The sequence below is a fragment of the Sphaerothrix gracilis Ecp01 genome (assembly GCF_030405905.1).
GTDB lineage: Bacteria > Cyanobacteriota > Cyanobacteriia > Phormidesmidales > Phormidesmidaceae > Sphaerothrix > Sphaerothrix gracilis.
Genome location: NZ_JASATW010000015.1, coordinates 1 through 113,588, shown reverse-complemented (window position 1 = coordinate 113,588; position 113,588 = coordinate 1). Strand labels below are relative to the sequence as shown.

Here is a 113,588-nt window from a genome sequence, read left to right as displayed (position 1 = left end):
CAGTACGACGAAAAGTCATAGTTAGCTATTACTCAATTCATCAACGCCTTCATCGTAGGTAGCTAGGGGCGATCGCAGCCTGAATCTAACCTCACAATTTGGCTGCATCGGCAGTACCAATTCTCTCTGGTACTTTAGGACTAATTTGGCCTATCCAATCCGTGACTTTTGATTCTAGGCGGCTGGCAACCTTAGCTCTATAGTGAGAGCAGCCTTTTGTCGCCTTCATCCTTCATGCAGCAGTTGGCCCGCGATCGCCATCCTTTCCGCCTGTTGCTTTATCTAGAGTGGATTCTGCTCAGCATTGCCGTGTTAGCGGCCTTTTCGCCCCTGCTGTTTTCCCATCCACCCAAGCATTTCTCTGGGCCATTTTCGGCTCACCGAGATCTGCCGATTCGGCCTCTATTCCAGCTAGGGGCCTTTTTGAGTTTGGTGGGCTTGGGCGGTTTGGGGCTAAAGCTGCCGAGTCGTTCCCACTGGCAGCAGGGACTTTATATCGCTGCGGGGCTGGGGCTGAGCTGGCTGACGGTGCTGCTGGTGGGGCATGGCGCCACTGTGTTTCCACCCCTGCTGCTGATTGTGGTGATTCGCGCCTGCCTACTATTTCCCTGGAGCGGGCGGATATTGGTGGCAAGCTTAGCCTACAGCTCGTTCATTTTTATGCTGGTATTGACATTCTCAGGCATCCGGCCTCTGGGGGTACCCCTGGGGCGATCGCTGCCTGCGATTGTCAGGCGCATTCCGCCGGAGTCTCTGCGCAGTGTTCTGCTGGGGCTGGCCCTCAATACGGCCCTGCTGTTTGGCCTGGTGCTGGGTTTTGTGCTGCTGCTGGTGGGGGCCGTGATAGCTGAGTCCCGCAGCCGTCAGCAGCTCAGCGAGGCCAACCACCGCCTGCGCCAGTATGCCTTACTGATTGAGAATCAGGCGACGCTGCAGGAGCGCAACCGCATTGCCCGTGAAATTCACGATTCAGTCGGCCATTCGCTAGTGGCTCAGAGTATTCAGCTGGAAAACGTGGCGATGCTGCTGCCGCAAAAACCAGGGCCCCTAGCCGACCATTTAGACAAATCAAGGCAGCTGGGCCGAGAAGCGCTGCAACACGTGCGGCAGTCGGTCGCCACCCTGCGCCATCATCCGCTGCAGGGTAAGACATTGGCAGTGGTGATCGCCTCGCTGCTGCAGGAGTTTCAGCATAACTGTGCTATTCCGGTTGAGGCCAAGGTGCAAATCGAGGTCGAACCCTCGCCAGAAGTGGCTACATCGCTCTATCGCATCGTTCAGGAAGCCCTGACTAATATTTCCAAGCACAGTCAGGCCGACCGAGTACAGCTCAGCCTCTGCGATCGCCCTGGAGATCTAAAGCTAGATATTGAAGATAACGGTCAGGGCTTTGATCCCAGCCAGAACACGACAGGCTTTGGCCTGCAAAGTATGCGGGAGCGGACTACAGCCCTGGGCGGCAGCTTTTATCTTCACAGTCAGCCAGAACAAGGCTGTCAGATCCAGGTTGTGATGCCGAGACAGGGGGTCGTCTCATGATTAAACTGCTGCTCGTAGATGACCAAAGCATCGTGCGGGAAGGACTCTGCAGCCTCTTGCAGGCCAAGCCTGATCTGGAAGTGATTGGGACGGCTGAGAATGGCAAAGACGCAGTCGCCCAAGCCCTCAGCCTGCAGCCGGACGTAGTGCTGATGGATGTGCGGATGCCGGTGATGGACGGGGTGGCCGCTACCCGGCAGCTCCGCCAGCAGGCACCAACCATCAAGGTACTGGTGCTAACCACGTTTGATGATGATGACTACGTAGCGCGGGCAATGCAGTGCGGCGCGAAGGGCTATTTGCTCAAAGATACCCCGTCGGAAGAACTGGCCCAGGCCATTCGCGCTATTCAAAAGGGCTATACCCAGCTAGGTCCCGGCCTATTTGAAAAAGCGATCGCCTCAACGCCTGCCCCTGCGCCAGTACCACCGCCAGAGCTCAGCCAGCTGACTCCCCGCGAACGGGAAGTGCTGCAGCTAATCGCCGCTGGTCACAGCAACCGTGAGATTGCCGCCGCTCTGTTTATCTCAGAACGGACGGTAAAAAACCACGTCAACAGCCTGTTAGGACGGCTCAACCTGCGCGATCGCACTCAGGCCGCCATTCTAGCCACCACCCTTTATCGAGAGCATCTATGACAACTTTTGGCTATCAGCTAGCAGGCCAGCTCGTTTTAGTGGGCTGGCTGGGTCTAACCGCAGGCTGTCGCTGGCTACCGAGCAGCGAAGCCCAAACCCCTCCCGGAGAGCCAGCAGCAGGCCCAGTGGCGGTAGAAACCGCGATCGCCCAGACCGGCTCGGTCGAAACTTCCCTGGAGTATACGGGCACAACCGAGCCGCTGCAGGAAGTCTCGCTACGGGCCCAGGCCGAGGGCCAGTTGCTCAGCGCTAGCGCCGATACCGGGGATGCGGTGGAGGCAGGTCAGCCCCTAGCTCGCCTCGACGGGGCGCTGCTGCAGGCCGCCGTCAATGAGGCGGAGGCCGAACTGGCTGCCCGACAGGCCGAAGTAGCCCAAGCGCGATCCCAGGTGGGAGCGGCTCAAACTCAGGTGGAACAGGCCAGGGTAGAGCTGCAGCAGGCGATCGCTGATGCTGAGCGCCTCCAGCGACTGGCCCAAGCGGGTGCCATTTCGCAGCAGGAGGCTGAGCTGGCCCAAACGGCCCGCAGCGTCGCCGCCCAGGCACTGCAGTCGGCTCAGGAACAGGTGGCAACGCAGCAGCAAGCCGTGAACTCTGCCCAGCGGCGTGTGGCTTCCCAGCAGGCCATCGTGGCCCAAACCCGCCAGCGGCTGGCCTACACCACGCTGACAGCACCGATTGCAGGTGTGGTGCTGGCCCGTCCGGTAGAACCCGGAGATTTAGTGCAGCCGGGGAACGAGGTCTTCAATTTAGGCGACTTTAGCGCGGTTAAAGCAGTGGTGCAGGTATCCGAGCTGGCCCTCAGCCAGATTAGCCTGGGTCAAGCGGTGCAGGTGCGGCTGGATGCCTTTCCTGGAGAATCTCTAACGGGGCGCGTAACCCGCATTTCGCCGGTAGCCGACGCCACTGCTCGCTTGATTCCAGTTGAGGTGACTCTGCCTAATCCCGACGGCAAAATTGGCAGCGGTCTGCTAGCGCGGGTCAACTTTGCCACCGCCAGTCAAGGGGTGGTGGTACCGCAGGGAGCACTGGAAATTGAGGAAAATGCGGCAGACGCCGCGACCGCCACCCTGTTTGTCCTCACGGCAGAAGCGCCTGAGGCCCAGGTAGAAGCCAGATCGGTGCAGGTGGGCGATCGCGCTAACGATCGAGTTGAGATTCGGGCGGGGATAGAACCCGGAGAGGCGGTGATCGTTCGCAGTGGGGGGCCGCTGAGCGACGGTCAGACGGTGCGGCTGAGCATTCTTTCAGAGTCGTAGCAGGTATTTATGACAGCTTCTAATTTCGCCAAACCTAGCCTCAGCCGCACTGCTATTCGACGGCACATTGGCACGTTGATGCTAACGCTGGCGGTGATTGTCCTGGGTTTGTTCTTCATCACCCGTTTACCTGTCGATCTGCTGCCTTCAATCACCTATCCCCGCATTGGCCTGCGGCTAGATGCCCCTGGGGTTTCGCCAGAGGTGGCTGTAGACGAGGTGACGCGCCCGCTAGAGCAGGCGCTGGCGGCCACTGAAGGGGTAGAGCAAATCTTTTCGCAGACCCGCGAAGGTCGTATCAGCATCGATTTGTTCTTTCGCCCTGGCGGTGATATTGATCAGGCCCTCAACGATGCGACCGCCACCCTAAACCGCGCCCGGGATAGCCTGCCTGAGACGGTAGGGGAACCCCGCTTATTTAAGTTCGATCCGTCTCAACTGCCGGTCTATGAACTGGCCCTGACCTCGGAGACCCTGCAGGGGGTTGATTTGCGAGTTTTTGCCGATGAGGAGCTTGCTAGAGAACTGGGAGTGATTCCGGGGGTTGCTAGCGTTGATGTCTCCGGCGGCGTGGAAGAAGAAGTTTTAGTTGATCTCGACCTGCGCCGCCTGCAGGCACTGGGACTGGGCTTGACGGATGTGCTAGACGCCCTCGACGAGCGCAACCAGGACACAGCCGGGGGTCGTCTGCGGGGAGGAGAAGCCGAAGCATTGACGCGACTGCGGGGCAAGTTCGAGTCGGCAGATGAGGTGCGCAATCTGATTTTTGAGGTGGGCGATCGCAGCCCGCCCCAGCAGGTATACCTGCGAGATTTTGCCGAAGTGATTGATGGCACTGAGGAGCAGCGCATTTTTGTCTTGCTCAACGGTCAGCCAGCCGTCAAGGTTAGCGTGCAGAAGCAGCCGGACGCTAACACTGTGGCAGTGGTTGACAGCGTTAAGCAAAAGCTGACGGCGCTGCAGGCTTCTGGCCTCATTCCGGCGGATATGACTTTGACGGCCACGCTTGATGAGTCTCGCTTTATTCGCAATTCCATTCGCAACGTCGCGATCGCGGGTCTGACTGGTTCGGCTTTAGCCGCGATCGCCGTCCTCCTTTTTCTCGGATCACTGCGACAAACACTGATTATCGTCTTAGCTATTCCACTGGCGACGCTGACAGCCATTTTGTTGATGAAGCTGTTTGGCCTTTCTCTCAATGTCTTCAGCCTGGGGGGATTAGCTCTAGGCGTTGGCATCGTGGTAGATAACTCCATCGTCATGCTGGAGAACATCGCTCAGGGGGTCGAAAGCCAGCGCACTCAGCTCAATGGTTCGCGTAACGGACACCGACAGCGATCGCTCCTGCAGCAGGCAGAACAAAGCAGTCAGGAGCTGGAATCGGCGCTGTTGGCCTCTACCACCACTAACCTGGTGGCGGTCTTACCGTTTTTGCTGATTGGCGGCTTTATTTCGCTGCTGTTTAACGAGCTAGTTTTAACTATTAGCTTTGCAGTAGCCTCATCACTGGCTGTGGCCCTGACCGTGGTGCCGACAATGGCCTCTCGGCTGCTAGCAATTCGCGGTTCTAGCGGCATTCAGCGATTTTGGCTGATTGACCAGTTCAACCAGCGTTTGACTGCAGCGACAGGGCGATATACCCGCTTTTTAAGCTGGGTGCTGCAGCGGCGGGTAGCCACGATCGCGATCGCTTTTCTGGTCTTGGGGGGCGGTAGCCTGCTGATGGTAGGCCAAATACCGCAGGAGATTTTGCCTCGGATCGATACCGGACAGGCGCGGCTGTTTGCCCAGTTTCCGCCTGGCACCGTCTTAGCCGACAATCAGCGAGTCATGCGGGCAATTGACGAGCTGCTGCTGGCCCAGCCAGAGACCGAATATACCTTCACTACCGCTGGCGGTGCCCTGTTTGCCAGCATCACCAGCGAGAATGCCCTGCGCGGTTCTAGCACCGTCACGCTGAAGCCTGGTACCGACGTCACTGCCTTCGTCGATCGCATGAGTCAGGCATTTGAGCAGTTTAATCTGGTAGAAACCCTGATTCGCATCAGCCCGGAGTCGGTGCGCGGTCTGATCCTGAGTAATTCGCCTGTCCGCTCTGAAATTGACGTTGGACTGCAGGGCAGTGATATTCAAGCGCTGCGGCAAGCGGGGCAACAAGTCCTAGCAGCCCTGGGAGAGCAGGCCACCCTAGCCCGCTTTCGCCCTGATGCCGAGGAGCCTCAGCCCGAAGTCCAGATTCGCCCCGACTGGGAGCGGGCGGCAGACCTGGGTTTAACGGCTGAAGAACTGGGAAATACGGTGCAGACGGTGCTTAATGGCTCGGTACCTACCCAGCTTCAGCGGGGCGATCGCCTGGTGGATATTCGGGTGCGAGTTGATCCTGACGAAATTCAGCGTCCGGCTCAGCTACGACAAATCCCGCTGTTCACCGATCAGGGCCAGCTGGTTCAGCTTGGCGATGTGGCCCAAATCGAGCCAGGGCAGGCTCCTGGTGAAATTCAGCGAATCAACCAGCGGCAGGTATTTTTGATTGCAGGCAGTCTGGCAGAGGGAGCCAGTTTGGGAGAAGCCTTAGCGGAGGTAGAAGCGGTCTTATCTAACTTGGAATTACCGCCGGGCGTGTCAATCTTACCTAGCTCCAGTGCTGAAACAAATCAGCAGCTCCAGGCTTCCTTAGCAATTTTAGGCGGACTGGCAGCGTTCCTGGTGTTTGTAGTCATGGCCGTACAGTACAACTCACTCATCGATCCGCTAGTAATTATGCTGACGGTGCCGCTGGCGCTGGCCGGAGGTATCCTGGGACTGTTTATCACCCAGACGGCCATCGGCGCGACGGTGATTGTGGGGGCGGTGCTGCTGGTGGGCATTGTCGTCAACAACGCCATCATTCTGGTGGAACTGGCGAATCAAATTCGCGATCGCGCTGAGCAGTCATTTGAACCGATTGACCCCCAAACCGCTATTTTACGGGCTGCTCCCCAACGATTGCGCCCCATTTTGATGACCACTATCACCACCGTTTTGGGTCTATTTCCGCTGGCGCTAGGCATTGGTGAGGGGTCGGAATTCTTGCAGCCTCTGGGCGTTGTGGTCTTTTCCGGGCTTTCTTTAGCCACGGTGTTGACGCTGCTGATTATTCCCTGCTTCTACAGTCTGCTGCACGATCCCCACTGGCACCGCTGGAGCCGCCGCGCCGTACGCAAAACCAAAGTTTTGATTGGGGCCAAAAGCGATCGCTAAAAGCAGCCGCATAAATGTCAAAACGCATAGTTTGCGGAAATAGGAGCCTCTAGCCTGAATCCCAGGTTATGACAGGCTCATCTATCTCCTAAAAACTATGCGTTTATCTCTTGACTGCAATCGCTTGGCTCAAAATTCGCTGAGGTTAACCAAAAAGCGATCGGTTCAAGTGTCAGCCGCAGGTGGCTTGTGTCTCCTACTGTCTACTCTAGCGCTCACAAATCCTAGCAAAGAAGACTACGTCAGCTATACGGCTGAGCGAATTCATTTGTCGTCTAAGCAGGGTTGTCAGGAATTAGACCAGCGTATTAGCGTTATGACCGTTTCAATGCCGACCGCAGATTTGTGCAAATCTTTTGTTAAGAGCGCTGACTTGCTCGGACGGGGGTTCTTGAAGCAAGCTATCAATGTTGTAACCAAGAAACGAGACAACTATCTGATTTTCAGCATCTACACAACAACAGTTCCAGGTCGGCAGTACAAAACACTTGGAATTGGTAGTCACTTTTTCACCTTTTCAGCTAAGTGACAAGGCAATTTTCAACCTGAATTTACCAACTCTGCAACACTCGCGGGGATAATCAACCTCTCAGGCAAAGAGCAAAAAAGCAGCCCGAAGGGGCTGCTTCCAAGAACTCTATGTCTGCTAGCTTATCTAGCTGGGGCCTTGACCGTCTTAGCCATCTGCTTAAAGGGTGAGAGGCTAGGTCCGGGACGACGGCGACCTCCGCTTACTTCGGGGGTGACTAAATAGTCGGTCGCAAAAGTTTTTTCTGGGGCAGAAGAATGAGAAGAATTTCCTTTAGCTTCTGCCGCTGCCACCGGGAGCGCACCTGCAGGGGCTAAATCCTGTGAGGTCGATGCTGACTGCTTGGATTTCTTGTCGAGTTGTTCAGGTGAAACCTCGTCGGTTTGCTCTGATTTCAGGGCCGCTTCAGTGGCCACTTCAGCCTTGGCGGGAAAAACTTCTACTCCCTTCGCTTCTAAAGGAGTAGGCTCTGCCTTGGGCTGTTTTTGAGACGCAGATTGCGGCTGCGACGCCGCCTGCTTTTGCGGCTGCGGTGCCGACTTTTGCGGCTGCGGCGCCGAACCGCTGTTATCCTCGTCTAGCTCTAAGAAATAACCCGATTTCTTAAGACCAAAGACTTTTCCTAAAACACCAAACAGGCTGCCAAAAAAAGCTGCAATGCTACCAAAAATTTTCTGTATCAAACCCATTACCGTAATGCTCCAAAGCTGGATATAGACGGTTTTAGCTAAAACTAGGAGTTCCTGAAACCGCCTCGACCCAAAAACTGATTAATGATTTCTTTATTAATTATCAAGTCGCAGCGCCAGGTAAAGCAAGAATCCGTGACATCTAGTTACGAAAGTTAACATACCCGCTCATAAATAAAGGGGCCGATTTACACCGACCCCCCACAAGTTTATTCAGGTAATTTATTCAGGTATTAGCTATTCTGCGCCCTGAGGCAGCAGCTCGCGTTTTTCGCCTAGGCGAACCTGAACCTTCCCGTCCTCATCGACATCGACGACAGCCGTATCGCCTTCCTGAATGCGGCCTGACAGAATTTCTTCCGCTAGGCTGTCCTCCAGCAGACGCATGATGGCGCGGCGTAAAGGTCTAGCTCCATAGCTAGGGTTATACCCTTCATCGACCAAACGATCTTTGAACTTCTCAGTCACTTCAAGCGTGATGCCCTGCTCAGTGAGACGACCAAAGACTTCCTTCAGCAAGATAGTGGAAATCTCTTTGACCTCGTCCTTCGTCAACTGACGGAAGACAATGATCTCATCCAAGCGGTTGAGGAATTCCGGTCGGAAGTACTGCTTCAGCTCTTCATTGACCAAAGAGCGGATGCGATTGTACTGGGACTCGGCATGGTCTTCCTCGAACTCGAAGCCAAGACCGCCGCCACCCTTCTCAATCACCTTCGAGCCAATATTAGAGGTCATAATCAGCAGGGTGTTCTTGAAGTCCACCGTGCGACCTTTGGCATCTGTGAGGCGACCGTCTTCTAAAATCTGCAGAAGCATATTGAAGACGTCTGGGTGAGCTTTCTCAATCTCGTCGAAGAGAACCACCGTGTATGGACGACGACGCACTGCTTCAGTGAGCTGACCGCCTTCGTTGTAGCCCACATATCCTGGCGGCGAACCAATCAGCTTAGAAACCGTATGGCGCTCCATAAATTCGGACATATCAAGCCGAATCATGGCGTCTTCAGAGCCAAAGAAGTAGGCTGCCAGAGACTTAGCAAGCTCGGTTTTACCCACACCCGTAGGGCCAGAGAAAACAAAGCTGGCAATCGGGCGGTTGGGGTTTTTCAAGCCCACACGGGCACGGCGAATAGCGCGGGATATGGCCTTCACCGCTTCATCCTGCCCGACTAAGCGCTGGTGCAGCGTATCTTCCATATGCAACAGCTTTTCGGACTCAGACTCGGTCAGCTTATTGACTGGTACCCCTGTCCAAGAAGCCACGATATGAGCAATGTCTTCTTCGCCCACCATCGGAGACGTTTCGTCATTGCCTTCGGCTTCTTCGTTCTTCTTAGACTGAGCGATCGCCCGAATCTCAGCTTTGATCTCCATCTCGCGATCGCGCAGTTCACCCGCCCGATCGAAATCTTGAGAGCGCACTGAGTTGTCTTTATCTTTGAGGACCTGACGCAGTTCTCGATCGAGTTCCTTGGCTGCCGGGGGCAGTTGAGAGTTGATCAGGCGAACGCGCGATCCGGCCTCGTCAATTAGGTCAATTGCCTTGTCGGGCAAATAGCGATCGGAGATATAGCGATCCGAGAGCTTGGCTGCTGCGTCTAGCGCCTCATCTAGGATCTTCAGCTTGTGGTGCTGCTCATAGCGATCGCGCAGACCGTGCAGAATCTCAATCGTCTCTTCAACGCTGGGTTCGCCCACCATCACCGGCTGGAAACGGCGCTCTAGAGCAGCGTCTCGCTCAATGTGTTTGCGATATTCATCCAGCGTAGTGGCGCCAATACACTGCAGTTCACCACGAGCTAAGGCGGGCTTGAGGATGTTGGCCGCGTCAATAGCGCCCTCTGCAGCTCCGGCCCCAATCAGCGTATGCACCTCATCAATTACCAGAACGACGTTTCCGGCGGAGCGGATCTCGTCCATGATCTTCTTCAGGCGTTCCTCAAACTCACCTCGATACTTGGTACCTGCCACTAGCAGGCCAATATCTAAGGTGACAACTCGCTTCTCTTCCAAGATGTCCGGCACATCGCCGTTGGAAATGCGCTGGGCCAATCCTTCCGCGATCGCGGTTTTACCCACGCCAGGTTCACCAATGAGTACCGGGTTGTTCTTGGTGCGTCGGCCTAAAATCTGGATGACGCGCTCAATTTCCTTTTGACGACCCACAACAGGATCGAGCTTACCTTCGGCAGCCATCTGCGTCAGATTTGAGCCAAATTCATCCAGCGTTGGCGTCTTAGTGCGCCCCTGACCGGCCCCAGTAGAGACTTCGGCGGTTTCACCCAGCATCCGAATCACCTGAGTGCGGACCTTAGACAGATCGACACCTAGATTTTCTAAGACCCTAGCGGCTACTCCTTCACCTTCTCGGATCAGGCCCAGTAAAAGGTGCTCAGTCCCGATATAGTTGTGGCCGAGCTGACGAGCCTCCTCTAAAGAAAGCTCTAAAACTCGCTTGGCTCTAGGCGTAAACGGGATCTCGACGGCAACAAAGCCAGAACCCCGTCCGATAATCTTTTCTACTTCAATCCGAGCGTCTTTAAGATTGACACCCATCGATTTCAGCACTTTGGCGGCGACGCCGGTCCCTTCTCCAATGAGTCCTAATAGAATCTGCTCTGTGCCCACGAAGTTGTGACCCAGACGGCGGGCCTCCTCCTGGGCCAGCATGATGACTTTAATTGCTTTTTCTGTAAAGCGTTCAAACATGGCGGTTATCCATCACCTGCTGCGTGCTGGTTACGCTGATTCTAGCACAGGAAAATCCGGAGACTGTGCTGAAGCGAACCGCAATTAGGGGGGGATTTCTCTACTACGGTCAGTTAACTTCTATAGGCTAAGCATAAATGCGGATTAGCTCAGTCATGTGCGAGTGGGATCAAGCAGCCTCACGCGATCGGGATAGATTTTGTCGGCTGACTGAAAGCAGCCGTATTGAGATTTCTTTAACCTTTTTTGTCGCCGCCTTGATTGCCAAACAAAAGCCTTGCTTTAAAGATTATTTATCTCTTCTTTAATAAAGAAATCAAATCAGAATATTAATGACTACAAACTGTCTAATTCTTAGCAGAAAAAACTACCCCCATATGCCGATTTTAGGGCTATTTCTCAGTTTTATTTTGTAACTGCCAGCCTTTTGCCAGCAGGCGATCGCCAGTCGCCTGCTGCTGCTGCTGTAAGATACTGGCAAAGTCCGGCTGATTGAGACCGTTGCGCCACAGAATCAAGCCATCCTCGCCGTCAGGATAATAGTGTCGTCGCCGTCCCACTGCCTGAAAGCCAAACTTCCAGTAAAGGTGTTGGGCTGCTTGGTTACTAGCCCGTACTTCTAAGGTGGCCCGCTCCATTTCCTGCTGCCGGGCCTGCTGTAACAAAGCCCCTAACAGCAGAGCGCCTAGGCTTTGCTGTTGATAAGCCGGATCAATGCCCAAAAGGGTAATGTGAGCTTCTTCTAAAATCCGCCAAAAGCAGCCGATACCGATCAAATTAGGCGACGGCGTGGGGGCTATGACGGCTTCCGGCAGGCGCAAAATCACAAATTCGCTGTTGCTACTGGCCAACTCCCGGCGATAGCCAGCCAAAGTCCAAAATCCGCCAAAGCACCGCTGATCTAGCTCAAGTACCTGGGGTAAATCCGTCTCAGTTAGGGAATCAAGCTGCAGCAGTCTCACAGGAATATGAAATTTCTGCTGAGGGGCACAGGCCAAAATTGTACACTAGAGTTTTGGCAAAGTGAGCGCCCCTGCAGGCGATAAATCTAGCCCTATCAAGCCTCTGGCGAAGAACAATTAGCAAATACGAGACTGCACGATGGTATCCCCTCCCCTAACCCATGTTGATCGCTCTAGCTGTCAATACTTACCCCAAATTACCGACCAGAATTTTTCACCTAATCAATTCATCTTGCCGCTCACGGCTCAGGTAGACGAACGCGATCACTTAATCGTGGGGGGATGTGATGTGGTGGAGCTGGTGCAGCGGTTTGGCTCTCCGCTCTACATTCTGGACGATGAAACGTTGAGAACGGCCTGCCGCCAGTATCATCAGGCGCTCAGCCAGCACTATCCCGGTGAAGCGCTAGCCATCTACGCTTCTAAAGCCTGGAGCTGCTTGGCGATTTGCGCCATTGTCGCTAGTGAAGGACTGGGCATTGATGTGGTCTCAGGCGGTGAACTTTATACGGCGCTGCAGGCAGGCGTCAGCCCTGAGCAAATCTATTTTCATGGCAATAATAAATCTGTGGCGGAACTCAAGTTCGCGATCACCACTGGCTGCCGAATTGTAGTTGATAACTGGCTGGAGCTGGAGATCCTAGCGGATTTGCTATCGGGCGGCGATCGCCAAGTTTCTATTCTGCTGCGACTGACCCCTGGGATTGAATGCCACACCCACGAGTATATTCGCACCGGCCACTTGGACAGTAAGTTTGGCTTTGATCCCGATCAGGTCACAAAAGTCTTTGCTTTTGTCAGTCAGCATTCAGCGCTAAACTGCATTGGCCTTCATGCCCATATCGGTTCTCAAATCTTTGAGCTACAGCCTCACAGCGATTTGACCGGCGTCATGATGCAGTGGTTTGCCAAAGCGGCTGAGTATGGGCTATCGCTGCAAGAACTGGATTTGGGCGGTGGTTTGGGTATCTGCTATACCGAAGCTGATGACCCACCGAGCATCGAAGCTTGGGTGAAAACCCTGTGTGAAGGCGTCATAGCAGCCTGCAAAGCCCAGCAGCTTCCGCTGCCTCGGCTCATTTGCGAACCAGGGCGATCGCTGATTGGTTCCGCCTGCGTTACCGCCTATACGGTAGGCAGCCAAAAACAGGTTCCCGGCATTCGCAATTACGTCTCTGTCGATGGCGGCATGTCAGATAATCCTCGGCCGATTACCTATCAGTCTGTCTACCGGGCGATCGCAGCCAATAAGATGTCAGCGCCCCTCAGCCAAACAGCTGCGATCGCAGGTAAGCATTGCGAATCAGGCGACATCGTTATCAACCAGGCCGAGCTGCCGCCGCTAGAAACCGGCGATGTGATCGTCATTCCCGACACAGGTGCCTACAATTACAGCATGGCTTCCAACTACAACCGAGTGCCCCGCCCGGCAGCCGTGCTGGTCAAGCAAGGAGAGGCACAGCTAATTCTGCAGCGTGAAACCTATCAGGATCTAATTCGGCAAGACTGTCTGCCTGAATCTCTAAGCCAGACATAACCTTTCTCTAGGAAGAAAGGGACACGCTTGTCTATGAAGCTGCTGCCAGCTTCGCTCAAATAGCCTGTTGTCTTTTGCTGAGCCTTGGCCCAGAATCTAGGTTCTTGATATCCCCACAGAATTACTACCGGAAAAATCGGTTTCTAGAAGTCTGAAAACAGCTCCTTCATAACTGGTTGGACTGACTTGTACTCTAGAGCCATAGCCAGTACACCTCAGTAGGGTTTAATCTTGCTGCTTCCGATTCTAGATATTGGCCTAGTACTGATTTTGACCTACATGGTGCTCGTCATTATTGGAGAGCGGCGAACGCTTTGGATGGTGCGAGGGCTCATTATTCTGATGCTGGCAGCCGCCCTAAGTAAGTATTTACACTTGACGCTGCTAGGGTTTGTCTTAGATAAGCTGGTGATTGGTTCGGCAGTAGCAATGGCGTTTATCCTGCAGGCAGAATTTCGCCGTCTGCTAGAGCAAATTGGCCGCGGCGAGATTTTGCAGCTCTTTAGACCTTCTACAGATGCGCTGCCGAAACCTGATAGCGTTATTGATGAAATTGTTGATGCGGTTAAGGACCTCTCCCAGAATCGCACAGGAGCCATCATGATCCTGGAAACAAATCGCCCAATTGACGAGAGTGATTTTTCGGTTCCGGGCGTTAAGCTAAACGCTGAGGTTTCAAAGGAACTGTTGCAGACTATCTTTCAGACCACAACGCCTCTGCATGATGGTGCCATCCTAATTCGAGCCTCGCGCGTAGTATCAGCAGGGGTAATTTTGCCCATTTCTGAGCGCTCGGCGTCTCGTCAACTGGGCACCCGCCACCGAGCCGCGATGGGCATTACCGAGCGAGTTGAAAACTGTATTTGTGTCGTGGTTTCGGAGGAAACCGGCTCGATTTCGCTAGCAGAAGGGGGTATTCTGAATCGGCCTCTGACCAGCAGTAAACTCAGAGATATGTTACGCCGACGTTTTTCTCAGTCTGTTGACCACGAGCCGGTAGCCCCTCAGCTACGGAGTTTGGGTCGCCGCCTCAGAAGTCAGGGCCATGCTTTTGTAAAACGCCTTTTCCGCCTTCCACGTCGGCTCCTTGGGGGAAAAAATGACCGCTGAGCAAACTATCCAGTATCCGCTCCCACAAGAGCTACACCGCGATCGCTTACCTAGCCACGTCGCCGTCATCATGGATGGCAATGGTCGCTGGGCTAAAAAGCGGGGGCTACCTCGGATTATGGGCCATCGGCGCGGTGTCGATACGCTTAAAAAGCTGCTCCGCTGTAGTCGTGATTGGGGCATTGGAGCACTAACTGCCTATGCCTTCTCAACCGAAAACTGGGGTCGGCCCCTAGAAGAGGTGGAGTTTTTGATGACCCTGTTTGAGCGCGTGCTGCGGCAGGAACTTAAAGAAATGATGGCGGAAGATGTCTGTATTCATTTTGTCGGCAACTTGAAGGCGCTGCCTCAGTCTTTGCAAGATGAAATCTATCGCGCTATGCAGCTAACTCGCAGTAATGCGGGCATTCGCTTTACCATTGCCACCAATTACGGTGGTCGTCAGGAAATTGTGCAGGCAGCCCGCAGTTTGGCGGCTCAGGTTCAAAAGGGGCTGCTGCAGCCCGATGAAATCGACGAAGCCCTGTTCAGCCGCCATCTTTACACGGCCGGCGCACAAGATCCAGACCTGCTCATCCGCACCAGCGGCGAAATGCGCATCAGCAACTTTCTACTATGGCAGTTGGCCTACGCTGAACTCTATGTTACCGATACGCTGTGGCCAGACTTCGACGTGGCTGAATTTCACCGGGCGATCGCGTCCTATCAGCAAAGAGAGCGGCGGTTTGGCAAAGTCTGAGGCCAGATCCTCTAGCGCGATCGCCCAATAGGCCAGGCCCAAGGTCAGCTAGCCGCTTTCTTAGGGGCCGCTAAAAATCGCCTCTTCTAGATCTTTGCGACTTAGAGAGTATTTAAAGACGCGCTGTAGGTCTTGGCCATCAGGCCCAGCCTTGAGATAGCGCACCACAATCGAGTCAATATCAAGGGCTAGATCGGCTTCCCACTCAGCCCGATATAAGCGCCAGCAGTGGAGTTCTGAAGCATCTTGCTGACAGCCCTTGGACAAAAGCCACTGCTCAATGTCAGGCAGAGGATGATTATAGAGCGGGGTTTCGGCAGAAGGTAAGGTCATTGCGCAGGTACGGACGACATCTGTAGATTGTAGATTACAAAATTTACGGGAAAGCCACTCCAGCTGACATCCATCGAGAGGGCCGATTTAGGCTTACTCAGTCTCTGTTTCGACCAGTCTTTCTGAGGGGGGTGCTGGAATATTTCCCTCAGTAGGTCGAACTAACTTAAAGGTACGTTTGTCTGGCTGATCAGGCTGAGATATTTCTACCTGAACGGCCAGATCAGCCGGAACTAAGGGGCCAAAGGCCAGTTCACCCTGAGTTAGGCCAATCGTCAACACTAAAATTAGGCAGGCGACAAACGTTAGCCCCAAGATAAATAGAGCGAAAATTTCGCCTGCTGATAGGGGCCGATCGGTGGGATCTAGGTAAGCACTGGTAGCCCTATAGGGGCGATCGCGTGAGACAGGACGATTGAGATCGGCAGGTGCCTGCATGACCCGCAGTCGGGAGTAGCCAATTTTGTAGTCGTATGCCAAACGGCGTTCGGGGCTACTTAAAGTAGCATAGGCTTCGTTGAGTTCCTGAAATTTGGCTTTGGCGATTGTGGGCGGTAAATCGGTTGTATCAGGATGGTAAAGCTTACTTAAATCTCGGTAGGTACGGCGAATCTCCTGCACCGAAGCGCTTGGCTTCAGCCCCAATAAGTCATAGAAGTTAGACGTTGGCCGATCAGGCTCTGACATATAATCGCAAGCGTTCAGACAGCAGCAGCCAGTTCGGCTCGAGTCAGTCGAATCTGAGCCAGCGTGAAAACTACCGGAATAATGCGACCGTAGTTAGTCGCGATCGCTCGCCAGCCTAAATCAGCAAAAAAAGAAATCCACAGCGCCGGGCCTAAACAAGCCAGCAGGCTTCTAGCAGCTCCGTAGCGAGCCGCATTGAGCGCCATGCCGCGTGAGGCAAGCTGTAGCGCGGCTCGGTTGGCCGCTGCAGTCCCTCCCTTCAGCAGGGCTTGTTTGGCGAGCTGATAGCGGGTGAAATGCAGCGTGAACTGCTGGGCAATCTGTCGCAGGAGCCAAGGCCGCAGAACGGAATTGACGGCTACGGCGCTGCTGCCTGTAATGAGGAGGCTGAGCGGATCTTGCTGCAAAGCATGAGGCAGCTGCTGAAACTGGGGCGTTTGGTGCAGGGCTTGATGGGTTTCACCGCGCAATATTTGCTGCTGGCGCGGGGGCAGCTTTTGCCATGTTTTTTCTAAAAGTGCTAGAAACAGCTCAGCTTCTAAATCGGGCGTGGAGAGGGTGGGGGCAAAAGAAATTTTTAGATATCGACAAATTTGGACTAAAATCTGCCGATAGCTGAGGCGATTGCTTCGGCGTTGCAAAACAGTCAGTCCGTCTGCCGCTAAGTAGCGAAAGCGGGACTCTATGCGAGCAATCCAGGCTTGGCGATCGGCAGATTGGACCGCCATCGGATCGGCCAAAAAATAATCTAGCGGATTAAACTTGGGCTGAAAAAGAATATCGCTTAAGCTTTGCAGTTCTTCGTCAGTGGCGAGGTCTAGGGCAGATCGTAGCTCGTTCACGTCCTGGTACCCTTATCCGTGAAGTATTCTGCCCCCTATTTTACACAGGTCTTTAAGATTCAGCCGAGAGGACAATTAGAGAAAGTGACGACATGGGAAATTGCCGTAATTGGAGCCGGGCTGGCTGGCTTAAGCTGCGCTCAGCGACTGGCCCAGGCCGGTTATCAGGTGGGCATTGTGGAAAAGTCGCGCGGTTTGGGTGGTCGCCTAGCAAGCCGCCGTCTGCACCAGACCCAGGCCGATCACGGAGCGCGATCGCTACAGCCCCAAACGGATTTACTGCGATCGCTCATCGCCACGCTCACAGAGCTTGACCTTTTGCAGCCGTGGCAGGCACAGTCCTATATCTGGCAAAATCAGCAACTGACGGTCAGCCCTGACCAAACTCACTACGTGGCTCCCCAAGGCATTACCGCCGTGGCTAAATTCTTGGCTACGGGTCTGACCATTCACCGTCAATGCCGAGCCGTCTCGCTTTCGCCGATTGCCGCTGGCTGGCAAATCCAGGCCCAAGCCGGAGACGCGATCGCCTCTTTCTCAGCTCACACAGTCATCTTGGCAATCCCTGCGCCCCAGGCTCTAGATTTGCTCAAATCGCTCCCGCCAGAGGTATTAGATCAGCAGGGGATTGCCAGCCTCAGTCACATCACCTATCACCCCTGCTTCAGCGTCATGGCTGGCTACCCGGCGAGCCAATCAGATCGGTCTCAGTCTCTCTTTCCGGCGGGCTGGCAGATTGACTTTGTCGGCGACAGCGACTCTGAGCTGCTATGGCTAGGCTTAGAAAGCAGCAAGCGGTCTGGGGCAGACCGTCCTCTCGTCGTGGCACAGAGCGGGGCTGCGTTTGCTCAGGCACATTTAGAAACAACAGATCTCACCCAGGTAGGACAGACGCTATTGCAAGCCGCCGCCGCGAAGTTACTATGGCCCTGGCTAAGCCAACCCGATTGGCTACAGGTACAGCGCTGGCGCTATGCCTTCGTTGATCGCGGCAGTTCTGAACCTGTTTTGCAATTGGTCCAGACGCCTCAACTATTGAGCTGTGGGGATGGGTGGGCTAGCTCAGGAATCGCAGCAGCCCTGCAATCAGGCTTTGCCGCCGCTGCTAGGTTCAATCAGCAGAACCAACAGCGATCGCTTTTGTCAATGTCAGCTCTCTGTCAGCGTCTGCAGTAGCCAAACCAAGCCTTGTTTAGGTTCACTGACTTAATAAAAAAAAGAGGATCTAAATTTAATTTAGATCCTCTAGGTCTGTTGTTTGAGAGAGTTTGAGAATTTAGCGGAAAGAGTAGCCTTTCCCTAAAGGGACTGCAGCGATCCCTCGGCTGAATCCTCGCGCAGTTGGGCCGGAGCGCGAAAAGCTTCTTCTAAAGCAGTCACATCTTCTAAGTTGGTCTCCGCTTCTTCCTCCTGGATTACTGGCATCTCTTGCCAGCAGTCTGTACAAACCCAGTACAGCCCGCTATTACGCATGTGGCGCAGCAAAACATTTCCACAACAGGGACAGGTTCGCTTATTCATACACCTGATCTCCATAACTTAAGTTAAACTGATTTTCTTTAAATGAGGAACTGCTGAAACAGTTGCATAGCTTAGGGTTAGTCGCTGTTTTTCTAAAACCTTGCTGTAAGCAGCTTCGTATTTATCTACCATCTGGCCTGTGCTAAAGTGGCGCGCGACCAACTCCCGGCAGTTCCGACGATTCAGGCTGTCTATTGCTAATAGTGCTTCAGCCATCTCATCAAAACTGTTGCAAATGAACCCTGTTTTGCCAGAGACAATTACTTCCGAGACAAAACCTCGATTCATCGCAACTACGGGTGTCCCCATGGCCATTGACTCAATCACGCTCAGTCCAAAAGGCTGCTCCCAAGTTATCGGAAACAAGACAGCTACAGCCTCACTCAAAAGGGTGATCTTACTAACAGGGTCCACTTCACCCAGGTACTCTACAGCATACCCATCCAACCGGGGTGAGATGGCTTGTTCAAAGAAATTGCGATCTGCGGGGTCAATTTTTCCGGCCAGCTTGAGCAGCAGGCCAGCCTGCTGCGCGATCGCGATCGCCTGCTCAACGCCTGACTCTGGCGAGAAACGGCCCCAAAAGGCAAGATATGGCTGACTAGAGGCGATCGCTGTGTCAGGTTCAGAGAACTCATCTGACTGTTCTGATTCAATTGCCTCAGCTGCAGCCTTAAAGGGATAGCACTCTAAATCAATGCCGTTGTGAATGGTGCGGATATAGTTGAGGTCTGGAGCCGCTCGCCGCTGAGCATCGCTGACGCTGACAAAATTGTGGTGGCGGTAGCGACGGCAAAGCTCGACAAGTTCCGGCGTCAGGGGGCGATGTAGCGTATAGAGAGTAGGCACGCCCAAAGATTCGGTCAGCGCAAAAGGCGGCACCCAGTTATGGCAATGAATTAAATCAAACTGAGAGGCCAAATGGCGGAGGCGATCGCGCTGGATAGCCTCCGCCTCAGCGACACTTGCTGTTGCCCCTTGGCAAAGGGCTTGTGGCACGATGGCTTCCAGGTGAGCTAGGGTCTGAGACTCTATCGAAGCAAAGAGCGTTACCTGGTGACCTCGCCGCACCAGTTCATCAGTTAGTAAACCTATGGCTTTTTCAATCTCACTGGTGCCCTGAGCAGCAATCGGCTGCCAGAGAGGTGCGATTTGAGCAATCCGCATATGAGAACCTCCTAATCTTGAATAGCTGAAGCGGTAGAGAGGGGGTTGATGGTTAACTGCTGTCTTAAAAGCTTGAATGCATAAAGCGGCTTATTGGTAGCAATGCCTTTACCAATCTCAACAAAATGATCGAGATAACAGCATTTTTGTCTGGAAACTTCATAATAGCTTTATGAAAAGCTAAATTTGAGCAGTTTCAGTCATAAAAATGGGCCTATCTGGTTCCTTCTTAGGCGAGTACGCTCCTCAATTCAGGCTAGGCTGAGGAAATCACATGCCAAGCTACACAGTTTGATTTAGCTCAGTCTCTATATCAAAAATTCTGAAGATGATTTCTCAGGAATTACCGCGCTCTCAAACACCGCCGCCAATCAATTTATTCACCATGTTCCGGTTGGGCCTGTTTCAAATGGGGCTAGGCTTGCTGTCTTTGCTGACCCTAGGCATCCTCAACCAGGTGATGATCTCTGAGCTGAAAATTCCTGGAACCTTGGCAGCAGGCGCGATCGCCATGTATCAGTTTATTGCCCCGGCCAGAATTTGGTTTGGTCAGCTCTCCGATGCGCGGCCTATTGGCGGCCATCACCGGACGGGGTATATCTGGCTGGGGTTAATCCTACAGGCATTTTGCCTCTTTTTAGCCGTGCAGGTAGTGTGGCAGCTAGGGGCTAGCGCAGTGCTGGGCTGGAGCGCTCAAACCTACGGCTGGGTGGGACTTCTAGCTTTGATGTTTGCTTTATATGGTCTGTGTATTAGCGCCAGTTCAACCCCGTTTACCGCGCTGCTAGTAGATGTCTCTGATGAGGACAATCGCTCTAAGCTAGTGGGGATCGTTTGGGCCATGCTGATGGTGGGGATCGTTATCGGCGCAGTGGTGGGGCAGACCATGCTGGAGGGTATTGCCCCTGGCGAATTGCAGAGCGCCATTAACCGTCTTTTCATCATCTTTCCCATCGCGGTTTGCTGCCTGGGGATCGCGGCAACATTTGGCATTGAGCAAAAGTATTCTCGCTATACGTCTCGGTCTTCTCTGCGCGATCGCGAAGATCAAATTACTCTAAGACGCGCCCTGCAAATTCTCTTGGCTTCGCGCCAAACTGGAATCTTTTTCGGCTTTTTGCTGGTGATGACCATTAGTCTGTTTTTGCAACAGCCCGTCTTAGAGCCTTACGCCCGCGAAGTTTTTCGCATGAGTATTGGTGAAAGCGCTGGACTCAACCAGTTTTGGGGTTACGGCATTTTGGTGGGCATGGGGATCTCAGGCTTTTTGATTGTGCCGCGATTGGGTAAGCAGCGCACAGCCCAGATTGGCTGTCTGCTAACTTCTTTCTGCTTCGGGCTGGTAATTTTGTCAGGGCTAACTCAGGATCAGGTTTTGCTTAAAAGTGCCGTCATGCTGTTTGGCCTAGCCTCCGGCATCCTCACCAACGGGGCCGTCAGCCTCATGCTCGACCTGACAGCAGCCGAGACGGCGGGCACCTTTGTGGGCGCCTGGGGCTTAGCGCAGGCATTAGCCCAGGCCAGCGCTACCCTAATCGGCGGCGCGCTTTTAGATATTGGACGCCAGGTTTTCAGCCAAACTTTTCTGGCGTTTGCGCTGGTCTTTTTTTGTGAGCTCGTGGGAATGCTGCTGGCCTTTAGCCTGCTGAGTCAGGTGAACGTGCAGGAGTTTCGGATGCGATCGAGCAAGGCGATCGCCGCTGTTTTAGAAGGAGAGCTAGAGTAGGCGCGAGATGGGAGATTTTTGGCAGGGGATCGTTGAGTTTTCAGCAGCGACGACGGCAAAGGTAGGACAGCAGCTGTTAGCCGACTTTGGGCAAGCACAGGCTGTAGAAAAAGCCGATGGCAGCTTAGTCACGCAGTCTGATCGGTGGGCTGATGGGGCATTGAGAGAAGCGATCGCCCAGGCTTATCCTGAACACGGCGTCCTCAGTGAAGAAGTCGCCCACGTCTTTCCAGAAACAGACTGGTGCTGGATTATCGATCCAATTGATGGGACTACCAACTTCACTCGCGGCGTGCCGCTATGGGGCATCTCTCTAGGACTGCTCTACCAGGGCACACCCGTTTTTGGCTATGTCCATCTCCCCCCCCTACAGCAGTCTTTCCACGGTTTTTGGTACGGCGATTCAGGGTTAACCGGCCCAACAGGCGCATTTCTCAACCATCAACCCATTCAGGTAAGCAATGCGGAACCCGCTGGCAATCAATTTTTTAGTCTCTGCGCCCGCAGCACGGACGTACTGAAGCAGGCGTTTCCCTGCAAAATCCGCATGTTGGGCGTAGCCACCTACAATCTGCTCACGATTGCCGCGGGGATCAGCTTGGGCGGGGTGGAAGCAACGCCGAAAATTTGGGACATTGCAGCCGTTTGGGCAATTGTGCAGGCGGCAGGCGGCCAGTGGATAGCCTTAGAACCAGAGCCAATCTTCCCGCTACGGGCTGGGATCAACTACCGCGATCGCGCTTTTCCAACTTTAGTGACCAGTCGGTCAGAACTGGTCCCTGTCTTTCGGCCCTACGTAGAATTTTTGGGAAAACCTGCTATCCGCCCATAATCTGAGTGAGCGGCTTTCGATAAAGTCGTCATTAGCGTTTAGCATTACCCTGCAGCGAGATTTTTGTTAGGTCCAGAGACTCTAGCTAACTGGCGCCATCCTTTTTACTATAAGATGCAAGATCTCTAAGCTTGCCTGACTCAATTCTCTGAGCTGGAACCAACGATGACTCTCAATCCCGGTGATTATGCTCCAGGCTTCACTCTGCCTGATGCTGACGGCAACCTAATCAGCCTAGCTAACTTCTCAGGGCAGCGCGTCGTCCTGTATTTTTATCCGCGCGACAACACCTCTGGCTGTACCAAAGAAGCCTGTGGCTTTCGTGATGTTTATCCTCAGTACGAAGATCGCTCTGCCGTTGTCTTGGGAGTTAGCACAGATGATGCCAAGTCTCATACAAAATTTGCGACTAAGTACGGACTGCCCTTTCCGCTGCTGACCGATCAGGGCGGACAGGTGGCCAGCGCCTATGGCTGCTACGGTTTGAAAAAATTTATGGGCAACGAATATATGGGGATCAGCCGCAGCACCTTCATCATTGGCCCAGATGGTAGGATCGAAAAGATTTACCGCAAAGTCAAGCCAGAACCTCATGCGGCTGAGGTGCTTGAAGATTTAGCAGCTCTCTCTACATAAGCAAGCTTTTATGAGCCTGATTTGGCGTCCTGTTCGCGTTTTACTTGGCCTGATCTTAAGAAGACCCATTCTAGGAACGAGCGTGATTCCGGTGCTGCCAACGGGAGAGATTGTGTTGATTCGGCGCAGTGACAGCGGCTTGTGGGGACTGCCGGGTGGAATCGTGGACTGGGGCGAGGATGTGCTGACGGCGGCGCGGCGCGAACTAGCTGAGGAAACCGGGTTAGAGCTGTTGCGAGCGGGTCGTTTAGTCGGCATTTACTCCAAGCCGCAGCGCGATCCCCGCTTTCATTCGGTTTGTGTTGCCTTAGAAGCCCATGTCACCGGGCAGCCCACGGCGGCTGATCCAGCCGAAGTTTTAGAAGTAGCTGTCTTCAATCCGCAGCAGATACTGCTGCAGGAACTGTCTCATGATCATGCTGAGCAGCTACGAGATTATTTAGCAGGTAAAACTGTTTTGGCCTAGATAAGTAGTGGCGTGACACCCCTAAAATGGTGCAAATCATCAACAGACTGAAACCATTGAATCCGGTGCGTTACGCTGCGCTAACGGCACCCTACTTAATGCCCTATTTTAGCTGTGTCAGTGCCAAAGCCTAGAAATTACCGAATGACGGGGCGAGAGCGAAGCTTAACTTTGCTGGGCTGGATCAAAGTGGTCGCTTCCGAAAGGCGACGTTTACGTAGGACGTGATCGAACACGTTCATCTGATAAACCCACTCGTTGTCAAAGTCAACGCCTGTCAGCCAGCCGCTTCTAGGATGATAGGCTCCTGTATCAATATCAATCCAGCCTTGGCCTTGAGCTAACTGGCCGGGTTCTACCTGGGGTAGGGTAAAAGTAATGGTGTGCCCCGTAATGATGAGCTTATCTGCAAAGTAGGGATTAGCGCTGGTGTGGAAGGTGTCGCGAATCCAGCACAGCTCATGGTAGGTCTGCTGAGAAAGTGCCAGGTTTGGATTAACCCCGGCATGAACCAGCCAAAGATTTTCAAGATCAATAAACAGGGGCAGCGATCGAATCCACTGTACGTCCTCTAGCAGCCGATCAATACTGGCCCCGTAGCTAGATAAGGTACTGTGGCCGCCGCTATAGAGCCAGCCCTGCAGTGCCGGCACATGGGTTTTTCCTTTGGGAAAGGCATCTAGCAGCAGCTGTTCGTGATTACCTAGGACGCAGCCATCCGCATGATCTCGCACAAATTTAACCACCTGCGCGCTCTTTGGACCGCGATCGATCAAATCTCCAACAAAATAAAGCTGATCTATATCTTCTAACGCGATCGCATCTAGTAGCCTCATCAGCCCGTCGTAATGTCCGTGGACATCACCAATGAAAATGCGACGGGTGGAATTACTCATGAGATTACTCGTATCAACCAACGGAATTTTCTATAGATATGTTGCCCTCTACACAGTCTTTAAAGGTCAACTGTAATCACTATTATGCGTTGCAATCCCTCAGATCGTGACAAGTTTTGTCAATACGTAGGCTCAGTGGATTGAAGTTTTGATGTGCTTTTAGTGGTTTAAGTAGCTTGAGAGATAGCTAGCTGAGGAAGTTGCTCCAGGGTTGCCGTCAGCGGCGAGCCATCGGCAGTTTCAAGTACAAAGCCTGCGTCTTGAATCATCTCAAAGTCCCGCTGGGTGGCTTGTCCCGGCGTGGTTAAATAATCGCCAATGAAGATAGAGTTAGCGGCGTAGAGTCCTAACGGCTGCAGCGATCGCAGATGCACTTCCCGCCCCCCGGCGATGCGAATTTCCTGCGTGGGTAGCAGCAGGCGATAGAGGCAGAGAATTCGTAAACAGCGCCGGGGATTAAGCTGATTTTGCTCGGCCAGCGGCGTCCCAGCAATGGGGATCAAAAAATTGACGGGAACGCTGGTAACCTTGAGCGCTCGCAGGGACAACGCTAAATCAATTACGTCGTCGTCCGACTCGCCCAGACCTAAAATGCCGCCGGAACAGGTCGTGATGCCAGCAGACTGAACGGCTTTGAGCGTATCAACGCGATCGCTAAAGGTATGGGTGGTGCAGATATTACTATGAAACTTTTCTGACGTGTTGAGGTTGTGGTTAACCCGGTCAACGCCAGCCTCGGCTAGCTGCTGCGTCTGCGTTTCATCCAGTAAGCCCAGACAGGCACAGACTTTGAGATCGTACTGCGACTTGACTGTCCGTACCGCTGCCAGTACCCGCTGAAAAACTGATTCAGAAGGCGATCGCCCGGAAATCACAAAGCAAAAAGTCCCGGCTTTGAGCTGATCGGCCCGCGCCGCCGCCGCCAGGATTTTTTCCTGGGCCAGCAGGGGATACTTTTCAATCGCCGCTGCCGAGATTTTGGATTGGGAGCAATAGTGGCAGTCCTCCGGGCAAAGACCACTCTGAGCATTCAGCAAAAAGTGGAGCCGAACCCGATTTTGCCAGTAGTGATGGCGGACTCGATAGACAGCGGCTAGCTGCGCCAACAGCTCCGTATCGGGAGCCTGCAGGACAGATCGGGCCTGCTCTCGACTCAGAACTTCTCCCGCTAGAGATAAATCAGCTAGGCTATTCCAGTCGATGGGCGTTACGGAGTGAGTCATATTGAGAAGATAATCGCGCAGTGTGCGACAAATTATACAGGGAAAAGGCTACCGCGCCGAACGCTCAAACAGGCTCAACAGCAGCGCAGTCGCAATTAGTCCAGCGGCTACGCAGAAAGCCAGCGCGATTCCCAGCGGTAGCTCAACTGAGCGAAAGGCAATGAACTTTAAGGAAACCGGCGTACCGTTTTGGGCGGCGATCACCGCGATCGCGCTAATCCAGAGGGCCAAGATGAGGGCGGTGGCTAGCCTCAGCATGTCTTTATGCCTTTATAAAAGCGTCGGGCTTAATTAGATCCTATCAGGGTAGAGGGTGGCCTAGGGACGCGGGGCGATCGCGGCTGTCTATCTCGCGTCACCTCGACGTAAATATGCTCTAGCTTGACGGGCTGCCGCGCGACCGAATCAATCGGCAGATCCGCAAAGCAGTCTAGAATTGCTCGCAAATCTAACACCTCAGGCATCCAAAAAGCGAGATCTGAGCCATAGCGGCGGGGCTGGAAACCGTGCTGTTTCCCCCGCTGAATTGCCGCTGCCTCGTCTGAAGTTTCGAGAATGACAATTTCTTTGGCTGGAATGCGCTGGCGGAGCTGAGGCAGAGTACCTTCAGCTAATAGCTTTCCCTGCTTAAGAATGCCAATACGCTGACACAGCCGCTCTGCCTCTTCCAGTAGATGGGTCGTGAGCAAAAGGGTCATGCCTTGGCGCTGCAGAGTGCGAATCAGCTGCCACACCTCGTAACGAGCTTCAATATCGAGTCCGGTAGTTGGCTCGTCTAGAATCACTAGCTGGGGCTGATGCACTAGCGCTACGGCTAAACTCAGACGCCGCTGCATCCCGCCGCTCAGAGAGTCTACCGGACTGTGGGCGCGATCGCTGAGATTGACAGCCTGCAGACAGGCTCGTACCTGCTGGCGTTGGGCGGCTGGCGACAGGCCGTAAATGCGGGCAAAAAAGGCTAAATTCTCAGCACAGGTGAGGCTGCGATAGAGTAAGTTTTCCTGCGGCACTACCCCAATCAGGCCCTTGGTCCTGGCAGAAATGGGTTGGCCTTGGAGAGAAATTTTACCCGCATCGGCTTGTAACAGACCGCAAATCAGGTTGATCGTAGTAGTCTTGCCCGCACCGTTGGGACCCAAAAGGCCATAAATCTCTCCGGCGGCAATCTGAAGGTTGAGCGTTTGCAGCAGCGGGCGATCGCCGTAAGCCTTACACAGCCCTTCAATCTGCAGCATAGAACTCCTTATTACAGGCAAGCATCAAGCCAAAACGGGAAAGCTTAAAGTAGCTTAGCCTAGAAGTGCCCTACTAAAAAACGTGCAGTTTCTAAGATAGAGAAAAAGCCTGTAGCCTTTGCCGATGAGAATCTCAAGCCTACAGACCCTATTGCCCTCTTGGTGGAGTTAGTGATGACAAACGAGCGCGAGTCCGTTCTGATCGCCAATGATGCTTTCTATCGTGCTTTTGAAAAGAAAAACCTAGAAGCGATGGAAGCGGTCTGGTCGCAGGGAATTGGAAGCCTTTGTATTCATCCTGGCCGTGATGCTCTCAAGGGGTGGATGAGTATCCGCGACACTTGGGAGCAAATCTTCAAACATACTCACTACATTGAAGTTGATACCGAGATCATTTCTGTGGAAGTTAGCGGTGACTTTGCCTACGTGGTGCTGATTGAAAATGTCCTGCAAATTAGTAGCGGTCGCCGGATTGAGGCCCAGTCAATGGCGACTAATATTTTTGAGCGCATGGCCGATCGCTGGTACATGGTGCATCACCACGGCAGCCCGCTGGTCAAATAAACCGCTTTAATACTCAATTCCTGCCTGCGCCTTTACCCCCTGCTCCTTAAAAGGATGCTTCACCAGGGTCATCTCAGTCACCAGATCGGCGCGCTCGATCAGCTCTGGGGGCGCTCCCCGCCCGGTCAGGATTACGTGTGAGCCAGCGGGCTTTTGCTCTAGTCCCGCTAAGACCTGTTCGACGCTGAGATAGCCCAGCTTCAGCGCAATATTGACTTCATCTAGCAGGACGGTTGTATAGTCAGGATTTTGGATGTAGGACAGCGCTTTTTCCCAAGCGGCCTGGGCTAGCTGCGTATCGCGATCGCGATCTTGAGTTTCCCAGGTAAATCCCTCACCCATCGCGTGAAAGTCAAGCTGCTCAGACCACTGACCTAAGACAGCCTTTTCCGCCGGTTCCCAGCCACCTTTAATAAATTGAACAATAGCGACTTTGAAGCCATGCCCCAGCGATCGCAGCACTATCCCTAAAGCCGCCGTCGTCTTGCCTTTGCCATTACCCGTATGGACAATAATCAAGCCCTTTTGCTGGCTGCGTTCTGCTAGGCGCTGATCCTGCACCTCTTTGCGGCGCTGCATTTTACGCCTGTACTGATCGGCGCTAAGGCCGCTTTGGCTCGCTTCCTGGTCTAACGTCTCGGCGGTTTGATCAAGCTGGGCCGAATTGGGATTGGTTTCAGCAGCAGGCATACGGGTTCAAGGATAGGGGCAGTTCATAAATCCTACCCCAGCCACCGCCATCCAGTGCTACAATCCAAAAGAATGAGGGCATGTAGCTCAGTAGGATAGAGCATCAGATTCCGGTTCTGAGGGTCGGGGGTTCGAATCCCTCCATGCTCGTTAAGTCAGTTAAAGTTCTTAGTTTGCGGCGATCGCAGCCTTTTCCGTCTGCGCGGGCAGATGTTCCCGGTAGTCGGGATCCGTCCAGCAGCGGGGCAGCACTTCCTCAGAAGGAAACTGTAGATCAGCTTTGGCAAACGACTCAGGTTCTTGCAGTTCCTCTCCAGCATGGAAACGACCCGTTACCTGAGTGCGGCAGGGATCCCAAAGATCCGGCAGCGTCAAAACTTCAACTAGATTACCTGTATGCGAATGCTTAAGAAACATAGCCATTCTCCCTCGGCAAAGTTACGGTGCGGAGATAGCTTCAGTCTAGTTTTTAGCTGCTGAGACAATAAAAGTTGGGCATATTCTTAGCATTTTTGGGCATTTTTAGGAGCGCCGAGCTGCTTAGGAATTATGGCGTCGCCATTTAGTATCTAGCAGCGTTTTGCTGAGAACCCGCAGCGGATCGGCGGTTTCCCAGGTGAATAGCGCAAAATCAATGGGGCCGTAATAGCGCTCGGCCTGCTCCGCCAAGTTGACTAAAAAGGGATCATGCAGGTTAATGCGCTCCTGCAGGCGAATCGCTAATAGGGGCAGCCCTCCCTGCCCTTCAGCTGGAATAATGCTCCACTCGCAGCGATCTAACATAGACTGCACAGAGCGGTCTAACGAGGCTTTAAACTGTCTCAGGCGAGCAGACTTACGATAAAGCTCTCGAACTAAAGCAGAATCAGATGGTTGCATAAGGATTGTTCTTAAGAAAAGCGCCAACCTTTCTTACAATGCCGATGTTTCCTAGAGTTTAGCTTTGATATTTGGACTGAGAGGTAAAAATTTTCTGTGGATATTCCCCAAGAGTATATTAAGCTCGACCAGTTCCTAAAACTGCAGCAAATTGTGCAGTCCGGCGGTGAGGCCAAGCTGCTAATTCGCAGCGGTGAAATTAGCGTCAACGGCGAGCCAGAACTGCGGCGGGGGCGTAAGCTCTATCCTGGCGATCGCGTTACCTTCGACGACGAGACTTTTGTGGTAGAAACCGTGGATCTGTCGGTCTAGACTGCGAAAAACCTAGATAGTTATGGCCCAAAGGGTTCAAGAAAAGCCGCAAAAATGGCAATAAGTCTTTACAATTCAAGAATCACGGCATTTTAGGAAAACTATGGCAACCAACGTCGAGATTTATACCTGGAGCACCTGCCCTTTCTGCATCCGAGCTAAAGCTCTGCTCGATCGCAAAGGGGTAGACTACACCGAATACTGCATTGACGGTGATGAAGCCGCCCGCCATGAAATGGCCGAGCGGGCCAATGGTCGCCGCTCCCTACCGCAAATTTTCATCAACGACAAACATATTGGTGGCTGTGATGATTTGCATACTCTCGATCGCCAAGGCAAGCTAGATCCGCTGCTGCAGGCCTCCGTTTAGAAACTGACTTTTTGTTAAGGACATAGACAAATTCAGCAGCCCGTAAGCGGTTTTAACCAGGCCGTCGATTGATTTTCCATGAGCGTCTTACAAAAACAAATTCAGCTTTCCACCACTGGGCATGGCGACATGCACGATATCACCCGTCAGGTAAGTCAAATCGTGGCCCAGTCTGGGATAGCGCAGGGTCTTGTCAATGTATTCAATATTGGCAGTACGGCCACAATTGGCACAATTGAGTTTGAGCCAGGTCTACAAAAAGATTTGCCCGATCTCCTAAATCGGCTGATTCCGCCCAGTCAGGAGTATGGTCATGAGCAGACCTGGCACGATGGCAACGGCCATTCCCACCTGCAAGCGACCTGGATGGGGCCTTCGCTAACCGTTCCTGTTCAAGCAGGAAAGCTAGTCCTAGGCACCTGGCAGCAAATCTTCCATTTAGAGTGCGATATTAAGCCGCGCCAGCGAACGCTGCAGGTAACGCTCTATGGTGAGTAGCGAGCTATCTCATGGGGTTTAGATAGCTCGCAAAGGGGCGATCGCCTGCCCTAGTGAGCCGAGACGCGCACGGCTTTCTCCGCTGAAGCCTGATAGTGGCCGTTTTGACTGTTGTTGGTGTGACCATTTTCACGCCGTGGCTGCAGTAGACCGTAGCCGCCATGATTGCGTTCATAGATCACGTTGATTTCGTCAGTTTCAACATTGTGGAACATATAGAAATCATGATCGACCAGTTCTAGCTGTTCTAAAGCAGTTTCTACCGTCATGGGCGGCATGGCAAAATACTTAGAGCGAACCACCTCATTGGGGAGCTGAGGCATCCGATTGTGGAGTACTTCAGATACGTCTGTGGTGGCATCGTCAGTTCTTGACACCAGCACATCATTAGGCTTCACGGGCAAATGGCTCTTGCCCTGTCTTTTTTCCTTATATTTGCGTAGCTGGCGCGTAATTTTGTTGGCAACTAGGTCAATGCTGGCATAGAGATTTTCACTGCTCTCTTCAGCCCTAACAACTGCACCATTGACATAGATTGTCACCTCAGCAGATTGGCGAGGATTTATCCGAGGGTTGCGGGCCACTGATAAATGCACGTCAACCTCATTTGTCAGCGATTGAAAATGATTGACGGCTTTCTCGATTTTTTGCTGAACGTATTCACGGATAGCATCGGTGACCTCAATATTCTTGCCCTGGATAACAAGTTTCATAAACAAGCCTCCCTATTCATTCGGCTTATGTTTTCACCCTAGCACCTTGTATTTTGGACAACAGTCTCCTTTAAGATCCTTTGCATGGCGTGACGATTCTTGACTTGTGAAAGCGATAAATTGGCTACAAATTAAGCGATTTCCCGCTTCCCTTTCTATCGTTTGTCAGAGTAAATAGGGATATCTGGCTTTTGATGAATTTATCAAATCAGGTTTATAAACGCTCTTGCGAGCTGTATTCCCTGGGACTAGTCCCCTACCAGACTGCCCGGTTCTGGCAGCAGCAGCTAGTGGCGCAGCGCCGACAGGATACGACCCTAGCAGATGCTTTTCTGCTAGCAGAACATCCGCCGGTCTATACGCTGGGTCGAGGAGCTACCTCAAGTTTTCTGAAGTTTGATCCGGCGATCGCTCCCTATGAGGTTCACCGCACTGAACGGGGCGGAGAAGTGACCTACCATTGTCCGGGGCAGCTTGTAGGCTATCCCATTCTCAATCTGCGCTACTATCAGCAGGATTTGCACTGGTATCTACGACAGCTAGAAGAACTCGTGATCCGCGTCATTGCCCGCTACGGACTGGTAGGCGATCGCATTGCCGGGCTGACAGGTGTTTGGGTGGAGGGCCGCAAAGTGGCGGCTATTGGCATCAAGGTAAGCCGCTGGATTACCATGCATGGCTTTGCTTTGAACGTGAACCCGGATCTGAGCGGCTTTCAGCGCATTGTGCCCTGTGGGATCAGCGATCGCCCGGTAGGTAGTCTCTCAGAGTTCTTGCCTCAGATTCAGATTGGCCAGGTACAGCAGGACGTTGCTGATGTTTTCAGCGCCCTATTTCGGGTTGACCTCCGGCCTCGATCCAACCGCCAGCTTTTCACCCTAGTGACCCCAGATAACTAAGCTTTCCTAAAACGGGGCAAACCGATACTATGAGGCGAGATCACGCAGTAAGTTACCGATAATGCCCAGAAGCGCTACAGGCTGGTTTACTTTAGATGTTATTTGGAAGACATGGCGACGCTTTCGCTACGACTGTCGGGCCATCCCGGCTAAAGCCTGGACTGTTTGGTGGCAGACGATCTTAGCTGGCTTGGGCATTGCGGCTTTAGTGAGCTATGGCATCACTCGGTTTGCACAGGCCGCTAGCAATTCTTGGCTGCAACCTTGGGATGAGCGAATGCTGACGGTTTTGACCAACCGCCTGCCGCTGACTTTTGCCCGCAGTATTACCTGGGAGTCACCGGGTAACCTGCTAATTATGCTGCCGCTGATGATTGCCTTTATTTCAATCGCCGTCTGGCGATCGCGTCCCCTGATTGCTGTTAGCGCTGCTGCCGCCTATGTCCTACAGTTTGCTTTAGTCTGGATTGGCTGGGGTCTGTGGAATCGCGGTCGGCCCACTTTAATTGCTGGCGGTATTGCCTCGCCCAGCCTACACTCGTTTCCCTCAGGGCACACCACTATTGTTTTTGCCGTCTATGGCTTCATGGCCTATCTGCTGTTACGAGCAGCTCGCAACTGGCTAGAGCGCCTGATCTTTTTAGTGACTTTCTTAGCCTGGGCCACACTGGTCAGCAGCGCCCGCCTGGAGCTAGGTGCTCACTGGCCCAGCGATATCGTAGCTGGATTTGTCATAGGCCTACTGTGGCTAATTGTGATTGTCGTCGCGTTGAACCGGGCCGAGCAGTACACCTAAGATAGCGGTGAGCTATACCTACTCGCCAACTGGCTCCTCTAAAATCCGTACGCCCACGACGCTGGTATAAAAGTCGTAAAGCTCACCTTCTAGCTCAATCTGGGTGCCAATTTTGACCTTGTTATTGCCTAAGACCGGACCGCTCTCGGTGATCTGTGCATCGCCAACTAAGGTAATGAGCATGTCAATGGTGTAGTTCAGCTCTGGGCGCGGATCGGGAAAGGCTTCAACTGTACCATCGGGCTGCGGAACGGCTGTGCTTCGCGGTAGGCGCTCTATGTCTTTAATGGCAACTTCACCATAGGGCTGATTGCGAATAATAATACTAGTCTTTTCAGCCGTTGATAGGGTTTCAAACAGCTCGTCTGGGTTAGAGGCCGTTAGCCCGCGCACCATGACATCCACCTCTACCGGCTTCGTCTCAACTCCCACCTGAGCCACCGAGCCAGAGGTTCCCGGAAAGAAGAAAATGCCTACAATCACCATCAGGATGATTAAGGCAGCCCCAATATCCAGCAGACTGACCTTGCCAAACAAGCGGCCCTTAGAATCCAAGATAGCCATAGTAAACACGCTCCACCCGGTTTATCCGGGAAAGATAAAATCAGTGTCGAAGAAAATATGTAGCAGTTAGTATTTAAGCACAGGGATTCGCAACTTAACCTAGCAAACCCGCGTCAAGATCTACAGCGGGTATTATTTGAAACACTCGCCCGTCAACTTTTGTCACCGACGCTGCCAAGAATCATGCAACGGACTTTTCTAGCTCAAGTAAAAAAACGTATTGGTCGCCGCTGGCTCTACGGTCTGATGGCAACAGTCATGGCCTGTACTGCCACACTTGCAACGCCACAAGCAAGTCAGGCAGGCTGGCTGGATTTAATCTTCAACGGAATTCAGTATATTCAGCTGGCCAATATGTCTGACCGCCAAGAGGTCACAATTGGTCGCCAGATTGATTCTCAGCTTAAGCGTCAAGGCTTGCGGGTTTACTCAGATGATTCAGCCGTTGATAACTACATTGATGCAATTGGCGCTAGCCTCGTGCCCCACAGCGATCGCCCCGATCTACCCTATAACTTCCAGGTCGTTCGAGATGAGGGCGTCAATGCTTTCGCTACCCTGGGCGGTCAGGTGTACATTCAAGAAGGGCTGATCCGGGAGGCGGCTAACGAAGCCGAACTGGTAGGGGTGATGGCCCATGAAATTGGTCATATTACCGGGCGACATTCCATTGAGCAGATGAAGCAGGTGGCTATTCAGCGGGGAATTTTGGGGGCGCTCGGAGCCAATCAAGATTTGCTGGTCAATATCGGTGTGGAGCTAGCCCTGAATCGACCTAACAGCCGTTCCGCCGAGCGAGATGCCGATCGCCGTGGCTTTGACATGATGGGTCAAGCGGGCTACGACCAGCGGGGTATCCGTGACTTTATGCAAAAGCTAACTGAGGGCGGTTCACCACCGGAGTTTCTCAGCACACACCCCAACCCTTCCAACCGGGTAGAGTACCTGAATGAGTGGCTGAACGAGGAAGCCGTTCCTACGGCAACGGCGGGCATGAACAATGCTGCTTATCAGGCTCAGGTAAATCAGTTTCTCTAAGTAGCTTTCTGAAGCGGTAGGGTGAGGATGGCGCGTTTTAATGGCGATCGCGCGTCTGAACCTGAAACTATCGCTGTTCCAGCATGTAGCTGCGATAGGCTTGGATCCCCCAGAAAGCGAGATTTTCGCTAATAAGCAGTCGCTCTAATAAATCGGATTTGCTGGCCTTCAGGGCAACAGCTAACAGAGGACTGTCGCCGCCAGTCAGGACGGCTTGACCACTGGGATATCGCTGCCACCAGTCGGCTAGATAGTCTCTTATGCCAGCTAGCTGAGTATAAAATACGCCGCTGCGCATGGCTTCAGCGGTATCAAACGCCCAGCGCTGTGGCGGAATCATCTCCCAGCGATCGATATTAGGTAAGGCAGCAGTTCCAGTCGCCAGAGACTGCATTTGCAGCTTTAAACCTGGCAGAATAGCCCCACCTAAAAACTTGTGCTGATCACCAGCGGAAAAAGTGAGCGCCGTTCCCGCATCGACCACCAAAGCTGGCCAGCCATACTGCTTACCTGCGCCGATCAAAGACAAAATGCGATCGATGCCTAGGGTGGCGTATACGTTTTTTAGCCAAAGGCGATCGCGCTCTACCAGCCGTAAACCTCCATAGCCCTGCCACAGAGCCAGCTGGGAAGGAACAACAGAAGCCAGCCAAAGCCGAATAGGACGAACTGTCTGCGGCTCTAAATCAGGGACAGGCGCGAACGTGATCTGACGCCAGGCGGCGGAGTTGAAGCGATTGTGGATTAACGTTGCCACGTCATGGGCATTGAGATGCCGTGTATGCCAGGTGGCCTGTAAATCTTCTCTGGCAAATACGGCCCAGTGCAGGCGCGTATTACCGATTATTAGCGCTAACCAAGCACTAGAATTAGCCATGCGGCATGCCTTTTCCTCATCGGCATAAATCTACCAGTTTTGGCATTGATGCCAGCATAGCACCCTCAAAAAAGCTTAGGTTCAGTCAGTGCTGACTGAACCTAAATAAAAATTGACAAAACTCTAAAGACAGTCTTTCGTTAGCTTTACTACAAAAATCAGAGATGACAAATAATGCAATTAGCTTTCAAAACTACACTTTTGCTTAGGTAACGTAGCTCAAATGGCTGAATATTGACCTTCTAAACTAATAGAAACATCCTGTTTTTGTTACGATAAGCAAACTAAATTATTTTAGAGATTTCTGCAGTCATCAAGTCAAAAATGACGCTATATCTAGACTGCTTGATTTATTTAGTTGTTTTGCTTACTGATCAAAGTAACATGGCAGTCCGGCGATTTAAATTGTTATTTACTGAAGTTTACGTGGTTTGATAGTTCTTGCTGATTGAGCGGACAAATTTGCAAAGGCCGAAATCATCCTGAAAAAACCAGTTATTAACCACACTGCTGTTTTCGTCGCCGCATTCGCTGCTGAAGTTCAGCCGTCATTCCGACGCTAGCTTTCTGGTAGAGGCGATCAAATTCCCGCTGAAAGTGAGCTGCGACCTGAGCGTTGCGAATCACCAGTAAATTTTCGTCATTGGTTTGATTAGCAGCCTTACTCCAGTTCTGAGAACCAATAATCACGGTGTGACGATCGAGTACGGCAAATTTGTGATGCAGTTTGTCACCCGGCGGCAAGGCAGGAGTGCCCACTGTTAAAATCGGCGATCGCCACAGCTTATTATTGGCCTCATAGCGACAGCGGTGATCGGGGATAGCCACGCCTAGCATATCGAGTCCTTCGCTATAGCTGCGGTACAAAAATTCTGCATCAATCAGCGATCGCACCTGTATTCCGGCCTCTGACTTTTGGGCTAGCTGATCGACAATACCCTGATCGGAGAATACAAACAGCGCTAGATCTGCGGTTTGAGCCGCACTGGCTAAAGTCTTGCTGATCAGGCCGTTGACGCTGGCAGGCCAGCCCTGACTAGCAGAGGTTGGCGAAAACTGTACCGTCACGGCAGAGCCAGGCAGTGTCACTTGCCGCGCCGCGCGATAGGGCTTCTGCAGACCAAACAAACTGTCTGTCTGGCCTTGAGGGCCATCGCCCCACATTAGCTCAAATTCTTGGGTAAACTGCTGGGCCAGTTCTGGACTTTGAAGGCGCAGGAGGGCATTGGCATTGCCCCGGGTTTCGGGTGCCACCATATCGCCGTGGATACCGCTAATTGTCCAGTTAGCCGAGCCAGTCAGGACGATGCGATTGTCAATAACGGCAAACTTATGATGCATCAAACCGCTGCCTTTGGAGCCGTCTGCCGTATCGTCCAAAACAGGAATAGCCGCCGCTTGTAAGATAGTGTAGGCATCGCGAGCGGCAATTTCAGCCGGGGCTATGCGGCCATTGCCATCGACATCAATCAGGGCAATCGAGGCTGCTACTTTTTGGCGATCGCGTTCGGCGAGTCCGGCAAGATTTTTAGCGTAGAAAGGGCGACTATACTTGTTTTCTAGAATCACCCGTACCCGTACGCCTGCCTGAGCGCGATCGCGTAGGGTCTGAGCAATCTCTGGTAAGTTCAGCTCATGCACCGCCACGTCAATGGAGCTTTGGGCCTGGGCTAATGTCTCAATGATTTCTTGCTCTAAGTTGTCGCCCTGGCGCTTGATCTGGCGGTAGGGATCGGTGTAAACATTCGCTTGCGAGTGATTGAAATAAACCTGGATGTAGGGATCCTGCTGCAGGGGGGATAGCTGCGGCGAAACTGCTGAGCTAGAATACCAGCTATTTAATCCTAAAAATATTAAGCAGCCTATGCCAAAGAAAAGTCCCCATCGCAGTTTAGAGAGATTTCGGCGACGCACCATTGACTCAAAGGAAAAACACCTTTTTTAGTCAGCCCAAGGGAAACTTGCGGCTAACGTAAATCGAGCGCGGTGAAATTGCGTGGCGATCGCCCGGTAGCGCTAGCGGCACCTGTGGCAGCCATTTTGTCGGCGCAAAAAGTTAAACTATCGGTCTTGTTTCAGCATAGGCATTAGCTCCCATGAATATCTCTCGCACAGTCAATTCCTGGTTGACTCATCGCTGGGTGACGCCTGCCTACAGCGGCTGGGTTCTACTGGGGCTGACTGTTTTCTTCTTTGGCGCTGCTACCAACACGTTAGCGGGTTGGCTTTATGTCATCAGCGGGGTCATGCTGGCGCTGCTGGCGATCGCGGCTGTTTTACCGCCTCGGCTCCTGCGGGGACTGCGGGTTGAACGTTTACCTGTGCGTCCAGTCAGCGCCGGGAATCGGCTCAGGCTAGACGTACGGCTGCACAATGCCACCGCTCAGACCAAGGGGATGCTGCAAATTTGCGATCTGATTCCTCCGGCGTTAGGCGGTATGCAAACCCAAGCGATCGCTCAGCTCAAATCCGGCAATACCTATCACTGGCAGCTTGAGTGTCTTGCCAAAAGCCGAGGCCTTTACCACTGGCAAACCGTTCAGCTCCGCACAGCCGCGCCCTTCGGTTTGTTTTGGTGCCACCGCGATCGCCCAGCCAAAGTCACTGCTATTGTCTATCCAACCGTATTGCCGCTGTCTCAGTGTCCACTGCTTGACCAGCCACTGGGGCAGGCTCAAACTCAGCGCTGGCTGGGCGATCGCCACTATCAAAGCGCTACTGAAGGCGTTACCCGTTCCTTACGGCCCTATCGCTGGGGCGATCCTACCCGGTTAATTCACTGGCGCACCAGTGCCCGCTATGGCGACTTGCGGGTACGGGAACTGGAGCACTTTAGTCAGGCCCAGACTCTTACCCTTTGCCTAGACAGCGCCACTATCTGGCAACATGACAATTTTGAACAGGCCGTTATAGCTGCGGCTTCACTCTACTGCTACGGCTTACAGCGAGGCATCACCGTTGCCGTTTGGACGGCTCAGACAGGTTCGCTCCGTGAAAAAAACGCCGTTTTGAGGACCCTAGCTGCCGTAAAGATGGCTGAACCAATTAGCCGCGCTCTTCCCTCAGGCCAGCTTATTTGGCTCAGCGAAACGCCCAATTCTCGCATATCGACCGCTAACAGCTATTGGATTCGCTGGCAAAATGCGGCTGTCCAGCGGATTACTCAAGCCAAAAGTCATCCACCTTATTTACAAATTGATGCCGCTTTGCCGCTGGCCCCGCAGCTGCAGGCACTGGCTAATATATCGAGTAGGCCCGGAAGTTAGCACCGGCACCCAGGCAAACAGAAAAGGGGTGTGCGGATTAACCGCACACCCACTCCTACTCCAGCTACAGCACAACTTTTTGACTAGGCAATTTGGTGCATTTCATCTTCTAGCTGCCGCACTAGAACTTCATTTCCCTTAGCGCGGGCAACCTCTAGCCGATGCATTAGGCTGCGACGAATATTTTCCTGGTGCATGTGAGCCGATTCTCTCAGCAGTTCGCGGCGAGCATCCGCCATCGAATTGGTGCGCTGTGAAAAGCCAGCTAGCTTGGCGAAAATAGATTCGGTTGGGGCTGCAGCCGGTTCTACCTGTCCTTTAGAATTGGTCTGATAGGCCACGCCTCTGTAGCTAAGCGTTGCCACTGGCTGCGGGATAGGAACGTGCCGGACGTAGCTGTATTGCAAAGGCCGTCCGCGATACTGACAGAGCAGCTCGCTTTCGGTCACTTCCAAAGCAGGAGGATTGTAATCGTATTCAACGCCGCGATAACACAGTTTCATATAGTTTGTCTCCAGAGATGTTAGCTCTCAACTTGTAAAAATTGAGCCGCGTTCCTTCGGGCTAACTCCCTACTTCCGTCTTTACCTTAAGTCTTGCCACAAAGACAAGGCTTAGAAAGATGAACGATTTTCTATTTCTGTATTCAATTATACTATTTACCGCTATTGTCAACAACTCATGAGGTATTTACTTAATAGTCCTCAAAGCCCTGTGTCATGGCGGCTTCACGATTTGGAAACGTTTAGAACACAGGATTTTTATATAAAAATTTATTCCCATAGTTTCAGCGCTTTGACCTCTGTTCCATAAGCTGCCGCGCTGAATCAAACGGTCAAACCGGGCTAGCTGGCTTAAATTGAGGGCAAATGACCCGATTTGAGACCAAAAGGAATAGCCTGCTCGCAGCGATCGCCCAACGATATCGTTTATCCTGAGAAGGTACGGTTTACGTAACTTAATTTTTTAGCTGATTAGCTGACAGCTTCATGAACTGCATTATTCACCGCCGTGCTCAGTTTTCAGCCAGCCATCGGTACTGGTTGCCTGAGCTGAGCGAAGCGGAAAACCGAAAACGCTTTGGCCCATGTGCTCAAGCGCCCGGACACGGTCATAATTATGTCCTGTATGTCTCTATGGCCGGAGAGCTAGACAAGTATGGCATGGTGCTTAATCTATCGGACGTCAAGCAGACGATTAAGCGAGAAGTCACCAGCCAGCTTGACTTTGCCTACCTCAATGACGCTTGGCCCGAATTTCAAGCAGCTTTACCGACGACGGAGAACATAGCTCGCGCCATTTGGCACCGCCTAGCGCCTCATTTACCCATTACGAATATTCAAATACTTGAAAACCCAGAACTCTGGGCTGACTACCAGGGAAACGACATGGAAACCCATCTGACAATCAGTACCCACTTCAGCGCCGCCCATCGCTTAGCACATCCCAAGCTCAGCTATGAGGAAAACTGCGAAATCTATGGCAAGTGCGCTCGCCCCCACGGTCACGGGCATAACTACCATCTAGAAGTCACTGTTCAGGGTGAAATTGATCCCCGTACGGGTATGATTGCTGATTTAGCTGAGCTACAGGCCATCATTGATGACTTTGTAGTTGAACCTTTTGACCACACTTTCCTCAACAAAGACATTCCCTACTTCATGGAAGTCGTGCCTACAGCTGAGAATATCGCCGTGCATATTCGCAATCTGCTGCAGGCACCCCTGCGGGAAACGGGAGTCGAGCTATACAAAGTAAAGCTGATCGAGAGTCCGAATAACTCGGCAGAAGTTTACTGCAGCGGGCCTAAAGATCTAGCGGCTAGTCAGGCGCAGAGCCAGCCAGAGCTAACTGCTGTCTAAAACCTACGTTTACTCACGTTTAACTGCGCCTACTGACTCAGTACAGATCTAACATAGATCTATCTACAGAGAATCATTTGGAGGCCGTGACGACACGCTTGCGTAGAGACTCAGCTCTGCGTTTAGCGGTTTGATTTTTGGGTTCATGCTCAAGCGCGGCTTCGTAAGCTTCTAGCGCCTGAGTTGTAAGCTGCTTTTGCTCGTAGCTATGGCCTAGATTGTTCAGGGCTGTGACGTAGTTAGGGGCTATCTTGAGAGCATCTTTGTAATTACGGATGGCCAAGTCGTATTGCTCTTGAGCAAAATAGGTAAAGCCCAGAGCGTTATAGACAATGGCGGCGTTTTCGGTTTCTTCCTCAGAAAGATTTTTAAGGGCCTGTTGTAAATAAAGAGCAGCCTGCGTATAGAGCTTTTTATCCAACAGGAGGCTGCCGAGTTCGTAATATTCCTGGGCTGTTCCCTTCTCTTTAGTGAGCTTATTTTGTAACCGCGACAGCGTCGTTTCGATACGGCGAGTTCTCAGCACCTGACGCAGGACAAAAAAGGCGGCTACTGCCAGTAGTACCAGCAGCACCGATAGATAAATGATTAAAAAATTGCTGTTCTCCATGCCAGCCATATTTTCGTTAGCCGTTTTTATGATCTGCAACTATCTTGACACGGGATTGCGCTCCCCATCAGTCTGACAGCTTTAAACAAGCTGAATCCTCGACCAAAACCGTACGGGGCAGTGCCCAGTAATCAGCCCTCTCATCTAGCCAGTCTTCGCGGCACCAGCGATAGAGGGCCGTGTTTACCAATCGCCGCAGTTGATCAAACTGGGTTCCCTTCGGCATAACCACGGCTAGCGGTTCAGCCGAAATCGCTCCCGGCAGCAGACGATATTCCGGCTGTTCTTGCACCCAACCGGCCAAAACTGAAATATCTCCGGCAAAGGCAACGGCCTGCTCTTGCTGTAAAAGTTGGCGGGCCTGCTGATAGGAGGTCGCGGGGACAAGCGGGCTGGTCGGCAAGATGTAGCGTAGCGCGCTGATAGCGCTAGAGCCGTCGAGTACCGCGATCGCTCGGCGCTGCAGGTCATCAAGCGCCAAAATGTCAGAGCGACGAGTGACAAAACCCGTGCCGTCAAAGTAGTAAGGAAAGCTAAAGCTGACGACGCGCGATCGCGCCTCAGTCACCGTTACGGCAGCGATCGCAATGTCTACGCGGTCTTCTAGGACAGCGGGCAAGCGCTCCAGGTTAGGCAGTGGCTGTAAGACGAGGGCGTCGGGATCATCAAAAATCTCTGCGGCTAGGCGACGAGCAATGTCAATCTCAAAACCAACCAGTTCCCCAGTGGCATCTCGAAACCCTAGAGGCTGACGGTTATCTTTTACGCCCACGATTAAATGACCGCGCGCCTCAATTTCTGAGAGCTCAGCGGCAAAAGCGGGAGCACCCATGAGTACTCCCGCCACAATACCAAAGCTAAAAGCTGTCCTGAACATATTCAAGACCTACTAGTCCGGCACAGGCAGTTGAAATGAGGTTGAAGCCGAAAACGCTCTAGGCTAGTTTTTCCGATTCAACCAAACGGCTCGACTTATGACTTAGTCGCGAGTTCAACTACTTGGCTAAAGCTGCTGGGATCTAAAACCGCCATTTGCGCTAGCATCTTGCGGTTGAGCTGAATGTCTGCCTGCTTCAGCTTGCCAATGAGCTGGCTATAGCTGATGCCGTTTTGACGGGCAGCTGCGTTGATGCGGGTGATCCATAGGCGACGAAAATCGCGCTTGCGGTTGCGGCGATCGCGATAGGCATACCGCAGCGCCTTCATCACCTGCTGGTTAGCCGTGCGGAACAGCTTAGAATGAGAGCCTCGAAAGCCCTTGGCTAGCTTTAATACTTTTTTGCGGCGTTTGCGAGCGACATTGCCGCGCTTAACACGTGCCATTTACTTTAGTTTCCTCAACAGCTTCGACTTTGACTGAGTTGACCCGTTCTCCATAATCTTGAGGGAGAAGCCGACACCGGCAGACTCCTTTTATGAGAGCTGGTTACGATTGGAGCTTAAGGCCCCAAAATCTGCTACGCCCTATACGCCCTATAGATAAGGCAGCATGGCTTCAACATTTTCCACATCCGCCTCATGCACAACGGTTTTCTGAGACAGACGACTTTTACGAGCTGTTGACTTGTGCTCTAGCAAGTGGTTTTTGAAGGCTTTGCGGCGCATGATCTTACCGCTGCCGCTGCGGCGAAAGCGCTTGGCCGCTGCTCGGCGAGTTTTTAGCTTTGGCATGATCTTCTAAAATTAGACACAGTCTTAAATCATACTACTCGTAGACAGATCTGTACAACTCTCCGACAAAAGCGATTGTCGCTGGTTGAGAAAAAAAGACGTTTTTTAGGCTGAGGTGATGGCGAGCAGCCATTAGGGAGGTTACTTGATGAGACTTGTTTTGCTAGGCGGGCCGGGAGCGGGCAAGGGCACCCAGGCTCAGCGGCTCAAAGAGGACTTGGGAATTGTCTGGATTTCGACTGGGGACGTACTGCGACAGGAAATCGCCGCTGGCAGCGCCTTGGGCGTGCAGGTGAAAGCGGCAGTGGAACAGGGAGACTTGGTCAAAGACGAGACAATCATCAAGCTAATGCGGCAGCGCCTACAGCAGCCAGATGTTGCTTCCGGCTGGCTTTTAGATGGCTATCCGCGCACCGCTTTTCAGGCTGAAGAACTCGACTTTTTGCTGGAGGATCTTGATCAAAAGCTCGATCGAGCTATTTGGCTAGAAGTACCAAAGTCGGTTTTAAGAGCGCGATCGCTGGCCCGATCGCGGACTGACGATCATCCTGAGGCGATCGCCCGCCGGATTGAGCTGTCCTACGAGCAAACCCTGCCGATGCTAGATTATTACGACTATCGCCAAAAGCTGCTCAGAATTAACGGCAATCAGCCGCCGGAACAGGTTTGGCAGAGCCTACAGCAGGCCCTCAGCACCGTAGAATCAGATTAGAACTCTTAAACTCAATACCTATGCCTCCTCGCTGGCCCCGTGAACCCGACCGAGAAAATGATCCGGCTTACCGCAAATTAGACGATCGCATGAACTTTGCGGTTCATGTCGCTGCCTTTGCCGCTGTCAACTCAGGGCTGTGGTTTTTTCATCAGGTAAATCCGCTGTGGGTTCCCTGGGTACAGTGGGTTACAGCCGTCTGGGGCATAGGACTGCTGGCCCACGCCGCCTACATTTTCGCCATTGCTGACTACTCCGACCCGGCTGTGTGAACGCTTTGGGGCTGTGAATATCTTTCTCTCAGGTGATCTCAAGTTTTCTGCGGCTGCCTAAGATGCAGGTAAAGAAATTATGCCTAGCTAGAAAGTTAGAAAAAACTATGGCCTATTCCAATTCTTCAGAAGCGATTGAAGCGTTAGCCGCAGAAATTGGTGAGCAAATTTATTTGGATGTGGCTAAGTGGCACCTCTACTTAGGAGACGCTAAGCTGCACACCCCTCTGGCAGAAAAGCTCTATCCAATGCTGACCAACAACCAGCTAGAAGAGAAAAAAGTAACTGACATTCTGAGCAGCACGTCCATCCAGCTCGGCGGTGGACGGCGCGAAGTGGCCATGATTGATTTACTGCCAACCCAGTGTCAGAGCAATCTAATGGAGCTGTTGGAGGACTATCAGCGCAAGCTCTAGAGTCAGCTAAGCTCGCCTAGCCTATTTTGTGGGGTAGGGCACTGTCACGGCTGCTGACAAGCAGTGCAACTAGCTTATTAAGTTTTGGCTGAAGAAAAGCGCCCTAAACGGCGGATTTTGTTGTGTCTGAGCAAAAAAAATCTGAGAGAAAGTTACAATAAGATAAGGAAGATGTTGCAAATCTTAATTTGCTCAGACAGAGGGAACAACGATGACTGGATTTATTCGGGGACTTTTCGGCGGTTCCGATAAGAAGAAAAAGGCAGCGCCGCCGAAGCCGCCCAAGCAGGAAAAGACTTTTTTCTTAGATGCGGACGACGCTAAAACCTATGGCGATATTGACTACATGCGCTCAGCTAAGACAGTTAAGCGCACATTCGCCAAGAAGAAAGGCGTAAAGGAAGAACTAGAAAGCGTGCGGCAAATTTCTGCTTTGGGCAGCGCCGAAGTGGATAAGAATGGGCGGATAGTTTCCCAAGCATCGCAGTTTGGCAGTCAGGCTAAGACTGACGCTGCTAGCAGTGAGTCCTCTCAGCGACGTCGGCCCGACAGCAGCATGGATACGTTCCGCAACATGGCCCGCGACATGAAGAAGTAGGGACTATAGCTGGAGAGATGCACAGCCTGTGTAACTCTCCAGCCAGTTTTAAGCCTACGCAAAAGCGGGAATTTGGACGGTTTCTAGCCGTCCTTCTTTTTGAGCCATAAACAGCATCAGATCGACAACCCGGTTGGAGTAGCCCCATTCGTTGTCATACCAGGCAACGACCTTAAAGAAATTGGCGTTGAGTTCAATCCCGGCTCCGGCATCAAAGATGCTAGAGCGCGGATCGCCTTGAAAATCGGTAGAAACAACCGGATCCTTGGTATAGCCCAAGACGCCTGCTAAATCGGTTTCTGCTGCCTGCTGCATCGCCTCGCAGATGGCCCCGTAGCTGGTTGCCTGCTCGGTCTTAAAAGTTAAGTCTACGACTGAGACATCGGGAGTCGGCACCCGCAGAGCCATTCCCGTCAGCCTGCCTGCTAATTCTGGCAGAACTAGCGTTACGGCCTTGGCGGCTCCGGTAGAGGCCGGGATGATGTTTTGGCCAGCGCCGCGTCCGCCGCGCATATCTTTCTTGCTTGGCCCATCGACCGTTGGCTGGGTCGCAGTTGAAGCGTGCACCGTGGTCATCAGTCCTTCAGCCAGGCCGAAGCGATCGTTGATCACTTTGGCGATGGGAGCGAGACAGTTGGTGGTGCAGCTAGCATTAGACACGACGCGATCGCGCTCTGGATTAAAGGTTTCGTGATTTACCCCCATGAGCAGTGTCGGCACCTGCTCAGGATCCTTGGTCGGCGCAGAAATGACCACGCGCTGAGCGCCTGCCTCTAGGTGCTGGGCTGCAGCGCTGTAGGTAGTGAAGAGTCCGGTGGCTTCGACCACGTAGTCTACGCCCAACTGCTGCCAGGGTAGTTCAGCCGGATTGCGCACCGCGCTGCAGGGAATCAGCTTGCCGTTGACAATAATGCCCTCATCGCAGGCGCTGACTTCGCCGGGAAAGCGTCCGTGGGTTGAGTCGTACTTCAGCAAGTAGGCCAGATTCTCTGGGGGGACCAGATCGTTGATGCCGACAAACTCAAGATTGGGATGGCGAATACCGGCCCGTAGAACCAAGCGGCCAATACGGCCAAAGCCATTGATAGCAATTTTTAGGGTCGTCATAGATAGCTAGAGTATGTCCGATAGACTGTTGCTTCCTGGTTTATCGGCAAGTGAGGGGTCTAAGGTGGGGATCTCGATATTTTTTAAGACTTCGCCCCTCTTTTATTTCTAAGCAGTTACAAAATTGCCTTTTCATAACACGCTGATAGCAGCCTGAATGAAGATCAACTGGCCCTGCCAGGTAACCGTTTGATTGAGCAGCTGCTGGGTAAAGAGAGCTTTAATCGCTTTGAGGTCAGTGGTGGTCAGCGAGTTGGCAAGGCGATCGCCATAGCTAGGTCGTCCCTCTGGCCCAGGCTGAAACCAGCGGTCAAGCATTTGGGGGGAAATATAGAGATCAATCGCCGTCGGCTGAACTTCAGTTGTGGCCTTCAACTTAGCCGCCTGTAAGTCGCTTAGCAAATTGGCTTGAAACGCTTCATAGCTAGGTTCATGGGCGTAAAAGGCTGCTTCCGCAGCTATGAGTTTCTGATAAAGCGCCGCCTCAATCCGATCGGCAGATAGCAGGCTGTAAAAGCGCTGTCCGGCCTGGGGTAAATTTTCTACCAGCACTAAACGTCCTTGGGGGGCTAAGCGCTGAGCCATCTGCTGCAGGAAAACAGTGCGATCGCCCACGTGCCTCAGCACGTTACGCCCCACAATCCGATCAAACTGGATCGCCTCCTGAGCGAGGGCGGCTAGGGGAGCGGCAGATTGAGTCTGGAGCACTTTGGGGCGGTTCAGTTCAGGCAGTGCCTGCGCCTGTTCCTGCAGCGCTTGCGTATCGGTTGAATGGTAGGTCAGGGCATAAACGCCCCCCTCCGGTACCTGTCGCAGGGCTTCCCAGGTGAGCAACCCACTAGCGGCATTGAGATTGAGGACGACGTGGTGCCGCTGGAGCTGAGCCAGGGCAAATAGGCGATCGCGGATCTGAGCTAGGCGATCGCCTGCCTGAGCCAAGCTGCGCTGCAGCCAGCGATCCTGAGCGGCATTGAGCGGGCTATAGGTCAAAATTTCGGGTAGAGCGTTCTCGGTGAGAGCGGCGAGCTGGGCTTCCCGGCGGCGGGCCACCTGAGTTTGAATCGTGCCTTCATAGCCCTGAGCCGATGGCTGATAGAAAATCTGCCCCTGCAGGCTGCTGGGTAAATACTGCTGGGCTACCCAGTGGTCGCGGTAGGCGTGGGGATAGAGATATCCCTGACCGTGGCCGAAGCCTTTTTTATCCCGGCTGGCGTCGCGCATCGGGTTGGGGACATCGGGCTGCTGGGCTTGTTCAACGGCGGCGAGGGCATCGAAAAAGCCCATAACGCTGTTGGATTTAGGGGCGGTAGCTAAATACAGAGTTGCCTGGGCCAGCGGATAGCGCCCCTCCGGCATCCCCACCCGGTCAAAGGCGGCGGCGCAGCTTGCTACCACCGTCACCGCCTGGGGGTCGGCCAGTCCCACATCTTCGCTGGCTAAAATCAGCAGGCGGCGAAACAGAAAGCGCGGATCTTCCCCGGCATAGACCATCTGGGCCAGCCAGTAGAGCGCCGCATCGGCATCGGAACCGCGTACGCTTTTGATAAAGGCGCTGATGGTATCAAAGTGGGCGTCTCCTTCTTTGTCATAGAGCACAGCCCGCTGCTGAATCGAGTCTTCGGCTACCGCTAGCGTGACGTGAACAGTGCCGTTCTCATCAGGCGGCGTGGTTTCGACTGCCAGTTCGAGGGCGTTGAGCAGGGTGCGGGCGTCACCGTTGGCAACGTTGACCAGGTGATCTAGCGCCTCTGGATCGAGCCGCACAGATTTGTCGCCATAGCCGCGATCGCTATCCTTTAGCGCCTGGGCCACAACCTGCCGCAGATCGCTTGGTTCTAAGGGCTTGAGCTGAAATAATCGTGAGCGGCTGACCAGCGCTTTGTTTACCTCAAAAAACGGATTCTCCGTCGTCGCCCCAATCAGAATCACCGTGCCGTTTTCCACCCAGGGCAGCAGCGCGTCCTGCTGGGCTTTGTTAAACCGATGCACCTCATCGACAAACAAAATCGTGCGCTGGCCGAACTGACCGCGTTTGTCCTGAGCTGTAGCGATCGCTGCTCGAATCTCTTTCACCCCCGACAGCACCGCATTGATGGCAATGAAGTGGGCCTTCGTCGTATTGGCGATTACCCGCGCCAGCGTCGTCTTACCCGTTCCCGGTGGCCCGTAAAAAATTAGCGACGAGAGCTGATCGGCCTGTACCGCTCGCCGCAGCAGTCGCCCCGGCCCGATGATGGCGCTTTGGCCGATAAACTCATCGAGCGATCGCGGTCGCATTCGCGCGGCCAGCGGCGCTTCTTGCTCCACTAGCTGCTGGCGATGCTGGTCAAACAGATCCATAGGCAGGTTCTCAGAGCGCTTATTCTTACTGTAGTTGTGTTTGCAGACAACCCATTTCACCCCTGGCAACTTTCGCTAAGCTAGCAGCAAGACTCATTTTTGGCGCGAACGGTATGGGCAAGGGCAAGAAAAACAATCTCAAATGGGTAAAGCAAACTCTAGAGCTGGAAAAGGATCACCGCTGGCAGTCCCAAGAGGGCTACAAGATCTTTGTGGCGGGGCGGGGGGCAGTTCGCTTCGATGTGCCGCAGAGCTGGCACTTTGAGGCCGAAGAAAAGTCTTTTTGGTTTGCCGATAAAAAGCCGCCTGATGATGACTGCCGCTTGGAGGTGTCTTTTAACCACGTCCCGACCGACAAGCTGCGAGATTTTCCGCTGAAGGGGATTCTCAAAAAAATTGCCCGCGAAGATGAGCGGGACGTGCTGGAAACGGGGGATGTTGTGTCGATTCAGCGGCAGACGGCCCGGATTGTCTGGACGCAAATCAAGTTTATGGATCATCAGGAAGATCCCCGCGAAGCCTATTCCCGCGTCTGCATCGGCCTTGGCTCTGGGGTGCAGTGCCTCATCACCTATGACTACTGGGCCGATCAGGCTGAGGAACGGATTCCGGTTTGGGACGTGGCGATAGATTCGCTGACGCTGGGGCTGTATATCCGCGATCCGCGGACGGGGCTGGCGTTTCCAGATTAGTCAGGCGAGAGGGGATCTACCCTTGCGCTCAGCCGTCCAATGCGGTAAATTTTGGGGCTATAGCTGTACGTGTGCAGCTTGACTATCACCCAAAAATTTGGTCGAACGGTGCCGAGAGTTGTTGGTAGCAATCTTCCGGCACCTGACCCCTTCGACAGTACGCACCTGTCTCGGAGGCTAGAGTAATTATTACTCAGGCCGTCCCGAACTGCTATGTCTTGGGTCGGCCTTATTTTTGGGCTTCCTTACCCGATTCTGGAGGAATCCCAAAATGCTGTTCTATATCAACCCGAATCTCCCGGATTTTACTAATCTGGGAGACACAGAACCCCTGCGCCTAGGCGTGCCCCGCGCCCAGCCAGAACGGGAGCGATTGCGCCACCTGATTATGGGATCGCCGGAGGGGGTACGCGAGGCGGTGAAGATCCTGCACGTGCTGAACTACGCCGATCAAGGCTTGTGGAATAATCTGCTGACAATTCCGGAGTCAGGCATTTTGCTGACGCCGGAGCAGGGCGAGGTCTTCACCTACCTGATGCGCTATCGCCCCCTGAGCTAGTTTCTAGGGACCGTTTTTTGCTCTGAGGGCGGCGGCGTTTCGCTAACACCAGAAAAAACGGTCCCTATGAGTCCCCTAGATAGGTCATAGCAAGCTCATCTCGTTCTGGTTGCTCATCTTACGGTGCTCTTTCTAATGGCTCTCCTTACCAAGCACCAAAAGTATTTAGGAATTTCTGAGGCCATTGGCGTTTTTAGAGTTTTCTGTATGAGTTATGAACCAGTAAAATCTCTAACTCTTCTCCAGGATAATTAGGAAGTTGAATCTAAAGAATGCCTTCGTTATTCATATGTGCTGTCATCTGAACGGTTTTCATCGCTAACTTCCTATACTTCAGTGTTTCTAGTTTTTGCTTCAAGGCTTTCTAGTTTTTTCTGTGCCCATGAGCGGAGCTGTTCATCAGGATCGTTTGCAGCGCGATCGCTTAGTAGCTCAATCGTTTCTGAAAGATCAGAATAGTATTCTAGAAGACCGTTTAGTGCAGATTTTCGGGGATTACTCTGCTCAGGATGTATACGTCTAAAAGCATCAAACTTTATGACATCAATCAGAAGCTTAGGCGTTATTGAATAATCATAATAGTGGCTTGCGATTGCCTCAACTGCAATATTACGAACTCCCCAATCACCAGCTTCATAAATTAACTCTTGAAGAAGGGGGAAAGTGTCAGGGTAACCATAATAGTGCTTGCCAATTACTTCAACAGCAGCAGCCTGTCCTCCCCAGTCTTCTGCATATTTTGCCCAATGCTTAAACCAAGACTCAACTACTGATTCATGATGATAATATTTTGCAATTGCTTTAACTGCCGCATACTGGATAAAAGAGCTTTTATTTTTTTCTACCTGTTGTTTCAACCATAACAGAGTTCCATCAAAGTAACTAGCAATCCTATTCAGCAGTTCTTCACATAAATCCCAAGATAATCGTGTTTCCCATACCTCAACCTCCTGTTTAAGATGTTCGAGTAAGGAAATACGAATAGAAGAAATAGCTACAGCATGACTAATGTCAGCTACACAATCGGCTGCCAAAAGTAAGTTTGCTAGTGCTGCAACTTGTAATCTTTCGTGTCCCCAAGGCTCCTGGGATAGAAATGTCTTGCGATCAACTCGCTGACTTATTAAATACTCAACCAATATTCCTGCAAGCTTTGAATCAATCATTCCGCAGATTAATCGCAACACCTCATGCCACGCTTCATCCTGCCAATGCTGACCAAACACCTCATCGCGTAACTGTTCAAACGTCAGCGATCGCTGTTTTTCAAAACGATTAACAATCTCAACTGCGCAGAAATATTCCAAAAACGTGCGATGCATAAAGCCATAGGTATCCGCACCGCGATAGCAGAGAATAAAATTGCGTTCCCTGAGCTGCTGAATCAGCCGATTTGCCTTTTCACGGGGCGCATCAAACCCCTGTTCGCGTAGATAAGTTGTTAAAATTTGGGTCAGCCTGTCCGCGCTGATCAAATTACCTTTTAAGCCATCTTCCCCCGCCTGCATTTCATAGGCGATCGCCCGCAAAATTTCCTGCTTTTCCCGCCGCCCAATCGCATCTAACGGCAGATTCAGCCGCTTGTGATCCACATCCCAGTGATACAACAGCACCCGCGATGCCTGGTCATAAAGATCGGCGCGATCGCGTGGTAGCTCTTGCCGCCGATTCAAAATTGCCATCATCGTTAGCAGTAGCGGATTATCTGCCAGATTTTCAATAGCTTTAGAGTTAGCGATCGCGTCTCTTAGCCGCTGCTTCAATCGCATTTTGTCCGGGTCGTTACCCATTGCCAAGTCATACCAGCGATCGATGAACTGATGCATCTCAAACTCATCCAGCGCCTGAATCGTAAACTGGCGAAAGCCTGCGTGCTGAAAGCGCTCCGGGTTATAGCCAATGATGCGTGATGTGACTAGAATCTGAGCTTGGGGATACCGCTGAGCAAAGCGAATAATGTCATCCACCACAGCGGCCTGCGTCGCGCGATCGAACACCTCATCTAAACCGTCGAACATCACTAACGTCGGCTGCTCCAGCAGGTACTCGTGAAGTCGCTGCTGGTCGAATTGCCAATCAGCCCCGCGCCCTCGGTGCAGAAAGTCTAGAAAGCTGGTTGACTCTGCTAGAACATATTCCCGCAGCTCAATCAGCAGCGGCAGCGTTTCTGCTTTGCCCTCCACCCAGTTCAAAGCTAGATATTGCAGCAGCGTAGACTTGCCCGCACCCGGATCGCCTAGAATCACAGACTGCTGCGAGTCAGCGATCGCCTCCAATGCCTTACGCGCAGGCTGCTGCAGATATTCGCGCTGATAATACTCCAGAGCTTCCGGTGATAAATCACTCTCTAGCTGACCTTCGGCTTGTAGTTTGCGCTTCACATCCAGCGGCAGGTCATAGCGCATCGGTGGCAGCGCTTCCCGTACTGTTTGCTCAATAAAAATGTTCCACAGCTTGATAGCATCTACGCGATCGGTGCTGTCGAGGATATAGAGCTTTAGGTGTCCATAGCTAGCTTGTAAGCTTTGGCGATACTTGATTACGTCGAAGCCAGGTGAAAGTTGAGCTGTGTTTTGGGCGATCGTTTCCAGAAGTTCCGTATCTAACAGCGCTCTCAATTCCGCATCCGCCTTGACAATCCCCTTCACCGCCAGCACATAGCTTTTCGCTACCCGCCGCCAGTCAAATTCTTCTACCGGAAACTGCCAGCCCGGTTTCACTCGCTGTAACCAAAGCTGTTCTAGCTGCTGGTAATCTATCTGCTTGCAGTCTGTCTCAAACGCCTTCCCTAAAATCTGACCAACTGCCTTATCCCGGACAAATTGCTTAATTGCGGCTTTGTAGTAATGATCCAGACTCGTTTCTGGAATCTCATTGATCTGTAGTTCCTCTACAAACCGCTGAATAAAGCAGCCGATCGCCTCTGCCATTGGCCCTTTCAATGACGACGCCTGCAGCCGCGCCACACCGCTATCAAAGCAGTCTTTGAAAAAATCTTCTACATAGCCTTCCAGCGCTGACTGGCCTAAGTCCAGCACCTGCTTCAGTACCTGCTTGCTCAGCTCTAGGCCCGTTCCGATCAAGACGCCTTCCCACATGCCGCAATCTTAGAAGTGACTCAAGGATTGCTTCTACTATGGCATTCCGGCCCAAAAGATGGCACGCAAACACCGCTCATCTATCGTAAGGCGGGCAATGCCCGCCCTACCGGCTACGCCTCAATCTCCGCCGCCTCAAGCTCATCTACTGTAAGGTGGGCAATGCCCACCCTACCGGCTACGCTTCAATCTCCACTGCCTCAAGTACCGCTCACCTACCGCAAGGCGGGCATTGCCCACCCGACCGGCTACGCTTCCACCTCTGCTCCCTCAAACAGCGACAAATACTCACCGTAGCCCTCCGCCTCTAGATCCGCCACCGGCACAAACCGCATCGCCGCCGAATTCATGCAGTAACGTAGGCCCGTCGGCTCCGGCCCATCCTCAAACACATGGCCCAAATGCGAATCCGCCTGCTTGCTGCGTACCTCCGTCCGCACCATAAAGAACGAACGATCCTCCACCTCAACAATATTGCTCGGCTCCAGCGGCTGCGAAAACGAAGGCCAGCCCGTCCCCGACTTAAACTTATCCAACGACGAAAACAGCGGCTCTCCCGACACTACATCCACATAGATGCCCGCTTCTTTGTTATCCCAATAGGCATTCTTAAACGGTCGCTCCGTCGCATCCTCCTGCGTCACCGCATACTGCTCCTCGGTGAGCATCTCCTTCAGCTCCGCCTCACTCGGCTTTGTGAAAGAAGTCCGCGCCGCCTCCAGCGCTTCGTTTTCCTCTAGCTGATAGACCGTCGTGTCCCCTTTCCAGACCCGATCGATAAAGCGATCGCGCCCAGAAGCATTGCGATAGAAGCCATAGCGCAGAGAATTTTCCGTGTGGTAGTTCTGGTGATAGTCTTCAGCCGGATAAAAAGTTTCCGCTGGCTCAATCACCGTGGCGATCGGTTCCTCAAACTTACCGGAGGCATCTAGCGCCGCTTTTGATCCTTCCGCCAACTGCTCCTGCCGCTCATTGGTGTAGAAAATAGCCGACGTATAGGATTCGCCCCGATCCACAAAGGAGCCCCCCGCATCTGTCGGATCGTGCATCCGCCAGAAAGCATCCAGGAGCTGCTGATAGTCAACCGTGTCGGGATCGTAGTAAACCTCGACTGTCTCCCGGTGGCCGGTGGTGTGGCTAGAGACTTGCCCATAGGTCGGATTTTCTACCGTGCCGCCCATATAGCCAGAAACGACCTCCGAAACCCCCTCTAGCTTCTCAAAATCGGCCTCAGTACACCAAAAACAGCCTCCGGCAAAATAGGCCACGGCGCTGTCTTCGGTATTGATGCTTGAGCTTGAGACAGCGCTGTCGCGGCTGCTGAACAGTTGAAATGAAAGAAGTGCTCCCCCTACTACAACCCCCACCAGGGCGAGCCAATAACGTCGTTTCATGAGTCTTTTAAGTAATATGCGGCTTGATTCTTACAGCTTTCCTCCTTTTAGAGTAACGATATTCTCAGGCCACGATCGCCTCCAGCTAGCCCAAAACCCCTACGGAAAACCCCACTCACTCAGCAGGCAACTGCCTTTTAGACAAGTTGGGCGTCAAATACCGCTAAAAGACTTAATTTCACGCGTCAGGGAAAGTGGCTTAGGGTGTTTGACAGGTTGCAGCTGACACGGAAGTGATTGTGCCTGTCATGGTGACAGTGTTGCTATTGCTATTTCCGGTTGGTGGTTCGAGCTGAAGTAAGCCTTCATTCTGCTGAATTAACGCAAAATTGTCTTGCAGAACGTTGTCTTGCAGTCTTAAACAGACTCTACTGGCCGTCGTCTGCATAGGGAATGGATTATTGCCCGACGCGATCGCTCTCACATCAGTTGAATTGTTGCTTAACGTATTGCTCTGTATGGCCACATCAGCTTGAGAGGTGCCATTAACAACCGTACTGCCATTTTGCTGCGCTTGAATATTAATTCCTTGTCCGTTGCTGTGTCCCTGAATAGTGTTGTTCGTGATAGAGGCTCTCAGCTGTGGATTGCCCGCCAGAATAGTACCTACACGCAGATCAATACCGTCATCAACGTTGTTGGTAATTGTGTTGTTGGCAATGGTTAAGCTAGCCAAATTATTGTTACCTTCAACCGCTACTTGAATCCCATCTCCAGCTAGCGGTGACGAAGTGCCATTACCTTCAATCTGATTATTAGTAATAGCAATCGTGCCAGTAGCGGTTCCGCCCATGACGACTACAATGCCATCTCCAGCGTTGTTGTCACTGGGATTAGGGCCGCCAATAGTATTATTTGCGATCGCCAAATCAAGATCACCTGACACATTACCCACCGCAATTGCCTGACCTTCAATGCTCGGATTGCCATTGCCTGTAGACGTGCCGGTGACCGTGTTGCCTGTGATACTCGCTGTCCCTGTAACCTGATTAAGGTAAATAGCGGCTGGGAGAGTCGTGGCCGGATTGGTCGTCCCCAAGGTGGCAATTTGGCTAAGTTGGTTGTCTACAATTTCAACGCCGACTGTGTCAAAAATGCCAATGCCGACATTGCTGGAATTAGAAATTTGATTGCGCTGAATCAGGGCTCCGTCAGAGTCTGTTAGTGAAATAGGAGCAACGCTGATATTGAAAATTTCATTATCCTGTATCAATAAATTGTCTGAACCTAGTGCATTAACTCCCTGCTGCGCATTGAAGAGCTGGTTATTCTGAATGACACCAGCCGTTACCGTGTTCAGGCCGATCGCAATAGAATCAATTTGAGAAATCTCGTTGTTTTGAACAGTCAGACTGTCAGACTGGCTGACCGCAATGCCTGACTGAGCATTTGAAATGGTATTTTGAGCAATTGTGGCTTGATGAGAACCTGCCTGCAGCGCGATCGCCGTTTCACCAATCTGTGAAATTTCATTCTCCTGAATCCGCAAGCCAACTCCATTATTGGTAACAATGCCCAGTCTTGAGTCGAGCAGCGTATTTTGTTGAATAGTGCTGCCATTTGAATTTTGAACCGTAATAGCGGCGTCGTTGATGCGTGAGACTTGGTTACCCTGAATTATCGCTTCGTCAGAGCCAGATGTCACCGCAATGCCTGAGCGATTATCGACTAGCGTGTTGTTTAAAACCTGCACGCCATCTGAGTTCTCTAGAGAAATGCCCACGACACTGTTGTTTGAAACCTGATTGTCCCGCAGGATAGCGCCTGAAGCCCCATTGACCACGATGCCGCTGGGGCCATTGAAGACATCAAAGCCCGCTAGCGTATTGTTGCCGCCAATGAGGGTTACGCCGTTCTCAATGCGGGGTAGGGTGCCGCGATCGCCAAAGTCAGGTAGTACCGCAGTTATAACGCTACCAGAGGACTGAATTGACAGAGATTGTTCCACACCGCTAGAGAGAACCTGAACTTCGGCTGGAATGGTAAAGCCGCTGAGCGGATTAGTCGCTGTATCACCAGGACGCACATAGACAATGTTGCCTGAATTAGCAGTCAATAAAGCTGAGGCGATCGCGTTTTGAGGATCCTCCACGGTGCCGCTACCGTCGCCGCCGCCGGGAGTAACGTGTAAAAAGAAGTAAGCCTCCTGCGTATCAGGGTTAATAGCCACATCGGTCTGTAAACTACGCTCAGTTTGCTGCTCAACAATAATTGAATGATTGCGGGTCAGGCTTTCTGCGGCCCTAGCCCATACCAGCGCCTCCGGATCGACCGCTTCCGCCTCCGGGAGCTGGGTTGGGCCACCTACACTGGCATTGACCGAGAAGAAAACATTGGTGCCGAATAAGTCATCGTTCTGCACACCCAGGCCAAAGCGCAGATTTTCCTGTAGACGGTAGTCTAGGCGCATCCGTACTCCTAAGCTGTCGTCTGACTCATTGCCGCCGTAGTAGTACAGACCGGAATAGGCCCAGAGATTGCCCCAGCCTGCCGGTAGTTCAATTAGGCGAAATCCGGCCTCAAAGTCAACGCCGCTCAGGGCGGCCTCAGCTTGGCTAAAACTGCCTAGATCAAACACCAGTTGGTTGCCCTGAAAGCGGAGATTCGTAGGAACGCCGCTGGCGCTGCTGCTGCCTGCAACCTGGTTGCGCCTGTCTCCAAGGGGTAAATAGGTATTAAGGTGAACGTCCCAAACATCGCCGAAGGCTTCCAGTCCGGCTGAAAACTGGGTAAAGCTGCTGCGCCCCGTGTCGCGAAAATCAAATCCGGCATAGCCTCCCAGCAGCGTGCTGCCTGACAAGAAGCGATAGCCCGCTAGCAGGCTACCGCCTAGCTCAGCGTCGTCATCTAGGCTAACTCTCGGTACTAAATAAACAAGATGACTCCCTGGCGTTTGCAGGAGCGGAATGAAGCCTTCAAATCCGGTAAAGCCGCCATTGTATCCGCCGCTGTCGCTGTTGTAATTGATCCGCCAGCGCGGATCAATCCGTAAGTCGGTGGCGGCTGATGAAGTTTGCTCATCTACTTGCGCTAAGTCTATTGTCGGCTCTAGGGTCTGAGCTGCAGTTGGCGCGATCGGTGCTATGACAGCGAGAAGACAGCTTAGATAGAGACAGCGACGCAGGGCTGAGAGAGGTAAACGGATGGGCATGACGGCCTAGATATCAGTAAAAGCTCTAGCAGAGAATTCCCATAGAACACCCTGAGACAGCCATAGACGGGCGAGATAATCGTGAATATCACGGATTCTTCTTAAAGCTTTTGAAAGGTGAAGAAGTCACGGGCCTAACGATAGTAAACTGCTCTCGGCTGAAATGACGATGACGGGCTAAACTCATAATCATTGCTTGATGCAGTAAAAAAGAGCTACGGCTTTTCCATAAAGCTTTGCATGCTTTCGCTGTCGATCCTGTTGATCGCGGCCTGAGCGATAAAACATCACCTAAGGAGAGTGTTCATGCTGCAGATTCGCCCCCGCGCTCGAATGGTTCCAGCGGGCATCGCGATCGCCTTTACGTTGGCTGGTTGTGGTGGTTCCAAAGTAACGCAATGCAATCGGCTCGCTGAGGTTGTCAACCAAACCCAGGGCTTTATGCAAGAGTTTGAGACGGAAATTCAAAGTTTCAGCAGCAATGCGGCCTCCGTACAAAACCTGGAAGATATTAAATCGGCTGCCGGGCAGTATACAACCGCTGTCGACAAAGTGGTGACTAACTTAGACGGATTAGTCACTGACTTAGAACAAACCGATCTCAATGACGAAACGCTGGTTCAGTTCCGAGACGAGTATGCCACTGTAGTGCAGGGTTTCAGCGATGCTCTAGAGCAAGCTAGTGGCGCTATGGAGCTTGTGGTCGCTGTGGAGTCTGAAGCAGAGCTTCCCGCTAGCATTGAGGCTTCTCAACAACAGACCGTTGAAGCCGTTAACCAGATCGAGCAGCTTTCTCAAACCGAATCTGAAATCATCAACGAAGTCAATACTTACTGCGGCGCTGCGACGCCTATAGAGCCTGCTGAAGGGGGTACAGAAGGTGAGGTGCCGGCCCCCCCTGAGCCTGAAAGTGCTGAGTAAGCTAACTTAATCATCTAGAGGGACATCCCAGCTAGGTGTTCCCCTAGATGCGAGGGCTGTTTGTTAAAAAAGGCTGAGGGTTCTAGCCTAACTGACAATGTGGCTGTCTATCCTGTACAAGAAGACGCGACTAGGCAACCCCTTCGACGACTGGATCTACATCAGGAATCTTTGCTTGTGAGCCAACAGCCTAAAATTGTCCATCTAGATATGCTGGATACCGATTATGTCAGCCTAGCGACTGGCGACGGCATTTCCGCCGAGCGAAAACAAAGACTGGCGGCAGAAAACTACAATATTGATTTGCTGAGCCGTCAGCTAGTTCACTATCAGTATGCCAATCTGGATCAGCAGGGACGAGACGACATCCTCTGCAAAATTGGCACCACAGCAGAACTGTTCACCCTGGCGGATCGAGAGGCGATGGATGAGCGTCTGCGCTCGACGGGCAAATTCTTTCTTACTCCAGGGGAACGTCAGCAGGTAGTGAACTGGCTGCAAGATGAGCTAGGCGTAGCGGTAGCGCTATCGTAAGCGTTGGCCCAAGGCAGGGTATCCACAATTGCCTCTAGTAGCTGATCTTTAAAGCTGTCACAGGAACATCATCCCAAGACTCTACGGTGCGCAGGCAGGCCGTCCAGCCCTCTAGCCGCTGATCTTCGGTTAAATCTTGCTCAAAGGTCGTATGACATTCGCGTGCTTGCGCTTCGTCGTAGCAGGCAATGCAGGAGTAAACGATACCGCAGGGATCGATTTGCTCGTTGATCCAGATAGTTTTAGTCATTCCGATTTCTTAGCTATGAAGCCGCCATTTCAGGCGATTGTTCGCCTGCGACGCTATGAATAGTTTGCCGCATTTCAGCGATCGCCTGTAGCTGGTAGTCATTGGCTTCTTGAAATTGCCCAACTTGAGTTGAGAGCGTTTCAAGCCCCTGTTTGACAGCATTGAGCTGATCCTGAACTGGCTGTAGGAGTTCTTCACGCAGTTCTAGCCGACCCAATAGTCTAGAAACCTCACCGCGTTTTTCCTGTAGCTGAGTCTCTAACTGCTGAATTTCCTCGCGCTGAGAGGATTGATCCTGGGTTTGCTGCTCAATCTGCTGTTTGAGTTCAGCAATTTTTGCCTGTAGCTGCTTTGTCTCCTCTTCGAGCGCTTGTAGATCCTCTGTGGTTTTCTGCCGTAGCGTCTCAATTTGGTTCAAAACAGGCTCTAGATCAACTGGCACCGTGGGTGTCTCTTCGGTGCTGATACCCTGACGGCGTTTGAGCAATGCCTGGTGCTGACTGAGAACTTCCTGTCGCTCCAGCAGGTTTCGCCGCTGCCCAATGAGGGTTTCATTTAACATGCGATAGCGATCTTGCTCTTCGTCTAGCTCAGTCTCTAGCTGTAGCCGATCAAATTCGCTGACCTGCTCCATCCTAGATTTCAGCTCATTGACGGCCTGCTGCTGTAAATCTAGCTCTTCTTCCTGATCGCTGACGAAGCGGGAAACCTTTTCTAGATCTCTATCTAGCTCGCTTACCAGCGTTTCTAACGCTTCCAGCGGCATCGCTTCTAGGGCCGCCATATCGACTTTATTGCCCAAGCGAACTTTATCGGAGGTATTGAGCAGCTGATAAATTTGCTGATAGAGACTGCTTTGATCTTGAAGCTGATCAGACAAGGCTTTTGCCTGCTGCTGCTTGAGATCTAGGCTTTCCTGAAACTTTTTCAGCTCTGCCCGACTGGTGGCTAAAGCACCATTGGCCTCATGCCAGCGCTGCCAGCGTTCGTGAATAGTCTGAGCTGCTTGTTCAACCTCGCTCTGCTGCTGCTGGGCCGTTTCCTGCTGCTGCTCTAGTGTCTGCCAGGATTCGCTGAGCTGTCCCTGCTGCTGCTCAACCCGCTCAAAGGCCGCATTGAGCTGTTCCCGTAGGGATTCGGTCGGCGCGATCGCGCCGGTAAGCCGGTTCAGGGCATCCTGAAGCTGCTGCATTTCAGCTTCTCCAAGCCCTCCTGGCTGCATTTCAGCCTGACGCTCTTCCAAGCGTCGCATCTCACCATTGAGGTGTGCCCAAGCCCCATCAAGCTCCTGGGTTTTGCGCTCTAGCTCTTCGCGGATGCGATCGACTTCACCGCGAGAGGCTTCCACTTCTTGCCGCTGAGACTCAATTTGCTCAACGTCTGCCTCAGCTTGCTCCACCTGTTCTTGCCGAGCTTCTATCTCCATCTCGCGGCGATTTAGCTCTTGACTTTGAAACGTGAGCGACTGCTTCCACTGCTCAATCTCTTCTTCCTGAGTCTTAAATTTTTTGCTTAAGTTAGAGAAGTTCTGCAGGATGGTCACGAGCTGCCGGCCTGCCTCAGAGTGCCGCTGTACCTGACGGTTGTTGCTCAGATCGACCATGACTAGCGCGCCCGCGCCGTAGCCAGCATCATCTGGAGCCGCTACTATTTCTTCTCCGGGCACTGCGCTCCAGCTTTGCTCGCCTCGCTGACAGGCAAGCAGCTTAAACTCTGCTTTACCGCTGCCCATAAATCCGCTCTTTCTCTGTACTTCAGCTAGATACAGCACGCTGATCGTCCTCTTTTTTCTGTCTCTGTACCCGGATGGAATATCTACCCTGCCTATGCTTATCCATAACAGTGACAGATATTTACCTAACTTCCCTTAAAGATTCTAAATAGGTCTAGTAGCTGTATGAAGGCTTGACACAGATTTGCTCAAAAAGCACATCGCTTCAAGGCCATAATTCACGTTGTAACCCGTTTCAGCGGTTTTGAGTTGCTGAGGTCGGTCGTAGTGGCTAAACACTCAGGCTATTGAGGGCTTAGTGCTTGAACTGCTCCTAGCTTATCCCTAACTATATAGAGATAGGGGCTTGAACTGTGCCAAAGAGCAGTGCGGCTTTGGTCATCTATCCTATCCCCATATTCTCTAAAATGGCTAGCGATCGCCCAAATCTGTATTAGCAGAGATTTTAAACTTTTTCTGGTCTGCATTTTGCTAAGGGCAACCTTTTCTTGTCGTAAAGCTAACTCCTCCTGGGATGGGGGCTGCTATGGGTCAAATTGATATTAGTCTGAGTCAGTTTTGAGTGAGCTAAGACCGATATTTTTCACTCTTGTAGGCTAATCTGACCGTAATGCCTGTCTAGCTTTATCTTGCGTATTAGATAATATTGCTATACATCTGCACGTCAATAAAATATGCAGGGTCAGCTCAGCGAAATTGATATCCGAAGTATTCTGCAGCTCATTGAACTGGGGCAGCGGACAGGGGAGCTTTATGTCGAAGCCTATCGTTCATCAGCTTACTCTGCAAAGGGGTCTGAGCGGCCTGCTCCTCTGGCTCAAGCTTGGCTGATGTTTTTCCTTAACGGTCAAATTGTCTATGCTGGCGACACCAGCGGCAACCTGAATCGGTTGAGGGACTACCTGCACGCCTATCGGCTTGATGATTCTTTAGATACCACCGTTGTTTCTGCGATCGCCTCTTTCAACTCCCCAGAGTACGGCTACCTTTGGACTCTGCTGGAGCGGCACGTCCTTTCACCTGATCAGGGACGCGCTATTTTGCAGAGCATGGTGCATGAAACCCTGTTCGATCTGCTCAGCCTGCATCAGGGTGGCTTTGTCTTCAAGCTAAGTTCAGCCCTCAGCCCCCAGCTCATGACCCTGGAAATCGAGCCGCTGGTGGTCAAGACCATGAAGCAAATTCAGGAGTGGAAACAGTTTCATTCCTACATTCAGTCGCCGCAGCAGTGTCCAGTCATCCTAGAACCTCAGCAGTTGCAGAGCATGATGCCATCGGCTGCTTTTGGTCGATTGACCAAGTGGATGGACGGCCAAACCTCTCTACGGCAAATTTCTCGCTACCTAGGTCGCGATCTATTAACCGTGACCAGAGCTATCTACCCCTATATTCAAAAGGGGCTGATCCAGATGACCGCTGACGCTGCGGCCTCAGCCGCTCCAGCCGCCCATTCGGCATTAGAAGTAGAAGTTTGGCAAGAAAGTGCCGTCCCCCGCATTGTCTGTATAGACGATGGAATGGCAGTGCGCCAGACTATTGAGCAAATTTTAGATAGCAGCGGCTACGAGGTAACTTCCATCGGCAATCCGCTTAAGGCTCTCAGCCTGCTGTTTCAGCTCAATCCCGATTTGATTCTCTGCGATATCGCTATGCCAGAGCTAGAAGGATACGAGCTGTGCGCTATGCTGCGTCAGTCTGCTGCCTTTAGGCAAACGCCCATTGTGATGCTGACAGGCAAAAACGGATTCATTGATCGCGTCCGAGCTGGGATGTCGGGAGCCACTGATTACTTGACTAAGCCTTTCGGGGCCCACGAGCTACTCACGCTGGTAGAGAAGTACGTGGGTTCCGGTAATCCTCTGCGGCCTTTGCCCGAAAAATTACTGGCCGAGGCTATTCAAGATGAGCTAGAAATTGACAGTCTGGATTCCCCCTCTTCAGTTTCCCCTTCCCCTTCCTAAGCCTGCCCGACTAGCTTGGGTGAGCCCAGATAAGCGATCGCTCGGTAGCCAGTACCCGTCTAGAGAATTTTAGGGAAAAATTTAGCAATCCGTAGATTTAGGGGTACCTTATTAGTCACAGGGCACGCCTAGCGAGCCTTGGTTGTTGAACATCCCTGCGAACGGCTAAAGAGTGGTGGCATTTTCTCCCTATAAGGGTTATCAACGGGTTGTGGAAAGATGAGCACAGTTCTAGTGGTAGAAGACAGCGCTGCTCAGCGGGAGATGATTACGGATCTGCTGAGAAAAAGCGGCCTGAAAGTAACGGCTGCTAGTGATGGAGTTGAAGCTTTAGAGTGGATCCAAAGTCATCCGCCAGATTTAATTGTGCTTGACATTGTTATGCCTAAAATGAACGGGTATGAGGTTTGTCGTCGGATTAAGGCAGATCCCATGACTCAGAACGTACCCGTTGTGATGTGTTCGTCTAAAGGAGAAGAGTTTGATCGATACTGGGGGATGAAGCAGGGCGCAGATGCTTATATTGCCAAACCTTTTCAGCCAACCGAACTGGTAGGAACGGTCAAGCAGTTGCTCCGGGGATAGTGCCAAGCTAAATAATAGGTATAATTCGCTGAACTATGGTAGGAAATCCAGATTTCCAAACGGGTCGCGGCCAGGATCAGGCACCGGAGCTTCAAGAGCTTGAAACTCCGGAAGGTGAACTGCATCTGCGCTTCTATATTTCGTCGGGAGAAGAGTTTGCCCTACCCGCAACCGGAATCCGGCGCATTATCGAGCAACCTCCCGATCGAATCACCCCTGTTCCTAATGTTTCTCCCTTGTTACTTGGCACCCTGAACGAGCAGGGACGGGTCATTTGGGTTGCCGATCTAGGTCAATTTCTAGGCTATGGTGCCCCTCTCAACACAGATCGCTCAGAAATTCCCGTGATTGCTGTCGAAGATCAAGGAACTATGCTAGGCTTAGCCGTTAACCGGATTGTTGGCACAGAGTGGCTAGATATCGAAGAGATCCAAGTGTCTAGAAACTATCCGGACGCAATGGCTCCCTTTTTGCGAGGGGAGTGGGTAGCCGATCCCAACCATGACCGCACGCTCCGGCTGCTAGATCAGGTGGCAATTCTGCGCTCAGCCCGGTGGGCAGCTTAAACTGATGACGATTAGGGTATTTGCACTGGCAGGAGAAGGCAAATGGCTTCAGGCACAGACTACTCTCAAGCATATCAGAAAGCTGAGAGAGCCTATATGCAGGGCAGCTACGAAGAAGCAGCAACTGCTATTGATCAGCTAGCAGAGGAGTATCCCAGCGATCCTAACGTGCTCCTACTGCGAGGGCATATCTATTGTTATGGCCTCCAGCAGTATGAAATGGCCTGCGATCAGTACAAGTCAGTTTTGCAGTTGACCTCCGATCCAGAGTTCGTAGACTACGCCAACAATGGTTTGGCCTATGCCAGCCAATTCTCCAGCGACCCAGCCGACCCCGTCGAAGATTCGTTTCTCAACGACGATGATCTAGCCGATGTCGTTGAAAGCGACAGCGGTGCAAAATCGGCTACGGGCACAGACGATAATGAAGAACTGCTCAATTCAGATTTGGACTTTGCTGACCTAGATTTAGAGAGCTTTGAAGAGTCAGGCGATCCATTTGCTAATTCTCTAGAAGCAGAACCGGATGAAGTCAATCCGTTCGCAGTCGGTACGGAGGCTCAGTTTGATGAGCTAGATACCAGTCCGGAAAGTGACTTCAATGACTTTGACAATCCGTTCGCCGCTAGTCCAGACGAAGAAGCCAGAGAGACGGAGGCCGGAGATCCGTTCGCGGCCAGCCAGCCAGATGTCTTTGTGGATAGTCCAGCCGCTGATGAGCCAGATTTTGACGCAGACTTATTCGATGACTCTGATTCGCCTTTTCCGGCCTTTGAAGATGACGGTCGCTATTCAGAGGGGTTTGCTAGCGAAGACTTCACAGAGGAGCTGCGGGGTGAGGAAACAACTTTTAGCGCCGCGCCTCACAGCAGTGCCTACGACGAACCGCAGCATCAAGGCCATGAAGATGAGCAAACGTTATTCATGCCGGGGCCTGAATCTGAATCAGGCGATTTTTCAGAGGTAGAAGTCGAGGCAGACTATTCGCCACCGGCAGCCTATGGGTCGGAAGATATGACCTTCGTCGCCTCGCCAGACACTGCTCCTCCTAATATAGACAGCGACTACGAGGACTTTAGCGAGGATTTTTCCGAAAACGGGGCCTCTACCAGCTTTTCTGAAGAGCTAGACAGCGATCAGAGCAATGTCGATTTTCTAGACGAGTTTGATGAATTCGATGATCTAGGCAGCCTGCCTGACTTCGAGCTTTCGGATAGCTCAGCGGGATTTACCAGTCCCTCAGTGGGCTCGTCTGGGCTAGGACGCGACGAGAGACTCAGCAGCAACGGCTCTGGGTTTGACTTAGTTGACAGTGGAGAATCTGCTGCCATCAGCGATGACGATGAAGTCTTCGGTATTTCGGGCCTTTCCAGCGATGCAGAGGCGCTGCCTGTCTTTGCTGCGGAAGACTCTGAAGAAGAAATCAAGCCAACTGTCGAACAGGGATGGCTAGCGCCGGTAGAAAATGCTTCGTTTGATACAAAGCGTCTGCTAGTAGCGGGTGCTGCTGGCATTGTTTCAGCTTTAGCGGTGGCTTTTGTCAACTTTGGCTTTGATAGCCGCGCCAATCAAGAGGGAACAACGGCGGTTGCCTCTCCCCTGTATCGATTTTCGATGGTTGGCGCAGCCGGAGTGGCTAGCTTTGGTGCGGCTCTGGGTATGGGCTATCTGGCCAATCGGCGGGTCAAGCAGTCAGTTGCTAACTTGAAGCAGCAGTTTGAGCTGGTTTCTCAGGGCAATCTGGGAGCTAGAGCTGCTGTCTATACCGATGATGATTTAGGCCAGCTTGCCCACAATTTCAACCAGATGGCCCGGGGGATCTTAACCACCACCAGCGAGGCTCAGCGCAAAGCGCAGGAACAGGAGCAAGCTAAAGAAGACCTGCAGCGCCAGGTAATTCGTCTATTAGATGACGTGGAAGGCGCAGCCAGAGGTGATCTCACGGTTCAAGCAGAAGTCACTCCAGACGTGCTGGGTGCGGTGGCTGATTCCTTCAACCTGACGATTCAAAACCTACGGGAGATTGTGCAGCAGGTGAGCGTGGCGGCCCGACAGGTGAGTAAAGGCTCAGTTGAAAATGAGGTGTTTGCCCGCAGCTTGTCCTCAGATGCGCTGCGCCAAGCGGAGGAACTAGCCGTCACCCTAAACTCAGTACAGGTCATGACGGACTCGATTCAGCGGGTGGCCGAAAGCGCGCGTGAGGCAGAGGACGTAGCCCGTTCGGCTTCGTCTACGGCTCTGCGAGGGGGAGAAGCAGTCGAGCGGACTGTAGCCGGTATTTTAGAGATTCGCGAAACGGTGGCGGAAACCACTCGCAAGGTAAAGCGCTTAGCCGAGTCTTCCCAGGAAATTTCTAAGATTGTGGCGTTGATTTCGCAGATTGCGTCGCGGACGAACCTCCTAGCCCTCAATGCCAGCATTGAGGCAGCTCGCGCCGGAGAGGCCGGTCGCGGCTTTGCGATTGTAGCCGACGAAGTTCGGCAGCTAGCCGATCGCGCTGCCAAAGCTTCTAAAGAGATTGAGCAAATCGTCCTGCAGATTCAAAGTGAAACCAGCGGCGTCATGACGGCGATGGAGGAAGGAACGCAGCAGGTCATTGAAGGAACGCGGCTGGCAGAGCAGGCGAAGCGATCGCTGGAAGATATTATTCAGGTATCTAACCGCATTGACGTGCTGGTGCGTTCAATCACCGCCGATACGGTTGAGCAGACGGAGACTTCGCGCGCGGTCGCTCAGGTTATGCAGTCAGTTGAGCTGACGGCCCAAGAGACTTCGCAGGAAGCGCAGCGGGTATCCGCCTCGCTGCAAAATCTAGTCGGGGTTGCCCGCGACTTGCTCACTTCTGTAGAGCGATTCAAGGTCGAGCCAGAGGATACGCGAGGGGCTTAACGCTAAAGTACCTTGTCCTTGTCTAGATTCGCTAGATTGGAGCCATTAGGCTTTTACTTCACGTCCGTTAGCAGCATGGAGAATCTTGGTAGGCCAGATACAATCGTTTTAACCGCCTGGGGCCGAAGAATATAGCAAGCACGTAGGGGGAAACCGCGATGTTGCCAGAACAACAACAGCGAATCATGGGCTACTTTATTGAGGAGGCTAAAGACCACCTCAATACCATCGAGCAGGGCTTGCTGAATCTTCAGGCCACCATTGCCGATCCGGAGATGGCAAACGAGGTTTTTCGAGCCGCGCATTCGGTGAAAGGCGGAGCGGCGATGCTGGGCATTGAGAGTATGCAGCGGGCCTCTCATCGTCTAGAAGACTATTTCAAAATTTTGAAGGAGTCGCCAGTTCGCGTCGATCGCGCTTTGGAAACCATGTGTCTTCAGGTTTTCGATGCCCTGCAGGAGCTTCTGGAGCAGCTTCAGGGGCCTTTTGGCCTGACTGAGGACAAGGCTCAGGAAATTATGACCAACGTGGAGCCGGTTTTTGGTCAGCTAGATGAGCATCTCAACAGTCTAGTTCAGCAAAGCGCAATCGCCCCAGAGTCCCCTGCTGCTGCGCCCGCCGCCCGCCGCCCGCCCGCTGCGGCTACCAGCCATGCCGAACAGAGCGCCCTAGATTTAGTTTTCAAGAGCGACGTGCCTAGCTCCCTGCGGGACATGCTCAAGCTGTTTAAGCAGCAGGACTCGTCGGCTACCCGCTACCAGCTTCAGGAAGTCTGTAACTCTCTCAGCCGGATTGGCGAACAGTTTGACCTGGTTAACTGGTGCGATTTGGTCAAGTCAGCTCAAGCCGCGATCGCCAATGAGGACAATACCTATCGGGATTTGGCTCCGGTCGTGATTAAAGATCTTAAACAGGGGCAAGACCTTGTTTTATCTGGTCGTGCGGCTGAAGTGGGCGTCTCCGATGGACTGCAGCAGATGCTGCCAGACGATGTCTTATCGCTAGATGAATCAGCGGCCTTAGAGGACTTGCTGAGCGATGATGACGTTTCAGATAGTGGAGATGATTTAGGCGATCTATTTGGCGCTGCGGCGGATCCGGCTGATGAGCTGAATTTTGAGGAGTCTCTGGCATCTTCTGCGGCAGATGAGCCGCCCCAGCATGAATTGGCAGACTCAAGCAACACCCCTAGCGATTTGCCCACTCCTGAGATTTTGTTAGAGCCAATAGAGGCTCCTCCCGTTCGGTCTGCCCTTCACAACGGCCCGGAAATGGGGATGGCAGAGCTGAACAGTTTAGCCGATCTGTTTGAAGGAGATGCCAATAGGCTAGACACATCTTGGCAAGAAGAAGTGGCAGATGAAATCTCTGCTGGCGAGGCAGACGCGCTAGATGTGAATATCGCCGATGACGATTTTTCTGATTTGCTAGCGGAGACTCCCGCTGACAATCAGGCTGAAGATCTGGCTGTGACAGATGATCTGGGAGATCTGTTTGGGGATGAGCCAGAGCAGCTAACCTCCGATGAAGCTGAGCCGAGAGAAACTATTTCTGATTCAGCCGAGTCTGATGTCTCCGATTTGCTTGGGATGTTTGATGACGAAGCCGAAGCCGCTGGCAGCGATCCGGCTGAATCTACCCTTACACCCGACTTAACTCCAGGGGCAGCTCCCCCTACTCGCTCGTCTGTGCCGCCAACGGGAGGATTAGATGAGCTAGATGACTTTTTTAACGAGTTCGAGGGGGATGATGCTGTCGGCTTAACGCCAGCGCCTGCCGCCGCTGCTACGGCTGCTGACTTTGACGCCGATTTCGATCAGACTTTTGCGATCGAGTCTAGTGATGAGACTGGGGCGAATGAGTCGGCTGAGCCGGCAGATGAAGTTGACTTATTAGAGAGCGCAGAAATTATAGAAAACGCTGTAGTTTCTGAAGCTGATGCGTCGATCGCGGCAGACGATCTATCTAGCGATCTGTGGGCAGACGATGATGCATCGACCGGCCTTGACTCAGACAACTCTGAAGCTTCCTCCTTCGATTTAGAGCCAGTTAGCGATCCCTGGGAAGGACCAAATGAACCAGAGACATCCTTAGACCTCGCATTTGAGATGCCAGAAGTTGCGGCTGAATCAGATGATGAAGCCCTGGATTCTCTGTTCGCCGAAAACTCGGTCAGTGAAGAAAGTTCGTCAGAGGCAGAAGACTTAGAGCTAGAGCAGGACTGGTCGCTGACCGATGAGTCGGATATTTTGGCCGAAGATGCCGATGAAGCTGCTGATCTAGATTTTGATCTAGAGGCGGATTTAGCGGACGCTTCAGCGCCGACGGCGGCAGCCGCAGCATCAGAAGACCTTGACTTTGATGACTTGCTGTCTGAGAGCGAATCGTCCTCAGCAGACTTAGATGAGCTGGGTGCAACCTTTGACAGCGATGATTCAGGTTTTGACAATTTGGCGGCCCCATCCGAGTCAGACGATGAGTTGGACTTTAGCGACATTGGCAATGGCAGTGACGCAGAGGAGTTCACTCTAGATTTTGGTGAGAGTGAAGAAGCTGCCAGCCAGGAGCCTGTGACATCAGCGACAGACGAGCTGATCTTTGACTTGGGTGTAGCAGATGATTCGGCTGAGGCTGAATCAGCCGAGGGACCAGATGATTTAGACTTCACCGTTGAAGCGTTTGAAGTTTCAGATGAGGCAGTTGCTGATTCTGAACTGGAGGATTTGTCTGATTTTGACGCAGAAACTGAAGACTTCTCATCTATGTTTGATGACGAGGTAGAAGATGCTGACAGTACAGAAATTCAGGTGGCCGACACCGATGAGAGTCTATCGGGGCTGTTTGAAGAAACGGAGAGCACAGATGAGCTGGATTTGGCAGCCTCAGACTCCGCTCCCCTAGATGACTTTTCTGGCCTGTTCGTTGATGAGGCTGAAGCTGCCGGTGATGAAGACCTAACCGACCTGTTTGAAACATCTGAGAGTTCTGAGACTGAATTAGAAGCTGTCGAATTCTCGCTGGATGATGAAAATTTAGATCCGTCAGCTAGTACAGATAGCTTGGATGATTTGTTCGGCACTGAGGCTGAAACAGCTCCAGATAGCGATGGCGATTTAGATGCGATCGCTCTGTCAGACATCCCTGAGGAGAGTGGGGAGTCGCTCGATAATCTCTTCGGAGATGAGCCAGAATTAGCCAGCTTTGAGGACGACTGGCAGCAGTCTGAAACCTCACAGACCGAGTTAGATAGTCTACTAGACGACTCGCTGGAGAGTCCAGAAGACACCCCAACACCATCAGCTACAGATTCGACAGATGGGGACGATTTGCTTGATGGCCTAGACGATCTTGGCGACCTCGACGAACCTGAATCTGATTCGACTGAGCTAGATAGTTTGCTCGATGAGCCTTTTGATCTAACGGCTGATGAGTCTGCCGAGACGGATTTATCAACGGCAGAGGCTCTAGATGACGACTTGTGGGCAACGCCAGAACAGGAAGCCGAAAGCGACAGCGATTTGGATAATTTGTTCGAGGCGGAGTCAGACCTAACTTCCTCGGAAATAGATGAGCCGTTTGATCAAATCTCTGATGTGGGCGAGACCGATACTGCCAGCGCAGATGACTTTGACCAGCTTGGAGACCCAATTGAGCTATCGGAGACAGACGCTGCTTTTGATCTAGAGGTGGATGACTCAGCGGGGCTAGATCCTCAGTTTGAGCAAAATCAGATGGCGTCTGAAGCTACATTAGAGGATCTCGATCTCCTGCCGGATGAACCTGAAATAGAGACGGCAGACTGGGAGGAACCTGACACAGACAGCGCCTTAACAGATGTTGCGGCTGATGATTTAGCTGCAGCAACAACCTTAGCTGCAGCGGCTGATGCAGACTTTATCACCTCGGACTCGCTGGCTGATGAAATTTTAGAGCCGCAGCCAGGGCCTGATGAATCCGATAGCGAGGATTTCTCTGATCTAGACTCTCTGCTAGAGGGAGAGGCTGTCTCAGCAGAGGAAGCCGTCGTTTCTGAGCTAGACGGTTCTGAGGTAGAGGCTGACTTTGGCGATCTAGAGGCTCTCCTAGATGAGCCGTCCTCATCGGCTGACCTAGAGTCTACAACCGATCTGTCTGCTGAAGCTGCAGCGCCGGAGGATGACTTTGCTGATTTGGAAGCTCTTCTAGGCGATGAATCTGAAGCTGATAGCAGCGAGTATGCGGCTGCAGAAGCTGCAGAAGCTGTTGGTGAGCCAGAAGAGAACGGCAATGAATTTGAGGACTTGGAGCGACTTTTAGAAGAAGCCGATCAGACGCTGGGTGGGGGCGGCTCAGCTGCTATGAGGTCTGCGCCTCAGCGATCGCGGCGTCCGACTAGACGGGGCGGCGGTATGCTAGGCGAGCAGACGATGCGCGTCTCGGTCAAGCACTTGGACAATCTCAGCAATCTGGTGGGAGAGCTGGTTGTCAACCGCAATACTTTAGAACAGGATCAAGAGCGGCTGCGTCAGTTTTTAGATAATCTGATGGCTCAGGTACAGCAGCTCAACGATGTAGGGCAGCGAATGCGCGATCTCTATGAGCGATCGCTGCTGGAAAGCTCTCTGATTTCGAGCCGTCAAAGCTATCAGCTAGCCGGTAGCCGTCGCCCAGAAGAAACCTCCAGCCACTCAACGGGTGCTACCTTTGATGCCCTAGAGATGGATCGCTTCACCGGCTTCCATACCCTCTCGCAAGAGATGATTGAGCTGATTGTGCGGGTGCGAGAATCGGCTTCTGACATTGGCTACACAATCGAGTCAACAGATCAGGTGACACGCCAGTTCCGTCAGGTAACAACTCAGCTTCAGGAAGGTCTAAACAAAGCCCGCATGGTGCCTTTTGCGCAGACCGCCGATCGCTTGCCGCGAGCGGTGCGCGACATTTCGGTCAAGTGCGGTAAGGAAGCTCGCCTAGTCGTAGAAGGGCGCGACACGCTCATTGACAAAATGATTCTAGAGCAGCTCTACGACCCCATGACCCATCTGGTCAACAATGCCATCACTCACGGGATTGAGCCGCCAGAAGTCAGAGAAGCTCAGGGCAAACCGCGAGAGGGCCAAATTACCGTTCGGGCTTTTTATCAGGGGAACCAGACGGTTATTTATGTAGCAGATGATGGCGCGGGCATTGATGCTGACTTGGTTAAAGAGAAGGCAGTTCAGAAGGGGCTAATTTCAGCCGCTGAAGCCCGCACTATCTCAGTTCATGATGTACACGAGCTGTTGTTCCATCCCGGCTTTAGTACCCGTGACCAGGCAGATGACTTTGCCGGACGGGGCGTGGGCATGGACGTGGTGCGCACCTATTTAGCCCAGATTCGCGGCAACATTACGATTGATTCTGAAATCGGTAAAGGCACCAGCTTCACCATTCGGCTACCGCTGACGCTGAGTATTTCCAAGGCACTGACCTGCATCAGCAATCAGGCCCGGATTGCCTTCCCGATGGACGGGGTTGAGGATATGCTGGATGTGCCCAAGGAGCGGGTGCAAGAGAACGATCAGGGACAAACCTGCATTCTCTGGCGCGATACGCTGCTGCCGTTCCAACCGCTTTCGGAACTGCTTCAGTTCAACCGAACGCTGGGTCGTGGCCGTATCTACGGCGGCAATCAAGACGACGAAATTACCTCTATCGTTATTCTCCGGAGCGCCAGCAGTCACATTGCGCTGCAGGTAGATCAGGTCATCGGTGAGCAAGAGATTGTGATCAAGCAGCTTGAAGGCCCTGTACCCAAGCCAATGGGTATTGCCGGAGCCACGGTGCTAGGAGATGGCCGCGTTATGCCCATTGCTGACGTTTTAGAGCTGATTGATCTCTCTATGGGACGTGTTCGCCGCGAGCCAAATACGTCTCTGTGGAGTCAGCTTGATGAAGGCGCAGTCGAGGAATCGGCAGAACCGGCCAAGTCAGAACCGACCGTCCTGATCGTAGACGACTCCATTACGGTACGTGAGCTGTTGTCTATGAGCTTCAACAAGGTGGGCTACCGAGTTGAGCAGGCTCGTGACGGTCAGGAAGCCTGGGAAAAGCTGCGATCGGGATTGCCCTGTGATTTGGTGTTCTGCGATATTGAGATGCCGCGCATGGATGGTTTAGAGCTGCTATCGCGGATGCAGAAGGATCCTGCTCTCAGCGATATTCCGATTGCCATGCTGACGTCTCGCGGTGCTGACCGACATCGGCAGATGGCTGTGGACTTAGGGGCTAGCGGTTACTTTACTAAGCCCTATCTGGAAGAAGTGCTGCTAGATGCGGCTCAGCGAATGCTCAACGGTGAAACGCTAGCCAGTGGCAAAAGCGGTAGTGTTTCTAGCTAGCGCGATCGCCACCTAGAGTCTACTTAAACCGACTATTTCTGAGTTCCGCAGGTTCTGGCGCTCTCCTGAGGGCCAGGTGCTGGCACGATGATGTAGCCGCTGGCGCGATCGCCATACACCTGATTCTGTTGCTGTCCGTGCCAGACCCAGTAGGCGGCGAGATAGGCGCAGGTGAGAGCATCTAGCTTGTCTTCTAGAGCTTTCAGCGCTGCGCCTTTTTGGTCAGTGTCAATAGTTAAGTTGAGCGTTAGCTGTGGCTGAAGCTGAGCAAAATACCGCTGCTGCAGCGCAAACAACTGGCCTAGCCCCTGCCGCCGCTCGGCAACTCTGCCTTTTTTATACTTGAGAATGCGAGACAGATTGAACAGCGTGATCGTGGCGGCGTGAGGATAGACCTCTAGCATGATTCGTCTGTCAGCGCTGCCATCAGTCGCGTGAGCAAAGCCGCGCTCTGCCAGGGCCGCAGTGAAGTCACGCATAGCGGGGTAAAAGGGGAGGTTTTGGTTAGCTGGGTAGCAGCCGGCATGATAGCGGCCAAAGTGCTGATGCAGTAGGCGATCGGGCAGGCGCATTCCAGAGACGTTAGGGATAATCAGAGGGGCATCAATGGCGATCGCAACCTGAGTTTCATTGGCAATAACCTGATCTAGCCAGTTCAAAACAGCCTGGTGAGTCTCAAGAACATCCCACTCGACAAATTCAATTCCGGCTGCCTCACGTCGCAGGTAGCAGACTCCACTGCTGGAACTGGCTAACCAGCCCAAATCAAGACCGATGAACATAATTCAAGGTTTTAAGTTCTCAGTTCTATTGGCTCGATTTATATCCAAAAGATTGCCTAAAAATAGCGCAGTCATATTCAATAAGGCAAAAACAAGCTTGAGTTCAATAAGGCAAAAACAAGCTTGAGTAATTTTTTGATGATGAAACTCAGTTCATCATCAAAAAATTATGGGTTTTAGAAAAACAGAATAAGTCTTTCAATACATTATCGCTTTGTGGTTGAAAAATTTTCAAACCAGCCACGTCGCTAGAAGAAAATACACATGGCGATCGCTGCCAAAACAGATGTCACTGTATTGAGCGAAGAACACTAAATTAGCCAAAGTGGTTCTAGACTATCTTGTTTTGACAGCTAAAATTGTAAGTCCGATGATTTCGTCTTCTGAATAACGAATCACAATGTCATCGTCAGTAACTTCACTATCGGTCGCTACTTTAGCGGGCGAGTGAAAGTTAATATAAAGAACATCTGCTTCTGCATCGTAAGCTGTCCAGCAGGAGTGCTGAACTTCTTTGATAGCTTTAGCTATGTTCAGATAGCTAGATAGGTTTAGCTGCGCTAAGGCCATATTTGCTTCTTATTCTCCAAATAACTTCGCCGCCTATTTAAAAAAGCAGTTACGATAAATCCATCTACAATTTCACCGCTCTTATACAGTTCTCGATACACAACTAACAGCCATTTACCAGGCTGTATCGTCTGTACAGCAATTAACTGACCATCGCGTCCCTCTAAGACTCTTTCAGGCTTTTCAATCGTTTTGAGTATTTGTGATTGTAGCGAAATTAGTTCTGGATGCTGAAAAACGATATGCTGCCATCTTTCCTCAGTAAGTCTAATTTTAACTCCGTTTACTGAGATACCTGTAGCTATCATACATACTCTGTATCTGAAATTTCAGAACAATAAAACAGTTTTTATTCAGGGCTATCTCATCGCTTTGTGGTTGAAAAATTCTCAAACCAACCGCGCCGCCAGAAGAAAATACACATGGCGATCGCCACAATTCCCATTACTCCCAGCGTCAGCGGATAGCCATACTGAGCGTCGAGTTCCGGCATATTCCAGGGAGAAGCCTGAGGATTAAAGTTCATGCCGTAGACTCCAGCAATGAACGTCAGCGGAATAAAAATGGAGGAGATAACCGTCAATAGCTTCATTACCTCATTCATGCGGTTGCTAACCGAAGATAGATAAACATCCATCAGACTAGAAGCCAGTTCCCGGTAGGTTTCTAAAATATCTAAGACCTGAATAATATGGTCATAGCAGTCCTGTAAATATACGCGCACTTCCGGGCTGACCAGGTCGTTGGTATCGCGGATCAGACTGTTAATAGCACTCCGCTGTGGCCAAATTGCTCGCCGTAGCGACATCAGTTCCCGCCGCAGATCGTGAATTTTTTCAATGGTATGACGAGTCGGATTTTCAACCACCTCATCTTCTAATTCTTCAATTAGCTCGCCGTAGTCTTCTAAAACTGGGAAAAAGCCATCAATAATGGCATCTAACAGGGTGTAGGCCAGATAATCAGCCCGGTGCTGGCGAATAACGCCATGATGTCTGCGAATGCGATCGCGCACCGGATTAAAACAGTCTAGCTCTGGTTCTTCCTGTACCGTCAGTAAGTAGTATTTGCCTAAAATAAAGCTCACCTGCTCGCTGTAAAAACCTCTACCAGAGGGCTTAGGCGTCACCATGCGAGCAATGATCAACAGTTGCTGATCGTACTGCTCCACTTTGGGCCGCTGCGGTACATTCACCACGTCTTCTAGCACCAGCGGATGCAGGTTAAAGATTTCGCCAACCTGCCGCAAAACAACCTCGCTCCCTAGCCCCCGCACGTCTAGCCAGGAAACCGATTCTGTATCCAAATAGGGGACACAATCGTAAGGAGCGGCAATATCAAGTCGGACTGCGTGCGCATCGTCGTAGTCAATCAGCACTATTTCTGGCGGTAAAGCGCCTGCTCCAATCGTGAGCGTACCAGGGCTGCTGCCAGGCAGGTCAAAGTGATAGTCCAAATAAGGCGGTTCTTCTTCCGTTTGGTCAACGGCCACAAAGGTTTGAGTCGGCATTGGCGGCTGATTGGCAAAGTCGTGGCGATCGCCATTAGAAGAATGAGTCATAAATCTGCTCAGCAATATTTCCTTAGCACTAACACAAAGAGGTACACAGCCATAGCCGTGCACCTCTTAATTTCGCCTTGAATCTGACGTAGCAGGCGGTCAGTAAAGCAACAGTGGGCCTACATCATGCCCATGCCGCCCATGCCGCCCATGCCACCCATACCACCCATGCCGCCCATGCCGGGATCGGCAGGCATCGGCGGTTCTGGCTCAGGCTTCTCAACTACAAGTACCTCAGTGGTGAGTACCATGCCCGCTACAGAAGCCGCGTCCTGCAGGGCTGAGCGTACCACCTTAGCTGGGTCTAGAATGCCGCTTTCTGCCAGGTTCTCTAGCGTACTCGTGAGCGCGTTGTAGCCAAAGTTAAATTCAGCCTCGCGCACTTTCTCAACGATCACTGAACCCTCTGCTCCAGAGTTGTCAGCAATCTGCCGCAGGGGGGCCTCTAGCGCCTTCATCACAATATCGACACCAACCTGCTCCTCAGCGCTCAAACTGTCTTTGAGCGGCTGCAGTTTCTTTGCTAGGTGGATCAGCGTTGTGCCACCCCCCGGAACGACGCCTTCTTCTACAGCCGCCTTGGTGGCGCTGAGAGCGTCTTCAATCCGCAGCTTGCGGTCTTTGAGTTCAGTTTCGGTGGCTGCACCTACTTTGATAACGGCCACGCCGCCTGCTAGCTTAGCTAAGCGTTCGGATAGCTTTTCCTTGTCATAGTCAGAGTCTGTCCGATCTAGCTCACGGCGAATCTGAGCAATGCGCTTTTCAATATCGGCCTTGGTGCCGCTTTCAGAAACGATCGTGGTGGAATCCTTGGTGATGGTGATTTTACGAGCGACACCGAGCATCTCTAGCGTCGCCATTTCCAAGTTAAGGCCCACTTCCTCCGCAATGACCTGACCGCCCGTGAGAACAGCAATGTCTTGCAGCAGTGCCTTGCGGCGATCGCCAAAGCCGGGTGCCTTGATTGCAGCGCCATTGAGAACGCCGCGCGCCTTGTTCACCACTAGAGTTGCCAGGGCTTCCCCTTCCACATCCTCGGCAATAATCAGCAGGGGCTGACCTTCGCGGGCAATGCGCTCTAGCACAGGGACTAAGTCCTGGATGGAACCGATTTTTTTATCGGTAATCAGAATGCGGGCGTTTTCTAGCTCAACGACCATCCGCTCCTGATCGGTGACGAAATAGGGCGAAATGTAGCCACGATCGATCTGCATTCCCTCGACCACTTCCAGTTCGGTGTTGAGAGATTTGGACTCTTCAACCGTGATCACGCCGTCGCGGGTGACCTTATCCATTGCCTGGGAAATCATCTGGCCCACTTCTTCATCGCTACCGGCAGAGACTGTCGCTACCTGCTCGATCGCGTTGCCTTCAACGGGCTTGGCAACGGCCTGGATTTCCTTTACCAGGTGGTTGACTGCTTTTTCGATACCGCGTCGGAGGCTGACAGGGTTGCTGCCTGCCGCCACGTTCTTGAGACCTTCCCGAATCATTGCCTGAGCCAGAACGGTCGCCGTTGTGGTGCCGTCTCCCGCAATGTCCTTGGTCTTAGAGGCCACCTCTTGAATCAGACGGGCACCCGTATTTTCTAAAGGATCTTCTAGCTCGATCTCTTTAGCAATGGTGATCCCATCGTTGACAATCTGAGGGGCTCCAAACTTTTTCTCTAAAACAACGTTGCGCCCTCTGGGGCCTAAGGTGATTTTTACCGCATCAGCCAAAGCATTCACGCCGCGTTCCAGCGCCTGCCGCGATGCCTCATCAAATACTACAAACTTTGCCATATCCAGCCTTCATAGCTCTGCCGTCTAAAACATTAGCACTCTACAACGTTGAGTGCTAACTTCGTTAGATTAGCTTCCAAAGCGGGGGCGGTTTAAGTCGCGATAACCGATCCTTGGGGGAGTAGGGGGAGATGTGTTGTTGAACAATGGGGAGTAGAGTTGCCTGTCGTGTATTTAAGGAGGGCAAAATTCAAGTCCAGCTTAGGTTGCCGGGTTTTCTCCCTTCGAGAGACACTTCGTGAACGACTTCGCTCAACCCTCTGCCTAGCTACGAATCGAGCATTGAGCGGAGTCGAAATGCGTCTCATCAATAAGCAGCCCTACTTGCCGAGGACTCGCACAAGATATGATACGTCTGCAAAACTAAAAAACTAAGGGTCAAATCGTAGCCACTCTAGCTACCCTGATCACTGCTCAGCCCCATACTCTCCATCCCACAACTCCCCATCTTCCCTTAATCCTTGTGTCTTCCCCTCTCTATCTCCAGACCCCTCAGGCTATTCGCGATCGCTGTGGCTATCTCTTCGATCTCGCCTACGATGACCAGCTTGATCACTTTCGCGTCCGGCTAGAGCAGCTAGAGCCAACGGCGGCTTTTGTCCTGGAGGTGATGCGGCAGCAGTATCCTAATCTGGACGTGCCGTTTCATTCCCGCTGGCGGCATTTCGAGGTGGCGGGGCGATCGCGGGCGGACAGCTTAGCTGAGCGCATGACCGGGGCTACTGCCACAGAGATTGCCAGAATGCAGTGCGATCTGGCAGTGGTGAGCGTGCTGCTAGATGCGGGAGCGGGCGATCGCTGGCAGTATGTAGAACCTGAAACAGGGGAAATATTTAGGCGCTCAGAGGGGCTGGCGATCGCTAGTCTCAATCTATTTAAGCAGGGACTTTTTTCTAGCCAGGTCGAGCGGCCTTGGCAGGTCGATGCGGCGGGGTTGGCAAAGATTACCTTAGAGCAGCTAGCAGCAGGATTTCAGCACGCAGAAGACAATCCGCTGGTGGGATTAGAGGGGCGGCTGCATTTGCTACAGCGGTTGGGACAGGCTTTACTCAATCATCCTGAGTTTTTCGGCTCAGAACTGCCGCGTCCGGGACACCTAGTAGACTACCTGCAAGCCCAGCCCCAGCCTGTCTCGGCGGCTCAGGTTCTGACATTGGTGCTGCAGGGATTGGGCGATATTTGGCCAGGGCGGATTGAATGGGAGGGAGTAAACCTGGGCGATGTGTGGCCCCATCCAGCGCTGAGCGGTACCGAAGCGGGCGATCGCCTTGTGCCGTTTCACAAGCTGTCGCAGTGGCTCACCTATTCGCTACTGGAGCCTTTGCAAGGGGCTGGACTAGAAATTGTGGGGCTAGATGAACTGACCGGACTGGCCGAGTATCGTAACGGTGGCCTCTGCATAGACATGGGACTGCTAGAGCCAAAGCATTTGGAAGTGACAGGCGCTCGCCATCTGCCAGGATCCCCGGTCATTGTGGAGTGGCGGGCGCTGACGGTGATTGCCTTAGACAAAATTGCCCAGCAGATACGCCAGCAGCTTGGCTTAGAGGCGGCGCAGCTACCCTTGGTGAAAGTTTTGCAGGGCGGCACCTGGACAGCGGGGCGACAGTTGGCTAAGCAGCGGCGCGGGGGGCTGCCCCCAATTCAAATCGCCAGCGATGGTACCGTGTTCTAAACCTCTAACAGCCCAGGAGGCGGCGTAATTTCGACATAGCCCTGCTCTAAATTCACCACGGGCACAATGGCTGCCACAAACGGAATCAGAACGGTTTTGGCTTTAGCTGCTTTGGCCTTTTTGCGCTTATTGCCCGTAGCTGCCATGGCTGCCTCTGTCTCTGTGGTTTGAGGCAGCGCTATCTGTAGCAGGTCGCTGCCAGCCGAAAACACATCGACAACGGTACCAACCGCTACCTGACTGGCCTGCTCAATTACCTTAAGACCGATCAGATCAGCCACATGAAATTCACCTGGTTCGAGCGGTAGGCGATCGCCTGCGGGTACCAGGAGCAGGCTGTTGCGTAGCGCTTCTGCCTGCTGGCGATCGCTAACTCCTTTCAACTGCACCACATACAGCCCTTTGCCCTCAATCAGCCGCCCACCCAGCAGCTCTACAGCTTCTGGCTCCGTCTGCGGCGATCGCTGCAGCCAGCGAGTTCCCGGCTCTACAAACCGCTCCGGAAAGTCACTGTTGGGATAAATTCGCACTTCACCCCGGAGTCCCTGGGGGGCGACAATGCGACCAATTTCTAGCCATTCGGTCATTCCTAACCCCTGACGGCCAGTTCTGGCTGTGGTGCTTGGGTATAGACGCGATCGACCAGATTGGCTAAATGGCGCAGGGCCGTCACAATTTCGCTATCGGTTGCCGTCAGGCTAATTCGAATACACTGCTGCATGTGAGGCCAGTCTTCCTTCAAACCGGGGAAGAAAGGACTACCGGGCACAACGATAACGCCGTACTGCTTCAGTTCCTGATAGAACTGCCAGTCAGTCATCGGCAGATCTTGAAACCACAGCCAGGCAAAGATAGCCCCTTCTCCTCGGTGCAGGAACCAAGGGGCTGACTGGGGCATGGCCTGATTGAGAGTCTGCTCTAAAATCTCAAACTTGCGCTGATAGTGAGGGCGAATGACGCTGTCAGAAATTTCAGCCAAAGCGCCAGAGGCAATAGCGCGCGCCGCGATCGCCTGTCCGTAGCGAGAGGAGTGAATACACAAATTGGTCTGAAAAGACTGCAATATTTGGATAATGCGCTCATCTCCCAGGGCAATACCAATACGTTCACCAGGCAGGCCCGCCTTAGAGAGGCTCATGCAGTGAACTAAATTTGGCCCGAACAGCGGCTGCATGTCGGTAAAGTTCAAGGCTGGAAATGGCGGGGCATAAGCCGAATCGATCAGGACGGGGACATTGTGTGGGGCGGCCAGCGCGGTAATTTTCTGTACTTCTTCGTCCGTCAGCACATTCCCTGTGGGGTTACAGGGCCGGGAAAAAAGCACAAACCCGGTCTGCTTGGTAATTTCTAGCTGGCTAAAGTCAGGGCGATATTTAAACCGATGGGGTTCAAATCCTAGGTCTAGGGTAGGCCTATAGGCTCTGAGGGCTTCGGGATAGAGGGTAACGCCGCCATAGCCCGTATAGTCAGGACTCAGAGGCAGCACAATCTGCTTGAGCTCGCCGTCAGTGGTATAACCCCCAAGGGCATTGGCCGCATAAAAATAGAGTGCTTGGCTACCCGGAGTAATCAGAATGTTGCGATCGCTCAGGCTCAAACCATAGCGCTGATTAAAGTCGTTTAGGACAGCGTCAATCAGGGGGCGATAGCCCTGGCTAGAGCCATAGCGACAGACAACTTCGCCGTACTCATTACTGGCTAGCAAATCAGCCGTGCAGTCGCGCCAAAGCTGTTCAACCTCCGGCAAAATCACCGGATTGCCCGCGCTCAAATTGATGAATTCTTGACCATGACCGGCCCGCAGGGTCTCAATGATATCTTTCATGATGGCCCGCACCCCGGTCAGATGGGACATCTGTTCACCAAATTGCGTTAAGGCAGGAGTCATAGGCGTTGGCAGCTTAAAGTATTCAAGAGGGACAGAGAAAATGCTCTAGACATTGGCGGATGGCTCAATCTGCGCATCTCACCCAGCAAATAGCTGCTCAAGCAGCTATTTGTAAAAGCTATTTACTGTCAGGATTTCCATCAATCATAACCGAAGTAAGCTATGGCCCCTACGTTGATCCTAATTATTGCGGGGTAGTCTGCGGCTGATGGAGCCCCTAACTTCACTCACTGGGTTCAGCTAAAATGTATTTTAAGTTGCTTTTAAATTTGATTGGTATTGCTTAAAAAATTAAGAAACCGCCCAAGCTAAACGCTTAGGCGGAGTGTGGTGTGAGGAGTGAACGGAAACTTCCGTCTCCGCTATTTTCCATTCTAAGCGACGGGTTCAAAAATGCCACCCATCCGGAAAACTGCTTGAAAAGTCTTAAAGTTTTACAAAGACCTCGCTAAAAATTTACTTGCCCATGCCGAGCTGCTGAGCTTTCTGATAGACTTTCCCTTCAGTTAGCAGAGAGGGGGCAATCACCACTTCCACTTGCTGCATTTCCTTCAGATCTTTAGCGCCCAAAGTGCCCATACTGGTCTGCAAAGCGCCCAGGAAATTGTGCGTACCATCGTCTAGCTGAGCTGGCCCTCGCAAAATTTGCTCTAGTGTCCCTGTTGTCCCGACGCGAATGCGGGTACCCCTGGGCAGTACCGGGCTAGGAGTCGCCATGCCCCAGTGAAATCCCCGTCCGGGGGCTTCTTCAGCTCTGGCAAACGGTGAGCCAATCATGACGCCGTCAGCCCCGCAGGCAATACATTTACAAATGTCACCTCCTGTGACCAGACCGCCATCGGCAATCACCGAAACATACCGCCCCGTCTCACGCTGATAGTCATCGCGGGCCGCTGTGCAGTCTGCCACCGCCGTTGCCTGAGGCACCCCAATGCCTAAAACGCCGCGAGAAGTGCAGGCCGCTCCCGGCCCAATGCCAACTAAAACAGCAGCAGCCCCCGCCTTCATCAAATTCAGCGCTACTTCATAAGTGACGCAGTTGCCCAAGATGACCGGCATCGGCATCTCCTGACAGAACTGAGTCAGATCTAAGGGCGTCACCGATTCAGGGGAAAGGTGAGCTGTAGAAACCACGGTAGCCTGAACAAAAACCAGATCGGCTCCCGCCTCAGCCACAGTGGCACCATAGCGAGCGGCTCCTGCAGGGGTGAGGCTAACAGCCGCAATCCCGCCCTGGTTTTTAATCTCTTCAATTCGCTGTTGAATCAGTTCAGGCTTGATCGGCTCGGCATACAGCTTCTGCATAAGCGTGACAAATTCGTCTTTGCCCACAGCGGCGATTTGATCTAAGACCGGATTGGGATCGGCATAGCGAGTTTGTATCCCCTCTAGGTTGAGTACACCCAACGCGCCTAGCTGGGATAGCAGAACGGCCATTTTGACATCAATAACGCCGTCCATAGCGCTGGCAATGATGGGAATTTCCCGCTCAATATTGCCAATCTGCCAGTGGGTATCAGCTAGTTGTGGATCTAGCGTCCGTGGGCCAGGTACCAGCGCAATTTCATCAATACCATAAGCTCTACGCACCTCTTTGCCCCGACCAATTTGAATATTCACGTTCCCCCCTTTGTGCTAAGGCCCTTTAGTTAGCCTAACAGTAAAGATTAAGAATATAAGGCGGATGGCTCCTTCAGCAAGCCAGTGCTAGCAGCTGGCGGAACGGCTGGCGATCGCAGAGAAAGCCCAAATCTCGATAGACTAAAAACTTGCTGGCTTAAGCGAGTACATACCTAACCCTCATTCAGCCTCGGTTGAATCAAAACAGTTCGGAGCAGTCTGCAGTGAACCTATCTTCTTTAAGCTTTTTTCATCATTTACGGTCGGGCAATCGTCAGTTTGCGGTTATTGGCTTAGGGCGTTTTGGCCGAGCGGTTTGCTCGACGCTGCATCAGCTCGGCTATGAGGTACTGGGGGTTGATGTCGATGAGCGGCGGGTGGCTCAGATTCTCACCGATCAGCTAGCCACTCATGCGATTCAGCTAGACTCAACTGAGCCTTCGGCGCTGCGAGAGGCGGGCATTGCCGATATGGATACGGTCATTATTGCCATCGGCAACTACATTCAGGAGAGTATTATCACAACGCTTAATGTCAAAGAAGCCGGCGTGCCTAACGTTATTGCCAAAGCCTCCACCGAAATTCACGGCAAGCTGCTGGATCGGGTCGGGGCTGACCGCGTGGTGTTTCCAGAGCATGAGATGGGCTGCGAGCTGGCGCGATCGCTCACCCGGCCCGGCATCTTAGATCGCTTTGAGCTAGACCCTGATCACAGCATTGTGGAGGTGATTGTGCCAGAAGCCTTTGATCAGAAAACGATTGTGGAACTGGATTTGCGTAAACGCTACGGGCTGACGCTGATGGCAATCAGCACTGAAGAATCTCCCAACAAGTTTGAAGTCAATCCCAGTCCGGTAACGCGCCTGAGGGCAGGCACCATCATGGTCATGATTGGTTCTAACAAAGGCATCGATCGCTTACCCATGCCTCACAGCAGCGAGGTCATCGGATGAAAGTCATCGGCCTGATCAGCGGCACTTCGGTAGACGGGATTGACGCTGCCTTAGTTGAGATCAACGGCAGTGGCTTCGAGATCACGGCAGATTTGCTAGCCAGTAAAACTTATCCCTACGAGACAGCACTGCAGCAGCAAATTCTAGCCGCCTGCGCCGGAGAAACTCTGTCCCTATCGGATTTAGCCGACCTAGATGATGCGGTAGCAGCCGCTTTTGCCCACGCGGCGCGATCGCTGCAGGCGTCAGCTCAGCCAGCCGAATTGGTGGCTTCTCACGGTCAGACGGTCTTTCACCGCCCGCCCCAAAGCGAACAGTCTGGCCCCTCAGCCCTCGGCTATAGCCTGCAGCTAGGCCGAGGCGACGCGATCGCTCATCTCACCGGACTGCCTACTGTCAGCAATTTTCGGGCTGCCGATATTGCGGCTGGCGGCCAGGGAGCGCCGCTCGTGTCTCCGGTGGATGCCTGTCTGCTAAGCCATTTGCAAAAGCCGCGCTGTGTGCAAAACTTGGGCGGTATCGGCAATGTCACCTATTTGCCCAGTCGCCAGCAGCAGGGACGTCCCGGCGAGATGGCAGGGGTTTTTGGCTGGGACACGGGGCCCGCCAACAGCCTGCTAGATTTGGCCGTAGCTCATTTTTCTCAGGGTAGACAAACTTACGATCGCGGCGGCGCTTGGGCAGCTCAGGGAACGCCCTGCCAAGCCTTGTTAAATCAGTGGCGACAGCAGCCCTACTTTCATCAGCCACCGCCCAAATCTACGGGACGAGAACTATTTGGCTGGCAGTACTGGCAGCAATGCCTAGCCGATGCTCAAGCTTACAGTCTGTCCTCTGCCGACATGCTGGCAACGCTGACTCATCTGACCGTAGCCAGTATTGTGCAAAACTATGCAGACTTTTTACCGGAACCCGCCGCAGAGGTGCTGCTCTGTGGCGGTGGCAGTCGCAATCACTATCTGCGCCAGCAACTGCAGCAGGCTCTAGATCCAGTCCCCGTCTTGACAACAGATGAAGTGGGGCTGAGTGCTGAAGCCAAAGAAGCGATCGCCTTCGCGGTGCTAGGTTTCTGGCGCTATCACGGCGTTCCCGGCAATCTGCCCAGCGTAACCGGGGCCAGCGAGCGAACTCTCCTCGGTGATTTGCACAAACCGGCAGCAGGCAACTTTGCAGACAGCCGGGTACATTCCGTGAAAAGATTGTAAACAGCGGGCATGTTGAGATAGAGTCTGCTCGCCTGCCGGGGTTAGACTTTATCTTGAAAGGTAATACCAAATAAGTTACAGCTTGAACAAGCGGATTGCTTAGCAGCGGCTATCATCTTCACGAGATGAACCATGAGGCTGTTTAAGGCGGTAGCCGGCCTTGGTATCAACCAGAAAAACTGTAGGCTTTTTAGGTAGCGAATTCGTGGGGCATAGCTTTCTAATTGAACCAGGGCGCTGGACTCTTCAGGGCAATTGGCTAGAGCGAGATTCAATGCCTGTGAGCGTCAAAGGCAAGACTTTGATTGTCTGGGGTCATGATGACTGGTTCACTATGGTGACTAAGCTCAGTTTCCCCAGTACAGCGCTCGATGAGATTGCGCTGCAGTACCGAGGTCGGCTGACTAGCGGAGAGCGTCAGTATACCTTTGTGCTGCAGCATAGCATTCTAGGCCGGGTTGAGGGGGAAGGCTGGGTTGCGCCGGAGTCAATTGTTCAGCGTTATTGGGTACTCGGCGATCGCCAGCGCCGCACTGGTTTTGAAACGCTTTACTGCGTAGGAGACGATAAATACCACCTCTCCAGCGGCATTATGGCTGGCCATTATCTTACCAGTGCGATGGAAGCTACCCTAGAACGACAGGGGTAGGTTCGCACTTTTCTCGGTCTACAGGCAGCTCAGAGGCGTCCCAGCCAGCTCTGCTAAATCTTTAAGTAAAGCTCGCCTGGCTTTCATGGTAGAACCTGAGGCGATCGGGTAAAGTTTATAAAGACCTTGCGCGAATTTACGGAGCGAATGGCGAGCAGCTAGAGGCCAGTTCTGATCAGATCGGCAGCTTAAGGTTTAATAGGGAGTAGAGGAGACCAAAGCTAGCGGCTTAAGGAACCCAGGGTGTAGCGCAGATTACCGCATAGCCGTAGACAGATCTCTGACCTATTAAAAAATATAAAGACTGATGGCGCTGAAACTCTATTGTCGATCGCCTAAGAACCCTAGCAGCTTGCTGTCAGCCCTCAGTCTGACAGACAAGATTGCAATTTATAAACAAGCTGGGAACTCTATCAGTGAATTCAAGTATCTAAAGATAGCCTTCTGATTATTTGATCATACCTGTTGAAACAGTCGCTTCGTCAAGGCACACTAACGCCAATGTCAGACCTCAACCCTCAACGTAAAATAGACAATCGCTACAGGCTGATTGAGCAAATTGGCCAAGGCTCAATGGGGCGTGTGTATTTGGCAGAAGACATGCTGCTGGGGGATGTCAAAGTCGCTATTAAATTTTTATCGCAAACTCTGCTGACGGAAAAGCTGAAAGATCGCTTTGTTCGGGAGGCGACCACCTGTGCTCAGCTAGGTCAAAAGAGTATTCACGTTGTTCGCGTAACTGACTATGGCGTCAACGAAGACGAAGTGCCGTTTTACGTCATGGAGTATCTCAGAGGTAAAAGTTTAGGCGACATCATTAGCACCCAGCCGTTGACCATTCCCCGCTTTTTATCCCTGTGTCGTCAGATTTGTCTAGGGCTGATGGCAGCGCATGAAGGAATTGTCATTAAGGGCAAACAGTGCCCTATTATCCACCGCGATATCAAGCCCAGCAATATCTTAGTGACCCAAGATCCGACCCTAGGTGAACTGACTAAAATTCTTGATTTTGGCATTGCTAAACTGCTGCAGTCAGGAGCGGATCAGACCAACTGCTTTATGGGGACGCTGGCCTATGCTTCCCCAGAACAGATGGAAGGCCGGGAGCTAGACAGCCGTTCCGACATCTACAGCCTCGGCATTATGATGTTTCAGATGCTGACCGGACGGCTGCCGGTGCGGGCGGAGACAAATTCTTTTGGTGGCTGGTACCGGGCACACCACAATCAACCGCCTCGCTCTTTTGCTGCTGTTGAGCCAGCGCTTAAGCTGCCTAAGCGACTAGAAACCCTAGTGATGAGCTGTCTAGACAAGGAGCCGCAAAATCGCCCTAACAGCGTCAAAGCGATTTTAGAGGATCTCAGACCTTTAGAAGAGCGCTTTGGCGTAGGTCTGCGGCTGAGCCAGCACATTGGCCGTACCCTCTCTCGTTTACCCGTTACTAAAGCCAAGCCAGAGGGCAGACGCGAGGTTTCTGAGGATCAGTTTTGCCGCTTTGCTTCGTGGCCCAAAGAGAAACCTATTGCTGAAATTGTGTTTCCTGAAATTCTGCGGATGAGCGATCGCAAGCTTCCTTCCGTCTGGATGATGCTGCAAACTTCCTTTCAGTCAGGAGACATTCGGATTCTCTATAACAACTGCATCTGCACCATGAGTCCGCATCCGATGGTGCTTTGGTTGACGGTACTCCACGTTAAAGGACAGGGACTGCGCTGGCTGCCCTGCTACTTGGACTTGAAGCACGCTGGTAGTCAAGAACTGGCTTGGCTATTAGGTCAAACCGGGCGCTATAAGCTGCTGTTTTTCAATCTCAATGAGCCACGTAACTGCGCTCAGGTGCTGACAGCCAGCATTGCCTTGTCTCAGTGTCAGCTACTCAAAGAGTGGGTCACGATGGGCCGTGTCCAGACTTCGATTGGCAACCCACAGCAGAGCAAAGAACTGCTGCGTAACGAGTTAAACACTGTGCTCAAGCCTAAGATTCAAAAGACGCTGGCGGCAACAACGCTGTCAAATGCGTCACTCAACACGTCCATGTAAGCCCGGTCGAGCGGCAGGCTTTTCGCAGCGTCATGTTTAAGTCCGAGGCTGCACAGCCTCCACCTGCGATGTCTGTGGAAAACGCCTGACTAAGATTGCTGCTGGGGCGGAAAATAGATGACGGGATGCCAACTACGCCGCAGGATGTCCTGCGTCATGCTAGGCACTGACCATCTGAGGAAACGGCCCCGGCTGCCCGGACAAACAGCGATCGCGCTAATATCGTGTACCTCGGCTGCCATCAGAATCTCTTCAATGGGAGACCCCTGGCGCACCTCAGTTTTGACCTCTAAATCCGGTAAATCTAGCTCGGCTTTGACAGCTTCCAGCTTTTCCTGGGCGGCCCCGATTGGATCAGAAGCCTGAATCTCGCGGCGGGCACTATCGTCAATCACCCAGCAGAGACGGCAGGTTTCCAAAGCGCGATTGGCTCTGGCCTGAGCCTGCTGTTTTACCTGGCTTACCAAATAGTCAGCTCCCTCGCTGCCATCGTAGGGGATCAGGAAATAGCGAAATAGATGCTGGCAGCGCAGGCCTAGTTCCTCAGTGGTGTAGGCAGAAATAAGCTGGGGCCGCAAAATTAGCAGCGGCACAGACGTTTTTTCAGACAGCTCAATCGTTGTGCTGCCAAAGATGGTTTCGCGCAGGAGCGATCGCGTCGGCATCCCCAGCAGAATCACGTCTGCCTGATGCACCTCGGTCTGCTTCAAAATGTTGTCAATAACCCGGCCTGACTGAACCTCTACCTTGACCGTGACGCCCTCTGGAACGTTCGTTAGGGCTGCGGCCAGCTGCTGCTTGGCGGCTTCTACTTTGTCAGTGTCAACCCGAGGTATCTCTCGATCTGCTTCTAGAGAAACGTTGTTAAAAAAAACAATGTAATTTGCCCCGCCTGCAACTAAGTTGGGGACGAAATCTACTAGACGGTAAAGACCGTCAGAAAAATCTGTACAAATAAGAATACGCTGGTACATTTTGACTCTACTGAGTGGAGCAGCGACTCACTGAAAGGTTCCTTTGTTCAAGGTAACATTCCGTGGGTCTTATCCCTGGATGAATCGTCTTTATGCTCCGTCAGAGAGGCTGTAGACAGAAGATTTTATCGAACCAGACATAGTCAAAGAAAAATAATTAGGCCAAAAATAAAATTCAAAGTTACAGATTGACGCCCCATTATCCCCGGCTCCCTTCCAGCAGAATTGAGCAAGAGAGGGAGGTCGCCATACCTGAATCGAATGCTGACGCCCTAAAACTCAGGAGTAGGCTCAATGCCCCACTCTTGCTTGAGGAAACTCTTGTAAAGGGTTTCGCGCATCATCATTTGTTCGTACAGCTTGACGAGAAACTGCTGGGCCTGCTCTCGGCTCATCCGCTGTACCTGATTCTCAAACGAACGCAGGCTGAACTCCTGTTCTAGAGAGAGCTTATTAGATTCGTGCATAGCAACCTCCATAGGCTGAGAGATAACGTTAGCTGGAGAAAAATTCCCCGTAGACCGGAAGCCATCTGATCAGAACTGGGAAAGTCCCGATATGCTCCAGTTGTTTACAAAATATAACAACTGTTTGACAAAATGGCTATCAGTCTAGAGGCTTAGGTTAAATCTTAAATAAAGACCTCCGGATGCGTCAGTACACAAGGGAGTACCCTTGCAGCATAGTTAGCATTTATAAATAAGTAAAAATGCTCAATGTAAACATAAAGCGATCGCTGGGTTGAGTTCTTTTAATAGCAACAGGTTGCCGCTGCTGCAAGCATTAGAGAGGCTTTTGAGCGGAAGCAGATTGGCTTAATGCAGCTACTTAGGATTCTTCAGCCCGTAGGTAGAGAACAATAACTGTAATGTTGTCTCGCCCACCTTTGCTTTTGGCCGCTTCCACTAGAGCATCAGCCGCTGCTGCGCAGGCTGGATTCGCCTGAAGCTGTCCGGCAATCATCCCATCTGTCAGCTCCTCAGTCAGGCCGTCGCTACAGAGCAAAAAGCGATCGCTAGCCTGCATTGTCACTGTTTGCAAGCTGATTTGGGTCAAATCTTCCCGGCCCAGACACTGGGAGAGGACATGTCGCCAGGGATGACTTTTAGACTGTTCTGGCGTTAGCTCACCTTCACGAATTGCTCGGGCCACCCAGGTATGATCTTCGGTGATCTGCTCTAGCTTATCGGCTCTGAGGCGGTAGAGGCGAGAATCTCCCACATGAGCGCACCAAAGCTGTTCACCCCGAAACATTAAGACAACGGCAGTCGTGCCCATGTCAGAGCGCTCTGGATGGCTACTTTGATCGCTGAGGATAGCATCGTTGGCCTTAAAGAAAGCATCGCGCAGCAGCTCCTGAGAAGACTCTGCGATGTGCCAGTGCTTATCGAGATGGGCGCTAATAACGTCAGTGGCTAAGCGGCTAGCTTCCTGTCCGCCCGCGTGCCCTCCCATGCCGTCGGCCACAATAAAAAAGCGGCCTTCTGTATCTAGGTAATAAGCATCCTGATTGTTGGCTCGTAGTAGTCCCGGATCGGTTGAGCCTGCAAAAAAACGTTTCATGGAACTTGATACCTCCGGGGTCAAGGCAGGCGTTCAGCTCGGCTGAGCTGGATTAAGAGTCGTATTAAGGCAAATCCTAACAGGGCTGCGATCGCGGCGATAATGCCTGCTAGCCAGAGAAATTCGGAAACCAACAAAATAGTGGCTGAGAGCGTAAAGGCACCAATTAGCAGAGAATAATTAGTCGCCATGTTGACGCCGCTCACTCGCCGCAAAATTCGATCCGTTTCAATCGAGCGCACTCGTACGCGAATATCGCCGCGCTCCAGCTTTTCCAGCGTGTCCTCAATTCGTCGGGGAAGACCTAGCGCCGTGCTGCTCACCTGAGCGGCCTGACGCCCTAGCTCACCCAGCAGGCTGTTATTAGGATCTGTTGAGTTTCCGTTAGTCATGAGCTGTGTTGCAAAAGGTTTAGCAGCTTCCATGAAATTAAAATCGGGATCAAGCCCTTTACCGACTCCTTCCAGAGTCGAGAAAGCCCGCATGACGAAGGTGAAAGTTGCCGGAAAGCGAAAAGGCTGATCGTAGGCAACCGCGTAGAGGTCATCGCTGATGGCATTGATTGACTGTTCTTCAAAGGGTTGATCCATGAAGTTATCCAGAATGTACTGGATTGAGCGCCGCACTGGCCCCATATCGTCAATCTCAGCTAATGCCCCCAGTTCAACCAGGGAAGCCATGACCCGATCGGCATCACGCTGAGCAATACCGAAAAAGGTACGCATTAGGCGCTCCCGCGTTAGCGGCTGCACCTGACCCATCATGCCGAAGTCATAGAAGATGAGTGCACCCTCTGGACTCACCGCAATATTACCAGGATGCGGATCGGCATGGAAAAAACCATCATTTAAGAGCTGCTGCAAATAGGCTCTAGCACCTAAATACGCTAAACGCTTGCGATCTAGACCTGCCGCTTCCAAAGCTTCGTAGTGGCTAATCTTAATACCCGGTAGGTACTCTAGGGTCAGAACACGGGGAGAGGCATAGCGCCAGTAGACACGAGGAACTTTAACCCAATCCTCTTCAGCAAAATTACGCCGAAAAGTATCAGCGTTACGGCCTTCGGTTAAATAATCAATTTCTTCCCAAAGGATGCGGCAGCACTCCTCATAAATGCCAATCCAGTCTCGCCCCCGGCCCCATTCTCGGTGACTCTGAAAGTAGCGGGCAATTCCTTTGAGTACTTTCAGATCAATAGTAAAGAGCTTTTTGAGGCCCGGACGCTGCACTTTGACAACGACTTCTTCGCCAGAGTGGAGCTGCGCCCGATGGACCTGCCCTAAGCTAGCCGCTGCTAAAGGTATGGGATCAAAGCTGCGGTAAAGGGTTTGAATAGGCTTGCCTAGATCTTCCTCTACGATTTGGCGCGTCTGGTCGTAGCTGAAAGCCGGCACCCGATCTTGCAGCTTAGAAAGCTCTTCGACATACTCAACCGGAAATAAATCGGCCCTAGTTGAAAAGAACTGCCCTACCTTGATGAATGTCGGCCCCAAGTCCAGCAGCATCTCACGAATCCAGACAGCTTGGCGGCGCCGCCGAATCGCCTGCTTCTTGTCGGTAATGGTCTGATTGCTGTAGCTCCAGGCTTTGCTATACAGCCAGCGAGCCGAAAGCAACCGCAGCACAAACGACCAGATATCGATGAAGCGCCGAGTTGTTGAGTAATGGCTGCGATTCCACCGATAAGCATTCTCTGTGTAATACTGGGGCCGCTTCTGACCGCCTGCATCTGTCAGCAAAGGCCCAGCATCCGCAGCAGGTGAAGGCTGCTGGCTTACCTCTGAATCCAGCGCGTGGGTATAAGAATCTACTGCATGAGAGACGGGGGCCGAGCTAGAAGCGGAGGTTTCAGCAAATGCAGTCAGTTCATCTGCGGCAACCGCATCAGATGAAGATGGTTCTGGATCTCTAGAGAGGGCAGACACTCAGGCTCCTGGCATAGGTCAATGCTATTAGCGTAAGAGAAAATCAAAACTAGCGCAGCCAGGCTTTAGCTAGCCGTTGTCCGATACTGCTGCAGCGTAGCTCTGACCTGAGCAATTTCAGCTCTTAGATTATCAATAGTAGCTTGCAAATCCTGGGTAGAGGTTTCGGGGGCAGTGCTGCTGGTGGCAGCCGGATTATTAAGTGCTTCGGCTTCCTCCCGCTGCGCCCGCGCCAGAACATCTTCTGTGAAATGCCGCAAGTTTTCGCGCTGCTCGGCATCAAAGCGACCCAGATTACTTAATCCCTCAGAAACGAGCTGTTCCGCTCGCTCGCTGACGGTTTCTGCTAAGGCCCTACCGATGAAAAAGGCATGAACGACAGGATTGTTCATGAAAAAATAATTTATACGTCTGCAACAAATTATAACTAAATTGCTCCCGCCCGCTGCTGTCAGTCTTGCCGCATTTTCTACAGCTCTCTTTCAGCTGACGGCGGCACCGACATTTCTGGAGCCGCTTCTAGGCGGGTGGGGGCAGGCACGGTTTTCTCTGCCGAACGAGCAGGAACGCCGCTATCAACTGCCGCATCTGGATTCGGGCGGTTGGGCGTTGACTCACTCCAGCTTTCTGGCGGTGAGTCTGTCATCGATTCGTCCACCGTTGCCGCATCGTCTACGAAAAAATCGTCGGTTGTTTCATCTACAACAGCGGGACTGGCAAAATCTTGCGCTGGATCAGAGACAGATTCAGGTATTGCTGTAGCGGGCGATCGCTCTGCCCAAGGCTCAGGCTCGGTGACCAACTGATCTTCTGGCTGAAATTCAAACGGTGTTTCCACTGGCTCTCGCCGCGTGTAGTTTTCATCTGGAGCGACAAAGGGCCGATCAAACTCGGCATCTGAGCCAGTCACGGGCCAGTCGGCCTGCTCCGGAAAGGTTTGCTCTGGATTGAGGCGGAGCGTGCCTGCTCCATTACTGCCCGAAAAACGAACAAAACTGCCAGCCCCTAAACCTGCCAGGCCCGCAGCGACAAAAACACTCAGCAGCAGTCGAGAATAATGCTTCATTGTCAGCGATTTGTGCGGCAAAAAATCTGAACTCAAGCCTTGAACATAGATCCCCAAGCCAGCTAGAACCTTCTTGAATCAGAGCTAGCCGTTTTTCTCCGCTTATCCTAGCGCTTTTACTGCGGCTGACTAGCTGGCATCTTGGGGTAAAGCATAGCGCTGCATGACAAAAGCGATCGCTTCTGAGCGATTTTCTATCTGACGATCAAGCGTTGCGGCCAGTACATCGTCTAGCATTTGCTTAAACTGAGGCCCCGGCTGGTAGCCAAGTGCTTTGAGGTCGTTGCCATCGATGGGAGCTTTGACCTGTGACCAGCGGGTGAGATACTGCCATATTTTCTGACCGATTGGCCGAGGCTGGCGGGCGCTCACCAGCAGCAGCAGGGGCAAATCGAAGCTGCGAAGCTGCCAGACAACCTGGCTGGGCTGCTGACCCGACGATAGGGTCTGCTGCAGTTTGGCCTCGACCGCTTCTAGCTGGGTGAGGCGGTCGATAGACTCATTGGGTAGCTGTAGGTTAGTCGCGACAGAGTGGCGAAAACGAGGCTCAAGCTGGGCAATTAAAACTTCTAAGCGAAGCTGCCAAGGGGCGATCGCAGTTTGAAACTGAAAGCGCTCTAGCCAGCGAGAAACGCGGCGGAGTTGATGCCAGAGGCGATCGCTCATCTCCAGCGAACTGTGCAAACATTTCAGGGCACCCAGCTTGTTCAATAATCCCAAGGCTGGCTGCCAGTAAGGTGCTTCCAGGATATACTGCAGCTCTCGTTTCAGCCGCGTTTGCAGCGCCGGCACCTTGGCTACCTGTTCCTGCATTTTGCTGTAAATACCGCTGCTCAAGGCATAGTGAATATAGTCTTCTGTCTGAGCCTCAATGCGAAACTGAAGCCGCACGGCAAAGCGAACGGCGCGGTAGATGCGGGTCGGGTCTTCAATGAAGCTGTTGGCGTGGAGCACGCGCACCTGCTGCTGCTTCAGATCAATGAGCCCGCCAAAGAAGTCCAACAGCATTCCGGGCTGGGGCGGTGTCAGCCGAATAGCCATCGCATTGATGGTAAAGTCGCGGCGGTAGAGATCTTGCCGAATCGAGCTAGCTTCTACTTCGGGGTTGGCTGCCGGATAGGGATAAAACTCAGTCCGAGCGGTGGCAATATCAATCATCAGAGGCGTATCAGTCTCACCATGCCAAATGAGGGCAGCAGTTTGAAAGCGACCATATACCTGTAGCTCAGAGGCCGGATAGCGCTGCTGTACCAGTTGCGCTAGCTCAACACCGGCCCCCGCCTGAGCAGTCTGATAAAACCCATCTACTACCAGGTCAACATCCTGCAACTCTAGGGTGTCAGCCTTGCTCAAAAAGAAATCTCGCACGACGCCACCCACCACGTAGAGATGCCAACCCCGCTCAGCGGCAGCTTTGGCCATGAGCTGCAAGATTTCCCGCAGCCGCACTGGCAGCCGCTGGCTGAGCTGCTGTTGCACCGTTTTGGCTGTCGTCGCTGATGAGTCAGTTGCCTCAGACGGCGAATTTAAAGCACCTTCCATCTGTTTTTGCTGCCGCTGTCTGAGGACATCAGTGCGGGTGACAATGCCCAAAAGTTGATTCTCGGCCAGCACTGGCAGCCGACCCACGTCGTAAGTCACCATTAGCGATTCAATTTCCGGCAGTGGCGTCTCCGGCGTAATGGTTTTGAGCCGGGTGCTCATGTATCCCTTAACCGGAGCGTGACTAAAGCCGTGATGCAGCGCTAAGTCAATATCCCGGCGAGAGATGATACCAACCAAATTACCCTCCGCATTGACCACCGAAAGGCCGGAATGCCCATAGCGCAGCAAAATCCGCTGGGCTTCTGCGATCGTAGTCTGCGGTCGAATCGTGCGTACTGGCGAAGACATCAGTTCCCGTGCGGTGGGCGGCTGGGGAACTTGGTGCTTGAGCTGCTCAACGAGCTGATTGAAGGTTTGCGCTGGATCTGGGCTACGGGTGGTCGCCGCAGCGGCAGTGGCATGCCCACCGCCGCCAAGTGGCTCTAAGAGCTGCGCTAGATTGATGCCCTCATCTAGACGGCGATCGCGCGATCGGCCAATCACCATTAGCTTGCTAGTGCCGGGGTCTTTAAGTTCATAGTGGGCACCCAAAAGTAGGACATCGCTGTTAGTGATAGACATGAGCCGACTGGCCAGCCCCGATAGTCCTGGCAGATACGCCGCCAAAGGCAGCAAGACCCAAGCGAGCTGGTATCCCTGCATGATGGCGGTTTGCAACTGACTGAGCGCTTGAGGCAGTAAATCCTGAAGCTGAGGCGCAAGTCCAGGTTCGACAAACTCGGAAATAGATCTCATGCTAGCGCCCTGCTCCATGAGCCAGGCCAGCGCTCTAGCGTCTCGCGCAGTCGCTTGCTCGTAGGTCAGCGAGCCGGTATCAACATGTATGCCCAGCGCCATCACGGTCGCTTCGGCCAGTGATGGCTGTAGGCCTCTTTGCTGCAGCATCTCCACAATTAGAGTCGTCGTCGCGCCGACTGGCTCAATGAGGTAGTGATGAGCGGCAATATCCGCCTCACTCTCAAGGTGGTGGTCATAAATAGTGATCTCAAGCTGCCGCTGCTCCGCGAGATCGAGCCAGTCCTGTACGGGTGAAAATCGCTGCCGCTGCTGAGCATCTACCAAAGTAAGCGCCTGAATTTTGTCAGGATCAACCGCCCGCCGCTCAATGAGCGGATACTCGTCTCGGTGTAGGGCTAGAAAGTTCTGTACGGTGGGATGACAGCCGCCGGTTAAGACAATGCGGGTACCGGCCTGAAGACGGGATAAGCCAACGGCGGCGCCGAGGGTATCAAAATCGGCAGTGGTATGACAGAGAACTAAGTGCATGGAAAATCACAGGGCGCTAAAAAATAGGAGAAACGATCACGCCAGCTAGTTGGCAGAGGAACTTTTGCAAGGGGTCTAATTTCTGATAGCGTACTAACAAGGCTGACTGAAGGGCAGGGCCTAACTTAGAAAGGAACTGCGCTGCTGCAAGCGTTTTTAACATTGCTGTTTTGGGAGAGAAAAAATGGTATCAATTCTGTTTCAAATTGCCCTCTTGGCTTTGGTTGTCTGGTCTTTTGTCATGGTAGTGGGTGTGCCCGTAGCCTACGCTTCTCCCCAGAATTGGGAGCAGTCTAAGCGCTTAATTCTGCTAGGTTCTATCCTCTGGGGCGTACTGGTTGTCGTCGTGGGTGGTCTAAATTATTTAGTTGTTTAATTCATCAGGGAGACTATGGCAGTTTTTGAAGGTCGTTTTACAGATAGCAGTTCGCTCCGATTCGCGTTTGTAATCGGTCGCTTTAATGATCTGGTGACTGGCAAACTTTTAGAAGGCTGTCAAGACTGCCTGAAGCGTCATGGTGTGGATGTAGCCCCTGAAGGTACCCAGGTAGATTATGCTTGGGTACCTGGGAGCTTTGAAGTGCCTTTGGTGGCACGCCAGCTAGCTCTAAGTGGGCGATACGATGCCATTATTTGTCTAGGGGCGGTTATTCGCGGACAGACGCCCCATTTTGACTACGTGGCCGCTGAGGTTTCTAAAGGTATCGCAGCTACCAGCTTTCAAACCGGCGTGCCTGTGGTGTTTGGCGTGCTGACGACTGATTCTATGCAGCAGGCGTTAGAGCGAGCGGGCATCAAGAGTAACTTGGGCTGGAATTACGGCATGAGTGCTTTGGAAATGGCTAGTTTGATGCGGCAAATTCACGCTGCTCCTCGCAACAACGATGCCAACGGCTTGACTGGTGGTGAGCCTCAAAGTCTTGCTGCAGCAGGCTCACAGGTGATTTCTCAGGAAGAAGTTTAGCCGATAAACAAAGAGGCAAAAAGGAGTTGACAAAGATTTCTAGATCTGAGATTCTAGATAAAGTCTGAAAAAGATGCGGGTATAGCTCAGTGGTAGAGCGTCACCTTGCCAAGGTGAATGTCGCGCGTTCGAATCGCGTTACCCGCTTTCAAAAAGGAAAGGTAAATCCTGCTCTAACCGCTTTCTGGCTCTATGTTAAAACCGGATGGCGATTTTTGGGAGAACAGTTTTGTAAGGGCAGCAGGCTGCATCGCAGTCTGCTAGAGGCTAGCAGCTATCCGTCCCTGGAGCTGATTTTGGTCTACTTGCCATGAATAGGGGCTTAGATCGAGCGCCAGATTAGAAGGTTTACCCCTAAAATGTCAGAGAGTCCGTAAAGCCTCTTCTAACAGGCTTGTTTTATTCGCTAGGCTTTAGCTAATGTGAACTTAGCTAACCCGGCCACAAAAATCAAATCTTCCTCTATATTGCCTGCCGCTGATTGTGCGTTCTAAGAAAAGCCAAAAGGTTGATTTAACAGCGGATTATCCCTGTCCCTGTCGCCGTCGAGGGCGTATTGTGCCCATTGCGCTGACTGAAGCATTTGGATGCGATCGCTGTCAGCAAATTTTTGTCCTGCGAGAAGACGGCTATGTGATTGAACAGCTTTCAACCCACTATCCCTACAAGCGGGCCTGGCGCTGGGTGAATCAGCAGTGGACGCTAGATCGAGGCAGCCTCAGCCGCAACTATCTCCCTTTTCTATTCTTTTTCATCTTTGGCATTGCTATCTTTATCTTGCTGCTGACAACGCTGCAGCCACCTGCAACGGCTGGTCTGACGGTGCGCATTGTGGCGGCGCTGCTGATTTCAATGCTCTTAGTGTTCATGTTTTGGTTGGCCTGTAGGCGTTAGTGTCAATGACCTCGGCTTCTCCCTCTCACGACTTAGTATCAACGGTTCGCCAGGTTGTTCAATCTGCCCAAAAACTGGCCTCTCTAGGCACTGAAACTAAAAGTCATGCTTTAGAGCTGATGGCTCAGGCGCTGGAAAACAATCAGGATCAAATCTTAGAGGCCAATACGCTAGATTTGGAAGCCAGCCGCGAAATGGCTGTCCCCGATCTCGTACTCGACTGGCTGCGGTTGACGCCAGAGCGTCTGCAGGTAGCCACAAAAATTTTGCGCCGTCTATCGGCCCTAGGTACGCCCTCACCGCAGATGTCTAGGCTGCCCTACGCTCACGATGCGGCAACGGCCTACTATCAGCTTCAGCCTTTAGGGGTAATTGCGCTGGTGTACGAGGCGTTTCCAGAGCTAGGGGCGATCGCAGCGGGCCTGTGCTGCCGTGTTGGCAATGGTCTGGTACTTAAGGGCGGCAGCGAAGCCAGTCAGACTAACCAAATCATTGTGCAGGTGCTACAGGAAGCGATCGCCCTGGCCGGACTGCCTGAAACCAGTCTCCTATTTCTCTCCCCCGAACAGGGAGATGCCCTGCGCAATCAGCTTGTGCAGCTCCCCAATATCAACTTGGTCATTCCCTACGGGCGGCCCAGCCTCATTCAGCAAATCAAGCGGCAGGCTACTGTTCCGGTCTTGGCTTCAACGATGGGCAACTGCTACCTCTACTGGTCAGCCTCTAGCAGCTCAGATCTAGTCTACGAGATGATCACCGAGAGCCACCGAGGCGAGCCAGATGCGGTCAACGCGATCGAAAAAGTTTTAGTGCATACCAGTCACGCCGGCTCAATGCTGACCCGCCTGTGGCAGCGGCTACGCGAACAGGGCTTTGATCTTCAGGGAGATGAAGCTTTAGTTGCCGAATTTCCAGAGCTATCTTTAGCGGATTCGCAGGACTGGCAGCAGCCCTATCTAGGCCCCAAAATTGCCTTCAAGCGGGTAGAAAGCTTAAGGGCGGCGATCGCCTGGATTAACCGCTACAGCAGCGGCCACGCTGACTGCCTGGTAACGGAATCCTACGCGGAGGGGCGGCAGTTTGCGCTCAACGTCAGCAGTACGTCTGTCTATATCAACGCCTCTTCTCGGTTCTCTCGCAATCCTAAACAAGGCACCAGCATTGCTTTGGGTATGTCTAGTCAGGAAGGCCGCAGCGGCGGCATCATTGGTCTAGAAGCCTTGACGACGATCAAGCAGATTGTGCAAGGCAATTAAGGCAATTAAAAAGCTGTAGGAGCCAGTATTAAACGCCCCTACAGCCAAAATTTTCTGATCTAGCCTAGACCGTCCTGGTCGCCTAAAAAACGGGCACCTAAGCGCGATCGCTTGCCAACTTTACTTTCTTCGCTAAACCTAGCGTCTGTAGAACCCGAATTGTCATCCAGGTCATATCAACTTCCCACCATTTCAAGCCGTGACGGGCTGAATATTGAAAAGCATGGTGGTTATTGTGCCAGCCTTCACCATAGGTAAGCACTGCTACCCACCAGCAGTTGGTGGAAAAATCTTCGGTTTCATAGTTGCGGTAGCCAAACTTGTGAGTCGCACTGTTGACCAGCCAGGTGCAGTGATAAACCGCTACCAGGCGTACACAGATACCCCAAACGACAAAAGGCCAGCCGCCCAAAGCGTACAGCAGAACCCCTAAAGCCACCTGTAAGGGGAAGAAATATTTTTCAAAAAACAAATAAACCGGATCGTTCGCAATGTCTCGCGTAAACCGAGGCGTATCTTTCTCTGCTGGCACTTCGTAAAAGATCCAGCCCATATGGCTCCACCAAAATCCTTTGCCTGAGTTGTGGTGATCAGGCTCTTGATCGGAATAGGTGTGATGGTGACGGTGCAGCCCTATCCACTCAATTGGGCCATGTTGGCAGGCTAGGCTGCCGCAAAAGACGAAAAAGTATTCTAACCACTTGGGCACCTGAAAACTGCGGTGGGCAATCAGCCGATGCCAACCCAGAGTGATGCCGAGGCAACCTGTAAACCAGTGTAAGAATAGGGCAACGCCAACGGCTGTCCAGCTAAAGTTGCTGGGCAGTAGAGCAAAGAGGGCGCCGATGTGAACAGCCACCATGAAGACAATGGTGGGCCAGTTTAAGGAGAGTTGAACAGGTTTAGCGACAGTCATGAAAAATCTCAGGTTACGAACAATTTGCTTCCTTCGCACGCGACAATAGAGCCGATATCACTCTAAATCGCAAAAAACTAGGATTAATGAAAAGCTTGGCAAAGCTGCCTCTGTCAGAACCAGCACTATCTCAGATTTTTTATGGAATTGACGCTCAGGTCAAGAAAAATCTATCGCGAGTACTGACAGCGTTCCGAGAGAACCGGGTCGGCCCCCATCATTTCGCCAGCGTTTCCGGCTATGGACACGATGATCTGGGACGGCAGGTACTTGATCAGGTTTTCGCATCGATTGTAGACGCAGAGGCCGCGATTGTGCGAGTGCAGTTTGTCTCAGGCACCCATGCGATCGCCTGCGCCCTCTTTGGCGTTCTGCGGCCCGGAGACGAGCTTTTAGCGGTTGCAGGCAGGCCCTATGACACGCTGGAAGAAGTGTTGGGTCTGCGGGGAAACGGCCAGGGATCATTAAAAGAATTCGGGGTTGCTTATAGAGAAATTTCTCTAACCAATACCGGAAAAATAGACTGGAATGCCCTGACTACGGCGATCAGGCCCGAAACGCGCCTAGTGCTAATTCAGCGCTCCTGTGGCTATAGTTGGCGATCGAGCCTGTCAATTGCGGATATCCACCGCGTTGTGCAGCTCGTGAAGCAGCAAAATCCCGAAACGATTTGCTTTGTGGACAACTGCTACGGCGAGTTTATCGAAGATCGTGAACCTACGGCAGTGGGAGCAGATTTAATTGCCGGCTCGCTGATTAAAAATCCTGGCGGCACCATTGCGCCGACAGGTGGCTATGTGGCTGGGCGAGCAGACTTAGTTGAGGCGGCTGCCTGCCGTTTAACCGCCCCCGGCATCGGCAGCAGCGGTGGGGCCACCCTAGAGCAAACCCGCTTGCTATTTCAGGGACTGTTTCTAGCGCCGCAAATGGTCGGGGAAGCCCTCAAAGGTAACTATCTGATTGCCCATGTGTTTGATCAGCTTGGCTATCCGGTCAGTCCGGGACCAGAAGCATCTCAGCGAGATGTGATTCAGGCCATAGAACTCGGCTCGGCTACAAAACTGGTTGCCTTTTGTCAGGCAATTCAGCAGCATTCTCCAGTTGGAGCCTACATCAGCCCGGTACCGGCTGAGATGCCAGGTTATGAGAGCGAACTGGTGATGGCGGGCGGCACGTTTATTGACGGCAGCACTTCTGAACTCTCTGCTGATGGGCCGCTGCGATCGCCCTACATTGTCTACTGCCAGGGGGGAACCCATTGGACTCATGTGGCGATCGCGCTAGAAGCAGCAGTAGCCGCGATTGAGGCCGTGTGAGATTGGGCAGTGAGGAAGCTTGAGCAAAGGGAACTGGGAATGGGGGGAGAGTTAGAAAATAGCAGCTATTTGCCGACAGCGATCGCTACGTTTTGCCCGCCAAAGCCAAAGCTGAGGCAGAGGAGATTTTGCACAGACTGGGGACTGGCTTGGGTGACTAGATTGAGGTTAAAGTCAGCCACCCGCAGGCCCGTGCAGGGGGGCAGAATTTGATCTCTGAGGGCTAACAGGCTAAAAATTAGACCGACGGCTCCTGAAGCCCCGAGGGTATGCCCGGTCGCTCCCTTGGTAGAGCTGACGGCAACGTTTGCCGAAAACAGGCTTTGAATTAAGTTTGCTTCGTTGGCATCGTTAATCCGAGTACTGGTGCCGTGGGCGTGGATGTAGTCAATTTCTGTGGGCTGAAGCTGCGATCGCTTAAGGCAGGCTTGAATCGCTGCCAAACTAGCGCCGGGTTTGGGGTTCGGCGCGGTTAGGTGGTAGGCATCGGCGGTAGCCCCAAATCCCAGCAGCTGACCGTAGATTTTTGCTCGCCGCTGCTGAGCGCTCTGCCGAGATTCCAGGACAACGAGGGCAGCCCCTTCTCCTAGAACCAGTCCTTCTCGCTGACGGTCAAAGGGATAGCAGCCGGTTTTAGCCAGCGCCCCCATTTTGTCAAATCCGGCCAGGGTCAAAGGAGTGATCGGCGTTTCGACCGCACCAGCAATGACGCGATCGCAGCAACCGCTTGTAATCAAACTGGCTCCCTGAATGATGCTCCACAGGCCGGTAGCACAAGCTGACATGGGCGAGAGCACAGACGCTTGAGTTTGAATCTGCCGGGCGACGGTGACGGCTGGCTGCTGAGGTAGTGAGGACAGCCAGCGATCGCCAGCGATCCTGACAGCAGAGGACTGTAACCTCTGCTGGGCGAACTGTTCCCATAGGCTCTGATGGCTACGACTAGAACCGACAACCACGCCGCAGTCAGGCAGCGGCAGATGAAGCTGGGCATCGGCGATCGCAGCGGTAACCGTCTCTGAGAGGATAGGTTCTAAACCGGCAGGGCCAGAGCCAATCAGCGCCATTGGCCGAGGCGGCAGATCTAGAAAAGGCTGCTGCAGCGCGATCGCTCCCTCCCCTGCTAGCAGCCTTTTCCAATTTTTCTCAGCGTCTGCCCCCAAGGCCGTTGTCAGCCCAATACCAGTGACGACAACCTCCACAGCAAAAACAGGCTAGTCAGCCGTTTTCAGATTTTCTAGACCTGCGGTAACTTCAGCTGACTCAATCACATCCCCTTGCTGAATATTGTCTACCACGTCCATCCCTTCGGTCACTTCGCCAAAAACGGCATAGCTTCCGTCGAGAAAGGGCAGGTCTGCCAGCGCGATATAGAACTGAGCTGAGGCAGAGTCGGGAAACTGCGATCGCGCCATTGCTACCGCGCCGCGACTGTGCCGGAGTTCGGGCACTTCAGAAATTCCGGCTTCAGCTAGGGTCTGACTGTAGACAGCCTCATCGGCCCCGGACGGCTTGATTTCTAGCGGAATATATCGGGCTTCACCCGTATCAGGATCAACAAAGCTGCCTGTTCCCAACTGCTGAGTCGGGATATTGGGATCTTTGCTTAGCGGATCGCCACCCTGCACGACAAAAGGTTCAGGTTCCCGGACAACCCGGTGAAAAACCGTATCGTCGTAGACGCCTCGCTGCACGAGGTCAACAAAGTTGCCCGCCGTAATCGGAGCCTCTTCTCCGTTCACCTCAATCACAATGGGCGAGCCGTTAACGACTAATTCAACCGTGGCCGTCCCTTCTAAAACGGGCAGCCCAGCGCTGGTTCCGGGTTCTACCACAACGTCCGCCGGAGCTGATTCAGCCGCCGAGGAGGCCGCTTCCGGCTCAGCAGAATCTGTGCCCGTACACCCTGCCAAAAACAGAACGGTCACAAGCAGCAAAGAAATCCACCCAAATTTCGCTGTTTTTATCATTGCTCAATTTGCCTTACAACAGCTTGGAAGCACAATTGTCCCACGATTTCGGTTAACCAAGTTACCTTCTTCGAGGTCTAGCACTCTGTCAAGCCTTTTCTGACTGATAGCTGAAAAGCTTCTCCTGAAGCGCCTCAGCCTGAAGTCCACCCGCCACCCTGAGCTGACAGACGCAGCTAGCTACGGGCAGCTAAAGCCCTTCCAAAGGAACTTGTAGAAATCGGGCCAGCTCAGCGCCCTGATTTTCCAGGGTTGACAGTGCCAAGGGCTGTCCAACTCGCGTTAGCGGAATTTCGCCGCGTCCCTTAACCCTCAAATATAAAGCCCGCTTGGGATTAAGCCCCTCTTTAATAGCCACTTTGACAGCCTGAATATCGTCCAACGCTTCACTGACCTTGATCTCGCGGTTCTGGCCCGGAAAGCCCCAGCGAAAGACCGTAAATTGGCCGCTCTGCTTATCAAACTCGTTATAGCCACCGCCGACGTCCCAGGAAATAATCAGCCATAGATAAGTGGCCAATAGCAAGGCCGCAACCCCGTAAAAGCCCATGACAATACCCTGGGGCACAAAAATCAGTTCCGTCGGATTGGCAAAAGGCAGCAGATTGACTTTGAGATAGCTAGAAATACTGGCCAAGAAAAAACCCAGCCCACCAACCGTCACAATCGTAGCCCACCAGTAGTTGCTCAGTCGCCGGGCACCTAAGACCTCCCGGCGTAGACGCATATTTTCAGCAGCAGCCGTTGACATAGACATAATGAGATCTAAATTTTAAAGATTTCTTAAGTAAATTCGACAAGCCAATGCCTGTTGTGGCTAGGGATCAGGGGTTTTCTTTACAAAACGCAACGATTTGGAGATTTGCCGAGCGATCGCGGTTCGACCGAGTGGGATCACGAAGTCAGGCTAGAAAAGCGATCGTAGCTACATCGCGGCTTGCTAAAGATTTAGGCTTAAACCCTGAATAGTCCCTGCCTAGCCAAGATCGCAGAAACTCATATTAGCAGTTACGAAAAATGCTTAATATGGGATAAAGCCCTTGGATACGGATTCTGAGGTGGGTGAAATTCTCTGATGGCAGGAGGTGAAGACCTACGCGCTTTTCTGAGAATTCACATGTCAGATTGTAAAATTTTGAATCTCTACTTATGATAAGTAGAAATCTTGAATCCTTAAGGTAGTTTCCCATAGCTGCCTAACGCTGATTCATAAGCCTGATCAGAGTAGGGATTTATACCTGCTGTTTTCATTCAGCATTGTTAGCTGACTTATGAATCTGTCCTCGTCTCCAAATAGTTTTCGCTCGCCGAAAATTAAAGAGGCAAGGCCAACAGGACTTGATGCCATATTAATGAGGATTTGATATGACCATAGCAATGGGACGCGCACAAGCCGGGCGGGGATGGTTCGACGTCCTCGACGACTGGCTGAAGCGCGATAGATTTGTATTCATCGGCTGGTCAGGCCTGCTTTTGTTTCCCTGCGCCTACATGGCGATAGGGGGCTGGCTGACTGGTACGACCTTCGTCACCTCCTGGTACACCCACGGACTGGCTTCTTCCTATCTGGAAGGCTGCAACTTTTTGACCGTTGCGGTTTCGACACCGGCAGACAGCATGGGTCACTCTTTGCTGCTGTTGTGGGGACCTGAAGCCCAAGGCGACTTTGTGCGCTGGTGCCAGATTGGCGGTTTGTGGACATTCACGGCGCTGCACGGTGCTTTTGGTTTGATTGGCTTCATGCTGCGCCAGTTTGAGATTGCGCGGCTGGTGGGGATTCGTCCTTACAACGCCATCGCCTTCAGCGCGCCGATAGCGGTGTTTGTATCAGTGTTTTTGATGTACCCGTTGGGTCAGTCGAGCTGGTTTTTCGCACCGAGCTTCGGGGTAGCGGCTATCTTCCGCTTCCTGTTGTTCTTCCAAGGCTTCCACAACTGGACGTTGAACCCGTTCCACATGATGGGTGTGGCGGGCGTCTTGGGAGGCGCTTTGCTGTGTGCGATCCACGGTGCGACGGTAGAGAACACTTTGTTCCAGGACAGCGAGAATGCCAACACCTTCCGGGCCTTCGAGCCGACGCAGGCAGAAGAGACCTATTCGATGGTGACGGCGAACCGATTCTGGTCACAGATATTCGGTATTGCGTTTTCGAACAAGCGCTGGCTGCACTTTTTCATGTTGTTTGTGCCTGTCACAGGCTTGTGGATGAGCGCAGTGGGCGTGGTTGGCTTAGGATTGAACCTGCGAGCGTATGACTTTGTATCGCAGGAGATTCGAGCGGCGGAGGATCCGGAGTTTGAGACGTTCTACACCAAGAACATCTTGCTGAACGAAGGACTGCGCGCTTGGATGGCGCCGACTGACCAACCGCACGAGAAGTTTGTATTCCCCGAAGAGGTACTGCCACGTGGTAACGCTCTCTAGTAACTCTTACATTGCTGGCCGCGACCAGGAATCAACTGGATTCGCCTGGTGGGCTGGTAATGCACGTTTAATCAATCTGTCTGGTAAACTGCTGGGCGCTCACGTCGCTCATGCTGGCCTCATCGTTTTTTGGGCTGGCGCAATGACCTTATTCGAGGTCGCTCACTTTGTTCCTGAGAAGCCTTTGTATGAGCAAGGGTTCATCCTACTGCCTCACTTAGCCACCCTAGGCTGGGGCGTAGGTGCTGGTGGAGAAGTGATTGATACGTTTCCCTACTTCGTTGTAGGTGTGCTGCACCTAATTTCTTCTGCTGTTTTAGGCTTGGGCGGTATTTATCATGCCGTTCGTGGACCTGAGACGCTAGAAGAGTATTCTTCCTTCTTTGGCTATGACTGGAAGGATAAGAACAAGATGACCACCATCATCGGTATCCACCTAATTCTGTTGGGCTGCGGTGCTTTCTTGCTGGTGATCAAAGCTTGTTTCTTAGGCGGTGTCTATGACAGTTGGGCCCCGGGTGGCGGTGATGTTCGCGTTATTACCAACCCGACGCTCAATCCGGCCACGATCTTTGGCTATCTGCTGACCTCTCCCTTTGGTGGAGAGGGCTGGATCATCGGTGTTGACAACATGGAAGACATCATCGGTGGTCACATTTGGGTTGGCCTGATTTGTATCGCTGGCGGTATTTGGCACATTCTGACTAAGCCTTTTGGCTGGGCCCGTCGCGCCTTTATCTGGTCGGGTGAGGCTTATCTCTCCTACAGCCTAGGTGCCCTCTCTCTCATGGGCTTCATTGCTTCCTGCTACGTTTGGTTCAACAACACTGCTTATCCCAGTGAGTTTTACGGCCCAACCAACGCAGAAGCCTCTCAGGCTCAGGCAATGACCTTCTTGGTGCGCGACCTACGCCTGGGTGCCAACATTGGTGCGGCTCAAGGCCCAACGGGTCTGGGTAAGTACCTGATGCGTTCTCCTACAGGTGAGATCATCTTTGGTGGTGAAACCATGCGTTTTTGGGACTTCCAAGGTCCCTGGCTGGAGCCTCTTCGCGGCCCCAACGGCCTAGACCTAGAAAAGCTGCAGAATGATATTCAGCCCTGGCAGATTCGCCGCGCGGCTGAGTACATGACTCACGCTCCTAACGCCTCCATCAACTCTGTGGGCGGTATTATCACTGAGATTAACTCTGTTAACTTTGTGAACCCCCGTCAGTGGTTGTCTACGTCTCACTTCGTCTTGGGCTTCTTCTTCCTGATTGGTCACCTCTGGCATGCCGGCCGCGCCCGCGCTGCTGAGGCTGGCTTTGAGAAGGGACTCGATCGCATCACTGAGCCGGTACTCTCGATGCCTGATCTCGACTAGAGCATTAGGTTCTCACTGAGAGTTTCAGATGAGTTTAGAAAAGGCTTCCGCTGCTGAGCGGGAGCCTTTTTGTTGAAGTATGTCAGCTTCCTAGTAGGATCAAGGTAGCTTTCTTGGAGTTGGAGAATTAAGGCATTAGAACCATGTGGATGTCACGGCTACTCTCAAAAACCACGCGGTTGCTTTTGGTCGGGCTGGCGATCGCGATCGCTTGGACAAGCTGGCTACCCGCAGTCAGGGCTGAGAGCTTTGATCGACAAAATCTACGAATGCAGGACTTTTCCGGTCAGGATCTGCGGGGCAATGACTATACCAGAGCCGATCTGGCTGATGCCAACCTGAGCGGGGCGAATCTGCAAGGGGTGCGCTTATTTGACACCACAATGAGCCGGGCCAACTTAGAGGGGACCGATTTGCGCTACTCAACCTTAGACGGGGCGCGGTTGACCCGGGCCAACTTAACCAACGCCATTCTGGAAGGGGCTTATACCTTTAATACGGACTTTCGCGCCGCCACGATTGAGGGCGCAGACTTCACCGACGTCCTTTTAGATCCTAAGACTAACGATATGCTGTGCGAGGTGGCTGCCGGCACGAATCCCGTCACCGGACGCAGCACCCGCGAAACCCTTTTTTGCCCCTAGCTGGCTGACGGGGGGCTAAAGGTAGCCGTGTTCAGCTAGAAAATCGGGGGTGATCGGGGCGGCTGAGGGGGTTAAAGCGCGATCGCTTTTTGCCTGCAAAAAGGCAAATTTCTCCACGTATTTGCCCAAAATATCCCCTTCCAGGTTCACCCAGTCGCCGGGTTGGAGATACTGCAGGTTCGTTTCCCCATAGGTCACCGGGATCACCGCCACCGTAAACCAGTTGCCGTCTGAGTCGCAGTCAGCCACCGTCAGGCTGACGCCGTTCACGGCAATGCTGCCTTTAGGGACGATGTAGCGAGCAACTCTGGCCTCAGTGAGGCTGAAGCTCATTTCCCAGGCATTGGCGACCTCTGCGGACTTTTCTAGCTGACCGCTGCCGTCTACGTGGCCGGTGACAAAGTGGCCGCCAATTTTACTGCCGACCCGTAGCGAAGCTTCTAGATTGACCTGAGCCCCTTCCTGCCGCTTACCTAGAACGGAGCGGTTCAGGGTTTCAGGTGAGGCTGAGGCCGTAAAGCCCTGGGGCAAAATCTCCTCAACCGTGAGGCAGACGCCATCAACCGCTATGCTGTCGCCGTATTCCAGGGTCTGCACCAGGCGATCGCCGCTAGCACCAGAACAGGTGACTTTCAACTGCTCTGGTTGGGAATAAGACAGGGTTCCTATAGTTTGAATCAGGCCAGTAAACACAGATTTTTAGCTGAAAGCAGTAAATTCTTCTCGTCAACTCTGCCCATCTCAGCAGAGTTCGGGGCATACTGGAAATTGTTTAGGCAGGTTTGAGGTTAAGGGTTGCCGACTCTGTCAGCTAGCTCTAACCGCTAAGTTCTGCTTAAATTGTTCACTTTTCATCATATCGGCATAACTGGCTGAGCCAGACTTGATACCTTAGAGAAGTATAGTAATTTCAGTTTATTAGAGTATTTTTACTAGCCACGGATAGTTGTTAAATCCTGGCTTAATATATGGATCTAGTCCACTGAGTAACCAAAAGTTCACTTTCCCTGCTCCGAGTCTAGAGGCTAATCCCATGATTGAGATGAAAGTTGCCGGAATTGCCCTTGATGCAGTTTCTCGCAGTCCGATTGTGTTACTCAGAGATGCTTCAGAAAGGCGTGCCCTGCCCATCTACATCGCCCCCGACCAGGCCAAGTCGATCATTAGCGCCTTGGAAAATCAGCTTCCGGCTCGGCCTTTGACCCATGATTTATTTGTCAATCTGATCGACGAGTGGGAAATGGAGTTGGAGAAGGTTGTCATTCATGCGCTGCGGGACAACACATTCTACGCGGTTTTGAAGGTAATCAAAGGGGAAGAGAAGAAGGACATCGATGCCCGTCCCAGCGATGCGATCGCGATTGCCCTGCGCACCGACTCGCCGATTTGGGTGATGGAAGAAGTGGTTGCCGATGCCTCAATTCCGGTTGACCGCGACGCCGATGAAGCCGAGAAGCAAGCCTTCCACGACTTTATCTCAAATCTCAATCCCTCTGATTTTTCGCAGCGAGGACGCTCGATTAGCAGCGATTCCTGATGCGCTATCGCCGCTTTGGCAAAACTGAGCTACCGCTTTCGGTTTTTTCTTTAGGAACAATGCGCTGCCTGAAGTCGGAGGCAGCCTTTAGGCAAACTGTGACTGCTGCCGTCAGGCGAGGCATTAACCACTTAGAAACAGCCCAGGGCTATGGGGCTAGTGAGCGCTACCTGGGTCGGCTGCTGCGCTCTGGAGAGCTAGGAGGGCGATCGCAGCTTTATCTCACCACGAAGATTCCCCCCACCCCCGATGCCGAGCAGCTAGCGCGGCAAATTGACCAGTCCCTAGAGCATCTGCAAACGGACTATTTAGACTGCCTGGCCCTACACGGCATCAATACGCCAGAGCATCTGCAATGGACCCAGTCAGGCTGTCTGGAGGTTATACAGGCGGCCCTGGCAGACGGTCGGGTGCGGCACATCGGCTTTTCCACTCACGGTTCGCTAGAACTCATTCTGGCCACGCTGCAGACCGGCTATTTTGAGTTTGTCAATCTGCACTACTACTACTTTTTTCAGCGCCACGCCGCCGCGATCGCTCTGGCCCAGCAGCAGGACTTAGGTATTTTCATTATTTCTCCTGCCGACAAGGGCGGACTGCTCTATACGCCGCCGTCTCGGTTAGAAAACCTCTGCGCCCCCTATTCCCCTTTAGAGCTGACCTATCGCTGGCTGCTGAGCGATCGCCGCATCACTAGCCTCAGTCTGGGACCGGCCAGCCCCGATGAACTCGACTGGCCGCTGACAGTAGCCGATAGGAATGAGCCACTGACCTCGGCAGAAATAGCCGCTTTGCAACAGCTGGAACAGCATCAGGCGGATGCCTTGGGCCGCGATCGCTGCGCCCAGTGCTACGAGTGCTTGCCCTGCCCCGAAAGCATCCACATTCCCGAAGTGCTGCGGCTGCGGAACCTAGCCGTTGCCTATGACATGACCCCTTACGGCCAATATCGCTACGGCATGTTTGAAAATGCGGGTCACTGGTTTGCGGGACAAAAGGCCAGTCGCTGCACAGACTGCGGTGACTGCCTGCCCCGATGTCCAGAAAGCTTGGATATTCCAAATTTGCTGAGAGATGCCCATACCAGGCTCAAGGGACCAGAGCGGCGACGTTTGTGGGGATAAATTACGAATTGTCGCGTTATCTGACAGCGCCCCAGCACATTTCGCCGATATTTGTTCTAATGCCTTTAGCCAATGATTTTTTGCTGCAAGTTAATTAAACCTGAACAAAGCCCACATCCCCCTAGGGGGGATGTTAGGCTATGAGCACAGTATTGAGACTATTCGCATGGTTGCCACACCAGAAAAGCTGGAATATCAGGATGTTAAAACTGCCCAAGGTGGCGATCGCGTTGCGGTGCTGCTAATGGGCTACGGCGAAGTTGAGAGCTACGAAGACTTTGCTAACTACAACGAGCAGGCGTTGAACCTGCTGACGGCCAAGTTTGCGCCGGTGCCGACCTGGATCTATCCGCCTTTGGCTAAGCTGCTGGCGGTTTTTGACCTGCACGAGTGGAGCCACCAGCACGGCAATTTTATTTCCCCTCACAACGCCATCTTTGAAAAGCAGCGGGCGGGGATTGAGGAATCACTTCAAGAGCAGTGGGGCGATCGGGTTAAGGTCTTTAAGGCCTTTAACTTTTGCGCTCCTCACCTACCCGATCAGGTTTTAGCGCAGGTGAAGGCTGAAGGCTTTGACAAGCTGCTGATCTATCCGCTGCTAGTGGTTGACTCCATTTTCACCAGCGGCATTGCCGTCGAGCAGGTGAATGATGCCTTAGTCAAGCTAGCCGACAGCAACGAGCACTGGCTGAAAGGCACCCGCTATATTCCCTCTTTCTACGACGAGCCTGCCTACATCGACCTGCTGGCCGATATCGTAGCCGACAAGATTCAAAAAGATCTGGCCGTCGCTCATCTGCCGTCCCAAACGGGGATTGTGCTGATGAATCATGGCTGTCCGCATAAAGCTAAGGGCTTTACCTCAGGTATCCGCGAAAGTGAGCTGCTGTATGAGGCCGTGCGCGAGAAGCTGATTTATCGCTATCCGCTGATTTCGGTGGGCTGGCTAAACCACGATACGCCGCTGATTGAGTGGACGCAGCCTAACACGACCCTAGCCGCTAAGAACCTGATGGATTTGGGCGCGACTGCCATCGTCTTTATGCCGATTGGCTTTGCCACGGAAAACCACGAGACGCTGCTAGACGTAGAGCACATCATCGTCAGCCTGCGGAAGCAACGGCCCGATGTCACTTACGTGCAGATGCCCTGCGTCAATGAAGATCCTCGCTTCTTGAAAATGGCGGCTGATTGGGCCAGTCCTCAAATTTCAGCCCTACTCAACGAGCAGGCGGTAGCTGTCAGTCCCGCTTTGGCAAAGGCTCAGGCTCAGGAGTTTCACAGCCACAGCCATAGCCACGATCACCACCACAATCACGATCATCACGGCCATCATCATCACTAATCCTGCCTGAGTCAAACTGCAGGATTACCATTAGTTCTAGGTTCAACTGCGAGCCTAGAACTTTTTGTTGTCAGAAATCCGGCTGACAGCGGGCGCGGTATACGGTAGCAAATCTCTGCCCAGCGTCGTATCTTTTGATTTAAAGAAACTTCTTAAAATGGATAGACCGATAAATTTTTGCTACAACAGCTAAATCTAATTTCTAGTCTACTCACTTAGGCTTCAGTGAAAATCTTATGGTTCAAACGCCTGCTTACACGTCTCCTAAATCTCAGGTTGAGCTAGAAAAGGTCGAAAGACAAGAAGAAGATATTGACCTGGAGTTTCTCTACACGCGCGATATTGAGTTTCGCCAGGAAACTATTTACTTCATTGTGGTCGATCGCTTTCACGATGGCGATCCGGACAACAGCGAAGGACCCAATCCAGAGCTGTATGACGCTACTCGAACGGAGTGGGGCAAATACTGGGGCGGCGACCTGCAGGGGGTGATTGATAAGCTCGACTATTTGAAGAATATGGGGGTCACTGCCGTTTGGCTAACGCCCTTATTTGAGCAGGTAGAAGGACTATTTATTGAAAGTGCCGCCATACACGGCTACTGGACGAAGGATTTTAAGCGGCTGAACCCTCGCTTCATTGGTAAGGACGAAAATCCTTCTCTCAACGATACTCAGGAAATCCGCAATACTGTCTTTGATCGCCTGATTGAAGCGCTACATCGGCGCGGCATGAAGCTGGTGCTGGATGTGGTCTGCAATCACAGCAGCCCTGATATTGAGGGCGTAAAAGGAGAGCTGTACGACGATGGCGTTAAAATCGTCGATTTTGACCATGACAAAGAGCACTGGTATCACCACTACGGCGAAGTGGTGGACTGGGAAGATGAGTGGCAGGTACACAACTGCGAAATGGCGGGCTTAGCCACCTTTAACGAAAACAACGCCGACTATCGCAACTACATCAAGTCGGCAATTAAGCAGTGGCTCGATCGCGGTGTGGATGCGCTGCGGGTAGACACAGTCAAGCACATGCCTATCTGGTTCTGGCAGGAGTTTAACGCTGACATCTTGACCCATCGCCCCGACGTGTTTGTATTTGGCGAGTGGATTTACAATCACCCCGAAGATGAGCGCTCGGTCGAGTTTGCTAACAACTCCGGTATGACAGTGCTGGATTTTGGCCTATGCGTAGCGGTGCGGGCCGCTTTGGGACAGGGGGCTGAAGAGGGATTTCAACTGGTTCAAGGTATCTTCGATCTCGATCACAACTACTGCGGCGCGACGGAGCTAATTACCTTTATTGATAATCACGACATGCCCCGGTTTCAGTCGCTCAACCCGGATCCGGCAATGCTACAGGTGGCGATCGCCCTGATTATGACTTCACGCGGTATCCCCTGTGTCTACTACGGCACCGAGCAGTATCTCCACAACGACACTGACTACGGCAACGATCCCTACAACCGGCCGATGATGGAAAGCTGGGACACCACCACCGATCTGTATCAGTACATCCGGCGGCTGTCAGGTCTGCGCCGACTCAACCCCGCCGTTGCCCTGGGCGGTCAGTGGCCCAAATATGTGATGCCCGATGTCTACTGCTATACGCGCCAGTACCGCGATTCGCGCTGCTTCGTGGCGATGAACCGGGGAGAGGCGACGACGGTTGATTTAGTCGAAGCGGACTTCCCCGATGGCGAACATACCTGCATTTTGACCCAGCGCAAGTTTGAAGTAGAAGCAGGTAATATCAGCGGGCTGGAGCTGGCAGCGCGAGAGGTGATCGTCCTCAGTCATGTGGGAGAACGGGTCAAAGGGCAAACTATCGTGCGGGCCCAGCTCAACGGGGTAGACACCCAGCCGGGAGAGGTAATCGCCGTGATTGGCGACTGCCCGGAACTGGGGAACTGGGATATTGGTAAGGCTCACTGGCTGGAATACATCAATTCAAACACCTGGTTTGGCGAGATTCCCTTCAACGAAAGCGCTGGTAAGCTGATTACCTACAAATACGTCATGCTGCGGGAAGGGACTTCGCCTATCCGCGAGAATTTAGTCGCGCGGCGCTGGGTCTTGGTGGAGTCCGGCACGGTGAAGTGGCGCGATACCTGGGCCTGGTAGCGTCTGGGAAGTTTTGACTCAGGCTCGTTAGAGTAGAGAAAGTATCTCTGCATTTTCCATGACCCTGACTGAGCAAGTTTTAAGCCAGCTTCCCGGCGATGTTTTAGGCGGGCTGAGAAAAGCCGACCAGATGTGGCAGTCCCTTAGAACGGGCAATGTGCCGGTGCCTGATGTCGTGGCGGAAAGTTCTGAGCCGCTAGAAGCAGTGCCCTGGGACGTGGTGATTTGCGGCGGCACTCTCGGCATTCTGCTGGGGGCTGCTTTGGCCCAGCGAGGCTGGCGGGTGGCGCTGCTAGAAAAAGGGCCGCTGCGGGGACGCG

104 protein-coding genes, 2 tRNA genes, 1 pseudogene and 1 riboswitch (1 of these 108 running past the window's edge) are annotated in these 113,588 nt (G+C 52.6%); of the genes and pseudogenes, 55 read left to right on the top strand and 52 right to left on the bottom strand.

What is annotated here, in order from left to right:
• On the bottom strand, window positions 1–19 hold the start of the coding sequence (locus QJQ48_RS17470; protein ID WP_346292528.1) for a Spy/CpxP family protein refolding chaperone. Its footprint begins 467 nt before the window's first position; the window shows 19 of its 486 coding nt (coding positions 1–19); it begins with the start codon at window positions 17–19; its stop codon lies beyond the left edge, outside the window.
• Between the two features lie 197 nt (window positions 20–216).
• Here QJQ48_RS17470 and QJQ48_RS17465 point away from each other — a divergent pair, with 197 nt between their 5' ends.
• The 5 genes from QJQ48_RS17465 (at window position 217) to QJQ48_RS28385 (ending at window position 7,205) form a co-directional block, all read left to right on the top strand.
• Window positions 217–1,539, top strand: coding sequence for a sensor histidine kinase (locus QJQ48_RS17465; protein WP_346292527.1), 1,323 nt, complete (start codon window positions 217–219; stop codon window positions 1,537–1,539).
• A complete protein-coding gene (locus QJQ48_RS17460) occupies window positions 1,536–2,177 on the top strand; it encodes a response regulator (RefSeq protein ID WP_346292526.1) in 642 nt (213 codons plus the stop codon). Before QJQ48_RS17465 ends, QJQ48_RS17460 begins: the two co-directional genes overlap by 4 nt.
• Window positions 2,174–3,436, top strand: coding sequence for an efflux RND transporter periplasmic adaptor subunit (locus tag QJQ48_RS17455; RefSeq protein ID WP_346292525.1), 1,263 nt, complete (start codon window positions 2,174–2,176; stop codon window positions 3,434–3,436). The genes QJQ48_RS17460 and QJQ48_RS17455 overlap by 4 nt, the downstream gene beginning before the upstream one ends.
• A gap of 9 nt (window positions 3,437–3,445) precedes the next feature.
• The gene (locus QJQ48_RS17450) at window positions 3,446–6,676 is read left to right on the top strand and encodes an efflux RND transporter permease subunit (RefSeq protein ID WP_346292524.1); all 3,231 of its coding nucleotides are present in this window, start codon (window positions 3,446–3,448) and stop codon (window positions 6,674–6,676) included.
• Window positions 6,677–6,773: 97 nt separating this feature from the next.
• Entirely contained in the window at window positions 6,774–7,205 is a 432-nt protein-coding gene (locus tag QJQ48_RS28385; protein ID WP_428843062.1) for a DUF4359 domain-containing protein, read from the top strand.
• Window positions 7,206–7,327: 122 nt separating this feature from the next.
• Here the strand turns inward: QJQ48_RS28385 and QJQ48_RS17445 are convergent, their stop codons facing one another.
• From QJQ48_RS17445 to rimI, 3 genes are all read right to left on the bottom strand, one after another.
• Window positions 7,328–7,894, bottom strand: a complete 567-nt coding sequence (locus QJQ48_RS17445; RefSeq protein ID WP_346292523.1) for a hypothetical protein — start codon at window positions 7,892–7,894, stop codon at window positions 7,328–7,330.
• A 237-nt stretch (window positions 7,895–8,131) separates the two neighbouring features.
• A complete protein-coding gene (locus QJQ48_RS17440) occupies window positions 8,132–10,606 on the bottom strand; it encodes an ATP-dependent Clp protease ATP-binding subunit (protein WP_346292522.1) in 2,475 nt (824 codons plus the stop codon).
• A 392-nt stretch (window positions 10,607–10,998) separates the two neighbouring features.
• Window positions 10,999–11,568 carry a ribosomal protein S18-alanine N-acetyltransferase gene (rimI, locus tag QJQ48_RS17435; RefSeq protein ID WP_346292521.1) on the bottom strand — a complete coding sequence of 190 codons (570 nt, stop codon included), beginning with the start codon at window positions 11,566–11,568 and terminating at the stop codon, window positions 10,999–11,001.
• Between the two features lie 139 nt (window positions 11,569–11,707).
• On the opposite strand from rimI, the gene lysA reads away from it, so the two are divergent.
• From lysA to uppS, 3 genes are all read left to right on the top strand, one after another.
• A complete protein-coding gene (gene lysA, locus QJQ48_RS17430; protein ID WP_346292520.1) occupies window positions 11,708–13,105 on the top strand; it encodes a diaminopimelate decarboxylase in 1,398 nt (465 codons plus the stop codon).
• A gap of 231 nt (window positions 13,106–13,336) precedes the next feature.
• Window positions 13,337–14,215, top strand: coding sequence for a diadenylate cyclase CdaA (cdaA, locus tag QJQ48_RS17425; RefSeq protein ID WP_346292519.1), 879 nt, complete (start codon window positions 13,337–13,339; stop codon window positions 14,213–14,215).
• Window positions 14,205–14,954 (top strand): undecaprenyl pyrophosphate synthase, encoded by a 750-nt coding sequence (uppS, locus tag QJQ48_RS17420; RefSeq protein ID WP_346292518.1) that lies wholly within the window; start codon window positions 14,205–14,207, stop codon window positions 14,952–14,954. Before cdaA ends, uppS begins: the two co-directional genes overlap by 11 nt.
• Window positions 14,955–15,014: 60 nt before the next feature.
• Here the strand turns inward: uppS and QJQ48_RS17415 are convergent, their stop codons facing one another.
• From QJQ48_RS17415 to QJQ48_RS17405, 3 genes are all read right to left on the bottom strand, one after another.
• Complete coding sequence (locus QJQ48_RS17415; protein ID WP_346292517.1) at window positions 15,015–15,287, bottom strand: DUF3143 domain-containing protein; 273 nt, start codon at window positions 15,285–15,287, stop codon at window positions 15,015–15,017.
• 93 nt (window positions 15,288–15,380) lie between these two features.
• Complete coding sequence (locus QJQ48_RS17410) at window positions 15,381–15,974, bottom strand: J domain-containing protein (protein ID WP_346292516.1); 594 nt, start codon at window positions 15,972–15,974, stop codon at window positions 15,381–15,383.
• A gap of 14 nt (window positions 15,975–15,988) precedes the next feature.
• The gene (locus tag QJQ48_RS17405; RefSeq protein WP_346292515.1) at window positions 15,989–16,816 is read right to left on the bottom strand and encodes a YaaW family protein; all 828 of its coding nucleotides are present in this window, start codon (window positions 16,814–16,816) and stop codon (window positions 15,989–15,991) included.
• A gap of 18 nt (window positions 16,817–16,834) precedes the next feature.
• On the opposite strand from QJQ48_RS17405, the gene QJQ48_RS17400 reads away from it, so the two are divergent.
• Window positions 16,835–17,992 carry an NAD(P)/FAD-dependent oxidoreductase gene (locus QJQ48_RS17400; protein WP_346292514.1) on the top strand — a complete coding sequence of 386 codons (1,158 nt, stop codon included), beginning with the start codon at window positions 16,835–16,837 and terminating at the stop codon, window positions 17,990–17,992.
• A 123-nt stretch (window positions 17,993–18,115) separates the two neighbouring features.
• Here the strand turns inward: QJQ48_RS17400 and QJQ48_RS17395 are convergent, their stop codons facing one another.
• Both QJQ48_RS17395 and QJQ48_RS17390 read right to left on the bottom strand, forming a co-directional pair.
• Entirely contained in the window at window positions 18,116–18,337 is a 222-nt protein-coding gene (locus QJQ48_RS17395) for a hypothetical protein (RefSeq protein ID WP_346292513.1), read from the bottom strand.
• Window positions 18,338–18,355: 18 nt separating this feature from the next.
• A complete protein-coding gene (locus QJQ48_RS17390; protein WP_346292512.1) occupies window positions 18,356–19,504 on the bottom strand; it encodes a glycosyltransferase family 4 protein in 1,149 nt (382 codons plus the stop codon).
• Between the two features lie 328 nt (window positions 19,505–19,832).
• Between QJQ48_RS17390 and QJQ48_RS17385 the strand changes: the two genes are divergently transcribed.
• From QJQ48_RS17385 to QJQ48_RS17370, 4 genes are all read left to right on the top strand, one after another.
• A complete protein-coding gene (locus QJQ48_RS17385) occupies window positions 19,833–21,230 on the top strand; it encodes a BCD family MFS transporter (RefSeq protein ID WP_346292511.1) in 1,398 nt (465 codons plus the stop codon).
• A 7-nt stretch (window positions 21,231–21,237) separates the two neighbouring features.
• Window positions 21,238–22,062 carry an inositol monophosphatase family protein gene (locus QJQ48_RS17380; protein WP_346292510.1) on the top strand — a complete coding sequence of 275 codons (825 nt, stop codon included), beginning with the start codon at window positions 21,238–21,240 and terminating at the stop codon, window positions 22,060–22,062.
• 165 nt (window positions 22,063–22,227) lie between these two features.
• Entirely contained in the window at window positions 22,228–22,698 is a 471-nt protein-coding gene (gene bcp, locus QJQ48_RS17375; RefSeq protein WP_346292509.1) for a thioredoxin-dependent thiol peroxidase, read from the top strand.
• A gap of 10 nt (window positions 22,699–22,708) precedes the next feature.
• Complete coding sequence (locus QJQ48_RS17370; protein ID WP_346292508.1) at window positions 22,709–23,164, top strand: NUDIX hydrolase; 456 nt, start codon at window positions 22,709–22,711, stop codon at window positions 23,162–23,164.
• 137 nt (window positions 23,165–23,301) lie between these two features.
• Here the strand turns inward: QJQ48_RS17370 and QJQ48_RS17365 are convergent, their stop codons facing one another.
• The 4 genes from QJQ48_RS17365 to QJQ48_RS17350 all read right to left on the bottom strand — a co-directional run bounded on the left by QJQ48_RS17365 (window position 23,302) and on the right by QJQ48_RS17350 (window position 26,518).
• Entirely contained in the window at window positions 23,302–24,060 is a 759-nt protein-coding gene (locus QJQ48_RS17365) for a metallophosphoesterase (RefSeq protein WP_346292507.1), read from the bottom strand.
• Between the two features lie 167 nt (window positions 24,061–24,227).
• The gene (gene bioB, locus QJQ48_RS17360; protein ID WP_346292506.1) at window positions 24,228–25,283 is read right to left on the bottom strand and encodes a biotin synthase BioB; all 1,056 of its coding nucleotides are present in this window, start codon (window positions 25,281–25,283) and stop codon (window positions 24,228–24,230) included.
• Window positions 25,284–25,331: 48 nt separating this feature from the next.
• Window positions 25,332–25,541 (bottom strand): lipopolysaccharide assembly protein LapA domain-containing protein, encoded by a 210-nt coding sequence (locus QJQ48_RS17355; protein ID WP_346292505.1) that lies wholly within the window; start codon window positions 25,539–25,541, stop codon window positions 25,332–25,334.
• Between the two features lie 29 nt (window positions 25,542–25,570).
• Entirely contained in the window at window positions 25,571–26,518 is a 948-nt protein-coding gene (locus QJQ48_RS17350) for an ABC transporter ATP-binding protein (protein ID WP_346292504.1), read from the bottom strand.
• A 174-nt stretch (window positions 26,519–26,692) separates the two neighbouring features.
• Here QJQ48_RS17350 and QJQ48_RS17345 point away from each other — a divergent pair, with 174 nt between their 5' ends.
• Window positions 26,693–27,082: a nuclear transport factor 2 family protein gene (locus QJQ48_RS17345; protein ID WP_346292503.1), complete on the top strand. Its 390-nt coding sequence runs from the start codon at window positions 26,693–26,695 to the stop codon at window positions 27,080–27,082.
• Between the two features lie 6 nt (window positions 27,083–27,088).
• Here QJQ48_RS17345 and cobO read toward each other — a convergent pair whose 3' ends face one another.
• Window positions 27,089–27,772, bottom strand: a complete 684-nt coding sequence (gene cobO, locus QJQ48_RS17340) for a cob(I)yrinic acid a,c-diamide adenosyltransferase (protein WP_346292502.1) — start codon at window positions 27,770–27,772, stop codon at window positions 27,089–27,091.
• Between the two features lie 76 nt (window positions 27,773–27,848).
• Here cobO and QJQ48_RS17335 point away from each other — a divergent pair.
• Window positions 27,849–27,922: transfer RNA gene (locus tag QJQ48_RS17335), tRNA-Arg, on the top strand.
• Window positions 27,923–27,940: 18 nt separating this feature from the next.
• Here the strand turns inward: QJQ48_RS17335 and QJQ48_RS17330 are convergent.
• Together QJQ48_RS17330 and QJQ48_RS17325 are read right to left on the bottom strand one after the other, a co-directional pair.
• A complete protein-coding gene (locus QJQ48_RS17330; protein WP_346292501.1) occupies window positions 27,941–28,189 on the bottom strand; it encodes an acetyltransferase in 249 nt (82 codons plus the stop codon).
• Window positions 28,190–28,312: 123 nt separating this feature from the next.
• Window positions 28,313–28,651 carry a hypothetical protein gene (locus QJQ48_RS17325; RefSeq protein WP_346292500.1) on the bottom strand — a complete coding sequence of 113 codons (339 nt, stop codon included), beginning with the start codon at window positions 28,649–28,651 and terminating at the stop codon, window positions 28,313–28,315.
• A gap of 96 nt (window positions 28,652–28,747) precedes the next feature.
• Between QJQ48_RS17325 and QJQ48_RS17320 the strand changes: the two genes are divergently transcribed.
• The 3 genes from QJQ48_RS17320 (at window position 28,748) to QJQ48_RS17310 (ending at window position 29,831) form a co-directional block, all read left to right on the top strand.
• Window positions 28,748–28,963, top strand: coding sequence for an RNA-binding S4 domain-containing protein (locus tag QJQ48_RS17320; protein WP_428843061.1), 216 nt, complete (start codon window positions 28,748–28,750; stop codon window positions 28,961–28,963).
• 103 nt (window positions 28,964–29,066) lie between these two features.
• Window positions 29,067–29,333, top strand: a complete 267-nt coding sequence (gene grxC, locus QJQ48_RS17315) for a glutaredoxin 3 (RefSeq protein WP_346292499.1) — start codon at window positions 29,067–29,069, stop codon at window positions 29,331–29,333.
• Between the two features lie 78 nt (window positions 29,334–29,411).
• Window positions 29,412–29,831, top strand: coding sequence for a secondary thiamine-phosphate synthase enzyme YjbQ (locus tag QJQ48_RS17310; RefSeq protein ID WP_346292498.1), 420 nt, complete (start codon window positions 29,412–29,414; stop codon window positions 29,829–29,831).
• A gap of 50 nt (window positions 29,832–29,881) precedes the next feature.
• On the opposite strand, the gene hpf is transcribed toward QJQ48_RS17310, so the two are convergent.
• Complete coding sequence (gene hpf, locus QJQ48_RS17305) at window positions 29,882–30,544, bottom strand: ribosome hibernation-promoting factor, HPF/YfiA family (RefSeq protein WP_346292497.1); 663 nt, start codon at window positions 30,542–30,544, stop codon at window positions 29,882–29,884.
• Window positions 30,545–30,738: 194 nt separating this feature from the next.
• Here hpf and lipB point away from each other — a divergent pair, with 194 nt between their 5' ends.
• A complete protein-coding gene (lipB, locus tag QJQ48_RS17300; RefSeq protein ID WP_346292496.1) occupies window positions 30,739–31,443 on the top strand; it encodes a lipoyl(octanoyl) transferase LipB in 705 nt (234 codons plus the stop codon).
• Between the two features lie 61 nt (window positions 31,444–31,504).
• Window positions 31,505–32,239, top strand: coding sequence for a phosphatase PAP2 family protein (locus QJQ48_RS17295; RefSeq protein ID WP_346292495.1), 735 nt, complete (start codon window positions 31,505–31,507; stop codon window positions 32,237–32,239).
• Between the two features lie 18 nt (window positions 32,240–32,257).
• Here QJQ48_RS17295 and QJQ48_RS17290 read toward each other — a convergent pair whose 3' ends face one another.
• A complete protein-coding gene (locus QJQ48_RS17290) occupies window positions 32,258–32,803 on the bottom strand; it encodes a DUF4330 domain-containing protein (RefSeq protein ID WP_346292494.1) in 546 nt (181 codons plus the stop codon).
• A 183-nt stretch (window positions 32,804–32,986) separates the two neighbouring features.
• Between QJQ48_RS17290 and QJQ48_RS17285 the strand changes: the two genes are divergently transcribed.
• On the top strand, window positions 32,987–33,841 hold the full coding sequence (locus QJQ48_RS17285) for a M48 family metallopeptidase (protein WP_346292493.1): 855 nt from the start codon (window positions 32,987–32,989) through the stop codon (window positions 33,839–33,841).
• A 67-nt stretch (window positions 33,842–33,908) separates the two neighbouring features.
• Here QJQ48_RS17285 and QJQ48_RS17280 read toward each other — a convergent pair whose 3' ends face one another.
• Together QJQ48_RS17280 and QJQ48_RS17275 are read right to left on the bottom strand one after the other, a co-directional pair.
• The gene (locus QJQ48_RS17280) at window positions 33,909–34,718 is read right to left on the bottom strand and encodes a pantothenate kinase (RefSeq protein WP_346292492.1); all 810 of its coding nucleotides are present in this window, start codon (window positions 34,716–34,718) and stop codon (window positions 33,909–33,911) included.
• Between the two features lie 498 nt (window positions 34,719–35,216).
• Window positions 35,217–36,635, bottom strand: a complete 1,419-nt coding sequence (locus tag QJQ48_RS17275) for a phospholipase D-like domain-containing protein (RefSeq protein ID WP_346292491.1) — start codon at window positions 36,633–36,635, stop codon at window positions 35,217–35,219.
• Window positions 36,636–36,814: 179 nt separating this feature from the next.
• On the opposite strand from QJQ48_RS17275, the gene QJQ48_RS17270 reads away from it, so the two are divergent.
• Window positions 36,815–37,984, top strand: a complete 1,170-nt coding sequence (locus QJQ48_RS17270) for a DUF58 domain-containing protein (RefSeq protein WP_346292490.1) — start codon at window positions 36,815–36,817, stop codon at window positions 37,982–37,984.
• A gap of 83 nt (window positions 37,985–38,067) precedes the next feature.
• On the opposite strand, the gene pirA is transcribed toward QJQ48_RS17270, so the two are convergent.
• Window positions 38,068–38,487 (bottom strand): arginine synthesis PII-interacting regulator PirA, encoded by a 420-nt coding sequence (pirA, locus tag QJQ48_RS17265; protein WP_346292489.1) that lies wholly within the window; start codon window positions 38,485–38,487, stop codon window positions 38,068–38,070.
• Between the two features lie 45 nt (window positions 38,488–38,532).
• Window positions 38,533–38,615, bottom strand: a riboswitch (Glutamine riboswitch).
• Window positions 38,616–38,973: 358 nt separating this feature from the next.
• Between pirA and QJQ48_RS17260 the strand changes: the two genes are divergently transcribed.
• Window positions 38,974–39,846 carry a 6-carboxytetrahydropterin synthase gene (locus QJQ48_RS17260; protein WP_346292488.1) on the top strand — a complete coding sequence of 291 codons (873 nt, stop codon included), beginning with the start codon at window positions 38,974–38,976 and terminating at the stop codon, window positions 39,844–39,846.
• Between the two features lie 73 nt (window positions 39,847–39,919).
• Here QJQ48_RS17260 and QJQ48_RS17255 read toward each other — a convergent pair whose 3' ends face one another.
• From QJQ48_RS17255 to rpmI, 4 genes are all read right to left on the bottom strand, one after another.
• The gene (locus tag QJQ48_RS17255) at window positions 39,920–40,456 is read right to left on the bottom strand and encodes a tetratricopeptide repeat protein (protein ID WP_346292487.1); all 537 of its coding nucleotides are present in this window, start codon (window positions 40,454–40,456) and stop codon (window positions 39,920–39,922) included.
• Between the two features lie 67 nt (window positions 40,457–40,523).
• Window positions 40,524–41,333 (bottom strand): transporter substrate-binding domain-containing protein, encoded by an 810-nt coding sequence (locus QJQ48_RS17250; RefSeq protein ID WP_346292486.1) that lies wholly within the window; start codon window positions 41,331–41,333, stop codon window positions 40,524–40,526.
• A gap of 95 nt (window positions 41,334–41,428) precedes the next feature.
• A complete protein-coding gene (rplT, locus tag QJQ48_RS17245; RefSeq protein ID WP_346292485.1) occupies window positions 41,429–41,779 on the bottom strand; it encodes a 50S ribosomal protein L20 in 351 nt (116 codons plus the stop codon).
• Window positions 41,780–41,929: 150 nt separating this feature from the next.
• Window positions 41,930–42,127: a 50S ribosomal protein L35 gene (gene rpmI, locus QJQ48_RS17240; RefSeq protein WP_346292484.1), complete on the bottom strand. Its 198-nt coding sequence runs from the start codon at window positions 42,125–42,127 to the stop codon at window positions 41,930–41,932.
• A 148-nt stretch (window positions 42,128–42,275) separates the two neighbouring features.
• Between rpmI and QJQ48_RS17235 the strand changes: the two genes are divergently transcribed.
• From QJQ48_RS17235 to QJQ48_RS17220, 4 genes are all read left to right on the top strand, one after another.
• Window positions 42,276–42,839 (top strand): adenylate kinase, encoded by a 564-nt coding sequence (locus tag QJQ48_RS17235; protein ID WP_346292483.1) that lies wholly within the window; start codon window positions 42,276–42,278, stop codon window positions 42,837–42,839.
• 20 nt (window positions 42,840–42,859) lie between these two features.
• Window positions 42,860–43,111: a 2TM domain-containing protein gene (locus QJQ48_RS17230; protein WP_346292482.1), complete on the top strand. Its 252-nt coding sequence runs from the start codon at window positions 42,860–42,862 to the stop codon at window positions 43,109–43,111.
• A 107-nt stretch (window positions 43,112–43,218) separates the two neighbouring features.
• Window positions 43,219–43,527, top strand: coding sequence for a DUF3181 family protein (locus QJQ48_RS17225; protein ID WP_346292481.1), 309 nt, complete (start codon window positions 43,219–43,221; stop codon window positions 43,525–43,527).
• A 211-nt stretch (window positions 43,528–43,738) separates the two neighbouring features.
• A complete protein-coding gene (locus tag QJQ48_RS17220; protein WP_346292480.1) occupies window positions 43,739–44,125 on the top strand; it encodes a hypothetical protein in 387 nt (128 codons plus the stop codon).
• A gap of 54 nt (window positions 44,126–44,179) precedes the next feature.
• Here QJQ48_RS17220 and gap read toward each other — a convergent pair whose 3' ends face one another.
• Entirely contained in the window at window positions 44,180–45,232 is a 1,053-nt protein-coding gene (gap, locus tag QJQ48_RS17215; RefSeq protein ID WP_346292479.1) for a type I glyceraldehyde-3-phosphate dehydrogenase, read from the bottom strand.
• Between the two features lie 132 nt (window positions 45,233–45,364).
• On the bottom strand, window positions 45,365–47,572 hold the full coding sequence (locus QJQ48_RS17210) for an AAA family ATPase (RefSeq protein WP_346292478.1): 2,208 nt from the start codon (window positions 47,570–47,572) through the stop codon (window positions 45,365–45,367).
• A 113-nt stretch (window positions 47,573–47,685) separates the two neighbouring features.
• On the opposite strand from QJQ48_RS17210, the gene QJQ48_RS17205 reads away from it, so the two are divergent.
• On the top strand, window positions 47,686–48,264 hold the full coding sequence (locus tag QJQ48_RS17205; RefSeq protein WP_346292477.1) for a hypothetical protein: 579 nt from the start codon (window positions 47,686–47,688) through the stop codon (window positions 48,262–48,264).
• Between the two features lie 271 nt (window positions 48,265–48,535).
• Entirely contained in the window at window positions 48,536–48,823 is a 288-nt protein-coding gene (locus QJQ48_RS17200; RefSeq protein WP_346292476.1) for a hypothetical protein, read from the top strand.
• Window positions 48,824–49,149: 326 nt separating this feature from the next.
• Here QJQ48_RS17200 and QJQ48_RS17195 read toward each other — a convergent pair whose 3' ends face one another.
• The 3 genes from QJQ48_RS17195 to QJQ48_RS17185 all read right to left on the bottom strand — a co-directional run bounded on the left by QJQ48_RS17195 (window position 49,150) and on the right by QJQ48_RS17185 (window position 56,466).
• Entirely contained in the window at window positions 49,150–51,921 is a 2,772-nt protein-coding gene (locus tag QJQ48_RS17195; protein WP_346292475.1) for an NACHT domain-containing protein, read from the bottom strand.
• A 248-nt stretch (window positions 51,922–52,169) separates the two neighbouring features.
• A complete protein-coding gene (gene msrB, locus QJQ48_RS17190) occupies window positions 52,170–53,315 on the bottom strand; it encodes a peptide-methionine (R)-S-oxide reductase MsrB (RefSeq protein WP_346292474.1) in 1,146 nt (381 codons plus the stop codon).
• Window positions 53,316–53,514: 199 nt separating this feature from the next.
• On the bottom strand, window positions 53,515–56,466 hold the full coding sequence (locus QJQ48_RS17185) for a right-handed parallel beta-helix repeat-containing protein (protein WP_346292473.1): 2,952 nt from the start codon (window positions 56,464–56,466) through the stop codon (window positions 53,515–53,517).
• A gap of 306 nt (window positions 56,467–56,772) precedes the next feature.
• Here QJQ48_RS17185 and QJQ48_RS17180 point away from each other — a divergent pair, with 306 nt between their 5' ends.
• Both QJQ48_RS17180 and QJQ48_RS17175 read left to right on the top strand, forming a co-directional pair.
• Window positions 56,773–57,387: a hypothetical protein gene (locus QJQ48_RS17180; protein WP_346292472.1), complete on the top strand. Its 615-nt coding sequence runs from the start codon at window positions 56,773–56,775 to the stop codon at window positions 57,385–57,387.
• Window positions 57,388–57,564: 177 nt separating this feature from the next.
• Complete coding sequence (locus QJQ48_RS17175) at window positions 57,565–57,921, top strand: hypothetical protein (RefSeq protein WP_346292471.1); 357 nt, start codon at window positions 57,565–57,567, stop codon at window positions 57,919–57,921.
• A gap of 34 nt (window positions 57,922–57,955) precedes the next feature.
• Here QJQ48_RS17175 and QJQ48_RS17170 read toward each other — a convergent pair whose 3' ends face one another.
• The gene (locus tag QJQ48_RS17170) at window positions 57,956–58,171 is read right to left on the bottom strand and encodes a glycogen debranching protein (RefSeq protein WP_346292470.1); all 216 of its coding nucleotides are present in this window, start codon (window positions 58,169–58,171) and stop codon (window positions 57,956–57,958) included.
• A gap of 13 nt (window positions 58,172–58,184) precedes the next feature.
• Window positions 58,185–59,942, bottom strand: a complete 1,758-nt coding sequence (gene hmpF / locus QJQ48_RS17165) for a pilus motility taxis protein HmpF (protein WP_346292469.1) — start codon at window positions 59,940–59,942, stop codon at window positions 58,185–58,187.
• A gap of 635 nt (window positions 59,943–60,577) precedes the next feature.
• Between hmpF and QJQ48_RS17160 the strand changes: the two genes are divergently transcribed.
• From QJQ48_RS17160 to QJQ48_RS17140, 5 genes are all read left to right on the top strand, one after another.
• On the top strand, window positions 60,578–61,864 hold the full coding sequence (locus QJQ48_RS17160) for a response regulator (RefSeq protein ID WP_346292468.1): 1,287 nt from the start codon (window positions 60,578–60,580) through the stop codon (window positions 61,862–61,864).
• Window positions 61,865–62,083: 219 nt separating this feature from the next.
• The gene (locus QJQ48_RS17155; RefSeq protein WP_346292467.1) at window positions 62,084–62,449 is read left to right on the top strand and encodes a response regulator transcription factor; all 366 of its coding nucleotides are present in this window, start codon (window positions 62,084–62,086) and stop codon (window positions 62,447–62,449) included.
• A gap of 35 nt (window positions 62,450–62,484) precedes the next feature.
• Complete coding sequence (locus QJQ48_RS17150; protein ID WP_346292466.1) at window positions 62,485–63,015, top strand: CheW domain-containing protein; 531 nt, start codon at window positions 62,485–62,487, stop codon at window positions 63,013–63,015.
• A gap of 42 nt (window positions 63,016–63,057) precedes the next feature.
• Window positions 63,058–65,904, top strand: a complete 2,847-nt coding sequence (locus tag QJQ48_RS17145; protein ID WP_346292465.1) for a methyl-accepting chemotaxis protein — start codon at window positions 63,058–63,060, stop codon at window positions 65,902–65,904.
• 158 nt (window positions 65,905–66,062) lie between these two features.
• Window positions 66,063–72,263, top strand: a complete 6,201-nt coding sequence (locus tag QJQ48_RS17140; RefSeq protein WP_346292464.1) for a response regulator — start codon at window positions 66,063–66,065, stop codon at window positions 72,261–72,263.
• Between the two features lie 32 nt (window positions 72,264–72,295).
• On the opposite strand, the gene QJQ48_RS17135 is transcribed toward QJQ48_RS17140, so the two are convergent.
• The 5 genes from QJQ48_RS17135 to groL form a co-directional block, all read right to left on the bottom strand.
• The gene (locus QJQ48_RS17135) at window positions 72,296–73,045 is read right to left on the bottom strand and encodes a DUF429 domain-containing protein (protein ID WP_346292463.1); all 750 of its coding nucleotides are present in this window, start codon (window positions 73,043–73,045) and stop codon (window positions 72,296–72,298) included.
• 336 nt (window positions 73,046–73,381) lie between these two features.
• The gene (locus tag QJQ48_RS17130) at window positions 73,382–73,615 is read right to left on the bottom strand and encodes a DUF2283 domain-containing protein (protein ID WP_346292462.1); all 234 of its coding nucleotides are present in this window, start codon (window positions 73,613–73,615) and stop codon (window positions 73,382–73,384) included.
• Complete coding sequence (locus QJQ48_RS17125) at window positions 73,606–73,923, bottom strand: type 2 periplasmic-binding domain-containing protein (RefSeq protein ID WP_346292461.1); 318 nt, start codon at window positions 73,921–73,923, stop codon at window positions 73,606–73,608. Before QJQ48_RS17125 ends, QJQ48_RS17130 begins: the two co-directional genes overlap by 10 nt.
• A gap of 56 nt (window positions 73,924–73,979) precedes the next feature.
• The gene (corA, locus tag QJQ48_RS17120; protein WP_346292551.1) at window positions 73,980–75,125 is read right to left on the bottom strand and encodes a magnesium/cobalt transporter CorA; all 1,146 of its coding nucleotides are present in this window, start codon (window positions 75,123–75,125) and stop codon (window positions 73,980–73,982) included.
• Window positions 75,126–75,295: 170 nt separating this feature from the next.
• Window positions 75,296–76,960, bottom strand: coding sequence for a chaperonin GroEL (gene groL, locus QJQ48_RS17115; RefSeq protein ID WP_346292460.1), 1,665 nt, complete (start codon window positions 76,958–76,960; stop codon window positions 75,296–75,298).
• Between the two features lie 463 nt (window positions 76,961–77,423).
• Here groL and QJQ48_RS17110 point away from each other — a divergent pair, with 463 nt between their 5' ends.
• The gene (locus QJQ48_RS17110; RefSeq protein WP_346292459.1) at window positions 77,424–78,635 is read left to right on the top strand and encodes a URC4/urg3 family protein; all 1,212 of its coding nucleotides are present in this window, start codon (window positions 77,424–77,426) and stop codon (window positions 78,633–78,635) included.
• On the opposite strand, the gene rimM is transcribed toward QJQ48_RS17110, so the two are convergent.
• The 3 genes from rimM to QJQ48_RS17095 all read right to left on the bottom strand — a co-directional run bounded on the left by rimM (window position 78,632) and on the right by QJQ48_RS17095 (window position 82,143).
• The gene (gene rimM, locus QJQ48_RS17105; protein ID WP_346292458.1) at window positions 78,632–79,222 is read right to left on the bottom strand and encodes a ribosome maturation factor RimM; all 591 of its coding nucleotides are present in this window, start codon (window positions 79,220–79,222) and stop codon (window positions 78,632–78,634) included. The two genes, QJQ48_RS17110 and rimM, sit on opposite strands and share 4 nt — an antisense overlap.
• Before the next feature lie 2 nt (window positions 79,223–79,224).
• Window positions 79,225–80,523 (bottom strand): valine--pyruvate transaminase, encoded by a 1,299-nt coding sequence (locus tag QJQ48_RS17100; RefSeq protein WP_346292457.1) that lies wholly within the window; start codon window positions 80,521–80,523, stop codon window positions 79,225–79,227.
• 456 nt (window positions 80,524–80,979) lie between these two features.
• Window positions 80,980–82,143, bottom strand: a complete 1,164-nt coding sequence (locus QJQ48_RS17095; RefSeq protein WP_346292456.1) for a GuaB3 family IMP dehydrogenase-related protein — start codon at window positions 82,141–82,143, stop codon at window positions 80,980–80,982.
• A gap of 224 nt (window positions 82,144–82,367) precedes the next feature.
• Between QJQ48_RS17095 and QJQ48_RS17090 the strand changes: the two genes are divergently transcribed.
• The 4 genes from QJQ48_RS17090 to QJQ48_RS17075 all read left to right on the top strand — a co-directional run bounded on the left by QJQ48_RS17090 (window position 82,368) and on the right by QJQ48_RS17075 (window position 86,990).
• Window positions 82,368–83,096, top strand: coding sequence for a potassium channel family protein (locus tag QJQ48_RS17090; RefSeq protein WP_346292455.1), 729 nt, complete (start codon window positions 82,368–82,370; stop codon window positions 83,094–83,096).
• Window positions 83,093–84,301 carry an anhydro-N-acetylmuramic acid kinase gene (locus tag QJQ48_RS17085; RefSeq protein ID WP_346292454.1) on the top strand — a complete coding sequence of 403 codons (1,209 nt, stop codon included), beginning with the start codon at window positions 83,093–83,095 and terminating at the stop codon, window positions 84,299–84,301. The genes QJQ48_RS17090 and QJQ48_RS17085 overlap by 4 nt, the downstream gene beginning before the upstream one ends.
• Window positions 84,302–84,506: 205 nt before the next feature.
• Window positions 84,507–84,950 carry a hypothetical protein gene (locus QJQ48_RS17080; protein WP_346292453.1) on the top strand — a complete coding sequence of 148 codons (444 nt, stop codon included), beginning with the start codon at window positions 84,507–84,509 and terminating at the stop codon, window positions 84,948–84,950.
• A 501-nt stretch (window positions 84,951–85,451) separates the two neighbouring features.
• Window positions 85,452–86,990 carry a serine/threonine protein kinase gene (locus QJQ48_RS17075; RefSeq protein ID WP_346292452.1) on the top strand — a complete coding sequence of 513 codons (1,539 nt, stop codon included), beginning with the start codon at window positions 85,452–85,454 and terminating at the stop codon, window positions 86,988–86,990.
• An 89-nt stretch (window positions 86,991–87,079) separates the two neighbouring features.
• Here the strand turns inward: QJQ48_RS17075 and QJQ48_RS17070 are convergent, their stop codons facing one another.
• From QJQ48_RS17070 to QJQ48_RS17040, 7 genes are all read right to left on the bottom strand, one after another.
• Window positions 87,080–87,964: a universal stress protein gene (locus QJQ48_RS17070; RefSeq protein ID WP_346292451.1), complete on the bottom strand. Its 885-nt coding sequence runs from the start codon at window positions 87,962–87,964 to the stop codon at window positions 87,080–87,082.
• A 272-nt stretch (window positions 87,965–88,236) separates the two neighbouring features.
• Window positions 88,237–88,431 carry an NblA/ycf18 family protein gene (locus QJQ48_RS17065; protein WP_346292450.1) on the bottom strand — a complete coding sequence of 65 codons (195 nt, stop codon included), beginning with the start codon at window positions 88,429–88,431 and terminating at the stop codon, window positions 88,237–88,239.
• A 361-nt stretch (window positions 88,432–88,792) separates the two neighbouring features.
• On the bottom strand, window positions 88,793–89,527 hold the full coding sequence (locus tag QJQ48_RS17060) for a PP2C family protein-serine/threonine phosphatase (RefSeq protein WP_346292449.1): 735 nt from the start codon (window positions 89,525–89,527) through the stop codon (window positions 88,793–88,795).
• Window positions 89,528–89,547: 20 nt separating this feature from the next.
• Entirely contained in the window at window positions 89,548–91,266 is a 1,719-nt protein-coding gene (locus QJQ48_RS17055; RefSeq protein WP_346292550.1) for an ABC1 kinase family protein, read from the bottom strand.
• Between the two features lie 251 nt (window positions 91,267–91,517).
• Complete coding sequence (locus QJQ48_RS17050) at window positions 91,518–91,844, bottom strand: DUF6825 family protein (protein ID WP_346292448.1); 327 nt, start codon at window positions 91,842–91,844, stop codon at window positions 91,518–91,520.
• A 77-nt stretch (window positions 91,845–91,921) separates the two neighbouring features.
• On the bottom strand, window positions 91,922–92,518 hold the full coding sequence (locus QJQ48_RS17045) for a hypothetical protein (protein WP_346292447.1): 597 nt from the start codon (window positions 92,516–92,518) through the stop codon (window positions 91,922–91,924).
• Window positions 92,519–92,647: 129 nt separating this feature from the next.
• On the bottom strand, window positions 92,648–95,389 hold the full coding sequence (locus QJQ48_RS17040; RefSeq protein ID WP_346292446.1) for a CBS domain-containing protein: 2,742 nt from the start codon (window positions 95,387–95,389) through the stop codon (window positions 92,648–92,650).
• Window positions 95,390–95,573: 184 nt separating this feature from the next.
• Here QJQ48_RS17040 and psbZ point away from each other — a divergent pair, with 184 nt between their 5' ends.
• The 5 genes from psbZ (at window position 95,574) to QJQ48_RS17015 (ending at window position 98,503) form a co-directional block, all read left to right on the top strand.
• Window positions 95,574–95,765, top strand: coding sequence for a photosystem II reaction center protein PsbZ (gene psbZ / locus QJQ48_RS17035; protein ID WP_346292445.1), 192 nt, complete (start codon window positions 95,574–95,576; stop codon window positions 95,763–95,765).
• A gap of 15 nt (window positions 95,766–95,780) precedes the next feature.
• Window positions 95,781–96,353: a 6,7-dimethyl-8-ribityllumazine synthase gene (ribH, locus tag QJQ48_RS17030; protein ID WP_346292444.1), complete on the top strand. Its 573-nt coding sequence runs from the start codon at window positions 95,781–95,783 to the stop codon at window positions 96,351–96,353.
• Window positions 96,354–96,428: 75 nt separating this feature from the next.
• Window positions 96,429–96,500 (top strand) — tRNA-Gly (locus QJQ48_RS17025).
• A gap of 336 nt (window positions 96,501–96,836) precedes the next feature.
• Window positions 96,837–97,247, top strand: a complete 411-nt coding sequence (locus tag QJQ48_RS17020; RefSeq protein WP_346292443.1) for a hypothetical protein — start codon at window positions 96,837–96,839, stop codon at window positions 97,245–97,247.
• A 5-nt stretch (window positions 97,248–97,252) separates the two neighbouring features.
• Window positions 97,253–98,503 carry a glutamate-5-semialdehyde dehydrogenase gene (locus tag QJQ48_RS17015; RefSeq protein WP_346292442.1) on the top strand — a complete coding sequence of 417 codons (1,251 nt, stop codon included), beginning with the start codon at window positions 97,253–97,255 and terminating at the stop codon, window positions 98,501–98,503.
• Between the two features lie 97 nt (window positions 98,504–98,600).
• Here QJQ48_RS17015 and QJQ48_RS17010 read toward each other — a convergent pair whose 3' ends face one another.
• Window positions 98,601–99,419, bottom strand: coding sequence for an acyl-CoA desaturase (locus QJQ48_RS17010; protein ID WP_346292441.1), 819 nt, complete (start codon window positions 99,417–99,419; stop codon window positions 98,601–98,603).
• Window positions 99,420–99,505: 86 nt separating this feature from the next.
• On the opposite strand from QJQ48_RS17010, the gene QJQ48_RS17005 reads away from it, so the two are divergent.
• Window positions 99,506–100,735: a methionine gamma-lyase family protein gene (locus QJQ48_RS17005; protein WP_346292440.1), complete on the top strand. Its 1,230-nt coding sequence runs from the start codon at window positions 99,506–99,508 to the stop codon at window positions 100,733–100,735.
• A gap of 65 nt (window positions 100,736–100,800) precedes the next feature.
• Here QJQ48_RS17005 and QJQ48_RS17000 read toward each other — a convergent pair whose 3' ends face one another.
• From QJQ48_RS17000 to QJQ48_RS16990, 3 genes are all read right to left on the bottom strand, one after another.
• Window positions 100,801–101,937, bottom strand: a complete 1,137-nt coding sequence (locus QJQ48_RS17000) for a beta-ketoacyl-ACP synthase (RefSeq protein WP_346292439.1) — start codon at window positions 101,935–101,937, stop codon at window positions 100,801–100,803.
• 12 nt (window positions 101,938–101,949) lie between these two features.
• Window positions 101,950–102,663: a peptidylprolyl isomerase gene (locus QJQ48_RS16995; RefSeq protein ID WP_428843060.1), complete on the bottom strand. Its 714-nt coding sequence runs from the start codon at window positions 102,661–102,663 to the stop codon at window positions 101,950–101,952.
• A gap of 232 nt (window positions 102,664–102,895) precedes the next feature.
• On the bottom strand, window positions 102,896–103,462 hold the full coding sequence (locus tag QJQ48_RS16990; protein ID WP_346292437.1) for a photosystem I assembly protein Ycf4: 567 nt from the start codon (window positions 103,460–103,462) through the stop codon (window positions 102,896–102,898).
• A gap of 608 nt (window positions 103,463–104,070) precedes the next feature.
• Here QJQ48_RS16990 and psbD point away from each other — a divergent pair.
• The 3 genes from psbD (at window position 104,071) to QJQ48_RS16975 (ending at window position 107,139) form a co-directional block, all read left to right on the top strand.
• Entirely contained in the window at window positions 104,071–105,129 is a 1,059-nt protein-coding gene (gene psbD, locus QJQ48_RS16985) for a photosystem II D2 protein (photosystem q(a) protein) (protein WP_346292436.1), read from the top strand.
• Window positions 105,113–106,495 carry a photosystem II reaction center protein CP43 gene (gene psbC, locus QJQ48_RS16980; RefSeq protein ID WP_346292435.1) on the top strand — a complete coding sequence of 461 codons (1,383 nt, stop codon included), beginning with the start codon at window positions 105,113–105,115 and terminating at the stop codon, window positions 106,493–106,495. Before psbD ends, psbC begins: the two co-directional genes overlap by 17 nt.
• Before the next feature lie 149 nt (window positions 106,496–106,644).
• Window positions 106,645–107,139: a pentapeptide repeat-containing protein gene (locus QJQ48_RS16975; protein ID WP_346292434.1), complete on the top strand. Its 495-nt coding sequence runs from the start codon at window positions 106,645–106,647 to the stop codon at window positions 107,137–107,139.
• Window positions 107,140–107,154: 15 nt separating this feature from the next.
• Here QJQ48_RS16975 and ribE read toward each other — a convergent pair whose 3' ends face one another.
• Window positions 107,155–107,832 (bottom strand): riboflavin synthase, encoded by a 678-nt coding sequence (ribE, locus tag QJQ48_RS16970; protein ID WP_346292433.1) that lies wholly within the window; start codon window positions 107,830–107,832, stop codon window positions 107,155–107,157.
• Window positions 107,833–108,172: 340 nt separating this feature from the next.
• On the opposite strand from ribE, the gene QJQ48_RS16965 reads away from it, so the two are divergent.
• From QJQ48_RS16965 to QJQ48_RS16945, 5 genes and pseudogenes are all read left to right on the top strand, one after another.
• Window positions 108,173–108,676 carry a bifunctional nuclease family protein gene (locus QJQ48_RS16965; RefSeq protein ID WP_346292432.1) on the top strand — a complete coding sequence of 168 codons (504 nt, stop codon included), beginning with the start codon at window positions 108,173–108,175 and terminating at the stop codon, window positions 108,674–108,676.
• Window positions 108,676–109,800 (top strand): aldo/keto reductase, encoded by a 1,125-nt coding sequence (locus QJQ48_RS16960; RefSeq protein WP_346292431.1) that lies wholly within the window; start codon window positions 108,676–108,678, stop codon window positions 109,798–109,800. Before QJQ48_RS16965 ends, QJQ48_RS16960 begins: the two co-directional genes overlap by 1 nt.
• 166 nt (window positions 109,801–109,966) lie before the next feature.
• Window positions 109,967–111,145 carry a ferrochelatase gene (locus tag QJQ48_RS16955; RefSeq protein WP_346292430.1) on the top strand — a complete coding sequence of 393 codons (1,179 nt, stop codon included), beginning with the start codon at window positions 109,967–109,969 and terminating at the stop codon, window positions 111,143–111,145.
• Between the two features lie 236 nt (window positions 111,146–111,381).
• On the top strand, window positions 111,382–113,268 hold the full coding sequence (locus QJQ48_RS16950) for an alpha-amylase family glycosyl hydrolase (protein WP_346292429.1): 1,887 nt from the start codon (window positions 111,382–111,384) through the stop codon (window positions 113,266–113,268).
• A gap of 58 nt (window positions 113,269–113,326) precedes the next feature.
• A pseudogene (locus QJQ48_RS16945) lies at window positions 113,327–113,588 on the top strand (FAD-binding oxidoreductase); the annotation flags it as partial.

Excerpts from the sequence above, each read along its gene's own strand:
- QJQ48_RS17460 (WP_346292526.1), top strand. The coding sequence starts at position 1,536 with ATGATTAAACTGCTGCTCGTAGATGACCAAAGCATCGTGCGGGAAGGA.
- QJQ48_RS17455 (WP_346292525.1), top strand. The coding sequence starts at position 2,174 with ATGACAACTTTTGGCTATCAGCTAGCAGGCCAGCTCGTTTTAGTGGGC.
- QJQ48_RS17450 (WP_346292524.1), top strand. The coding sequence starts at position 3,446 with ATGACAGCTTCTAATTTCGCCAAACCTAGCCTCAGCCGCACTGCTATT.
- QJQ48_RS28385 (WP_428843062.1), top strand. The coding sequence starts at position 6,774 with ATGCGTTTATCTCTTGACTGCAATCGCTTGGCTCAAAATTCGCTGAGG.
- QJQ48_RS17445 (WP_346292523.1), bottom strand. The coding sequence starts at position 7,894 with ATGGGTTTGATACAGAAAATTTTTGGTAGCATTGCAGCTTTTTTTGGC.
- QJQ48_RS17440 (WP_346292522.1), bottom strand. The coding sequence starts at position 10,606 with ATGTTTGAACGCTTTACAGAAAAAGCAATTAAAGTCATCATGCTGGCC.
- lysA (WP_346292520.1), top strand. The coding sequence starts at position 11,708 with ATGGTATCCCCTCCCCTAACCCATGTTGATCGCTCTAGCTGTCAATAC.
- uppS (WP_346292518.1), top strand. The coding sequence starts at position 14,205 with ATGACCGCTGAGCAAACTATCCAGTATCCGCTCCCACAAGAGCTACAC.
- QJQ48_RS17415 (WP_346292517.1), bottom strand. The coding sequence starts at position 15,287 with ATGACCTTACCTTCTGCCGAAACCCCGCTCTATAATCATCCTCTGCCT.
- QJQ48_RS17410 (WP_346292516.1), bottom strand. The coding sequence starts at position 15,974 with ATGTCAGAGCCTGATCGGCCAACGTCTAACTTCTATGACTTATTGGGG.
- QJQ48_RS17395 (WP_346292513.1), bottom strand. The coding sequence starts at position 18,337 with ATGAATAAGCGAACCTGTCCCTGTTGTGGAAATGTTTTGCTGCGCCAC.
- QJQ48_RS17390 (WP_346292512.1), bottom strand. The coding sequence starts at position 19,504 with ATGCGGATTGCTCAAATCGCACCTCTCTGGCAGCCGATTGCTGCTCAG.
- QJQ48_RS17385 (WP_346292511.1), top strand. The coding sequence starts at position 19,833 with ATGATTTCTCAGGAATTACCGCGCTCTCAAACACCGCCGCCAATCAAT.
- QJQ48_RS17380 (WP_346292510.1), top strand. The coding sequence starts at position 21,238 with ATGGGAGATTTTTGGCAGGGGATCGTTGAGTTTTCAGCAGCGACGACG.
- bcp (WP_346292509.1), top strand. The coding sequence starts at position 22,228 with ATGACTCTCAATCCCGGTGATTATGCTCCAGGCTTCACTCTGCCTGAT.
- QJQ48_RS17370 (WP_346292508.1), top strand. The coding sequence starts at position 22,709 with ATGAGCCTGATTTGGCGTCCTGTTCGCGTTTTACTTGGCCTGATCTTA.
- QJQ48_RS17365 (WP_346292507.1), bottom strand. The coding sequence starts at position 24,060 with ATGAGTAATTCCACCCGTCGCATTTTCATTGGTGATGTCCACGGACAT.
- bioB (WP_346292506.1), bottom strand. The coding sequence starts at position 25,283 with ATGACTCACTCCGTAACGCCCATCGACTGGAATAGCCTAGCTGATTTA.
- QJQ48_RS17355 (WP_346292505.1), bottom strand. The coding sequence starts at position 25,541 with ATGCTGAGGCTAGCCACCGCCCTCATCTTGGCCCTCTGGATTAGCGCG.
- QJQ48_RS17350 (WP_346292504.1), bottom strand. The coding sequence starts at position 26,518 with ATGCTGCAGATTGAAGGGCTGTGTAAGGCTTACGGCGATCGCCCGCTG.
- QJQ48_RS17345 (WP_346292503.1), top strand. The coding sequence starts at position 26,693 with ATGACAAACGAGCGCGAGTCCGTTCTGATCGCCAATGATGCTTTCTAT.
- cobO (WP_346292502.1), bottom strand. The coding sequence starts at position 27,772 with ATGCCTGCTGCTGAAACCAATCCCAATTCGGCCCAGCTTGATCAAACC.
- QJQ48_RS17330 (WP_346292501.1), bottom strand. The coding sequence starts at position 28,189 with ATGTTTCTTAAGCATTCGCATACAGGTAATCTAGTTGAAGTTTTGACG.
- QJQ48_RS17325 (WP_346292500.1), bottom strand. The coding sequence starts at position 28,651 with ATGCAACCATCTGATTCTGCTTTAGTTCGAGAGCTTTATCGTAAGTCT.
- grxC (WP_346292499.1), top strand. The coding sequence starts at position 29,067 with ATGGCAACCAACGTCGAGATTTATACCTGGAGCACCTGCCCTTTCTGC.
- QJQ48_RS17310 (WP_346292498.1), top strand. The coding sequence starts at position 29,412 with ATGAGCGTCTTACAAAAACAAATTCAGCTTTCCACCACTGGGCATGGC.
- hpf (WP_346292497.1), bottom strand. The coding sequence starts at position 30,544 with ATGAAACTTGTTATCCAGGGCAAGAATATTGAGGTCACCGATGCTATC.
- lipB (WP_346292496.1), top strand. The coding sequence starts at position 30,739 with ATGAATTTATCAAATCAGGTTTATAAACGCTCTTGCGAGCTGTATTCC.
- QJQ48_RS17295 (WP_346292495.1), top strand. The coding sequence starts at position 31,505 with ATGCCCAGAAGCGCTACAGGCTGGTTTACTTTAGATGTTATTTGGAAG.
- QJQ48_RS17290 (WP_346292494.1), bottom strand. The coding sequence starts at position 32,803 with ATGGCTATCTTGGATTCTAAGGGCCGCTTGTTTGGCAAGGTCAGTCTG.
- QJQ48_RS17285 (WP_346292493.1), top strand. The coding sequence starts at position 32,987 with ATGCAACGGACTTTTCTAGCTCAAGTAAAAAAACGTATTGGTCGCCGC.
- QJQ48_RS17280 (WP_346292492.1), bottom strand. The coding sequence starts at position 34,718 with ATGGCTAATTCTAGTGCTTGGTTAGCGCTAATAATCGGTAATACGCGC.
- QJQ48_RS17275 (WP_346292491.1), bottom strand. The coding sequence starts at position 36,635 with ATGGTGCGTCGCCGAAATCTCTCTAAACTGCGATGGGGACTTTTCTTT.
- QJQ48_RS17270 (WP_346292490.1), top strand. The coding sequence starts at position 36,815 with ATGAATATCTCTCGCACAGTCAATTCCTGGTTGACTCATCGCTGGGTG.
- pirA (WP_346292489.1), bottom strand. The coding sequence starts at position 38,487 with ATGAAACTGTGTTATCGCGGCGTTGAATACGATTACAATCCTCCTGCT.
- QJQ48_RS17260 (WP_346292488.1), top strand. The coding sequence starts at position 38,974 with ATGAACTGCATTATTCACCGCCGTGCTCAGTTTTCAGCCAGCCATCGG.
- QJQ48_RS17255 (WP_346292487.1), bottom strand. The coding sequence starts at position 40,456 with ATGGAGAACAGCAATTTTTTAATCATTTATCTATCGGTGCTGCTGGTA.
- QJQ48_RS17250 (WP_346292486.1), bottom strand. The coding sequence starts at position 41,333 with ATGTTCAGGACAGCTTTTAGCTTTGGTATTGTGGCGGGAGTACTCATG.
- rplT (WP_346292485.1), bottom strand. The coding sequence starts at position 41,779 with ATGGCACGTGTTAAGCGCGGCAATGTCGCTCGCAAACGCCGCAAAAAA.
- rpmI (WP_346292484.1), bottom strand. The coding sequence starts at position 42,127 with ATGCCAAAGCTAAAAACTCGCCGAGCAGCGGCCAAGCGCTTTCGCCGC.
- QJQ48_RS17235 (WP_346292483.1), top strand. The coding sequence starts at position 42,276 with ATGAGACTTGTTTTGCTAGGCGGGCCGGGAGCGGGCAAGGGCACCCAG.
- QJQ48_RS17230 (WP_346292482.1), top strand. The coding sequence starts at position 42,860 with ATGCCTCCTCGCTGGCCCCGTGAACCCGACCGAGAAAATGATCCGGCT.
- QJQ48_RS17225 (WP_346292481.1), top strand. The coding sequence starts at position 43,219 with ATGGCCTATTCCAATTCTTCAGAAGCGATTGAAGCGTTAGCCGCAGAA.
- QJQ48_RS17220 (WP_346292480.1), top strand. The coding sequence starts at position 43,739 with ATGACTGGATTTATTCGGGGACTTTTCGGCGGTTCCGATAAGAAGAAA.
- gap (WP_346292479.1), bottom strand. The coding sequence starts at position 45,232 with ATGACGACCCTAAAAATTGCTATCAATGGCTTTGGCCGTATTGGCCGC.
- QJQ48_RS17210 (WP_346292478.1), bottom strand. The coding sequence starts at position 47,572 with ATGGATCTGTTTGACCAGCATCGCCAGCAGCTAGTGGAGCAAGAAGCG.
- QJQ48_RS17205 (WP_346292477.1), top strand. The coding sequence starts at position 47,686 with ATGGGCAAGGGCAAGAAAAACAATCTCAAATGGGTAAAGCAAACTCTA.
- QJQ48_RS17200 (WP_346292476.1), top strand. The coding sequence starts at position 48,536 with ATGCTGTTCTATATCAACCCGAATCTCCCGGATTTTACTAATCTGGGA.
- QJQ48_RS17195 (WP_346292475.1), bottom strand. The coding sequence starts at position 51,921 with ATGTGGGAAGGCGTCTTGATCGGAACGGGCCTAGAGCTGAGCAAGCAG.
- msrB (WP_346292474.1), bottom strand. The coding sequence starts at position 53,315 with ATGAAACGACGTTATTGGCTCGCCCTGGTGGGGGTTGTAGTAGGGGGA.
- QJQ48_RS17185 (WP_346292473.1), bottom strand. The coding sequence starts at position 56,466 with ATGCCCATCCGTTTACCTCTCTCAGCCCTGCGTCGCTGTCTCTATCTA.
- QJQ48_RS17180 (WP_346292472.1), top strand. The coding sequence starts at position 56,773 with ATGCTGCAGATTCGCCCCCGCGCTCGAATGGTTCCAGCGGGCATCGCG.
- QJQ48_RS17170 (WP_346292470.1), bottom strand. The coding sequence starts at position 58,171 with ATGACTAAAACTATCTGGATCAACGAGCAAATCGATCCCTGCGGTATC.
- QJQ48_RS17160 (WP_346292468.1), top strand. The coding sequence starts at position 60,578 with ATGCAGGGTCAGCTCAGCGAAATTGATATCCGAAGTATTCTGCAGCTC.
- QJQ48_RS17155 (WP_346292467.1), top strand. The coding sequence starts at position 62,084 with ATGAGCACAGTTCTAGTGGTAGAAGACAGCGCTGCTCAGCGGGAGATG.
- QJQ48_RS17150 (WP_346292466.1), top strand. The coding sequence starts at position 62,485 with ATGGTAGGAAATCCAGATTTCCAAACGGGTCGCGGCCAGGATCAGGCA.
- QJQ48_RS17145 (WP_346292465.1), top strand. The coding sequence starts at position 63,058 with ATGGCTTCAGGCACAGACTACTCTCAAGCATATCAGAAAGCTGAGAGA.
- QJQ48_RS17140 (WP_346292464.1), top strand. The coding sequence starts at position 66,063 with ATGTTGCCAGAACAACAACAGCGAATCATGGGCTACTTTATTGAGGAG.
- QJQ48_RS17135 (WP_346292463.1), bottom strand. The coding sequence starts at position 73,045 with ATGTTCATCGGTCTTGATTTGGGCTGGTTAGCCAGTTCCAGCAGTGGA.
- QJQ48_RS17130 (WP_346292462.1), bottom strand. The coding sequence starts at position 73,615 with ATGGCCTTAGCGCAGCTAAACCTATCTAGCTATCTGAACATAGCTAAA.
- QJQ48_RS17125 (WP_346292461.1), bottom strand. The coding sequence starts at position 73,923 with ATGATAGCTACAGGTATCTCAGTAAACGGAGTTAAAATTAGACTTACT.
- corA (WP_346292551.1), bottom strand. The coding sequence starts at position 75,125 with ATGCCGACTCAAACCTTTGTGGCCGTTGACCAAACGGAAGAAGAACCG.
- groL (WP_346292460.1), bottom strand. The coding sequence starts at position 76,960 with ATGGCAAAGTTTGTAGTATTTGATGAGGCATCGCGGCAGGCGCTGGAA.
- rimM (WP_346292458.1), bottom strand. The coding sequence starts at position 79,222 with ATGACCGAATGGCTAGAAATTGGTCGCATTGTCGCCCCCCAGGGACTC.
- QJQ48_RS17100 (WP_346292457.1), bottom strand. The coding sequence starts at position 80,523 with ATGACTCCTGCCTTAACGCAATTTGGTGAACAGATGTCCCATCTGACC.
- QJQ48_RS17085 (WP_346292454.1), top strand. The coding sequence starts at position 83,093 with ATGAAAGTCATCGGCCTGATCAGCGGCACTTCGGTAGACGGGATTGAC.
- QJQ48_RS17075 (WP_346292452.1), top strand. The coding sequence starts at position 85,452 with ATGTCAGACCTCAACCCTCAACGTAAAATAGACAATCGCTACAGGCTG.
- QJQ48_RS17070 (WP_346292451.1), bottom strand. The coding sequence starts at position 87,964 with ATGTACCAGCGTATTCTTATTTGTACAGATTTTTCTGACGGTCTTTAC.
- QJQ48_RS17065 (WP_346292450.1), bottom strand. The coding sequence starts at position 88,431 with ATGCACGAATCTAATAAGCTCTCTCTAGAACAGGAGTTCAGCCTGCGT.
- QJQ48_RS17060 (WP_346292449.1), bottom strand. The coding sequence starts at position 89,527 with ATGAAACGTTTTTTTGCAGGCTCAACCGATCCGGGACTACTACGAGCC.
- QJQ48_RS17050 (WP_346292448.1), bottom strand. The coding sequence starts at position 91,844 with ATGAACAATCCTGTCGTTCATGCCTTTTTCATCGGTAGGGCCTTAGCA.
- QJQ48_RS17045 (WP_346292447.1), bottom strand. The coding sequence starts at position 92,518 with ATGAAGCATTATTCTCGACTGCTGCTGAGTGTTTTTGTCGCTGCGGGC.
- QJQ48_RS17040 (WP_346292446.1), bottom strand. The coding sequence starts at position 95,389 with ATGCACTTAGTTCTCTGTCATACCACTGCCGATTTTGATACCCTCGGC.
- psbZ (WP_346292445.1), top strand. The coding sequence starts at position 95,574 with ATGGTATCAATTCTGTTTCAAATTGCCCTCTTGGCTTTGGTTGTCTGG.
- ribH (WP_346292444.1), top strand. The coding sequence starts at position 95,781 with ATGGCAGTTTTTGAAGGTCGTTTTACAGATAGCAGTTCGCTCCGATTC.
- QJQ48_RS17015 (WP_346292442.1), top strand. The coding sequence starts at position 97,253 with ATGACCTCGGCTTCTCCCTCTCACGACTTAGTATCAACGGTTCGCCAG.
- QJQ48_RS17010 (WP_346292441.1), bottom strand. The coding sequence starts at position 99,419 with ATGACTGTCGCTAAACCTGTTCAACTCTCCTTAAACTGGCCCACCATT.
- QJQ48_RS17005 (WP_346292440.1), top strand. The coding sequence starts at position 99,506 with ATGAAAAGCTTGGCAAAGCTGCCTCTGTCAGAACCAGCACTATCTCAG.
- QJQ48_RS16990 (WP_346292437.1), bottom strand. The coding sequence starts at position 103,462 with ATGTCTATGTCAACGGCTGCTGCTGAAAATATGCGTCTACGCCGGGAG.
- psbD (WP_346292436.1), top strand. The coding sequence starts at position 104,071 with ATGACCATAGCAATGGGACGCGCACAAGCCGGGCGGGGATGGTTCGAC.
- QJQ48_RS16975 (WP_346292434.1), top strand. The coding sequence starts at position 106,645 with ATGTCACGGCTACTCTCAAAAACCACGCGGTTGCTTTTGGTCGGGCTG.
- QJQ48_RS16965 (WP_346292432.1), top strand. The coding sequence starts at position 108,173 with ATGATTGAGATGAAAGTTGCCGGAATTGCCCTTGATGCAGTTTCTCGC.
- QJQ48_RS16960 (WP_346292431.1), top strand. The coding sequence starts at position 108,676 with ATGCGCTATCGCCGCTTTGGCAAAACTGAGCTACCGCTTTCGGTTTTT.
- QJQ48_RS16955 (WP_346292430.1), top strand. The coding sequence starts at position 109,967 with ATGGTTGCCACACCAGAAAAGCTGGAATATCAGGATGTTAAAACTGCC.
- QJQ48_RS16950 (WP_346292429.1), top strand. The coding sequence starts at position 111,382 with ATGGTTCAAACGCCTGCTTACACGTCTCCTAAATCTCAGGTTGAGCTA.